Genomic DNA, 92331 nt, shown 5'->3' on the forward strand with positions numbered 1-92331 from the left:
GTCCATAATTTGTCTCCAAATTCTTTTTCCAATACCCCTACAATACCACACTCGCAGCTAATTGTGACGAAGCAGGCAATACCATGAGAGAACCCTCTGAAATCACCAACAAAAACTGGCTTATGGTCGCTGTACTTGGCTTCATCTGGGGCGGCACATTTATGGTCGTGGCCATCGCGCTCGAAGGGTACGGGCCCGTCACAGTAGCAACAGCGCGCACGACTCTGGGCGCGCTCACCCTTATACTGCTGATGGGGGCGACGGGTCGCAAATTGCCAACAACCACGCGGGGCCTTTGGCCCTCAATCATCGTGATCGGGATTCTGTCGACGGCCCTACCTTTTTTGCTGCTCAGCTGGGGCCAGCAATATGTTCCGTCCGCCTTTGCGGGCCTGTCGATGGCGGCCATCCCGTTGATGGTGTTGCCACTGGCACATTTCTTTTCGGATGAGCCCCTCAACGCGCGGCGTTTTGTTGGCGTATCACTTGGATTTGCAGGCGCGCTGGTTCTGATTGGCCCTGGCCTTGCACAGCTTGGTCAAGGTGCGGAACCACTGGCACAGCTGGCCTGTATTGGTGCTGCACTGTGCTATTCCTGCGCTTCTATATTCACGCGCAGATGCCCTCCGGTCGATCCGGTTGTTCTGGCTGCGCTCACTTTGCTGGTCGGCGCGGCGATCTTGTTGCCCATCATGCTGGTAACCGAAGGGGTGCCAAATTGGCATGGCGCACGGCCTAGCCTCGCCATAATCGCATTGGGCCTTGTTCCAACCGCCTTTGCCACGTTGCTGCGCGTCTCGATTATTCGCAGCGCCGGGTCTGTTTTTCTGACGCTGGTCAACTACCAAGTTCCGATATGGTCGATGGTGTTTGGCGCGTGGGTTCTGTCCGAGGCATTGCCGATACGGTTTTACGTTGCTCTAGCGATGATCCTGACCGGGCTAGCGATCAGCCAGTGGTTCAGCCTGCGCAGAATGCTGGCCGGTCGCTAGCCTGCAACCGCCGCGACCTCAGCAACGATACTGTCAACGACTTTGGCCAACAGCTGATCATCTTCACACTCCGCCATGACGCGGATCAGAGGTTCAGTGCCGGATTTACGGATCAGTAATCGGCCTTTTCCTTTCAGACGCTCTTCGGCATCCGAGATTGCGGCTTTCACACCAACTGTTTCCAGCGGGGCCTGCCCCTCGCCATAGCGCACGTTCTTCAACAGTTGCGGTACTGTTTCGAACTGAACCGACAGTTCGGATGCGTTGCGCCCGGAATGTACCATTTCAGCCAGGAAATGCAGGCCCGCCATGAGGCCATCGCCTGTGGTGGCATAATCGCTCATGACGATGTGGCCAGATTGTTCACCACCCAGGTTGAAATCTCCTTCACGCATCCGCTCGACTACATAGCGGTCGCCTACGGCCGTTCGTTCAAGCTTGAGCCCCTGCGAACCGAGATGGCGTTCGAGACCAAGGTTGGACATGACTGTCGCGACCAAAGCGCCGCCGCGCAAGCGGTCGGCCTTGGCCCAAGAGGTCGCTAACAACGCCATCAACTGATCGCCGTCGGCCACGTGTCCGTGCTCATCCACGATCACAACCCGATCGGCATCACCATCCAGGCAGATCCCCACATCGGCCCCGTGCGCCACCACCGTTTCAGCTGCTAGCTGAGGTTTGGTCGAACCGCAATTCAGATTGATATTCTTACCGTTAGGAGAGGTGCCTACAGGAATGACCTCGGCCCCAAGTTCCCACAAAACTTCGGGCGCAGTACGGTGCGCGGCGCCATTGGCGCAATCCACCACCACTTTCAAACCGTCCAGCCTAAGATCGCGGGATAGCGAAGATTTCACCCGCTCGCCATAGCGAAACCGCGCATCGTCTACCCGGCGGGCCCGACCGATATTTTGGGCCTGCGCAGGCTTAACCCCTTCTTCGATCAGCCGTTCGATTTCAATTTCCGCCTGATCCGACAGTTTGAAGCCATCAGGCCCGAAAAACTTGATCCCGTTGTCTTCGGCGGGGTTGTGACTGGCCGAGATCATCACGCCCAGATCGGCGCGCATTGACCGCGTCATCAGGCCGACAGCCGGCGTTGGAACTGGTCCCAGCAGCAAAACATTCATCCCGGTCGAGGTCAGCCCCGCCGTCAGCGCGTTTTCCAGCATATACCCAGACAGGCGCGTATCCTTGCCAATAACAACACGGTGCACGCCGGATTGGTCACGTCGGAAGTACCGCCCAACCGCGGCCCCCATGCGCAGGGCCATCTCAGCCGTGATCGGATGCGTATTGGCGGTGCCACGCACCCCATCGGTTCCGAACAGCTTGCGCATTGGTATCTCTCCGTAAATTCTTGCTTGCGACCGGATTACCGGACGGCGGCCCATAGACGCAAGGCCTGAGCGGTTTCAGCGACGTCATGAACACGCAGGATCTGCACACCCTGTGCCAATCCGGCCAGCCCCACGGCGATGGATCCCGGCGCACGCGCGTCTTTGCGGGGCTCTTTGCCTATCTGCCCGATAAACCCCTTTCGGGATACGCCCAGCAGGATTGGACACCCCAAACAGTGAAACAGGCTGAGATTCTGCAGAAGGATAAGATTGTGCTTTTCGGTTTTGCCAAATCCTATGCCCGGGTCGATAATGATCTGGTCCCGGCTCATGCCGAGGTCTTCAAGAAAACCAACCTGCCCATGTAGGAAGTCATAAACATCCAGCAAAACACTGTCGTAAGTCGGGTCGTCCTGCATCGAACCGGGATCGCCCTGCATGTGCATCACGCAGACAGGGGCCCCAACCTGGGCACAGAACGGCGCAAGGTCCGGGTCGAAGGTAAAGCCCGAGACGTCATTGATCAGCCCTGCCCCGGCTTTCCAGGCGGCTTTGGCGACGGCGGCTTTGCGGGTGTCTATGGAAATCAGCGCATCGGTGGCCGATCCGATCGCTTTGATCAGCGGTTCGGTACGGGCGATTTCCTCGTCTTCAGGAACAAAACTTGCGCCGGGGCGTGTCGACTCGCCTCCGATATCAAGAATACTGGCGTCCTGCGCGACCATGTCCCGCGCCGCAGCCTGTGCCGCCTCGACCGAGTTATGCACCCCGCCATCCGAGAAACTGTCCGGCGTGGCATTGAGGATGCCCATGATCTGGGGCCGATCCATCGCAACGCCAGAAATAGCGGCCCGTGGACGTGTCAGCCGATCCAGCACATCGCCGGGAACCTGCGCAGCCGGGAGGATGCGCGCGGCTTCGGTCCGGCTGAGGCGTTCGACATGGGTGAACCACAGCGTCTGACCGGCCAAGGCGACCGCCCCCTCGGGGCACGCCTCACCATGTTGAACCAAAGGGCGATAGTAAGTGGTCACAGGGTCGCCTGATCCACCGGCACAGCGCGCAGCGGAGTCTGGGGTGAGTCCGGCAAGGCGCCTCCGAATACCATCAGCTCGCTCGCTTCGAATGTCGCGGCAAACCACGCCGCCAGAGCGACCGCATCCGAGGGCGCAGCCGACGGGCCGTCCACTGCATCAAGCACGATCTTGGACGGCGCCCAGACGCAAATCTGCCCGTTCTTCATGGCCCAATCCAACTCGGTCCGGGTGGAAACGACGACACAGCGCAGGTCACGCGCGGCCAGTACCCAGGCGTTCTGTTCAATGGCCAGCAGGTCGATCCGGCGCTGAGTCATCGCGTGACCGGTTTGCGAAACGGCCATATCCGCCGCCCCGACGCAGAGGATCAGGGGGCGTTTCCGGTTTTCCAACTGGTCAATCCAGCCGGTCAGATTGTCCGACGCGATTGCTTCGTTTGACAGGAAGGCCAAACGCGGGTGCGGACGCTCTTCCTCGACCAGATCGTGGTGAGTTGCATCTTTACCGCGCACGATCTCGACGCCCAAAGCGCCGGGTCCTCGATCCAGTTTTTCTATTCTGACAAAAGCTCTTACGGCCTGAGGTTCAAGCAGAATTCTCTCAGCAATCCGGTCCGCCAGAGTTTCCAGCAGGTTCAACCGCTCGGCCGACAGCTCAAAGGCGATGGCCTCGGTCACACGATCATAGGACAGGATGCGATCAACATCATCGTCAATAGGATCGGTCAGCGGGCGCACCTCGACAACGATATTGAAGCAGATGCGTTGCGTCGTTCCACGCTCGGCCTGAAAGGCGCCGATCTCGACCTCGACAATATGGTCACGCAGAGAGATGCGATCCAGAGGTCCCCGCGTGGCTGTCGCTTCGGACCGCTCGGAGGGGTGCGCAAAGGCAAGACGGATTTCAGAACTCATGCGGTTGACCCTTTGGGCTTGGTGGACTTTTCGGACCTATTTACATATTGCAGGCCCTATAACACTGCAACAAGCGCCATTCCAGTCTTCGAATGCGGCGTCAGCTGACGCGAAACCAGCTCATCATTCCGGATGCGGAATGACCCAGCATATGGCAGTGTAACAACCAGTCGCCTGGATTGTCAGCAATCAGCGCGATTTTACGGGTCTGACCCCGCCCTATCAGTATCGTGTCGCGCCAGGGGCCCAGCTTGCCGTCATCCAGGATGATGCGGAAATGGTGCCCATGCAGGTGCATAGCGTGGGGAAACGCCGTTTCATTGACAAACTCAATCTGATGAGCACTTCCCAATCGCGCATCCAGAAACGGCTCATCCGGTCGATCAGAATAGCCATTCAATGCCCAAAACCTCCCGAGTTGGGCCAATTCACGGCCTGATAGTTCGGTCTCGCCCATATTGGCGGAATCCAGCCATCGCATGGCCCCGCCTTGCAGCGTCATGCGATGGATCGGTGCGTCGTCCAGCCGAACCTTAGGCATCTCATTTGCTGGCAAAGGGCGGATTCCAGTCCTGTTTGCCGCCGCCTGACCGGCCACCGCAAGCCGAACCAGACCGAAGCTGTCACCGCGTTCTTGACTTACAAGCCCGGCAATCTGACCCTCATCACTTTGCACATCCACAATCAGATCCATCCGCTGAGCAGGTGCAAGCGGGACGTTCCCGGAAACCGGCAAAGGGTCAACCAGAGGCATTCCATCCAAAGCGACGATCCAACCTGTCAGACCATCCAGCCCCAGATCGAATATCCTGGCATTTGCCGCATTGATCAGCCGCAGCCTCAGGCGCGCGCCGCGCGCCACTGCATATTCTGGATCAAACTGGCCATTAACTGTGACGAGATTGCCCAAACGCCCGGCGTGGCTGAGGTCGTGCTGGTTATCAAAATCTTCTACGATCTGCCCGGTTTCCGGGGCTAACCTCCAGTCGTCCAGGACAAGGGTCAAATCCTGATCCACATCAGGCAGATTATCTTCTTCGACAATCAATGGGCCGTAGAGGCCACGCGCAACCTGCTCCATGGATCGGTTATGGGCATGATACCAATATGTCCCCGCATCCGGGACCACAAAGTCATAGGTAAAACTGTGGCCTGGCTGAACAGCGTCCTGCGTCAGACCCGGAACTCCGTCCATTGCATTGACAATCCGAATGCCATGCCAGTGGATCGTAGCGGGTTGGGGCAAATCGTTTACCAATCTGCGCCGGACGCTTTGCCCTTTGCGCAGGCGAATTTCTGAACCGGGCACATTTCCACCAAAGGACCAAACCGAGGTCTCGGGGTACCCGTCAGGGGCCAGCTGTCGGGAGACGATCTGGGCAACCAAATCATCTATTGCGGCATGCACTGCCTTGGGCAACAGCAACATTGCTGTACCGGATTGCAAAATCTGTCTGCGTGATAACAACAATACGGGCCTCCTTGGCCCGCAATCTAAAGCGATTTTCGTCCCGCGCCAGTAGGGTTCCAGCGCGGGTGCGTCAATCAGTTACTCGCCGTCTGATAGTTGTGACGGTAGAAAATATGGACACCGATACGCGCGGTTTCCTTGTAGACCTTGGCCCAAGACGGGCGCACTGCGGTCGTGTGATAATGCGTAGCCCCTTCGGTCAGCTTTTTGGCATCCCCGTCGATGGCTGTACGCGCAACTTTTGCCACACGCTCATAGGCCTTCTTTTCACGGATCACTTCCTCTTGACCGTCACAGGTATAGGTGAACTGGCACTGGTATTTCTTACCTGTGCCCTGATTGATCACACCACACAGCGTGTCGGGAAAGCGGCTGCTGGCAACACGGTTGAGGATAACCTCCGCCACAGCAAACTGACCGCGCACACCTTCGCCGCGCGCTTCAAAGTACAACGCCTCGGCCAGGCACTTGAACTGTTCACCTCCGGTGGCGGTGGGTTGCTCGTCCAACCAGCTCTTGGAGTAGGACACTTCTTTCGACTCAGGCTCCTGTCGGGGCTTGAACAAATTCAGATAATCGCGAAAATTCTGACCGGGCAGTTCGCTACGGGCGACCAGCTCACGTTTCGCAGTATCGGTTGCTTCCCTCTCAGCGAAGGACACACTAGGCAGCATGGTTGTCGCCATAACGGCAACAGCCAGAATATATCTTAGCATCAGATAACCTCGCACAGGCACATTCTGCGCCATACCCTCCCCCGGCGGGCGCGATGAGGCTCATACCGAATTGAATCGGAAACGTCCAGATCAGAAGAAGATGCAAGTGGAAAATCGCCGTAACGTCAAAATAAGTTGACGACGGCTACCTTCTTTTCCTACTAATCCTTGGGTCGGCAGTTACTGTCAACCCCCAAGTCTGGACGAAATCGCCAGTTGAGCGGCAGCCAGCCGAGCGACAGGTACCCGGAAGGGTGAACATGACACATAGTCGAACCCCAAATCCCGACAAATTGCGATTGATTCGGGGTTTCCGCCATGTTCGCCACAGACCGACAGGGTCACGTCCGGCTGAACCCGGCGTCCGCGTTCAGACCCCAGCTTCAGCAATTCCCCTACACCATCGGGATCTAGCACGTGGAACGGATCCTCGGCGAAAACACCCTGACGCACATAAGCAGACATGAAGCGACCAGCGTCATCACGAGACAATCCGTAGGTCATTTGGGTCAAATCATTGGTGCCGAAGCTAAGGAACGCAGTTTGTGGAGCGATTTCGTCCGCCCGCAGGCAGGCACGCGGCGTTTCCACCATGACCCCCAGCCGATATTCGAACTCTTGCCCTCGTTCAGCGGCTACCGACGCCGCAACCGTGTCTATCCGAGATTTGACAAGCTCAACCTCGCGCTTGGCCGAAACCAGCGGTATCATCACCTCGGGGACCACCAGAGCGCCCTCTTTGCTGGCCTCAAGCGTCGCCTCAAAGATTGCCCGGGCCTGCATATCATAGATTTCCGGCACCGTGATGCCCAGCCTGACGCCGCGCAATCCCAACATCGGATTATATTCGGTCATCTCGGCGACACGGCGTTCCACATCCGAAACCGGCAGATCAAGTGCCTCTGCTAATTCACGCTGGCCACTGCGAGTCGTGGGCAGGAATTCATGCAACGGCGGGTCGAACAGGCGAATACAGACTGGTTGACCTTCCATTATTCGAAAGAGTTGCACGAAATCTGCGCGTTGCATCGGAAGCAGACGTTCCAGAACCGCCGCACGACCGGAAGAGGTTTGGGCAAAGATCATTTCGCGCATCACGATCAGGCGGCCGGGATCAAAGAACATATGTTCCGTCCGGCACAGGCCGATCCCTTGTGCCGAAAAGTTCCGAGCGGTCTGCGCATCCGCAGGCGTATCGGCATTGGCGCGGATCTCAATATCACGTTCGGCGTCTGCCCAGCTCATAAGCGTCTGAAAACAATCGTCTAGCGCCGCCTCAAGCATCGCGGGCTGCCCCGCCAGAACCTGCCCCGAAGTTCCGTCGATCGTCAGCTTGTCGCCCGTTTTGAAAACGCGGCCATCCTGGGCTGTCAACATCTTCTCTTTGGTCTGAAACCGCATTTCAGAGGCGCCAACGATGCAAGGCAGGCCCAAGCCGCGACCGATCACGGCCGCATGGCTTGTCATCCCACCCTTTTCGGTCAGAACAGCCACTGCGGCGTGCATTCCCCGGACATCTTCCGGGGACGTCTCTCGGCGCACCAGAATACAGGGCTCGCCCCGCGCGGCACTGGCCTGCGCCTCGGCCGCAGTAAACACAAGCTTTCCGGTTGCCGCCCCTGGACTGGCTGCAATGCCTGTGGTCAGCACATCACGGCGCGCGTCGGGGTGAACCTGCCGGTGCAGCAACTCGTTCAGAGAATGCGGATCGACCCGCATCACCGCCTCTTGCTGAGGAATGATGCCATCCTCGGCCAACCGAACGGCAATCCGCATGGCGGCACGGGCACTGCGCTGCACGCGCACACCGTCCAGAATGTGAACGTGCCCATTTTCGATGACGAATTCGACCTGCATTTCCTCACGCAGCTTTTCGCGCATGATTGCAGCATGTGCCTTGAGTTCCGCGAATGCCTTGGGCGCAACTTCCTCAAGCGACTTACCACGCGGATCCTTTTCCAGATACAGCGCAGCGACCCCCTCGCCCAACGCATCGCGACCCTGGCTTTGGCTGAGATAACGACCGGTTATCTGCTGCAGCCCTGTTGTCGGATCAATCAGTTGCAGAACGCCGGACCCGCATTCGCCCTGCCCCACACCCGGGACCATCTCTTGAATGACCAGACCCAGACCTGCATCCGCTGGCGCACCTTTTGCCTGGCGTAACAGCCGGGCTGAGGTTCCATCCCATGCCCGCGCCATCGAACGCAGAACCGCAACCAGCTGCTCACCACGATCCTGTGGGAAGGGCTCGTCGGTCTCATCCTCATAGGCCCGCAACGACTGGCGCAGACCTTCCAGCCCATCGGCCTCGATGTCGTCAAACACATCCGCATCCAGACGCGCCACATGAATGGCATAGCTTTGAACAAAGCGCAGCGACAGTGCAGCCGCGGCCTCGTTCCCCATCTCGTCTGACAGATCCACATAGCGCGCATCATTCATACCGATGTTGAGGATTGCCCCAGGCCCGCCCCAATCGGGGTCCTCGGAACTTGGACGAACACATAGCAGCGCCGCCTCGTCGAACTGTTCGAGAATAGCCGCAATGTCAGGCACCTGCCCGCCGGCGATCCGCTGCACTGCATCAAAGGACAATGCAACCGTTCGTGGTACGGGAAAATCCAGCCGAACCAGACGCTGCAGGCATTTCGCGCGCCCGCCATGAGTATTCGCCGCTACGGGCGCTTCGGCTGTGATCAGAGTGGTATGCGGGTTATTCTGCACTGCGGCACCTTTTGGTTTCACCGCAGCATAGGCCCCTGCGCCCGTGGCGCAAGAGCGTTAACCTTCGATTCGGGCCAGATCGGCCACGCTGGAACAGACCTTCCTGATCTGGCTGAGCAGGTTCAGACGGTTGCGGCGCAGGATGTCATTGTCGGTATTGACCTGCACATCCTCAAAGAACGCATCCACCGGCCCGCGCAGCGCGGCCATGGCCGTCATCGCGGCCGGGAAATCCTCGGACGCCAGCGCTGTGTCGATCTGTGCCTGAGCCTGATCCAATGCTGCAAACAGTGCTTTCTCGCTGTCTGTTTCGGCAAACTTCACATCCGCCCCATAGGAATATTCCACCCCATCCTTCTCTTCCGCCTGAGAAAGGATGTTGTTGGCCCGCTTGAACCCCTGCACGAGGTTCTCGCCATCCTCGGTCGCGATCACCGTGTTCAGCGCGCGCGCACGTTTGACCAGCAGGTTGAGGTCGTCATTCCCGTCCATCGCGATACACGCGTCGATGATGTCGTGACGGATGCCCTCGTCGCGGAGGAAGGTCTTGAGGCGGTCGTGGAAGAAATCCATCAAATGTACGACCGCTACGCGATCATCCAGTTCCTTCAAAGAAGCGTTATCTCGATCATGCGAAGCAGCCTCCTTGGCTCGGCGCATAGCTCTTTCAAAGAGGCGCAACATACTGATTTGAATTTCGTTCTCCAAAACCAACCGAATAACCCCCAACGCCGCACGACGCAGGGCAAACGGGTCTTTCGATCCGGTCGGTTTCTCATCAATCGCCCAAAACCCGGTCAGCGTGTCCAGCTTATCGGCCAGCGCCACGGTCACCGACAGCGGCGCGGTCGGCACGTCATCCGACGGACCCAGCGGCGAGTAATGCTCTTGCGCCACAGCGGCCACGGCGGCGTCTTCGCCTGCGGCCTCAACGTAATACCGCCCCATAAGCCCCTGAAGTTCTGGGAATTCATAGACCATCTCCGAGTTCAGATCGGCCTTGGCCAGACGCGCGGCTTTCTCGGCCACTGCCGGTTCGGCACCTGTGATCGGTGCCAGCTCGCGGGCCAGCGCGGCGATGCGGTCGATCCGTTCCGCCTGTGTGCCCAGTTTGTTGTGGAAGGTCACGTTCTCTAATGCGCGGGTCCATTGGGTCATATCCGACTTGGCAACGCGCAGGTCGTTCTCCCAAAAGAACTTGGCATCCGCCAGACGGGCCGACAGCACCTTTTGGTTGCCCGCCAAAATGGTCGCGCCATTGTCGGCGGTCTCGCGGTTGGCGACGGTGATAAAGCGTTCAATCCGGCCCGTTTTGGGGTTCTTCACAGAAAAGAACTTCTGGTGCTCCTTCATCGAGGTTTGCAGCACCTCAGGCGGCAGCTCCAGAAACTCTTCGTCAATCTGCCCCATGAGCACCACGGGCCATTCGACCAGCCCGGCGACCTCGGCCAGCAGGCCCTTGTCATCGACCACTTCCAGACCGGCGGCAAACGCCATGTTCTGCGCGTCGTTCCAGATGTGTTCGGCGCGTTCCTCAGGCGATAGCACAACAAAGGCGCGTTTCAGCTTGGCGGCATAATCCTCGAACGACGTGACAGAAAACCGGTTCGGGGCCATAAAACGGTGGCCCTCGGTCGTGTCGCCGGATTTGATCCCTTCGACCTCAAGAGGCACGACCTGCGCGCCTGCCTCATCGCTGAGGAGGCACAGGATCGAATGCAGCGGACGTACCCAGCGCATCGGTCCACTGCCCCAGCGCATCGACTTGGGCCAGGGGAAGTTCCTAATGGTCGCCTCAAGCACGTCGGCCACGATATCAGCCGCCGGGCGACCAGGCTTTTCGATCATCGCGAAATAGACCGCACCTTTGGGCGTTTCACGCTCTTCCAACTGATCGCGGGTCAGGCCGGCGCCGCGCAGGAAGCCTTCGATGGCCTTATCGGGTGCGCCCACTTTCGGGCCTTTGCGTTCCTCGCGGATGGACGGGCTTTCGGCCAGCAAGCCTTCGACCGCCAAAGTCAGACGACGGGGCGTGGTCAGAGAGGCGGCCCCGGCATAGGTCAGACCGGCCTCGACCAGACCATCGGTGATCCGCTTTTTCAGGTCTTCACCGGCACGGGTTTGCATGCGTGCAGGGATTTCCTCGGAAAACAGTTCGATCAGCAGGTCGGGCATAGTCAGTCCTTAGAAATTGACGATCGTCTGGATGACGATGGCATTGGCGATATCCACAAAGAATGCGGATACAAGGGGCAGTACGATAAAGGCAATAGGTGAAGGGCCATATCGCTTGGTTACGGCGGTCATATTGGCGATGGCGGTGGGGGTCGCGCCCAGCGCAAACCCACCGAAGCCTGCGGCCAGAACCGCGGCGCGATATCCCGACCCCATCACCGGAAACAACACGTAGATAACGAAGATTACCGTAAAGGCGGTTTGTGCCGCCAGTACGACCAAAATGGTCACACCAAGTTCCGCAATCGTCCACAACTGCAGGCTCATCAGCGACATGGCCAGAAAGGTACCCAACGCAAGCTCTGAAACCAGCCCAAGCGCGGATGTGCGGCTGACGGGAACTGCATTTGGCCGCAACCAGCTGCGCAGGTTGCCGATCAAAATGGCAATGATCAGACAAGGTACAAACAGAGGAAGTTTCAGGCCGGCCTCTGCGATCAGGACATTCACGCCATAGCCAATGATAATGGCAAGATGGAGGTACAGCATGACCCGCATCAGACCAAGCGGCGTAATATCAGGATAACGCTGTTCTTCGGTTGCGACACCAACTGTCAGTTCTTCATTGGGGCGGTCGGGGGTCAGAGTATAGCGTTCGACAAGATACTTGGCCACAGGACCACCAACCACCGCGGCCAACACCAGGCCCAATGTCGCCACTGCGACCCCCAACTCGGTCGCGCCTTCCAACCCAGTTACGGCACCAACGTCCGGCGCCCATGCGATGGCGGTTCCATGCCCGCCGATCAGTGCAGCTGATCCGAATAACACTCCGGATTGGGCAGGAAAACCAAATGCAACCGCCCCGACCGCACCAATGCCGTTTTGCATGATGATGGTGATCAGTGTCAGAACCAACAGCAAGAACAGAGGTTTGCCGCCGGTAAGCAGATCCAGGAACCGGGCATTCAGGCCGATTGCCGCAAAAAACAGCACCAGCATGTAATCCCGCGTGGCCATCTCAAAATCGAAAGAGATGCCTGTGGCCATGTATAATCCCAACATCACCAGCGCTGCGACCAACCCGCCGCTGACCGGTTCGGGTATGTTGAAGCGCTGAAGCAGCTTCACCTGCTGGTTCAACTCCGCCCCCAAAAGATAGACAGCCAGCCCCAACGTGGCGGCGATCATATCCGGGATGAGATAAGTCATTGCCCCGTTTCCGGTTGCTGCGGGCATTCCTCTCCGACGACCGTGCCGTCATAGGCCTTTTCCCCGCAGTTGTTCAGCGCGTGCCAAACATAGCCTTTTCCATCCTGGGTTACAGCGACGATCCGGTCCACGCCAAAGTGTATATTCTTAGCCCCGATAAAGGCCTGCGCCTGACCGGTCTGCAACGCGTTGGCAATCATTATGGCATCGTAGCACTCAAACCATCCGGGCGCCGTCAACGGTTCGGGGTCATTGGCGGTCTGATAACCAGCCAGATCTGCTGGCGTCAGGTCAGTTTCAAAGCAGGCGCGGTATCGAATCGGAGAGCTGTCCGCATCAATCGCCTGAAAGTCCGTATAGGCGATGGTCTCGGGCTCATCTGCGCCGATTGCTAGCAAACGGACATCCTGTCCCGGCTTTGAGACCACTTCATAATAAAAGCCGTAAACTTGCAGATAGTACATGGCCCCACCAGCCAGAACAGCCGACCCAAGAAGGAGAATAGCAAGTAGTTTTCCGGTCATCGTTCGAGCATCCTATTCACGTGGCCTCTTTCATTGAGGTCGAAAATGGGCCAGTTTCCAACCTGATACAGGCTGACTTTAGGGTAATGAAAATGGACACGACTCTCGCCGCAGGTTTTTTCGGCGCGCTTTTTGCGATCATGAACCCGATCACCAACTTGCCCGTTTTTCTGAGCGTGACTGATGGTCTGACCCCCGCAGATCAACGCAAGGTTGCGGTGAAAACCGTCACCTACTGTCTGATCCTGGGCGGTGCTTTTGCAGCCATTGGCAGCAAGACATTGGGACTGTTCGGCATCAGCGTCAATGATCTGCGCGTTGCGGGCGGTCTTGTTGTCCTGATGATCGGCCTGAACATGCTGAGCGGCACCGAGAGCACGGCGCATCACGGAACCGAAGGCGAAAAGAAATCTTATCCCGAGGCCGACACCGTCGCCTTTTATCCGTTGGCCTTTCCCATCCTCGTTGGGCCTGGCACAATCACGACGTTGATCCTCTATGCACATCAAATGTCCAAACCTATGGACGTCATACTCTATGCGGGCGTTTTTCTGGCAGTGCTGTTTTTGCTGTTCGTCACATTCTGGAACGCCGCGGCGCTGTCCAAGCGGCTTTCGGACAACGCTCGGGTGATCATGAGCCGCTTTATGGGTATGATCCTGTCTGCCATCGCAATCAGCATGATCGCGGACGGACTTAAAGTTCTGCTTCCCGGTTTGGCGTAACTGCCGCATCAGACCTCGTACCCGGCGGCTTCGGTCTGGACGAAGGCGTCGGCGCATTGCTTGGCCAAGGCGCGCACGCGTCCGATATAGGCCTGCCGTTCCGTCACCGAGATCACGCCACGCGCATCCAGCAGGTTAAAGATGTGCGACGCCTTGATGCACTGATCATAGGCCGGATGCGCCATGATGATGCGTTTGCCGGTCTTGGGATCGTCATGATCCCGCGCCAGAATGGTGGCACATTCAGCCTCGGCCTCTTTGAAATGGTCGAGCAGCACGTCGGTATTGGCCACGTCAAAGTTCCAGCGGGCATATTCTTCTTCGGTCTGTTTGAATATGTCACCATAGGTCAGCGGGCTGGGTGACTGCGGATCGTTGAAGGGCATGTCCATCACGTGATCAACACCCAGCACATACATCGCCAGCCGCTCCAACCCATAGGTCAATTCACCTGAAACCGGCGCGCAGTCATGGCCTCCGACCTGTTGAAAATAGGTGAACTGGCTGACTTCCATGCCGTCGCACCAGACCTCCCAGCCCAGGCCCCAGGCGCCCAGGGTTGGGCTTTCCCAGTCATCCTCGACAAACCGGATGTCATGCAGGTCCATGTCGATGCCGATTGCCTCAAGGCTGCCCAGATACAACGCCTGCAGGTCCGGCGGGCTAGGCTTGATCAACACCTGATACTGATAATAGTGCTGCAAGCGATTGGGGTTCTCGCCATAGCGCCCATCTGTTGGGCGGCGCGAGGGCTGTACATAAGCTGCGGCCCAGGACTTGGACCCCAACGCGCGCAAAGTAGTCGCGGGATGGAATGTCCCTGCCCCCACTTCCATGTCATAGGGCTGCAGAATGGCGCAGCCTTTTGACGCCCAATAGGTCTGAAGGCGCAGGATGATCTCCTGAAAAGAGCGAGGTGCGTTGGACTTAACGGTCATCACATTCCCTTTGGACGCCATTGCGCCCTGTTCCGGTGGGTTTTGCCCTTCCTATGCAAGGGGCCAAGGGGCGTCAACGGGACAGTGTGCCCGGGAAGCCACTGAGCGGCCGAACTGGAAATTCCCCGTATTCCAGGCATGGTGTTTCAACCCGCATATCGCGTACTCTTCATCGCAGAAAAACACCGCGGACACAGGCACACAATGAGACGCATATTAACGGTAATTTCAGTTCTTTTCCTTTTCGGCGTGCGGGCATCATTTGCTCAGCAAGACGGAGGTGTTTGGGTCCAGGTCGAGGCGCAGCCTTCGCTGCGTGAAGCCCAGGAACGCGCACAAGCCTATTCTGGCGCGTTGCCAGACGTGAATGGATTTCGCCTGAATTCGGGCTGGTATGCCATTGTGATCGGCCCGTATCTGCGCGGCGATGCCGAGCAAGTTCTGCGGGTGTACCGCGCAGAGGGGCAAATTCCAGCCGACAGCTTTATCGCCTTCTCGAACACACTGGGGCAGCAGTTCTGGCCGGTCAGTGCGAATACTCAGGACCAGGCCGCTGTGACAGCGCCGGTCGCACCTGAACCGGAACAGCCAGTGGCCGAGGCAACCCCGCAAATTGCCGATGAAACCAGATCACAGGCGCTGCAAAGCGAACGATTGCTGAGCGCGCAGGAGCGTATGGGCCTTCAAACCGCACTTCAAGCAGCCGGTTTCTACAACTCGACGATTGACGGTGCCTTTGGACAGGGAACGCGTCGCTCGATGGGCGACTGGCAAAGTTTCAACGGATACGAGGCGACCGGGGTTTTGACGACGGCACAGCGCAACGCCTTGATGGATGACTATAACGCGCCATTAATCAGCGCCGGAATGCAGCGCTACACAGACCCACAGGCAGGTATCGAGATGGCCATGCCGCTGGGTGTTGTTGCATTCGACCGTTACGAGGCCCCCTTCGTGCATTTCAACGGCTCGACCGACCTGAATGCTCAGGCCCTGCTGATCAGTCAGGATGGCACCAAAGCAACCCTGCGGGCCCTTTTTGAAGTCATGCAGTCGCTGGAAATCGTTCCGCTTGAAGGCCCTCGCCAGCTGCGCGGTGACAGCTTTACGCTGGAAGGTCGCGGCAATGACATTGTATCTTATACCGAGGCCAAGCTGAAAGATGGTCAGATCAAAGGTTTTACTCTGGTCTGGCCCGAAGGGGACGAGGCGCGCCGTACCCGCGTTCTTGCCGCCATGAAAGCGGACTTTAGCACCACTGATGCGGTTCTTGACGCCGCCGCCGGATCGGACGCTGCGCAAAGCATTGATCTTGTATCCGGCCTGCAGGTTCGCAAACCGCGCCTGTCACGCTCGGGGTTCTTTGCGGATGCCAAAGGCACCGTCCTCACCGTGACCGAGGCGGCAGATAGCTGCTCGCGGATCACGCTGGACGGCGCGCACGAGCTTGAGGTCGCCTCGACCGATCCCAATATCGGCATCGCCGTTCTGCGGCCAAGCCGCGACCTTTCCCCGATCAGCGTGGCCGAGTTCAGCAGCACCAAGCCGCGGATTCAGTCCGAGGTTGCGGTCTCCGGATTCTCGTATCAGGGCGTTTTGGGCGGTCCGACGCTGTCATATGGGCAGATCGCCGACCTGCGCGGCCTGAACGGTGAGGATGGCGTGAAGCGTCTGGCGCTGGCCACCCAACCCGGCGATGCAGGAGGCCCCGTGTTTGACGGCAACGGTCAGGTGGTCGGGATGCTTTTGCCGACCCCGACGAATGGGCGGACCCTGCCCGCCTCGGTCAGCCTGTCTGCCAATACAGAGAGCCTGAACAAGGCGCTGAGCAAGGCTGGGCTGGCAGGTCAATCCAGCGCCACCGCCGCCACGCAGGTCTCACCCAATGAGCTTAGCCGCCGGGCAAATGGGATGACTGTTCTGGTACAATGCTGGGATTGAGTTCGTAAAATCGCGCATTAACGCCGCCCATCCGGGCGGCGTTTTTTATTCTGCGCGCCATATGTCCGGAGTGATCCGGATCAATGTCGGCCCCTTAGCGGAAAACGCTTTTCGCACCGCAGACTGCATGTCTTCCAGTGTTGAGGGCGCAGCAGACAAGGCGCCGAATGCCTCGGCCAGTTTGCAAAAGTCAGGGTTTCGCGCAACGACAGCATTCGGCGCGATCTGACTGCCCACCATGCTGTCTTCGATCTCTTTCAGCTTGCCATTGTCCCAAAGAATGATCGGCAGGGGCAAACCCAGCTCTACCGCCACGCCCAATTCCATCATCGTGTAGTGAAAGCCATAATCCCCAGCAATCACAGCAGTCGGCCTGCCCGGCCGCGCGATAGCGCCACCTATTCCAGCCGGCAACGCATAGCCCAGCGTGCCAAAGCCGTTCGGGTGGTGCCAATGATAGGGGAAAGGCATTTCCCACACCCCCTTGGCAACATAGGCGAACTGGGTCATGTCCGAATACACCATCACATCCGCTGGCATTGCCTTACGCAAGGCATCCAACACCGGGACAATACCGGGCCGTTCTGCGTCAATCTCGGCGCGCCATTTACTGCGGGCTTCGGAGACCTCATCCGAGGACCAGCCATTTGCCGGTTTGACATGGTCGATAGACGCCCACATCGCGTGGGCAAAGCTTCCGCCATCCGCCTGCAACTTGACAGAGGCCCGATGATGGTCTGACAGGACCTGAGGGTCCAGATCAATGCGGATCATATTGGCCGTATGCCCCAGCGCATCGCGCCACAGATCGACCTCACCCAGCTCGGCTCCGACGACCACCACAAGATCGGCGGAGGCGATGATCCGGGCGCTTTCGGGACGAGACAAGGCAGCGCCAAAATCCAACGCATAATCCAACCCCACCATTCCACGCCCCGCATAGGTGGTGAAACAGGCCGCTCCGATCTGTGTCAGAATCTGCCGCCACAAGTTTGATCTTGCACCACCTCCCAGAACGAACAGCGGCCTGCGCGCAATGTTCAGCATCGACAAGACCGGCGCGACGTCCGGCGGCAGAGCCTTTGTCCGCAAACCCGGCTGGTTCGGGAATGGGGCTGGGTCAGCCTGTGCCTTAAGTTGCGAAATCGGCACCTGTATGTGCTTGGGTCTGGGGCGGCTCAACGCGAACTCTTCGAAAGCACGTTCAACCAGGCCATAGGCGGCCGAAGCTGTATTAGCCTGCAACGACCAATCCGCGACCGTTTCTCCGGCGGCACGTTGATCCTTCATCTGATGAAGCTGTCCCTGCAGCGCCTGATCATCATCAAGGCAGGAGGACAGCACCAGCATTGGCACCGAATCCGAATACCCCTGCCCCATGGGTGTCATGATGTTGCACAGCCCAGGCCCTGTGATCACATAGGCCACGCCAGGATTGCCGCTTGCGCGCGCATATCCGTCCGCCATGAAACCGGCCCCCTGCTCGTGACGCGCAAGAACATGGGTGATGCCGGCTTCTTCGATCCCGCGATACATCTCTTGATTATGGACGCCGGGGATACCAAAAATCACATCAACACCCCGATCCCGGAGCATGTGCGAGATTTGAGCGCCAAGTGGTCTTTTCATCAACTTCTCCAGAAATGGACTGTGAACAGCGCATAGACCGCGAGCAGTTCAAGCCGACCGACCAGCATCCCCGCAGATAGTAACCATTTGGCTGTATCGCTGAGCCCGCTGAAATTACCCGCTGGTCCGATCTGATCCCCAAGGCCCGGACCAACATTGGCCAACGCTGTTGCTGCACCCGAGACAGAGGTAATGAAATCCAGCCCGGTCAGCGCCAGCGCCCATGCCAGAAAACCCAAAGACAATACGAAGAACATGAAAAAGCTCATGACCGAAGTCAGGACATCCGTTCCGATGGGACGCCCATCATAGAGAGGCATGAACACCCCATGCGGTGAACGGATACGCCGGATTTGAGTTTTGATGGATGCAAACAGCAGTTGATAGCGGAAAATCTTGATCGAACAGGCAGTTGATCCCGCACACCCTCCGATCAGGCCAATCAGGAAGAACACCATGATCGGAAAACTGCCCCAACCCATGTAATCGACGCTGGCATAACCGGTACCTGAAATGATCGACGTGATGTTGAACAGCGATTCCCGCACCGCCTGTTCCCAATGATGCGGAAAGACAGAGGTCAAAAACACCGCCATGACGGCTACAAGAATCAGGATCGTGGCCAAAAACGCCCGAATCTGACTGTCGCGGAACAGGGAGCCGGTGCTGCCATTGGCAAATTGAACATAACGCACAAATGGCAAGGCAGCGAGGATCATGAAAATCGACGCCGCATATTCCGCGGGACCCGAGAAGGTACCGAACGATGCATCATAGTTTGAAAACCCACCGGTCGAGATTGTGGTCATAGAATGAACCACGGCGTCAAAGAAACTCATGCCAAGACCGGTGTAAACAAGTGCGCAGACCACGGTCAGGAACACGTAGATCAAGGAAATCTGGCCTGCGATTTCTTGCGCCCGCGGCAGGATCTTGCCCATGGTTTCGAAACCTTCCGAACGGAAGATCTGCATTCCTCCGACCCGAAGCTCGGGCAGAAAAACCATTGCAACAACGATGATCCCGATACCGCCCAGCCATTGCAGCACACCGCGCCACAAAAGCAACCCCTGCGGCAGCCCGTCGAGCCCGGAAATCACGGTCGAGCCCGTGGTCGTAAGTCCAGACATGGCCTCGAAATAGGCATCTACAAAGCGCAGCTCGGTTTCCCCGAACAGGAAAGGAATTGCCCCAAATAAAGGCAAAGCCACCCAAACGCCGGTCGTGAGCAGAAAGGTCTGACGGATCGTCAACCCTTCGCCAACGCCATTTGAGCAGCTCATAGAAAGTACAGCGCCGGTCAGAATGGTGATAACGCTGCTTTCAAGGAAAACATGCCATTCGCCGCGACCCTCGATAAGGTCCGCAAGCATGGGCAACATCATGGTCGCCCCAAGAATGGCGACCAACAGGCCAATCACATATCCTACCGGGCGCATGTCCGTCATGAGGCGCAGCGTTGGCGCGCCTGCACGACTGTGTCAAGCGGATGTCCTGATTACTTTTCGGTTTTGCCGCTCGAGACGGGCATCACGGGCGGTTTCGAAGGCGCGCGTGACCGGCGTGCAGCTGCCGCCTGTCCCGCCTGAGCCTTCGACGCGGCCGGATTTGCAGGTGCAGGTTTGGCGGTTGCAACCCGATCTGCCTTCACCTGGGACGCTACCGGTTTAACAGCTGCGGTTTTTGCAACAGCAGCGTCGATCGCAGCGGCGGGAGCAGCAGTTTTTGCCACTGCAGGTCTGACTGCAGCAGGTTTAGCGACTTCTACTTTGGGCGTTTCAGATTTGGCAGTTACGGTTTTGGTAACAGCAGGCTTTGCCGCAGCGGCTTTGGGGGCAGCGGGCCTAGCTGCGACTTTTGGGGCTGCGGCTTTTGCCACTGCAGGTTTTGCCGCGGATTTGGCCTGTGCCTTTTTCGCACCCCCCGACGCTCTGGCTTTTGTCACAGGTTTCGCCAGGGCGGGCTTGGGCGATTCGGCCTTTGCCTTGACTTCTGCCTTCTTCTGGACAGCCACTTTGACCTTTGCCGCAGGTTGCGGATCAGCATTGACCACAGGCATCGCCTGAGATTTGAACTCAGGTGCCTTCACGTCAGCAACAGTCTTTTCGGAGGCGACACGCAGGGCCTGAACCTGGGCGAAGGGCAGTTCAATCGCAGAGTTGGTCAGAATTTGCATGATTTTCAAATGGTTGGTCATTGCCTCACCGGCAAATCGAATTGCTGCTGCCTGAAATTCAAATGGCTGGGTAAACGGGTTCATGAGGTTGTTCTCCTGTGAAAGTGATGCAACCCGCGAATGAGTAAAGAACCCTGCCCGCCCTGACTAAACGGGCGGATTACGTTGCCTTGCAGTCCTTGGCGTCGCACGTGCCGGCTTCCTGATTGAGTGAAATGATCACCAGAACAGTGACCACGAGATGGCTGCATTCAAGGATAGTTTACAGCAAGAACTTCGCGCTTGCAGCATTTATCGCTGCAATGCGGCGAAATTTCACCACGCTGGCACTTAATCAAGTCTTTACAAAGGCTTAACGCCTATCCGACATGAAACAATGTCGTAAACAGCCTCGGATCCAGGCTGGAGGACACAAAGGTCGGGCCCTCAGTCAGAACAGAAACGGCATCATGGCTGTGCAGGCTTTCTTGATGGCTGGCGATCACTCGGAAATCGCCGATATGATGGTCTGCCAAAAGTTCGGCACAAAACAGGCGTGCCGCGTCTTCGACAAAAATCGGGTTTACGGCGTTCAGCTCGGCAAAGGCCTGCTCATCTTCACGTTTGACCATGACCTGCGTCTCGGTCGGCACCGCCCTGCGACACAGCGCAATCAGATCTTCGAACCAGAGGCAATCGGCATCGCAATCGACCGCAACCGATATCCGCGCAACCGAGCGCTGCGAATGCGGCGTCGCCAGTTGCCCTCGTGTAGACCGCGCATGCTCGCTGAGCTCCAGAGAACATGGGCACGTCGAGGAATACACATAATCCAGATGCATGATCTTTTGACGCACGCCATTCTGTTCGACCAGTTCCAGGGCGATATCGTAATATTGATAGCCTTCCAGACCCGAACGCAGGCTTTGAGTCCTGTCCGGGTAAGAGAACCGCATCTGGATACGTGCGTCAAAGCTGTCCAGATCGGTCATATAGTCGTTCAGCGCAGCCTCGATCACCTCAAAGCTGAACGTGCGCTCAGCATGTTTGTAGAACGAACGCATGATACGGGACATGTTGATGCCCTTCTTTTCCGCATCAAGGCTGACAGTGCCAGTCACTGAGGTCTCCAGCGTCAGGTCGTCGCCCTGCTTGCGGTGAAACCGGATCGGCAGGCGGAAATTCGATATGCCAACATGTTGAATCTGTTGCTTCGCCCCACGGATCAGGCTGGAAGGTCCATTCTGAAGGTCAGGCAACGAGGCGCGGTAGGCCTCATCCACAGCAAACCCCTCGGGGTAATGCCGCGACAGGGATGGGTAGTTGACCGGCAGGAGCCCCGGCACAAGCCGCGCGACAGCAGGATCAAGCTGACCGATTTCAGCCTCGGTCGCGTTCTCGGCCCATTTCCGCAGGGTTTTCAACGCTGCCGCGGCCTCATCATTGTTGGGGGCGTCATCAATGTCACGGGGATACACGTTCATCGATCAGGGCTCCTCGGGTTGGTCGCCGGACTATATATATGTTCGACACGATTTCCAGTCTAATGGTATACGCGCCGAAACACAGCCCGGATCGAAACTTCGTGATGGGCGCACCATGCGCACAAGTCACAAACCGTTTTCGAACCATGCCTAACAGTCCAGCTGACGCCCCTATTGCTGAGAAACGTCCAATGCGCGCTTGATATCGGCAAGAAGATCATGGGCGTCTTCCAGACCTACCGAGAACCGGATGAGGCCCGGAGCAATGCCCAGCTCAACTTTTTGGTCGTCACTCAATCTTTGATGTGTGGTGGTTGCCGGGTGGGTCGCAATCGACTTGGCATCGCCCAGATTGTTCGAAATCACCGGAATCGTCAGGGTGTTAAGGAAGGAAAATGCCGCCTCTTTTCCGCCCTTGATATCTAACGACAGCACTGTCCCGCCTTTGCCGCCAAGCTGCGTTTGTATCAGATCATTCTGCGCATGAGACTTCAGACCGGGGTAAAGCGTCCGCTCCAACGCCGGATGGCCCTCTAGCGCCTCGGCAATCCTCTGGGCGGTTTCGGCCTGTGCGTTGACCCGCAAGGCCATGGTCTCAAGCCCTTTCAACATGATCCACGCGTTGAAGGGGCTAAGCGCGCCTCCGGTGTGTTTCATATAGGGCTCGACCGTACCACGGATGAACTCTTTGGTGCCGATGATGACACCACCCAGGGCGCGGCCCTGCCCGTCAATATGCTTGGTCGCCGAGTAGACAACCACGTCAGCCCCCTGAGCGATCGCGCGCGAGAAAACTGGGGTCGAGAACACATTGTCCACGATGACCGTTGCACCAACCGCATGGGCCAGAAGGGAAACGGCTGAGATGTCGATGACCTCAAGCGTCGGGTTGGACATGGATTCGAAGAAAACCGCTTTAGTGTCCGGGCGGATCGCAGCCTCCCATGCGTCAAGATCGGTACCGTCCACAAAGGTCACTTCAACCCCGAACCGGGTCAGCACGTTTTCCAGAATATACAGGCACGACCCGAACAGAGCCTTGGCAGAAACAACGTGGTCACCGGCTTGCAACATCGAAGTCAGTGCCGCATTCACCGCAGCCATTCCAGAGGCGGTGGCAAAAGCGTCTTCGCCCCCTTCCAGAGCCGCGATACGCTGTTCAAACATCGAAACTGTCGGGTTGCCATACCGAGCGTAAATGAACTCATCAGGGCCGGTTTCGATGAACCGCGCCTCGGCCTGCTCGGCCGTATCATAGACAAATCCCTGGGTCAGAAAGATCGCCTCGCTCACTTCGTTGTATTGGCTGCGGCGGGTGCCGCCATGGACGGCTTGTGTGCGCTTGTTCCAGCTCTCGCTCATGTCATTCCTTTCAGCCCCTTGAGGGACGTAAACAAAAAACCCCAGACGCGGCCAAGCGAAAGGGGTCTTTCATCCTGACCTTTTAGCGGTGTTGTTTAACGTGGCCCGCAATCCGGTAACAAATCGCCACTTGATGAGGATGCATTTACGCCCCGTCCCAGATCACGTCAAGACCGGCTGCACCAAGGTCACGCTTTCGTAACACACCTGCGCGCCCTCTTGCCGAACGCGCTGAAACCTCCATGATCGCGTCCAGTTTGAGGAGATGACATGATCGATCTATATTTCTGGCCCACGCCCAACGGCTGGAAAGTGTCCATCGCTTTGGAAGAGATGGAGCTGCCCTATAAAACCCACCTGATCAACATCGGCCAAGGCGACCAGTTCGACCCCGAGTTCCTTAAGATCGCCCCCAATAACCGGATGCCCGCGATCGTCGATCCGAACGGACCCGGAGGGACGCCGGTATCTGTATTCGAAAGCGGCGCGATCCTGATGTATCTCGCCCGAAAAACCGGACGCTTCTATGGTGAAACTGAACGTGACCGGATCGCTGTCGAAGAATGGCTGATGTGGCAGATGGGCGGCATCGGCCCGATGGCGGGACAAGCACACCATTTCCTGAAATACGCACCTCAGCTGGACCCGCCGCAAGACCTGCCCTACCCCAAGGATCGCTACCGTGCCGAAGTCGGACGTCTTTACGGCGTTCTGGATCGCAGGCTGGCCGAGAACGAATATGTGGCCGGCAATTTCTATTCCATCGCCGACATGTCGATCTGGGGCTGGGCGAGCTTGTGGGAAGGGCAACAACAGGTGTTGGAAAACAAGCCTCACTTTACCCGCTGGTTGGAAACCGTAAGCTCTCGCCGCGGTGTGCAAGCGGGCCGCGCCTTGCATGCCGAGTTGCGCGGAGATCACCGTGACAGGCAATCGCAGGGCGTTTTGTTTAAACGATAAGCGAGGGTATTGTTTACACGGTATGTCGCATTTTCTGGATGCCAGAATCAGGAGTGAATTTTGACCGTCCTAGTACAACCGGCCTCCAAATCTGTTCCACCCGAGGCTCTCGCCGATCTTCTATGGAGCACAGATCCAAAACTAAACGGTTACATATTTGGAAAAATGGATGTCTTGCTTAAGATCATCGGAACAGAATGGCCCGCGCAACTAGGTTTGTATTCGTTCAAACATGCCTTCACGGCCATGCACCGTGGCAAAGTCGCCGGCCTCCTTATTGGGCATACAGAAGAAGAATATGCTGCGAATTTCGATTTTTCCGTCGATCATCAAGCTAATGCTCTTGGCGAAGATGAAGCCCGTCATCTAAAATCTGCCTTGCATTGGATGGATCGGTTGTTTCCCGCCCCGCGTCAAAACTCTTACTACATTCTCGAATTCGCTGTGAACCCAGACATGCAGGGTACAGGCATTGCCAGCCAACTCTTTGCAATAGCAACGAAACGGGCTTTGGCGGGTGGGTGCAATCAAATATGCCTTGATGTAGCTGCCAACAATGAAGCCGTTAGTTTTTATGAACATATTGGATTTAGCGTCGAAATTGAATCGCGCGTGCCCGTTTTGGACGACGAGCATTGAATAGGAATGCACCTGCACATGGTTCTAGAGATCGGTCAAAGCGACTGACATCGGTGCAGGCTCGATTGCAATATTGTCGATAAGAATATTCAGCCGCGACCGTTCATGTCGCAATTCCCACTGGAAACAGGCAACGCCCTTCACTAAGGAAGAAATCGACAATCGAAAAAGGAAGACGCACGCAATGGCAAAGATCACCTATGTCGAGCATGGCGGTACCGAGCACACTGTCGAGGTCGCCAACGGACTAACCGTCATGGAAGGAGCCCGTGACAACAACATTCCCGGCATCGAAGCGGATTGCGGCGGCGCCTGTGCCTGTTCGACCTGCCATGTCTATATCCACCCCGACTGGGTTGAGAAAATCCCCGGCAAGGATGACATGGAAGAAGACATGCTGGACTTTGCCTATGAGCCCGACCCTGCCCGTTCGCGCCTGACCTGCCAGATCAAAGTCACAGACGAGATGGATGGCCTGATCGTTCAGATGCCGGAAAAACAGATCTGATGCCCTGCAAAGCGCCGCGCCTACCCTACCGAACTTGGCAGGGTCAGGCCCGCGGCGCAGCGCTGACGTTGTGCTTCTGGCTGACCGGCCATGTCCCGCTGGCACTGGCAGAGACCGTCCCAGCCGCTCGTTTCACCGAGCCGACCACACGTTACGCCCACGGAGTTCTGGGTGATAACATCGAATATGGCGCGTTGGAGCTGACTATCCAAAGCGGAAATGTGACCATCCGTCTTCCATCTGATCGCGTATTTGAAGATCTCGCTCCACGGCTTGTGGACGTGGATCAGGATGGGACCCCCGAGGCCATTGTCGTTGAATCTCAGGACCAAGCGGGCGCTCAGTTGGCCATCTATGATGCCAGAGGCGACAAAATCGCCGCAACTCCGCATATCGGTACCCGCTTTCGATGGCTTGCTCCGGTCGGGGTGGCGGATCTGGATGGGGATGGCAATATCGAGATCGCCTATGTCGACCGCCCTCATCTGGCCAAGACATTGCGCATTTGGCGCTTTGTCGACGGAGAATTAATCCAGATTGCCGCCCTACCAAGGCTGACAAATCATCGGATCGGCGAAGATTTCATCACAGGGGGTCTGCGCGACTGTGGCAATGGCCCGGAACTGGTTGTCGCGTCTGCGGACTGGCGCGAAATTGTCAGCATCCGCTTTGACAATGGCTGGGTGCAGCATCTGGTCGCCCCCTTTAGCCCGAAAGCAATGACCTCTGCGCTTAACTGCGTACCCTCGCCCTGACTGCAGCCCGCGTCAGAGGGCTGCCCGGCCCAAGCCCATTGACGCTGCATCTCTGATGCAGTGGCTGGGCGCGGGAGCCGTCGCGATTACAGCGCCCGCCATCCGATATCCCGGCGAAAGAACCCCTCTGGCCAGTTGATCCCGTCGATCAGCTCATAGGCGCGGTCACGCGCTTCCTGCAGGTTCTGGCCGCGTGCGGTGACATTCAATACCCGGCCACCACTAGAGACGATCTGACCGTCGGATTCTTTGGTTCCTGCGTGAAACACCATATTACCGCTATCTTCAGATACGTCATCCAGCCCTTTGATCACGCTGCCTTTTTGGTAAGAGCCCGGATAACCATTTGCGGCCATGACTACCGTCAAGGCGTGATCATCCGCCCAGTTTACACGCGCCTCGGCCAACCGGCCTTCTGCTGCGGCGTGCATCAGGTCCATCGCCTGCGCGCCCAGGCGCATCATCAGCACCTGACATTCCGGGTCGCCGAAACGCACGTTATATTCAACCAACCGTGGCTGGCCGTCCTTGATCATCAAACCAACATAAAGAACGCCCTGAAACGGCGTTCCGCGCCGCTTCATCTCTGCCATGGTGGGGCGCACAATCTCGTTCATCGCGCGCTCTTCGATTACAGCGCTTAACACAGGAGCCGGAGAATACGCGCCCATGCCGCCGGTGTTCAGACCGGTATCGCCCTCGCCTACCCGTTTATGGTCTTGCGCCGTGCCAATGGACAGGATGCTTTCCCCGTCGCATAGCACGAACAGAGATGCCTCTTCACCTTCCATGTACTCTTCGACCACAACTTCGGCACCGGCACCACCAAAGGCTCCGCCAAACATGTCATCGATCGCATCCAAGGCCGTCGCTTCGTCCATCGCAACGATCACACCCTTGCCCGCGGCCAAGCCATCAGCCTTGACGACGATAGGTGCGCCCTGCTTTTTGATATAGGCTTTGGCTGGCTCGGCCTCGGTAAACCGGGCGTATCCTGCGGTTGGAGCATTGGCGGCGTCGCAGATCTCTTTAGTAAAGCTCTTGGACGCCTCGAGACGTGCAGCCGCGGCCGAGGGGCCAAAAACCAGCACACCGGCCTCGCGCAAACGATCCGCAACCCCCGCAGCCAATGGCGCCTCGGGGCCGACGATCACAAAGTCGATCGCGTTCTCATCCGCAAACCTGACCACCTCACCGCCGTTTTCGATATCCAGCGCTGCACATTCGGCAATCTGGGCGATCCCGGCATTGCCCGGCGCCACAATCAGGCGGTCGCATTTCGGGTTTTGCATCACCGCCCAGGCCAGGCTGTGTTCGCGCCCACCACTACCGAGAATGAGGATGTTCATGACTGCTCTCCGATCTGCTTGGCCTCGCCTTCCGCGCGTTCTAAGCTGGCCGAGCATTTGACACAAGGCGCTGAAATGTCCGACCTACTTGACGACCCCATTCCCGGCCAAAATACCCCAGAATACACTGTTTCCGACATCTCGGGCGAGGTGAAGCGGACGCTGGAAGGCAGTTTCGGCCGAATCCGTGTTCGGGGTGAAGTCGGTCGCGTGTTCAAAGCCAGATCTGGTCATCTGTACTATGACATCAAGGACGACAAGAACGTACTGGCCTGCACCACTTGGAAAGGCCAGGTTGCTGCCCTGTCCGTGGTTCCCGAGGAAGGTCTGGAAGTGGTCGTCACAGGCCGTCTGACCGCTTTTGGAGCGCAGTCCAAATACAATCTGAACGTGGATGAGGTTTCGGTGGCCGGACAGGGTGCCCTGATGGCCCTGCTTGAAAAGCGAAAGAAACAGTTGGAATCCGAGGGCCTGTTCGCACCCGAGCGTAAAAAGCCTCTGCCCTATCTTCCTCAGATCATCGGCGTAGTGACTTCACCCTCGGGCGCGGTGATCCGCGATATCCTGCACCGGTTGCGTGACCGGTTTCCGCGCAAAGTGTTGATCTGGCCTGTCGCCGTGCAAGGTTCGAATTGCGCGCCTGAGGTGGCGAACGCGATTACTGGTTTCAACCAACTGACTCCTGGCGGTGCGCTGCCACGACCGGACCTGATCATCGTCGCCCGTGGTGGCGGGTCAATCGAGGACCTCTGGGGGTTCAACGAAGAGATCGTGGCCCGCGCTACGGCGGCATCAGAGATCCCGGTGATCTCGGCCGTTGGGCACGAGACCGACACGACCCTGATTGATTTTGTGTCGGACCGCAGGGCCCCAACCCCCACAGCCGCAGCCGAACTTGCGGTGCCTGTCCGCATGGAACTTCTGGCCTGGACCGGAGAGCAAGGCGCCCGCCTGTCCCGTGCAGCCACGGACGCTGTGCAAAGACGGTCGCAACGGTTGCGGGATTTATCCCGCGCATTACCACGCCCGGATAGCTTGTTGAACAACCCGCGACAACGCCTTGATTTAATTGCGGACCGACTGACACCAGCACTTGAGCGCGGCGTGCAAAACCGCCGTTTGCAAGTAGTGGAGTTGTCCGCCCATCTGCGCCCGTCGACATTACGCTCACTGGTCGGAACCCGACAGGAAACGCTGCGCAGCCTTTCGTCGCGCCTGTCTGTCCGGCCGATCCAGCGCGAAATCGACAGCCAACGGCAAAACATCAACCGCCTAGCCGAACGCTTGAGTACAGCGCAAGCCGCGCGTCTGGACCGGATGCGTCAATCCCTGGAAACCGCAGACCGGCTGCGTGAAACGCTCAGCTACAAGGCAACGCTGCAACGTGGATATGCGGTCGTACGCGCCGAAGGACAGGTACTGACAACCCGAAAACAGGCGGCAAAACACCAATCCTTTGACATTGAATTTGCAGATGGCGAATTGAAGACCGGCCCGTCTACCACGTCACCGTCAACTTCGAAAAAACCGCCGAAGAAGGATGCGCCGGATCAGGGGTCGTTGTTCTGACCCCTGCACAGGCTAGACACCGACTTCGGGACCGTAACAGACCATCTCGGCGTCTGTGTCTTCTTTCTCATATAGTTCGGTCATCTCAGGATTTCCCTCGAACTGAGCGATCAGACCGCCGCCAGATTCGGTGAATACCCAACATTGCGGGTCATGCCGGTCTTCATAGACGAAACAGATCTGTCCTTCTTGCTCGTACCAGAGCCCTTCTTTGCAGTTCCCATCCAGAAAAGACCAAATCACGCGGCGATCCGGCAGATAACGCTCGACCCCATAGATCCTGCCTTCAAAGCCATAGAACAGGGTTTTTCCCAGCGTATAGCGGTCAAATTCGGCGCCGGATAGAGATGTGTCAGCACAAACCGCCGGGGCAGCCATTGACAACAGAATCGCAATTCGTTTCAGCATGGGTTCATTCTGTCAGATGGCAGGCCGCTAGGCCAATTCCCTTTTCATTCCAACCGGGTGCCTTCACGTCACCGATTGAGTTTTGCGGTTATGCGCTGCGAAAGTGTTCAGTAGATGCTGCGGAGATAACTCTATGAACAATGCTCTCTTTCTGATTGCGACAGCTTGCGCTCTGGCTTACCTGCCATTGACCTCGCGTGGCGCTGGCGCTGTTCGGTCAATCCTAAAGACCCTATCCGTCGCAGTTCTGGCGGTCATTGCCGCCCAAAGTGGCGCTCCATTTCTATTGATCCTTGCGCTGGCATTCTGTGCGCTGGGGGACGCCCTTCTGTCCCGGGAAAGTGATGCCACCTTCATGGCCGGGATCGGTGCCTTTGCAACTGGTCATCTGGCCTATATCGGGCTGTTCTTGTCCCATCCGGCCAGCGACGCCGCGCTTATTCTGGAGAAGCCCGGATACTTCTGGTCTTTGATCCTCCTCGGTATTGTCGTTGTCACCCTATTACCGCCGCGTGCCGGAGATCTGAAATGGCCCGTTTTCGGGTATATTCCGATCATTCTGGGCATGGGCATCACGGTCCTGGCCCTGCCCGAAACAGGCGCGCTGCGTTGGGCTTTACCTGCGGCTTTGTCCTTTATCTCGTCCGACCTGATCCTGGCGACTGAGAAGTTTCTTTTGCCAGTGGACCATCCCAGCCGCCGTTTCACCTCCTATCTGGTTTGGGTATTGTATTGGGGGGCGCAAGCCGGTCTTCTGATCGCCTTCCTCTGACCCTTTGCAACTGCTGCAATTCCGCATTAGGTGAGAGGAACACCTGCGGAGACCAAAAATGGCGCTATTCTCAAAGCTCAAGGACAAGCTGTTCAAATCCTCATCCCGCCTTGAACAAGGGTTGGATGCCATCGTTGAAGATGGGGGCGAGGAAACAACTGCACCTGATTCAATCCCGCCAGCGCCAGCGCCGCATTCCGAACCGGGACCCGAAGTCGCGCAACCGGACATGGCACCGGAACAGGCAATTGCCAAACCGGTGTCCACTACAGCCGAGTCTGCGCCGTCGAAATCCATGCTCGGGCGGCTTTTCGGGCGCGCCGAGACCGAGACAACAGTTCGCCGCACGCTGGATGACGACATGCTGGAACAGCTTGAAGAGCTGTTGATTGCATCCGACATGGGTGTGGACACAGCGCTGCGCGTCACCGCCAATATGGCCGAGGGCCGTTATGGCCGCAAACTTTCGACACAAGAGATCAAGCAGCTTCTGGCGCAGGAAGTCGCCCGGGTTATGGAACCCGTTGCAAAGCCCATGCCGCTCTATTCCAAACGCCCACAGGTGGTACTGGTCGTTGGCGTCAACGGATCGGGCAAGACCACCACGATCGGCAAACTAGCAAGCCAGTTCAGGGCGGCCGGCAAGAACGTAGTGATCGCAGCTGGAGACACCTTCCGCGCAGCCGCCGTAGAACAGCTGCAGGTCTGGGGCGACCGCGCAGGCGTTCCGGTCCTGACAGCCCCCGAAGGCTCGGACCCCGCCTCCCTGGCCTTCGATGCGTTGACCCGCGCACAAGAGGATGGCGCCGATCTGTTGATGATCGACACCGCCGGTCGTCTGCAAAATCGTGCCGACCTGATGGAGGAATTGGCCAAGATCGTCCGGGTGATCCGCAAAGTCGACGAAACCGCACCGCACAATACCCTTTTGGTTTTGGACGCCACCACCGGTCAGAATGCACTCAATCAGGTCGATACCTTTCAGAAACTGGCCGATGTCTCCGGCCTGGTGATGACCAAGCTGGACGGCACCGCAAAAGGCGGCGTGCTGGTGGCACTGGCCGACAAGTTCGGCCTGCCCATTCACGCAATAGGCGTCGGAGAACAGATCGACGATCTCGCCCCTTTCGATCCCGATGAATTCGCCGCTGCTCTAACCGGCCTCGATCAACGCTGATCCGAACTTCAACTGGCTAAAAATATCTTCGGGGGTGTGGGGGGCAGACAGCTCCCCACCCTCTCCACCCGCGAAAGGTCGATGTCTTGAGCGACTGGCTCATCTCTCTGGAAGGCACGCCCAAGGGCCATGACCTTGCCCTTGGGCTCGCGCTGATGGCCGCCTTCTTGCACGCGGTGTTCGGAGCATTACAAAAGGGCCGTCACGACCCGTGGCTGTCTCGCGGGGCCATAGACGCCAGCTACTGTCTTCTGGCTGCACCTTTCGCGTTTTTTTTAGTGCCCTGGCCCGAACCCTATATGTGGCCAATCTTCGCCACCGTCTGGCTGATCCACATCGCTTACAAGATACTGCAGGCAATGGCCTATACCAAAGGCTCTTATACAGTGGTCTATCCTGTTGTGCGCGGCACCGGGCCGCTGTTCACCGTTTTCGGCGCCTATCTTTTGTTTGGCGAGACCTTCTCTGCCACCCAATGGTTTGGCGTCGCGGTCTTGCTAGCGGGGATATTCGGGCTGGCGGCCTATAATTTGCGGTTTCTTGAAACCAACCGCGAAACGCTTGGGATCGCCCTAGCCTTGGCCCTCGCAACCGGCCTGTTTGTGGCGTTATATACCACCTATGACGCCTATGGCATTCGTGCGACGGCCGATCCGTTCACCTTTCTGGCCTGGTTTTTCATGATCGACGGGGCCGCCATGCCGATCTATGCGTTCTTTCGCTGGCGCGTGATGGCCCATCGCCCGGCCTTGGGACCCTTGGCGCTGCGCGGCATCGCCGGCGGGATCATCGCCCCCCTATCTTTCGGGGCCATCATGCTGGCCACGCGGTTGGACAAGGTCGGCGAAGCCGCCGTTCTGCGGGAAACCTCCACCGTCTTTGCCGCCCTGATCGGCTGGCTGGTTCTGAAAGAAACCGTCGGCCCAAGGCGGATCGCGCTGATGGCATTGATTGCACTCGGCGCCGTAATAGTTGAAATGGGCGGGTAAGCAGCAGGACAAAAGACATGACAGGCAAGACCGACATAAATCCATTTCTGAAACAGGTGCTGGAACTGGGTCCTCCGCTGGCCTTTTTCTTCATCTACCTGCGCTTGCGCGATGACAGCTTTATGATCGGCGGCATCGAGTATTCCGGCTTTATCATTGCCACGATCATTTTTGTGCCGCTGATGCTGGGGGCAATGGGCATCTTGTGGTACCTGACCGGCAAGCTAAGCCGGATGCAGATATTTACAGCTTTCATGGTCATTTTCTTCGGCGGCCTGACCGCCTGGTTCAATGACGAGCGGTTCTTCAAGATGAAAACCACGCTTGTTTATGGCCTGTTTGCTCTGATCCTGGGGATCGGGCTGCTGCAAAAGAAATCCTATCTTGCCTATGTTCTGGACGAGATGCTGCCCATGAAACACGAAGGCTGGATGATCCTGACCCGTCGTCTGTGTGCGTGTTTTGCTGTTCTGGCCGTCGCAAATGAATTCGTGTGGCGCACGATGTCGACTGACCTGTGGGTCAAGATTGAAACCTTCGGATTTCCCATTGCCCTGATGGCGTTCCTGATGCTGCAGTTCAGCCTGTTGCAAAGCTATATGGATGATCCCGATCATCAATGACGGCTAAATCCTCAACCGCCCTTCGGATGACTTTTCCGTGAAGCGCGGGAGGCCATAAAACCTAACAAAATCCTTGGCTAAACGCTTGGGCTATGAAAAGTTGTGTCACCACTCACCTTTTCCCGCCGGAGCACCACACCAAATGACGGCTTTCCCAAATAGTGGCTTTCTATCCGAAGCTTCAGACCGGCTGAGATCAATGCTCTCGGCACAGGCGACAGAGATTTCTCTCGAACCTGGTGATATCCTTTTCGAACAAGGGGATGAAGGGGATGCCCTCTATGCCATTCTTGCCGGCACGCTAGAGGTGTCCTTCTTGGCGATGAGCGGTCGAAAACTCTCGTTGACATTGATGAAGCCTGGCGAGGTCTTTGGTGAAATCGGCTTGTTCGACAATGGCCCCCGCACCGCAACCGTGGCCGCGGCCGAGGCCTCTCGGGTGCTGCGTGTGCGTAGGTCCGATGTCATGAACCAGATCCGCCAACATCCTGACCTTGCGGTGGATATGATCCGACTGGCCGGTTTGCGCATGCGGTGGATGGGGTCGCAACTGAATGAACAGGTCTTTTTGCCGATGCCTATCCGGCTTGCGCGCAAACTGCTGCATCTGTCCAACCTTCAAGACGATCCAACCACTCGCATTACCCTGTCCCAAAGCGAGCTGGCCGAATTCGTTGGTGCCACGCGCGAAGCTGTCTCAAAGACAATTTCAACCTGGAAACGCGACAAGGTTGTCGAAGCTTCGCGGGGCGGCCTGATGATCCATGATTTTGAGGCGCTGCGGGAACTGGCGGATTCCGACCTCATTTGACCTGTTGTGACCTGCTTCACATACGACGGATCGCATTAAGATTACGTTAGGAACTGTTACCGTAGGAGGTCAGAGAATCATCCCCGATATCTGTCCACTGACCTCTCCCTGTACCAGAGCCATACGCCTTCCCCGGCGTGTGGCTCATCTTTTTTCAGCACAGAAAAAAGGCCAGAGCAGGTGCCCTGGCCTTTCTGTTTGTTCAACCTAAGAGATCACTCTTCAAGGCTCAGCGCGACAAAGCGTGGATCTCCACCGCGCCGCACCAAAAGCAGCAGTGACTTCCGCCCGGCCGTGCGGGCTTCTTCCATTCGGTCCTCGAGATCAGAAATCGCAGTGACCTTCTGCTGGCCAGCCTCGGTGATCAGATCACCGGCGCGCAAACCCTTGGCATAGGCTTCTGACGCCTCGTCCACTTCGGTCACAACCAGCCCCTCGGTATCCGGCTCCAGCCCCAGATCAGCACGCAGGGCTTCAGTCACGGGCGATATCGTCAGCCCCAGAATATCGGCATTTTCCTCAACCGGGGCTTCTTCAGCCTCACCCTCTTCGCTTTCGGCCCGCTCGGCATCTTCGCGGCGGCCCAGAGTCACAAGTACTGTCTGCGTGCTGCCATCCCGATGCACCACCACACGGACCGACTTGCCAACCGTTGTCTCACCAACCTGACGTACCAATCCACGGGTGTCTTCGACCTCAACACCATCAAAGCTGAGGATCACGTCACCGGCCAACAGGCCTGCCTCTTTGGCCGGGCCCTCGGGTACATCGCTGATCAGTGCGCCACCCGGCTTGTCCAGGCCCATCGCCTCGGCCATATCCTCGGTCACGTCCTGAATGCGGACACCCAGCCAACCGCGGCGGGTCTCGCCGAACTCGCGCAGTTGGTCGACAACCTTGACCACCACATTCGAGGCCATCGAGAAGCCAATCCCGATCGAACCGCCATTCGGCGACAGGATCGCCGTATTCACGCCGATCACCTCGCCATCCATATTGAACAGCGGCCCGCCCGAGTTCCCCCGGTTAATCGCAGCATCGGTCTGGATATAGTCGTCATAAGATCCGCTGAGCGCGCGGTTCCGCGCCGAGACGATCCCCGCCGAAACCGAAAACCCTTGCCCCAGCGGGTTGCCCATCGCAATCACCCAGTCGCCAACGCGCGCAATGTCACTATCGCCGAACTTGACATATTTCAGCGGCCCGGTGGCTTCGACCTTCAAAAGCGCGATATCGGTTTTTTCATCTGTACCGATCACTTTCGCAGGCAGTTCTTTCTTCGGTTGACCGTCGCCCGGGAAGAATTCGACCAGTATCTCATCAGCCTCGGCAATAACGTGGTTGTTAGTAACGATGAAACCATCCTCGGATATCACAAACCCCGAGCCCAGCGAATTGCTGCGGCGGGGGCGGTTATCTTCATCCCCGTTACGGTCTTGAAACTCGCGAAAGAAATCTTCGAACGGAGAGCCCTCGGGAACGATCCCCTGCGGGCCGGTCTGTCCCTCGATCAGTGTCGAAGTGGTGATGTTGACCACCGCTGGGCTGATCTTATCGGCCAGCGGAGCCAGGCTTTCGCCCCGCGCCTGGGCGGCCACTGACTGCGCCAATACAAGCAGCATCCCGGCAAAGGCCAGCCACATCAACCGCATGAAACCAACAACGTCGTCCCGCCGGACGGATATAATGCGCGCTTGTGACTGCACGTGGGAACTCCTTGTCGTCAACACTATCTGGATCGCCCGCAGGCGGCCCTTCTTGATATCCAATGTAGCTGGTTTGTCCTTGCCCGCAACTGAGGATCGCGGGGAAATCACCATGAAGTGTAGCCGTTGTTCAAAACCCGACCTGATATGCACCCCATAGCAACACGAGACCTCCCACCATACATAACAATCCTGCAAGTCGACGTGCCTGCTCTGGCATCGACCGCAGCGCCTCTAGCATACGTTCAATAAGCGAAGGGGCCAGCGCATAGGCCAGCCCCTCGACAATCAACACCAGCCCAAAGGCCAGAAGGATCATACCCATTATTCAGACGCCTGCCCCGCCGATTGGCCCCGGCCGGTGGGTGATTTGAGATAGTTGAAGAACTCGGAATCCGGGCTCAATACCATCGAGCTGTTACCGCCCTGCAATGCATTCTGGTAGGCGGTCAGCGAACGATAGAATTCAAAGAATTCCGGGTCCGCACCGTAAGCTTCGGCAAAGATCGCATTGCGTTCGGCGTCAGCCTCACCGCGAATGATCTCAGCCTCACGCCGCGCATCCGACACCAGTTCGACAACGGTCCTGTCGGCCTGGGCACGTACGCGCTGTGCCGCCTCATTACCACGGGCACGTTCGTCCGTTGCTTCGCGCTCCCGCTCGGCCTTCATCCGGTCAAACGTCGCTTCGAGGTTGGCCTGCGGCAGATCGGTCGCTTTCAGGCGCACGTCAATGACGGTCACACCCAGCGCACGTGCCTCGGCAATCGCACTATTGCGGATACGCAGCATCAGCGCAGCCCGGTCCGAGCTCAGGATGTCACGAGACGAAACTGAACCCAGAACTTCGCGGGTTTCAGCGCGCAAGATGCGGTCCAGACGATCCTCGGCAACCGGGATACCACCGACACCAACCGCCTGGCGGAACTGGTTCAGATCGGAAATCCGGTAGCGGGCGAAGGCATCGACGACCAGACGCCGATCATCCAACGGCGTCACTTCAAGCGGTTGAACGTCGATGGACAGGATACGGTCGTCATAACGGACAACTTCCTGAATAAGTGGAATTTTGAACGCCAGACCGGGATCTTCTTTCACCGCGACCACACGGCCGAATTGCAGAACCAGCGCACGCTCGCGTTCATCAACGATAAAGATCGAAGACAGCCCAGCGACGCCAAGGATCACCACAAGGATGAGGATAATGGGTGACTTACGCATCAGTTGCTCTCCCCGGATTGATTGCGGCGCAGTTCGTTCAGCGGCAGATACGGAACAATGCCCTGTCCCTGACCGGTCGAGTTTTCGTCCAGTATGATCTTGTCGACATCACCCAGAATCTGCTCCATCCGCTCCAGATACAAACGTTTGCGCGTTACATCCGGCGCTTTGGAGTATTCTTCCAGAACCGCGCTAAAGCGGCTGGCTTCACCTTGAGCACTGTTGATCTGCTGGGCGCGATATCCTTCGGCCTCTTCCACAACTTGCGCGGCTTCACCACGTGCTTCGGCCAGTACCTTATTGGCATAGGCGTCGGCGACGTTCTGCAGACGGTCACGTTCTTGTGCGGCAGCCTGAACATCGCGGAAGGCCGCGATTACGTCCTGTGGCGGGTCGGCTTTGTCAAAGTTGACACGCACAATGTTCACGCCGGAATCATAGCTGTCCATCGTCGATTGAATCAATTCCTGCAAGCGATCAGCGATCACACCCCGATCTCGGTTCAGGATCGGTGCCAGCTCGCTTTGTGCAATGATCTCGCGCATGGCCGATTCCGACACGGCGCGGATCGTCTGGCGCGGGTCGCGCAAATTGAACAGATACTTGGCCGGGTCATTGATGTTCCAGACCACCTGATAGTCGATATCGACAACATTTTCGTCGCCTGTCAGCATCAAGCCATCATCGCTACCACGGGCTCCGCCCATGTCTTCGTTCTGCTCGCGGGTCACAGGAATGACCTCGGCAGTTACAAACGGCCAAGGCGCAAAGTTCAGACCGGGATTTCCAATGTTTGAAAATTCACCCAAAAACAGCTCTACTGACTGTTCTTCCGGCTTTACCGTATAAAAGCTGGCCGCCCCCCAAAGGACTGCACCCACCACCAACCCAATGGCAATAGTCCCTTTGGTAAAGATGGGACCACCCCCGCCACCGCCCGAACCATTGCTACCACGGCCGCCACCGCCGCCGCCCATCAGGACGCGCAGCTGTTCCTGGCCTTTTTTCATCAGCTCGTCGATCTCGGGGATCTGCGGGCCCTCGTTTTCAGGGGGCTTGCGCCCGTCCCCGTTATCACCCCGATTTCCTCCGCCGCCAGAAGAGCCTCCGCCCCCCCAGGGGCCGCCGCTGTTGCCCGCCATTTTTATCTATTCCCTTGTGTTGAACCGTGTGATCACGGGTTCCCTTGTAACTTGTGTGCGCGCGGTTGCAAATCAAGCCGTACGCACAGGATGACGCATTGTTACCAGTTCTTCCGCCATGACCGGATGAACTGCAACGGTGCGGTCGAAATCTTCTTTGGTTGCACCCATTTTGACGGCAATGCCAGCCAGTTGAATCATCTCTCCGGCGCCCGGTGCCACAATGTGACAGCCCAGTACCTTACGCGTGGCCTGAGAGACGATCAGTTTCATCAAAACCCGCTGCGTGCCACCTGCGAATGCCTTTTGCATCGGCTTGAACGAGGTTGCATAGATCTCGACCGGCTCTTGGGCTGCAGCGTCTTCTTCGCTCAACCCGACCGTGCCGAATTCCGGTTGCGTGAAAATCGCAGTTGGGATCAGCTCGTGATCCACAGGTGTCGGGTTGCCTTTGAATACGGTTTCGACAAAAGCCATCCCCTCGCGGATCGCAACCGGAGTCAGGTTTACCCGATCCGTCACGTCGCCAATCGCATAGATCGAGGGCACGCCGGTCTGGCTGTAATCATCCACGATGATCTCACCCTTGCGGCCGCGTTCAACGCCGATGGCCTCAAGCCCCAGATTGTCGGCATTGGGCGCGCGACCAGTGGCATACATGACCACGTCAAACAGCTGTTCCGTGCCATTGGTGGCCTTTACGCGAATCTTGTCACCGTCTTTGGCCATCTCAAGCACATTGGTGCCCAGATGCAGATCAATCCCGTTCTGGCACATCTCTTCGCTGATCAGACCGCGCGCTTCTTCGTCAAAGCCCCGAAGGATTTGCGCACCGCGGTAGAACTGGGTGGTTTTCACGCCCATGCCGTTCATGATTCCTGCAAACTCGCTGGCGATATAACCGCCACCAACGATCAGGATGCTTTCGGGCAGTTTTTCCAGATGGAAAATCTCGTTCGAGGTGATCGCCAGGTCCGAGCCCGGAAACTCGGGCACAACAGGGCGTCCGCCTGTGGCGACCAGAATATGCTTGGCCGTCATGCGGGTGCCATCGGCCAGCTCAACCGTATGTGCATCCACCACATGTGCACGCTGATCAAAGCTTTCGACGCCGTTGTTTTTCAGGATGTTGCGATAGATGCCTTCCAGCCGGTCCAGCTCGGCATGGAGTTTGCCGCGAAAGAAATCCCAGTCAAATGCACCGGGTTTGACGTCCCAGCCATAGGCCTGCGCATCTTCGACCATGCCAGAGAATTCGCTGGCAAAAACCATCAGCTTTTTGGGGACACATCCGCGGATCACGCAGGTCCCGCCATAGCGATCCTCTTCCGCCAACGCCACTTTGGCCCCGTTTTCGCCAGCCGCCACACGCGCCGCCCGGACCCCGCCCGAGCCGCCTCCGATGACGAAAAGATCATAGTCAAAGCTCATAGTAGGTCCCGTACCCTCTCTGATTGGGATGAATCTCCGCAACCTTCAAATATGGTTTACGTCAAGAGTTGCAATCTCTTGTTTGCGATCGGCAAGCTTCTCCTGCCATTGGCGGTCAATGTCCGGCCAGAAACGACGTAGCGATTTCACAAACGCCTCGAGATCGGACCGCCTCAAACCAGCAATTGGTAGAATAAAGTTCCGAACCCGACCTTTGTCGTCATTGTAGCTGATGTACAATGCGTCTTTGGGGTTCAACTTTCCATCCGAAGGGAAATCGAAATAGCGGATATCCTTCCACGCAACACCGGCCCATGCAGACTCTTGTTGAAAAATCCCGTGAACGACATATCCCAATCTGAAACCAATCGCTTTGTCGTCGAGCGTGATCAGTTTACGATCTGATCTCAGGACAAGAGATATGCTGATGATCGCGCCTATGAAAAAGATCATATAAGTCATCAGCACATAGTTCGACCGTTCATACCGCAGCACGGTAGGAAGCAATAAGATAAAAACGCCAAAGAAAAACCCGGCGAAAACCACTCTGTAAAACAGCCGCTTCTTCCAAGCTGTGGAACTTTCATAGAATTCTATCGCCGACACGCGCTAATCCGCCAAATCCGTGAACAGGTTGTCTTTGCCGCCATCGAACAACTCGTCCAGTTCCACCGTTCCCTCGTTGATGTCGCGCAGTTCGACCCGGCCATCTCCATAACCGATCACGACCTTGTCGCAAATGTCGATGAACAACCCGTTCTCGACCACGCCGGGTACCTGGTTCAGCACCAGCGCCATCTGCCTTGGGTTTCCGATCCGTTGCAAATGCAGGTCCAGCACGTGATTGCCTTCATCCGTGACAAACGGCGCTTCTCCGTTCATGCGAAGCGCCGAGCGGGTACCGAGAACATCCATGGTATCCAGCACCTCTTCGATCAGGGTGCGTGTGGTCTGCCAGCCAAAGGGGATCACCTCGACCGGCAATGGGAAGGCACCCAGAGTCTCGACCTCTTTGCCGGCATCGGCGATGACCACCATCTGGTCGCTGGCCGTGGCTACGATCTTTTCCTGCAGGTGCGCGCCGCCGCCGCCCTTGATCAGATTAAGCTCTCTGTCGAATTCGTCCGCACCGTCGATAGTGATGTCCAGCCATCCCGCCTGATCCAGGGAAACAACCTCAATGCCCAGTTCACGGGCCAGTTGGGCCGTCCGGGTCGATGTCGGAACACCCTTGATCGCCAGACCTTCTTCTCTGACCCGTTCCCCCAGCCGACGCACCATCCATGCAGCGGTCGATCCGGTTCCCAGGCCGACTCGCATCCCATTCTGCACCATGTCAGCCGCACGGCGTGCTGCGACGTATTTTGCAGTGTCGATGGGCGACAGATCACCGGCCATTTCAGCATCCCCCTAATTTGCTGCGGAACTTATACGGAATGCCTACGACAACTGCGAGAGAGAATTGTCCGGATCGTTAGACCAACATGTCGCGAAACTACGCGTTTCCTATGGGAAACGTCGCAATCAGGTCTGTTGAAAACATACGTGAGGTATACATAGTTCGCATGAACACGCCTTACCGCCTGCACTATGCCCCGGACAATGCTTCGCTGGTCATCCGGCTGGCGCTGGAAGAGATGTGCCTGCCCTATGAAACCGTTCTGGTAGACCGCCGCCAAAGCGCACAGGACAGCCCGGAATATCGCGCGCTGAACCCCAATGGGCTGATCCCGGTATTGGAAACACCACAGGGGCCGATCTTCGAAACCGCTGCTATCTTGTTGTGGCTGGCGGATACGCATGGCCGGCTGGCCCCTACCCCCATGGACAGCAACCGCGCCGCGTTTCTGAAGTGGCTGTTCTTTGCCTCCAATACGCTGCACGCTGATCTGCGTATTCTGTTTTATGCCGAAAAATATATAGACGCAGCGCAGGTCAATCCTTTGCGCGCCGGTATCCGCCCTCGTTTGCGCCAGCACTTGCGCCTTCTTGACGATGTTGCGAAAAGCGCGCCTTCCTGGCTGAGCCCGGACATACCATCGGTCCTGAGCTATTATCTGGCCTGTCAGATGCGCTGGATGGCGCTCTATCCTGCGAAGGCTGATCGCAGCTGGCTTCAGATCGCTGACACGCCGCATCTGCAGCGAATGCTAATGCAGTTGGAGACGCGCCCCGCAACACGCGCCGCAATCGCGGCCGAGGGTTTAGGGGTTACACCCTTTACCTCACCAACCTATGCTAACCCACCGGAAGGCTTTGCTACCTGATATGTTTCTGTCTGTCTTCGATATGTTCAAAGTGGGCATTGGCCCGTCCTCGTCCCATACGATGGGACCAATGGTTGCTGCCGCGCGGTTTCTGGACATGATGCGCGCCTCTCCGTTCGAATTTTCAGGGCTGCGCGGGTCGTTGCACGGGTCGCTGGCCTTTACCGGTGTCGGCCACGCAACCGATCGCGCCACGATCCTGGGCCTGGCCGGATTTGTGCCCGACACATATGATCACGAACGGGCCGAGGCCGCACTGGCTGGCATAAGTGAGACCCACAGCGTAACCCCCGAAGGATTGCCCACGCTGCAGTTCGATCCCAAGGCCGATCTGGTTTTCGACTATGAAAACAATCTGCCGGGCCATGCTAACGGTATGGTCCTGATGGCCACGGACGCACAGGGCGACGTGATCCTGCGGCAGGTCTATTACTCGATCGGTGGCGGCTTTGTTCTGACCGAGGAAGAACTGGCCCAGGGCAAGGCAACCGATGAAGGCGCACCGGTGCCCTTTCCTTTCAAATCGGCGGTCGAGATGTTGGACATGGCCAAAACCAGCGGCAAAAGCATCGCCGAGATGAAGCGCGCCAACGAGATCGCGCGCGGCTGTGCAGACAGTTTTGCCAAAGGCACCGCGCGCCTCTGGCAGGTCATGAACGACTGTATCGAGCGCGGTCTGACCACCGACGGCATTCTGCCAGGCGGTTTGAACGTGCGTCGTCGCGCCAAAGGCATCTATGACGCGTTGATGGCCGAGCGTGGCATGAACCTGAACGCGCCCCACACGATCAACGACTGGATGAGCGTTTACGCCATGGCCGTAAACGAAGAAAACGCAGCTGGCGGTCAGGTGGTGACCGCCCCCACCAATGGTGCTGCCGGGGTTCTTCCAGCGGTAATGCGCTATTATCTGGACCATGTACCCGGTGCTTCAGAGAACCACATCGAAGATTTCATGCTGACTGCGGCCGCTATTGGCGGGCTGGTCAAATACAACGCCTCGATCTCGGGCGCCGAGGCCGGGTGTCAGGCTGAAGTCGGCAGCGCCGCAGCCATGGCTGCAGCCGGGCTGTGCGCGGTTATGGGCGGCACCCCGGAACAGGTGGAAAATGCCGCCGAGATCGCTCTCGAGCATCATCTGGGCATGACCTGTGATCCTGTCGCCGGACTGGTTCAGGTACCCTGTATCGAACGCAACGGGCTGGGTGCGATCAAGGCGGTATCAGCGGCCTCCTTGGCCCTGCGCGGAGATGGTCACCATTTCGTACCACTGGACGCCGTCATCGAAACCATGCGTCAGACAGGGCATGACATGCACGAAAAATACAAGGAAACGTCATTGGGCGGTTTGGCGGTGAACGTGCCGAATTGCTGAAACAAAGCGGGGAAGCATGATGGATGGCCATTGTCTTTGCGGTAAAGTTTCATTTCAGGTGGACCCGCCTGTTCTGTCCTGTGTAACCTGCCACTGCCACAGTTGCCGCAGACAATGCGCGGCCCCGATGACGGCCTATTTCGGGATCCGCGATGGACAGTTGAAATGGACGGGCCAGGCACCAAAGACATTCGCATCCTCACCCGGCGTAGAACGCAGCTTTTGTCCTGATTGCGGCTCGCCGATCTCATTCCGGTCTGCGTCCATGTCCGGCATAATGCACCTCTACGTGGCCCTTCTGAAGGACCCCAACCAGTTGCAGCCAACACTGCATGTCGCGCATGAGGAAAAGCTGGACTGGTTGCAAATGGATGACGGGCTACCGATCTGTATCGGCCCGGACTACACCAAGATGCAGCCTTTGCCTGAAACCTAGCTTTCGCTTTCCCCTGTTCAGCCAAAGCGCTAGCGTCGCTGCATGACACAGGATCGTCCCGTTTTTGGCATCGTGCTGATGCTTGGCTTTTGCGCGCTTGCACCCTTGGGGGATGCGGTCGCCAAATTACTGGGTGAAACCGTGCCGCTTGGAATGCTGGTCTTTGTCCGGTTTGCCATTCAAGCCATGTTGTTGGTTCCGCTGGTCGCCTGTACTGGCAGGCCCTGGCGCATGCAGGGGCGTATATTTCGCCTGGCTGTCATAAGAACCCTGCTGCACATCGTCGGCATCGCCGCGATGTTCTCTGCCCTGCAATACCTGCCGCTGGCCGACGCTGTGGCCATCGCCTTTGTTATGCCGTTTATCATGTTGCTTCTTGGCAAACTGGTACTAAAGGAAGAAGTCGGCAAGCGACGCCTGATTGCGTGCCTTGTGGGCTTTGGTGGTACATTGCTTGTCATTCAACCCAGCTTTGCCGAGGTCGGATATGCGGCTTTGCTTCCACTTGTCGTCGCGGTGGTGTTTGCCCTGTTCATGCTCGTGACCCGGCAAATTGCAAAAGCTACAGATCCCATTGCGCTGCAGGCCGTGTCGGGCGTCATAGCCTCTGTCATCCTACTGCCTGCACTGTTGGTGGGAACACCCGCCGGAATCTGGGAGCTGTCCCTGATTGCTCCGAATTTGGGCGATGTCTGGCTTTTGCTTGCAATCGGGCTTCTCGGTACGGTCGCTCATCTGTTCATGACCTGGTCGCTGCGATATGCACCCTCTGCAACATTGGCCCCGATGCAGTATCTCGAAATCCCGGTCGCCACGGTGTTTGGCTGGCTGATCTTTCACGACCTGCCCGACGGTGTCGCCGCTTTGGGCATCTGCATCACCATCGCCGCCGGCCTCTATGTCATTCTGCGTGAGCGGGCCAGCGCCCGGACGGCCCCGACAGAAGCGCCTGCATGACCTGATCCAGCATCGCCCTGGGAAACATTACCAAAAGGCCCGGCCCATCCATACGCAATTCAACCGAGCCCAATGCGCGGTTGGACGTTCCGACAGCGCCGTTCGGCTCCATCACCAAACCGTCGATTGGCCATTCAAGGCCGCGGCTTTGCCCTGATACACGCTGTAATGGAAACAATGAGACGACATCTCGAGGTGCCATAGAAACCGAGATTTGGGGGGGTGCGTGAAAGATAATCTCACTTTCGCCAATCAGAATACAGGGCTGATCTTGCCTGCGAACCAAGACGTTTAGTGCTGCTAACTGGTGATCCAGACGCCCCCCGAGAAAACCGACCCCAATCACCAACGGCGCCTCGACACTGCGCAGGGCTTTGTCGAAATCCGTGCTATTTTGTTCGCTAATTGGAAACAGTCGATCCAGCGGAATCTGATCTTTGTGATCCGAATCAAGCGAATCAAAATCACCGATAACAGCGTCTGGAATGCGCCCAATTTCCAACAAACTTGCCGCCCCACCATCTGCGGCGACGGCCAACTTGGTGCGAATCAACGCCAAATCCAAATCTTCAGGGCCAATTTGACCGCTTCCAACCAGCGTGATTGACTCTTTCGAACGTACAATTCGCGTCTTTTTCATGAGATTGATCATTTTTTCCGGGTTTTGACACATTGAGACCACAAAATGATAGGTTCATGGACAAAGTTCTGAGCCAATAGCTCTGCCCACGACCGGGCTGATGGCTCGTGTAGTTTGTAGAGGACGTACGTCTGATGGTACAGAATAACAAGGTTTTGACAGTTTCCTACGGAACCTTCTCGTGCACTTTGGAAGGATTTGACGATTCTTTTGAAACGATGAAGTCGATTGCCGAATACTTCCGCGACCTTGCAGCGGATGACAGGTATTTTGGGTCCGAACCCCCGCAACCAGACGCCGAAATGCTGACCCGCATCGCTCAGCGAGATGCGACGCGTAAAGTCGAAGCCAGCCAGAGCGAAAACGGATTGCTTCTGCGGGCGCAAGACCGTGCCGCTTCACCGTCCCTTTCTACCGCGCCCATGACCCCGCCCAGTACCCCGAGTGCTCCGGCCTATACCGCTGCCCCCTCACAGTCCGCGCCCATCGCAGAGGCCGAGCCGGTTGAGGGTCGACCCGAACCCGCCGCCGATAGTATCGCCGCAAAGCTGCAACGGATCCGGGCGGTAGTCTCTCATAGCGAAGAAAACTCGGTGATCTACGCCGAGGATGAAGATTCCCCCCTGATGAAATCCGAAACCGGCCCAACTGATGCCGTATCGGCTGCCTTTCAGGCCGGAACTCTGACCCCCACAGATCTGGCCGAATCCCCCGCGGCCGATGCTGAGGTTGAAGCGGCTCAGGAATTTGAGCCCGAACCTCAGATGGACATGCCCTCACCCGTCGCGGAAGAGGCAGAGATCGAAGGCCCGGCCCAAGAGACCCCCGCCGTGCCAGAAATTGATGTCGCACCCATCGCCGACGATGTGACCACTGTCGAGGCAGAAGAGGTTTTGTTTTCGGATCTGAGTGCCGAGACGGACGAAGCCGAGAGCGACGAAATCGACAATATCCTGACAGAAGACATTTCGGCGGACGCAGACGAACCTGAAGAGGTTGCCGGCTATTTGACCGAAGAAGACGAGGAAACTCTGCTTGACGAAATCGCCAGCGTCGAAGCCGTGTTATCCGCCCGTGCGTCCGAGCCTCTGCCTGAGGAACCGAACCTGGACGAGGACGTTTCTCGCCTGATGGAAAAGGCGGTCGAACAGATGGACGATCCCGCGACTGCCACTCAGCGCGAGACATATTCTCGTCTGCGCAATGCAGTGGCCGCAACCAATGCTGATCGCGCAGATGCGCTGAACCGTAATCAGGCTCAGCAGATCAGCCCGCGCCGCCCCGAAAGCAATGTTACAACTGCCCGTCCCAAGGCAGAGCCTGCCGCTCCCCTCAAGCTGGTTGCTGAACAGCGCATCGACAATAAAGACGAGGATGAAATGGGGCCGATTTCTCCGCGCCGTGTAAAATCCAAACCGCTGGGTCTTCCGATCGAGGAAAGCGGCTTTGCGCACTATGCGCAGGAACAGGGCGCACAATCTCTGCCGGACCTGCTGGAAGCTGCGGCATCTTATCTGTCGTTCATCGAAGGCCAGGAACAATTCTCGCGCCCGCAACTGATGAACAAGATCCGTTCTCTCAAGCAGGACGATTTTAATCGCGAGGAAAGCCTGCGCTCATTCGGGCAACTGCTGCGCGATGGGAAGATTGAGAAAGCCGGCGGAGGTCGGTTTGCGGCTTCGGACGAGATCGGGTTCCGCCCTGACGGAGATGAACGCGCCGCAGGCTGAATTCAAACCGAAAATAAAAAAAGGGCCGGAGACTAACTCCGGCCCTTTTTCATTGGGCGATCTTTTGTGTGCAGGCGTATGAACCCGCCGCGGGATGAGCCCTGAATAGGCCGCTCAGTCAGAGGATCCGTTTGGATCTTCTTTTCCGACACCTTTGAAGATGAATTTGAAAGGCAGAGCCCACAAAATGCCGAGCGCTACATATACCAGAAGTTCCAACCAAATTGGTGGCCGGCCCAACCAGTTTATAACCGTCACCACTGCAACGATATAAGCCGGCAGGCCAATCAGCAGCAGCACCATCGACCAGCGACGACGCGCTTTATAGCTCAGGCCATTTTTCTGTTCGCCGGCCATCAGTCAGCAAACGGGTCTGTCACCAAAATGGTGTCATCCCGCTCTGGGCTAGTGGACAGCAATGCAACCGGACATTCGATCAACTCTTCGACCCGACGCACATATTTGATGGCATTTGCAGGCAAGTCCGCCCAACTGCGCGCGCCTTCCGTTGATTCGCTCCAACCAGGCACCTCTTCGTAGATCGGAGTACATCGTGCCTGCTGATCGGCTGCAGTGGGAAGATAATCCAGACGCTTACCGTCAAGGTCATAGGCAACACAGATTTTCAGCGTCTCGAATCCGTCCAGCACGTCCAACTTGGTTAGCGAAATACCGTTTACGCCACTAGTGGCACAGGTTTGGCGCACTAGACAGGCATCAAACCAGCCGCAACGCCGCTTGCGCCCAGTGGTCGTACCAAACTCGTGCCCACGCTCACCCAGACGCTGGCCATCCGCATCATCCAATTCGGTTGGAAACGGCCCCTCACCCACACGGGTCGTGTAAGCCTTTACGATGCCAAGGACAAAATCAATCGAGCCGGGCCCGATGCCGACGCCGGTCGCCGCCTGACCGGCGATCACGTTGGACGAGGTCACAAACGGATAGGTTCCAAAGTCGATGTCCAGAAGGGCACCCTGCGCGCCTTCAAACAGAATACGCTTACCAGCCTTGCGTTTTTCGTTCAGTACTTTCCAAACGGGTGCTGCGAAAGGCAGAATCTCGGACGCAATTTCCCTCAGCTGAGCAATCAGTGCATCGCGGTCCACGGGTTCGATCCCCAATCCCTTGCGCAGCGGGTCATGGTGCTGCAACGCGCGATCTACGCGGGCCTCAAGGGTCGCCTCGTCAGCCAGGTCAGCGACCCGCACAGAACGCCGCCCAACCTTATCTTCATATGCGGGGCCGATTCCACGACCGGTGGTGCCGATCTTGGTTCCTTTGCTTGCCGCCTCTTCGCGTGCGCGGTCCAGTTCACCGTGGATGGGCAGGATCAGCGGGGTGTTCTCTGCGATCATCAGCGTTTCGGGCGATATCTCGACCCCCTGCGCCTGGATCGTTGCGATCTCTTTCAGCAGGTGCCAGGGGTCAAGAACAACGCCATTGCCAATGACACTCAGCTTGCCGCCACGTACCACACCGGATGGCAGAGCGTGCAACTTATAGACGGCACCGTCGATTACCAACGTATGACCGGCATTATGCCCGCCTTGAAAACGCGCGATCACATCGGCCCGTTCACTGAGCCAATCGACGATCTTGCCTTTTCCTTCGTCACCCCACTGGGCGCCGACAACAACCACATTGGCCATATCTGGTCCTTTTGCGCTGAGATATCAAACCCGGCTCGTATAGCGATGTGTCAGCGACAGGGAAACCGATAATTCGCCGCAGATCATAACCACGCTGTGCGTGGTGCCTCCGGCGGAGGTATTTTTGGCCAGATGAAGAGAGGATCCCTTGCTTCATCTGGCTCAAAATACCTCGGGGGAGTCGCGGCTTGCCGCGGCGGGGGCAGCGCCCCTTTTCTAGCCATTCGACAAATGAACGGGTTCACCATGTGGAGTCGTCAAATAGGCTTTCTCCCAATCCAACGAGACTGCAGAGACATCACTTGGGTTCGCGTCACCCATTTCGGCTAAAAAGGCCTCGAGTGTTTCCAGCCAGGCATGGAAATAGTCGTTGCCACCATTCAGCTCTTTGCTCAGACCATTGCGTTTTAGCATCTTCGAAAACCGATTGGCCCATTCCGACCATTCGAATCGTCCCGCTTCGTTCAACGCGACCGTGACCGCAAAAACCTGTGCATGCCAGGGCTCTGCGAATGCCGGCTCGGGTAATGGCTGTGCGTTACACTCACTCATCGGGCACCAGATAGCTTTGCCACAGATCTAATATGACCTCGTCATTTCGGTTCTCGGGATCGGCCCAAAGCTCCGAGGCCGGGAATGCAACCGCATATAATGGTTCAGGTGCCTCTCCCAGACCATGAGCATTGGAATCCGGCAAAACATGCGTCCCATGCAGGCGTAATATCCGACCGCAAGCGCCAGAAGCGTAAGATGGCAATCTGGTATGACCACCGTTTTTCAGGCGGTTGGCAGCCGGTCGTACTGTACGCACCTTTTGGCCGGGATCAAACTGCACCGCGATATTCGAGGGTCGATCAGCCGGACCGCCTTTGGACAGTGCGCCCTCAACCGCCCCGGCTGTCAGCGCGCGGGAAGCCAAAGGATGTGAAGCATCCGTTCCTTGGCCCAGAAGGTCTTCCAAAGTCAGGACCCCCTGCTCTACCAACAGATCTGCAAGTGCTGACACCCATTTTTCGTAGTAAGAGAATCGTGCATAGTCTTTGGGCGACAGTCGTTCGCGTGCATGGCGCGAGATGTCGATATTCCATTGTCCCAGAAACCCGGCAGCCAATGTCAGTGCCAATGCGCGCCCGTGCCATTCTTCTGGGAAAATCACTGCATCTTGGGATTCGGGGATCACCGGACCGTCGCCGAACCGTCCTCCCATATCGTGAACGCGGGTCATGACGGCACCTTTGGCAGGCCGGTTCCGATCATACTGTCACGGGTCACAAGCGCGGTCAGGTCGTCTTCGGTCATCCCATCGGTGCCATCGGGGCGCATGGGTAGAACAAGATAGCGTATCTCGGCCGTTGAATCCCAAACCCGCACGGCTGTTTTATCCGCCAGAGAAACTCCGAACTCTGACAAAATTTTACGCGGCTCACGCACGGCCCGCGCACGATAGGCATCCGATTTATACCACCCCGGTGGAATCCCCAACAAAGGCCATGGGTAGCAACTGCACAGCGTGCAAACGACCATGTTGTGGAGATCAGGGGAATTTTCGACAACAACGATATGTTCACCTTGCCGACCGTAAAAACCAAGCTTTGTCACCTCGGGCGTTGCATCCTTAAGCAGTGCGGCCTTAAAGGCCGGGTCAGTCCAGGCTTTGGCAACAACCCGGGCACCGTTCTGCGGGCCAATCTTGTTTTGGTAAGTGTCGATGATCTCATCCAAAGCCGCCGGGTCGATCAGCCCCTTGCGGGTCAGAATCGTTTCCAGCGCCTTGACGCGAAGTGCGGGTTCAGGCGGCAATAAGGCGTGCGGATGGTCGGGATTGTCATGTGGCATAGGCCGCAGCCTGCTTTACCACCCCCTTGCCTGTCCAGTCTCTTTGCTGTGATCCCGAAGATCACTTGGCGTGATGGCAACTCGTGACTTGCCCCCGGAACCAAACTTGCATAAGTACCTCGCGATACACGCCACGCTGTACAGGACCACCATGGAAAACGTCGTTCTCATTATCCATCTTCTTCTGGCTTTGGGCCTGATCGCCGTCGTCCTGATGCAGCGGTCCGAAGGCGGCGGCCTTGGCATGGGTGGCGGCGGAGGCGGTGCCATGGCTGGCCGGTCGGCTGCAACAGCATTGGGCAAGGTGACCTGGATTTTAGCCGCGTGCTTTATCGTCACTTCGATCACGCTGACCATTCTGGCGGCACAAAAATCCTCGGGCAGCTCTGTGCTCGACCGGATTGGGACACAGGCACCGGCCGCGACCGAAGAAAGCACACCGGCAATTCCGTCGGCGGATGACCTGTTGCCTCCGGCACAGGGTGACAACGCGCCTTTGATCCCGCAGGCCAACTGACACACAAAACCTAGAAACAGAAAAGAGAACTGCAACAGCATCTTGCGGTTCTCTTGCGCTATTGGCGCGAATCCTTTATACGTGAAGTCCCGTGATGCAGCGGTTTTTCTTGAACCGCCGGGCAGCTGATATTGACGTCTCACGGGGAGCAGCCGAAAAACATGGCGCGTTTTATTTTCATCACTGGTGGTGTGGTTTCATCCTTGGGCAAAGGATTGGCTTCGGCGGCTTTGGGCGCGCTGTTGCAAGCCCGAGGGTATTCGGTGCGTCTGCGCAAGCTGGACCCCTATCTGAATGTCGATCCGGGCACGATGTCGCCCTTTGAACATGGCGAAGTCTTCGTCACCGATGACGGGGCCGAAACCGATCTGGACCTTGGCCATTACGAACGTTTTACCGGCGTGGCTGCCCGCAAGACTGACTCGGTCAGCTCGGGCCGGATCTATTCCAACGTGCTGGAAAAAGAACGTCGCGGCGATTATCTGGGCAAAACCATTCAGGTGATCCCGCATGTCACCAATGAGATCAAGGATTTCATCGCCATTGGTGAAGATGAGGTTGATTTCATGCTGTGCGAAATCGGCGGCACCGTGGGCGATATCGAAGGCCTGCCCTTCTTTGAGGCCATCCGCCAATTCAGCCAGGACAAACCACGCGGCCAATGCCTGTTCATGCACTTGACGCTGCTGCCCTACATCAAAGCTTCGGGTGAATTGAAGACCAAACCAACCCAGCACTCGGTGAAAGAGCTGCGTTCGATCGGTCTCGCCCCCGACATTCTGGTCTGCCGGTCCGAAGGCCCGATCCCGACCAAGGAACGTGAAAAGCTGGCTTTGTTCTGTAACGTCCGCCCCGATAGCGTGATTGCTGCGCAGGACCTCAGCACCATCTACGATGCTCCGCTCGCCTATCACCGCGAGGGACTGGATCAGGCGGTTCTGGATGCCTTCCAGATCAGCCCTGCCCCCAAGCCCGATCTGACCAAATGGGAAGACGTCAGTGATCGCATCCACAATGCCGAGGGCGAAGTGAAGGTCGCCATCGTCGGTAAGTACACCCAGTTGGAAGACGCCTATAAGTCGATAGCCGAGGCGCTGACCCATGGCGGGATGGCCAACCGTGTCCGCGTCAAGGTCGAATGGGTCGATGCCGAGGTATTCGATACCGAAGAGGCCGCCCCGCATCTGGAAGGCTTCCACGCGATCCTCGTGCCCGGCGGATTCGGTGAGCGCGGTACCGAAGGCAAAATCAAGGCTGCGCAATACGCCCGCGAACATAAAGTGCCCTACCTGGGCATCTGCCTGGGAATGCAGATGGCCGTAATTGAGGCCGCGCGAAATGCCGCTGGCATCAAAGAGGCCGGGTCCGAGGAATTCGACCATGAATCCGGTAAAAAGCGGTTTGAACCGGTGGTCTATCACCTGAAAGAATGGGTGCAGGGCAATCACAAGGTCGAACGCAAAGTCGGTGATGACAAGGGCGGCACCATGCGCCTGGGCGCCTATGACGCGGTTCTGGCCGAAGGGTCAAAAGTGGCCGAAGTCTATGGCGGTACCGCCATCGAGGAGCGCCACCGCCACCGCTATGAAGTGGACATCAAATACCGCGACAAGCTGGAAAAAGCTGGTCTCAATTTCTCAGGCATGTCCCCCGACGGCCGGTTGCCAGAAATCGTCGAGTGGTCGGATCATCCGTGGTTCATTGGGGTCCAGTACCACCCCGAGCTGAAATCAAAGCCGTTCGACCCGCATCCTTTGTTCCGCGACTTTGTGCGCGCTGCCAAGGACACCTCGCGTCTGGTCTGACACCAGGCACGAAAGCAGATTGTATCGGTCAGCGCGAAAAGACTGTACGCGCTGACCCTTTGCACGGTTAACTGTCCGCAACTCAGAGATAGGAGACCGTCCATGACCGATCAGATCACCAATGCACTGACATTCGCGGCCCTGCACAAAAAGGGCGAACCGGTTATCCTGTACAATATCTGGGATGCTGGCAGTGCCGGTGCCGTGCGCGACGCTGGTGCCCAAGCCATTGCCACTGGAAGCGCTCCTGTTGCGATGGCACAAGGGTTCAGCGACGGCCAAAACATCCCGATGCAGGCCGCGCTGGACAATGCTCGCCGGATTGTCGAATCCGTTGATCTTCCGGTTACTCTGGATTTCGAAGGTGCGTATGCGGCTGATGCTCAGGGTATCTCTGCCAATGTCAGGCTGGCCCTTGAATCCGGCGTTGTCGGCTTCAACTTCGAAGACCAGATCATCGGATCAAATGAGTTGTACGATATTGAAACTCAGGCCGCCCGTGTCAGCGCGATGCGTGAAGGTTGCGATGCGGCGGGCGTTCCTGCGTTTATCAACGCGCGGACCGACATTTTCCTGAAGGCGCAGCCCGAAACCCATGATGATGCGATGCTGGAAGAGGCAATGGTCCGAGCACAAGCCTATTCAGATGCAGGGGCCAGCGGATTCTTCGCCCCCGGCCTACGGGATCAGGCCATGATTGCCCGGTTGGTAGAGTCAATCGACCTGCCGCTAAATATCATAGCATTACCCGGCACACCGGACACCGCCACTTTGGCTGGGCTGGGAGTCGCGCGTATAAGCTATGGCCCTGTACCCTATCGGAAAATGCTGGCCTGGCTGCAAGACGAAGCGCGAAAGGTACTCTGACCCAGCGCGCTATCCGGCTGTAGCAGGCGGTCTTTTGATCATTCTGAGCCTTGCGCGATAGTCCGTGCTTGGCGGGTTATCAAATATGGAATAATCTCTGACCATGTTGAAAAAACTCTTTCAGGCTTTCCGCCCGCCACAACACGACAATCTGCCCGACCCAGACGCTGAACTTGCACTCGGGGCGCTTATGGTGCGCGTTGCACAAGCGGACAGGGATTATAAGCTGGAAGAGATCAGCCTGATCGACCGTATCCTCGCCCGACTTTATCAACATAATGCGATCGAAGCCGCAAAGGTCCGCGCCACGTGCGAGAAACTGCACGCAGCTGCACCGGAAACGGACACGTTCGGTAAGCTGATCCGGGAAACCACGGACCTGCACGAGCGCTTGGCCGCTTTGGATGCCCTCTGGGAGGTGGTTCTGGCCGACGGGAATACAGATGAGGGCGAGATGAAAATCGTCGAAGAAGCCCGCATCGCCATGGGTCTGAGCTTTAACGACAGCAAGACCGCCAGAAAGCGTGTGCAAAGACGCTTGGAAGAGGCGTAAGGCCTCTCTATACCTGTCTCATGTTTAGTGATTTTCTGTCTCGACTGACCCAGCCTCAGCCCGCCCCTTTCACCGATGACGATGCTCGACTGGCCTTGACGGCCCTGCTGGTGCGCGTTGCCCGATCTGACAACGACTATGCCGACAGTGAAATGGCGCGGATCGACCGGATTTCGGTTGAACGCTATGACCTATCCCCATTCGAAGCCGCCGGCCTGCGCGCCCGCGCCGAAGATCTCGAGGCCGAAGCACCGGACACCGTACGGTTCACTCGCGCAATCAAAGAGGCCGTTGCCTATGACGACCGCCTGGCAGTCGTTCAGGCCTTGTGGTCGGTCGCTCTGGCGGATGGGCACCGCACGGGTGAAGAGGATTCCTTACTGCGACTGGTCGTCAGCCTGCTGGGCATCAGTGATGTCGACTCTGCAATGGCCCGTCAAAAGGCTGCCAAATCTTGATAGCCATGCTGGGCATGTACGACATGCCTGCGCTGCGCCCTGCGAATGATCGGTTTTGGGCATCGATTCGGGATTACCTTGGCTATGGCCCCGCAAACCTAAACCGAGACCGGGATGTCTGGGATGTCTGGTTGGACCCGGATCTGGTTTTTGCCCAGACCTGCGGCATGCCCTATCGCACCCGGCTGCATGGCAAGGTGCAGTTGGTTGGAACGCCGGACTACGCGTTGCCTGGCTGCCCACCTGGCCATTACCGGTCGGTTTTTGTAGCCCGCCGCCACGACCCCCGCGACCTTGATGAATTGGCCGATGGTGTTTTTGCCTATAATGAACCGCTGTCGCAATCCGGATGGGCCGCCCCAATGGTTCACCTTGAACGATACCACCGAACACCATCGTCGGTTCTGCAAGCCGGTGGTCATGCGCTGTCTGCTCAAGCCATTTCCGAGGGCCGTGCCGATTATGCCGCGCTGGATGCGCTGACATGGGAGATTCTGAAGGTCCATTCCGACCTTCCAGAAGCTCTGCGTGAGGTCGCCGAAACAACCCCAACCCCCGCGCTACCTTATATCACAGCGAAAGATCAGGATGCCGCTCAGATCGCACGCGCTGTTCGCAACGCGATTCAAACCATATCACCGCAAGATCGGAACCTTCTGCACCTGCATGACCTGATCTCTATTCCTGCCAAAGATTATCTGCGCGTCCCAAATCCGTCGAAATTGTAAACTGCGATGGATAATTCATGATCAAATTGACCAGAACGCTTCGTCAAATTGACGGAATCACCCGCTTACTCTGTCATTTGCGCATTGCATTGATCTGATTTTTAAGCCCTAGTACCGCACCAACACCAATAACACCTGGACCAACCGTGACAGATTCAACTCCCGTCATTGAGATCAAGAACCTACACAAGAGTTTCGGCAATCTGGAAGTGCTGAAGGGTGTGGATATCACTGCCAGACGGGGCGATGTCGTATCTTTGATTGGGTCCTCGGGGTCTGGGAAATCCACTTTATTGCGGTGCTGCAACCTGTTGGAAGACAGCCAGCAGGGCGAAATCCTTTTCAAGGGTGAACCTGTTCGTTGGTCCGGTAACAGCCACACGCGCCGGCCTGCTGATGCGAAACAGGTTCTGCGCATTCGCACAAACCTGTCGATGGTTTTCCAACAGTTCAACCTGTGGGCTCATTTGACCATCCTGCAGAACGTGATGGAAGCACCTGTAACGGTATTGGGCCGTGACAAAAAAGAAGTTGAAGACAGCGCACGCAGATACCTTGAAAAAGTTGGTATTGGCGACAAGTGCGACGCCTACCCCGCACAGTTGTCTGGTGGCCAGCAACAGCGTGCCGCGATCGCGCGGGGGCTGTGCATGGAGCCCGAGGCGCTTTTGTTTGACGAGCCCACGTCGGCGCTGGACCCCGAATTGGAACAAGAAGTGATCAAGGTGATCAAAGACCTGGCTGCAGAAGGCCGCACCATGATCATTGTGACCCACGACATGAAAATGGCCGCTGATATCTCTAGCCATGTCGTTTTCCTTCACCAGGGCCTCATCGAAGAAGAAGGCCTGCCTGAAGATCTCTTTACTACCCCTGAATCTCCACGGCTTCAGGGCTTTCTTTCCGCCACTCAGGCGGCATAACTTCAGATCAGAACCAAAACTGGGGAGTATCCAATGAAAAAACTGATCCTGACCACTGCGGCCCTTGCGCTGAGCGCAGGCATGGCTATGGCAGACACCATCCGGATGGGGACCGAGGGCGCCTATGCACCTTGGAACTTCGTCAATGACGCAGGTGAGATCGACGGCTTTGAGCGCGAGCTGGGCGACGAGCTGTGCAAACGCGCAGACCTGACCTGCGAGTGGGTCAAGAACGACTGGGATTCGATCATTCCGAACCTGGTCTCGGGCAACTACGATGTGATCATCGCTGGTATGTCGATCACCGACGAGCGTGACGAGGTCATCGACTTTACCCAGAACTACACACCGCCGGATCCCTCCGCCTATGTAGCAATGTCGGATGACGCCGATGTTGCAGGTGGTGTGGTCGCCGCACAAACTGGCACCATTCAGGCTGGCTATATCGCCGAATCCGGCGCGACCCTGGTCGAGTTCGCCAGCCCCGAGGAAACCATCGCTGCCGTACGCAACGGTGAGGCCGATGCGGTTCTGGCCGACAAATCCTTCCTTGCCCCGATCGTCGACGAAGACGCAGATCTGCGCTTTGTGGCCGATGAGGTTCCGCTGGGTGGTGGCGTCGGCATTGGCGTCCGTGAATCCGACGGTGAGCTGAAAGAAAAGCTCAACGCAGCCATCCAATCCATGAAGGATGACGGCAGCCTGAACGAGCTGATCACCAAATGGGAAGTGTCTTCGACCTTCTAATTCTGATCCGGCGGCGTGCCCCAGTCTACGGGCGCGCCGCCCCAGCGCCTTTACCACCTGAAGAGGCCCGCCATTTTTTCGTTCTGCACTGATCCCGACACGCTGGGAACCTTCCGTTGGTTCTCGTGCTATCTGACCAATGGTGTGCATTGGTCCTTTTACCTGTCCTTCCTCAAGGTACTGGCTCTGCTTGCCGTGACGGCGCCCGTAGCGCTGGGTTTCGGGTTCGTCGGGGCCATGGCTGCCCGTTCGCACGTTCTGCCGGTCAGTTGGCTGGGTAAGGGTTATATCGCCATCGTGCGCGGCGTGCCGGATATCGCCTTTTTCATGTTCTTCGTGATTGCTTTGGATCAGGCATTCGAATGGACGCGGCATCAAATTCTCTGCCCGGACTGGACGGATTCGATCCGACAGGGCAACGACTTTATCGTCTGCCAATCTGCCAAACTGCCACTGGGCACCTCGCCGGAATGGGTGCACGAAACCTATGGGTTCTTTCTGGCTGTCATCACTTTCTCTATTGTTTTCGGTGCTTTCGCCGCCAATGTTCTGTTCGGCGGCATGCGGGCCGTACCCTATACACAGCTGGAAACCGCCGAAGCCTATGGGATGTCCCGTCGCCAGACATTCTGGAAAATCCTTGTGCCTCAGATGTGGGTTTATGCCCTGCCCGGTCTCAGCAATCTCTGGATGGTTCTGATCAAGGCCACGCCGTTGCTGTTCCTTCTGGGCATCGAAGATATCGTGTACTGGGCCCGCGAACTGGGCAGCACCAAGACTCCGAAGTTTACGCAATACCCACACGGTGACTGGCGCATGTGGTATTTCCTGTTCCTGCTGGTTTTCTACCTTGGCTTCACCCGTATGTCCGAGATCGGGCTTGAACGCCTGATGCGCCGGCTCTCGCACGGACAGGCCACCGCCGCCGGAGAATTGCTGCGCAAGGAGACCACCGCATGAGCTGCTTGCAGACCATTCAGGACTACGGCCTGCGATCTCTTGGATATGGCGAGCGCCTGCTGCCAAAATCCGACTTTACCTTATGTGAGCACTTTACCCTGATCGGGTCTGGTATGATCTGGAATATCTATTTCGGAGTCATGGCGCTTGCGACCGGATTTTTCCTGGCCACAGCACTGGCGCTTGGCAAAGCATCACCCAGTTTGTGGCTGCGCAAACCTTCGGAATGGTTCATTTTCATCTTTCGTGGTTCGCCGCTGTTCATTCAGTTTTTCTTTGCCTATTTCTTCTTCCTGTCGCTGAAGAAATCCTATCCGATGTTCGATTCTCTGACGTCGGCCTGGATTGGGGCGCTGATCGTTCTGTTTCTGAACACAGCCGCCTATTCAGCCGAAATTTTCTTTGGCGCGCTCCGATCCATTCCCAAAGGCGATACCGAGGCTGCAGATGCTTATGGCATGTCCGGCTGGTCTCGCTTCCGGCGGATCGTCTGGCCCACCATGCTGCGGCTTGCCTGGCCCGCCTACACGAATGAGGCGATCTTTCTGTTCCATGCCACCACGCTGGTGTTCTTCTCGGCCTTCCCCGCCTGGCAGCAACGAGGCGATGCGCTGTATTACGCAAGCTATTTCGCGGACAAGACGTTCAACCCCTTTGTCGCCTATCCAATCCTTGCCTTCTATTTCATCTTACTGACGCTTGTGATCGTTGGGGGGTTCGGCCTGGTGAACAAGCATCTGAACCGTCATTTACCTGCGGAACGAAAAACAAAAATGCGCTTTCGCCTGAATCTGGCACGCTAAGACCCAACCGGGGTTGCAGCCGCTGCAATCCCCGGAAAAGACAATTTCTCAAATAAAAGTCGGTACCGTTTTGAGTAAAGGCAGCCCTTCGATTTGCGCGACGGCGTAGAGCCCGAACTAGCTCGGGAATATTCTGACAATCGGGGAGATGGTACCGCCTCCCTGGCTTGAACAGGGGACCTCTGGATCCACAATCCAGCGCTCTAACCAACTGAGCTAAGGCGGCACTTGTGAAGGGCGATGTACCGAACGCGTTCACGGAATGCAAGAGGATTAAAGCTGAATTTTCCAGCTTTGTTCGACCAGATCAACCCCGAAGGAATGGACCGGTTTGCTATCCATCAACTGCCACCCAGTGGACCCATAAAGCGCACAGGCAGCCTTGTGGCTTTCATGCGTCCATAGCCTCATTTCAGTGTAACCGGCGCTTCGAGCAAAGCCCATGCAGCTCTCCAGCATCCGCTTTCCCAGGCCCATCCCACGCGCTTCGGGCAACAGCAAGAACAAGCGCAGTTTTGCGGTCGTTTCACTCAGGGCAACGCAGAAAATACTGCCCAAAGGTTTACCGTCACATTCGGCTATCCAGCCACGCTCGCGCTTGGCATCATGGTCCGAGATGAAATCGTCGAGGATTTCTTTCACCAACACGGCAAAAGAGTCGTCAAAACGCTCGTCTCGTGAATACAAAAGATCATGCACAGCCACCAACCACGGCGCATCCAAAGCTTCAAAGGGTCTGATCTGAATAGAGTGCATCCCCTATTTGAACGCAAAGGTAACTTGATTCTCAAGCCTTTGCGCGCTAGCACGAACTCTCATCCCCGGAGGCACACATGAGCATCAATACCGAAAGTGACATTCAGGCGAATTTGCAGATCGGACCAACAGATCAGGGGATGGTGCGCCTATTCATCGAAGCAGAAAACCTTGAGATTCCAATGGATTTCGATCCAGAAGAAGCCGAAGAGATTGCCGACGAGCTCCGCGCCGCCGCGCATGCCGCACGGGCAGTAAAAAGCTGACCTATCAGATTCTGGGATCTCTCAGAGACTGCAAGCGACGGGCCGCGTCTGTGGCAAATTTCTGGATCATCTTCTTCCGCCGGGCCGGAGCTATCTTGTCCTCTGGTGCCATACGCACGATCTCGGCGTCATAAGCATCGGCAATGATCAACCCGGTCTCGGCAGGCAACAGCTCGGTCGGAAACTCCGTATCCACTGCCCAGAAGAATCGATCACACCACTCCAAATAGCCCTGCCATTTGGAATCCGACTGGAAATCAGCGCGGCTTGATTTACATTCGATCACCCAAAGCTCACCCTTAGGACCCAGCCCCATCACATCAACCCGCAGTCCGCGTATAGGCACGAATTCCTCAACGGATACAAAGCCATGCGCCGTCAGGTGGCGGGCGACGCCACGTGCAAGTCTTTGTCCGGGTTGCAGGTCCAATGTCATATCCCAAATGTGAACAATTAGTGAACAAATGTAAAGTGAGCCCATAGGGCTTGACATAGTACCATTTGGTATTGCATTAATGTGAAACCAAATGGTATCTCTTTAGGTTGCATATGGAAAACCAAACTCAAAACGCGTTCCGCGCTCTGGCTGACCCTACCCGCAGGGACATTGTGCAGATGTTAGCACTGCAGGACATGACGATCGCTCAGTTGACTGATCGCTTCGACATGACCCGCGCGGCGGTCAAGAAACACCTGACCGTGCTGTCGGATGGTGGCCTGATTGCCGTCGAAGCCCGTGGCCGGGAACGCATAAACCGACTCGAACCAAAAGGCATGGCCCCTGTTCTGGATTGGCTCAGCTACTTTGATCAATTCTGGGATGAACGCCTTAACTCTCTTAAAGAAGCTGTTGAAAGGAAATCAAAATGACTGATGCCGTTCTAAGGAAATCCATCTTCCTGAGGGCCGAGCCCGAGACTGTCTGGGCCTATCTGACCGAACCCGACCGGTTGGCGGAATGGTTTCACAAACCCGAACGCCCCCTGGCGCAGGGCCAAAAGCTTGAGATGTTCGGAACGACCAGTGGCGACCTGCTGATCTGGGGAGAGGTCCGCGAGGCGCGCCCTCCGTCTTATCTGGAATACTCGTTCACGGTTAAGCCGATGGGCGACGCGGTAAGCATCGTGAAATGGACGCTGGAACCGGTTGCGGGCGGTACACGCCTGGACCTGCTGCACGAAGGTCTGCCGCAAGGTGCCGAGGCCTTTGGCCTGATCCTGGCGCTGGACAATGGCTGGGACGAGCATTTTGGCAAGATGCGCGTGGCCTTGCACGAAACTGTTGACGCCTGACCCCTTGTGCGAACCCGCCGGACGCCCTACTTAGGCCCGTGGCGGGTTCTGCCCTTCTTGTGACTGGTAGCATTCTGGTGGCCTTAAGCAATTCCGAGGGGGCTGGCTCTGTTCAGGTCCTGGCCTGATTACCTGGCGCCCACCTGTACATACAGGTCCTCGGGAATCAAACCGCACGGTTGACTGGTGGTCCCGCCACACTCGATCCAAACTCCGGCAGGAAATAGCCGGATTTCCGAGCTCTGAGTTCTGACCTGCGGGCCAGATCGCGCTAATCAAACCTGGATCAGACAGGCATCAAGAAATGCTTTTACGGGTTCGGGTTGCCGAATGGCACGGGGCTGCACAATCACAACATTAAAATACCCGATATCCTGTGCCAGCGGACGCGCGACGACCGCATCGCCTTCTATCGTGCGGCTCGCCTCTGGCGGAAAACCAACCAGCGTGAACCCAAGCCCTTTGCCAACATAGGCATGCACCAACTCTCGTGATTGCGAGGTCAGCGGCACTTCTGGATCAAGCCCGGCAGCCTGCAACAGGTCAAGATAGCTTGGACCCGGACCGGAACGCGACACTGCAATGTAGGGCATGCCTGTCAGCTGCTCAAGCTGTACGCTGTCGGCATGCGCCAATGGGTGCGAGGCCGGAAGTAAAACCAGAGGCGCCAGTTCTTTAAGTACTTCAACGTGATGACGTCGGGGTTCAAACCCTTGATCAAACACCACAAGCGCGTCCAACTCGCCGGCATCCAGCGCAGCAACGAGGTTCGGGAAATCATCCTCAACAACCTCGATGCGGATACCGGGATGGCTTTGGCGAAAAGCCAGAACAGCTGGTAGAATGATCTTCTGCGCAATCGCATAATGCGTCCCGATCACAATAGACCCTGTTTTACCCTCAGCCATCACAGCGGCCCGATTGCCGAGCGCGCCTGCTTGCATCAGCAACGCGTCGGAATCCGTCAAAAAGGCTGCGCCAACGCGGGTCAACCTCATCCCGCGTGCAGGAAAGCGATCAAACAACGTCAAACCAGTGACATCTTCGAGTTTGTCGATTGCCGATGAAATAGCGGCGGCCGAAACATTCAGGTTCCTGGCTGCCTGCGCGATACCGCCACATCGCGCCGTCTCGGCGAAGAACGACAACTGGCGCAAAGTGAAACGTATCATCAATAAAATCTTCTTTTTACTAATTTTAAATCAGTTTTTTCGACCTTTAGCAATGCGCTACCCTGCGTTTGAAACTCAGGGAGAAAGCAGATGGACATCAGACCACTTACCGGCGGTGTGGGCGCAGAGATCATCGGCGCCGATATCCGAGACGGCAGCCAGTTCGACGCCATTCATACGGCCTTTGCTCAGCACTCTGTCATCGTACTCAGAGCGCAGGATGTCGGCCCGGATGAGCATCTGGCGTTTGCCCAACGCTTTGGCGCGATCAACATCAACCGCTTCTTCAGGCCGGTCGATGGGCATCCAGAAATCGCTATGGTGCTGAAGGAAAAGGATCAGAAAGAGGCCATCGGAGAGGGCTGGCATACCGATCATTCCTACGACCAAATCCCGGCGATGGGGTCTATCCTGCATGCTTTGGAAACCCCGCCCTTTGGAGGCGACACACTGTTCGTCTCGATGGGTGCAGCTTATGAGGCGCTGTCACCTACCATGCGGAGCTTTCTGGATGGGCTCTGGGCGGTTCATTCGTCTCGGCACGTTTTTGGAACAAGCTCACAGGACAGTGAAGCGGCGCAAAGTGGTCGGCTAAGCAATGCACAGGCAGCCACCCAAGACGCGCGACATCCTGTGATCATAAAACACCCCCTCAGCGGGCGGCGCGGTATTTATGTGAATCCAGTGTTCACAACCCAAATCGAAGGCCTGAGCGCCGATGAATCAGCAGCCATCCTTGCAATGCTATATGACCATTGCCAGCAACCCGAGTTCCAATGCCGCATTCGTTGGCAAACAGGCGACATGACCATCTGGGACAATCGGGCCACATGGCACAAAGCGGTCAATGACTATCATGGATTTCGACGATTGATGCACAGGGTTACCGTGGAGGGTGTCGCCTTGTCTGCCGAATGACCCGAACCCTGTCAGAGAAAAGACACAACGCAGTCAGACTAAAACTGACGCCCTGACCTACCAATTACGGCGGGCAAGCTCTGCGTCCACCTCAACCGGCGTGTCACGTGTCTTAACGCCCTGTACGTGCCTCTTGTTTGATCAGGGCAGGCTTTAGCCTGACAGAAACCGGCGTTCCACCTCGCGGACCGCCCGGTTTTTCGGCCATGCTCATAATGGCATAGGCAAACTGTACACCGGCAAAGACGATCCCGTTCATGAACCAGATCATCGCCAGAGCAACCAGACCGATATCAGAACCAGTAATCAGATGACGCAGGTTGGCGACGTTCAGGGCCAGAAGCACCCCGACAAAAATTGCCGAGATGGCAAAGCCCCAGGCCACTTGTGTGATATACAAACGGATCAGTTTGGGCATGGCGGACCTCATTGCGCTATAATATTCAGTTTAACGCATATTTGATCCGTGTAAACGCGTCAGAACGCCTCGGGCTTGGCCTCGTGCGCCATGTGATCCAGCACTGCGTTGACAAATTTGGTCTCTTTACCTTCGGGGAAGAAGGCCCGCGCCACATCGACGAATTCAGTGATGACCACCTTGGGCGGTGTGCCGTTCTGTGTCAGCTCTGCTCCGGCGGCCCGGAAGGCCGCGCGCAGGGTCGGGTCGATCCGGGCAATCGGCCATTTGGCAACCAAAGCGCGATCGGTCATCTGATCGATCGGCGCCTGATAATTGACCGCATCTTCAACCAGCTTGCGGAACAGGCGAATATCGCCGTCCAGCATTTCCTCGCCCTCATAGACGGCGCCAAAGCGGTGATCCAGAAACTCGGTCACAACCTGATCGGTTGTCTGACCCGATTGCTCCATCTGGAACAGCGCCTGCACGGCATAGAGCCGAGCGGCGGATTTCATCAGGCGTTTCTGGTTGGCCGGTTTTGGCGCGTCTGTCTTGGTCATGCTGTTGTGGGTCCGTTGCTGTCGCCCGCCACAAGGATGGACTCGGACGGCGGCTTGAACCCGACGCCCTTTTTGGAAGAGCCCCACTTACGGCTGAGCGCGATCAGATGCAAGGCCGCAGCGGCAGCTCCGCCCCCTTTATTCATTTTTTCCGGATTGGCGCGCACTTCGGCCTGATCGTCATTCTCGACTGTCAGGATACCGTTGCCGATGCACAGACCCTGCAGACCCATCAGTTGGATGGCACGGCTGGAGTCGTTGCAGACGGTTTCGTAATGCGTGGTCTCTCCGCGAATGACACAGCCCAGCGCGACATAGCCGTCAAAATTGCACTGACGGTCTGCCATGCCGATTGCCGTCGGGATTTCCAACGCGCCGGGCACTTCGACCACATCACAGGTGCCGCCTGCCCCTTCGATCTCGGCCTTTGCGCCAGCCACCAGATTGTCAGCGATGGCGCGATAGAACGGGGCCACAACGATCAACAGCTTGACGGGTTTGTCGAATGTCGGCGTTGGCAGCACGCCGTGTTTGTCTTGTTCAGCCACAATCAGTCCTCCCTGAGGATTGAACGGGTCCCGACAATGGACAGGCCAAAAGCGTCGAGCCCGAGATAAACGGTTTCCGGCGAGTCGGTCAGTAGCACAAGTTCCTGGATCCCCATCTTGGACAGTATCTGCGCCCCCAGACCGGTTTGTTTGATGGTGCGTGGGCCCTCATCTTCAGCCGCATAGAGCGAGTTGCGCGGTTGGCGGAACAGACAGACCACACCGCGCCCTTCATCAGCAATCTTTTCCATCGCGCGCGGCAGCTCACGTGAGGATTTCGGGCCAAGACCCAGAATGTCGGGCGCCTCGTGCAGCGCATGGGTCCGGGTCAAAACCGGCTCAGGCGTGGTGATGTCACCCTTGACCATCACGACATGTTCGATGCCATGGGTCTGATCGGTGAAAATCCGCATTTCCCAGTCGCCGCCATATTCGGATTTGACGGTTTCCCGAGATGTCTCAACCACGAGATTGTCATTGCGCGACCGGTAGGCGATCAAGTCGCTGATCGTGCCGATCTTCAACCCGTGTTCCTTGGCGAATTCGACCAGGTCAGGCAGCCGCGCCATGGTTCCGTCAGGGTTCATGATCTCGCAGATCACGCCCGAAGGGTTCAACCCGGCCAGGCGTGAGATATCAACGGCGGCCTCGGTATGGCCCGCGCGCACCAGCACCCCGCCCCGCTTGGCCCGCAAGGGGAAGACGTGACCCGGCGTGGCGATATGGACCATCGTGTTTTGCTCGTTGATCGCAGTCGCCACGGTCAGCGCCCGGTCACCAGCGGAAATGCCAGTCGACACTCCCTCGCGCGCTTCAATCGACACGGTGAACGCGGTCTCATGACGTGACGAGTTGTTCACCGCCATCATCGGCAGACCCAACGTGTCAATCCGTTCCGCCGTCATCGGCAGGCAGATCAGGCCACGACCATGGGTGGCCATGAAATTAATTGCCTCAGCATCAGCGAACTCGGCGGCAATCACCAGATCGCCCTCATTCTCGCGATCTTCGTGATCAACCAGGATATACATCCGGCCTCTGCGCGCCTCGTCGATGATCTCTTTGATCGGGCTGATTGCCGCGCGCAGCTGGGCCTCGACCGGTCCGGGAGTTTCAAAGCTCATGGGGCAGCCTTTCACATGCCAAGTTTGACCGGGTGGATAGACCACCGCGCGGTCAAAGACCAGACCGCATGCGGCACCGTTCCGGTCAGACGCGACGTTGAATTGTGGACTAGGACATTTCAGCGAGGCGCGCGACATAGCGAGCCAGCGTGTCGATCTCAAGATTGACCCGGTCGCCGATGCCGACATCCCCCCAGGTCGTCACCTCTTTGGTGTGCGGAATGAAGTTGATACCAAAATCGCACCCGTCCACATCGTTTACGGTCAAAGAAGTACCGTTCAGCGCAACTGATCCCTTGGGCGCAATGAAGCGAGCCAGATCTTTGGGTGCGCGCAAGGTTACCCGCGTGCTGTCGCCCTCGTCCAGAACGGCGACCACTTCTGCGACGCCATCAACATGACCAGACACGATATGACCGCCCAACTCATCTCCGACCTTCAGCGCGCGTTCCAGATTGACGCGTTTGCCGACGGTCCAGCGATCCAGGTTTGTTTTCGAAACGGTTTCGGCGCTGATTTGCACATCATACCAGTCTGCGCCTAGTGCGATGACTGTCAGGCAAACGCCGTCGCTGGCAATGGATGCACCAATATCAATCCCCGGGGTATTGTAGGCGGTTTTGATCCGCGCCCGCAGATCGCCTTGCTGCTCCAGTTCGGTGATGGTGCCGATATCTGTGACGATCCCCGTAAACATTGCGTTAACCCTCTGTTTCTAACCTGATGCCAGCGCTCACCGTCGAGGTAAGCGTAAGCGCGCCTACGGGCAAGCCCCAGGTTGCCGCAAATACGACAAACAGGCATAATTCCTCATCTAACGACAAGAGCAGCAGAAATGTTACCACTCAACGGCGCTGCGCAAAAACGCGTATTTCTTTTCCTGCAAGGACCGCACGGGCCGTTTTTTGGCGCGCTTGGTAAGATCCTGCGCGCAGCGGGTTCCGAGGTGTGGCGCGTGGGTTTCAACGCCGGGGATCAGGCTTTCTGGTCTGATAAGGCCAGCTTTATTCCCTATGCTGGCAAACCCGAGAACTGGCCGGCAAAATTTGTTGACCTGGTTGTCGGCCGCGAGGTGACAGACATTGTCCTGTATGGCGATACGCGTCCAATCCACGCCCAAGCCATCCGCATCGCCCGCGCCCACGGGATCACTGTTCATGTTTTCGAAGAAGGGTATCTGAGGCCCTGGTGGGTCACCTACGAACGCACAGGTACGAATGGCAATTCGCATCTGATGAATCTGGAAGTTACCCAGATGCAGCGAGCGCTGGAGCGTACTGATGCGCCGATGCCGCCCCCTCCGACGCATTGGGGTGATATGCGACAGCATATTTTCTATGGCGCGCTGTATCATTGGTTTGTTCTGTTCCTGAACGGCAAGTATCGCAATTTTCGAACCCACCGTGACCTACCGGTTTCGAAAGAGTTCAGGCTGTATTTCAAACGGCTGGCAATGATGCCCTTCCACAGAATCCGGCGGCGAGTGGCGACGGAGCGAGTCCGGCGGGGCGGGTTTCCCTATCACTTGGCATTGCTGCAACTGGGACATGACAGTTCGGTTCAGTCACACTCGGACTTTGACTGCATGTCCGAGTTTCTTGAGCAGGTACTGCACGGTTTTGCAAATGGCGCACCAACGCACCATCATCTGGTCATCAAAGAACACCCGCTGGAAAATCATCGGGAACCATTGCGCCAGGTGGCACGCAAACTGGCCAAAACACTGGATATCGCTGATCGGGTCCATTATGTACCCGGGGGCAAACTGGCCACATTGCTCAACGAAGCGAGCTCGGCCGTGACGATCAATTCAACTGCGGGTCAGCAGGTATTGTGGCGCGGCATTCCTCTGCTCGCCTTTGGCAAATCGATCTATGACAAGCCCGAATTTGTTTCCAGCCAACCGATCACTGACTTCTTTTCCAATCCAGATATCCCCGATACCGAAGCCTATCAAAGCTATAGGCGTTTTCTGCTTGAAACCAGTCAGGTCCCCGGCGGGTTTTATTCACGCCGAGGGCGGCGACAGTTGCTTAGGCGCGCCGTGGATATGATGCTAAGGGCGAAAGATCCCTACCAATCCGTGCTGACCGACAAAGAGGCGCGGACGCCACAGTTGAGGATCGTTGAGTAAATCACCCCTCTTGATGCTGGCGATTGCAGTTGGAAACAAGTACGCTGCTGGAAACAAAAGACCAAAACCAAGACGTTCGAGGATATTCGGCAGTGCAGCGCTTTCCAATCCGATGGGGACGGGGTGTAACCCTTGTGGCCGCTCTTGGCCTGCTGGCCGCGTGCCAACTACCTAAAACCGGCCCAAACAAATCCGAAATCCTTGCCGGTTCGACTACGAAAGGTGGAAACGCCTATGTTGTTGAGGTCGACGACCGGGTGGCGCAGGTCACGTCGGCAGTGCCTCAATACGGGTTCTCGCAAACCTTCCGTAGCGCTCAGAACCTGACCGCCGACACGGTTCGTCCGGGTGATGTACTGGGCCTGACAATCTGGGAAAACGTAGATGACGGGCTGTTATCCGGAGAGACCGGCGCCTCAACATCCCTGGAAGAGGTACAGGTCGACAGCGAGGGCTTCATCTTTGTTCCCTATGCCGGGCGCCTGCGCGCAGCCGGAAACACGCCGGAACAGCTTCGCATGTTGATCACGGAAAAGCTCCAGGATCAGACCCCTGATCCTCAGGTCGAAGTGCGCCGTATCGCCGGGGACGGATCAACCGTTTCGCTGTCGGGCACCCTGTCCGCACCCGGGATCTATCCGATCGAACGACCAACCCGCACACTGGCCGGAATGCTGACACGGGCTGGCGGCGTGATCGAAGGGTCCGATATCGCCCTGGTGACACTGATCCGAGGCAATCAAAAAGGGACGGTCTGGTACAATGACTTGTTCCGCAACCCGGAATTTGACGTTGCCCTGCGGGGTGGCGACCGCATTCTAGTCGAAGCCGACAACCGGTCCTATGTCGCCTTGGGGGCGACGGGCGGTCAGTCGCGCGTGGCATTCGACAGTCAGGATCTGTCCGCGCTGGAAGCGCTGGCACAGGTTGGTGGCTTACAGCCCCTGTCTTCGGACCCGACCGGCATTTTCGTTCTACGAAAGGAACGACAGGACATTGTCCGGTCAGTCATGGGAAAACCGGACCTGCAGGGAGAGCAGCGCATGATCTACGTGCTGAACCTGACAGCACCCAATGGCCTTTTCATCGCCCGTGACTTTGTCATCCGCGATGATGACACAATTTACGTCACCGAAGCACCTTACGCGCAATGGAGCAAATCCATCTCGTTGATCGCCGGTGGCCTGACCCCGCTTGCCAATGTCACGACACTGACAGGCGGATGATGCCCTCCGTTCCTCAAGGAACGCATGCCAAGGCCGAACGCAGTCGTCTTTTGGTCTATAATGGCGGATTTCTGACAGCCGCGCGCGTGCGGAGAATTCTGTCACTGGCCGGATATGATATCGGCATCGGCACGCCCAAGGGGTCGGATCTGGTGGGTATCTGGGGCAATAGCCCGACGGCACATCGTGGACTGCGTATAGCGACCAAATACAATACTCCGATCTTGCGCGTAGAGGATGCATTCCTGCGATCTCTGCACTCAGGACGCAATGGCGATGCTCCGCTGGGACTGCTGCTTGATCGCAGCGGTGTGCATTTTGATCCAACACAGCCTTCGGATCTGGAAACACTTCTTGCGACCGACCCGTTGGATAATACGGCCCTGCTGAACCGGGCACGTGGCGGGATGGCGCGGCTGCGCGAACTGCATCTGAGTAAGTATTCCGCCTATGATCCCGCGACCCCTGCGCCGGACCCAGGGTATGTCCTGGTTGTCGATCAAGCACGCGACGATGCTTCTGTAAGGGCAAGCGGCGGCGATGAGGCCCGGTTCCGCGAGATGCTGGTTATGGCGCAAGAGGAGAACCCCGGCGCGACCGTTCTGATCAAAACCCACCCCGACACGATCGCAGGGCACCGGCCCGGATATTACTCTGCCGATGATCTGACCGACCGCGTATCCTTTCAGCACAGCGCCATCAGCCCCTGGACCTTGTTAGAGGGTGCTGTGGGCGTCTACACCCTGTCCTCGCAACTTGGGTTCGAGGCCATATTGGCCGGTCACAAACCCCGCGTCTTCGGCCAACCGTTTTACGCCGGATGGGGTCTTACCCAAGACGAAGCCCATTTCCCAAGACGCCAACGAAACCTGACGCGCGCGCAACTCTTCGCCGCCACCATGGTTCTTTATCCCAAGTGGTACGATCCCTATCGGGATCAGCTGTGCGAATTCGAATCCGTGCTGGACACGCTTGAAGGTCTGACCCGCGCCTGGCGACAAGATCACAAGGGCTGGACGGCATCCGGGATGCGGCTTTGGAAACGCAGGCACCTGCAGCACATGTTTGGGCGCGAGAAAAAGGTAAAATTCACGCCTGACGTTCCCGAAAACCCAGATCGTCCCCACATGGTTTGGGCGCGGCACGGCCGTGATATGGAAAACGTCACACGGGTCGAGGATGGCTTCGTTCGGTCCCGTGGGTTGGGGGCCAGCCTTGTGCCGCCTCTGTCGCTGTCGCTAGATGACCTTGGGATCTATTACGACCCGACCAAACCCAGCAGGTTGGAAGAGATGATCGCCAAGCGGGAGACCCTGCGGCCGGATCAGGAATTGCGGGCCGAGCGGTTGGTGACACAGATTATCGCCGGAGCGGTCAGCAAATATAACACCGGCGGCCCGGTTCCGGACTTGCCAAAAGGTCACCGCATTCTGGTGCCCGGACAGGTCGAGGACGATGCCTCGATCCTGTTTGGAACCAGCACCGTTCGCACCAATACCGAACTTCTACGCACCGCCCGCGAGATGAACCCGACCGCCGTTCTGATCTATAAACCGCATCCCGATGTCGAAGCTGGCCTGCGTGAAGGTGAGGCCGAAGCTGAGGGGCTAGCAGACCTGATCGTCAAGAACACCGATCCCGCCGCATTGTTGGGTGAGGTTCAGGAGGTCTGGACCATGACCTCTCTGCTAGGGTTCGAGGCGCTGATGCGCGGATTGCCGGTCACAACGCTCGGCGCACCCTTTTATGCTGGTTGGGGTTTGACGCAGGATTTGGGATCCGTCCCCGCCCGTCGTGGTGCACGGCCCTCCCTGCTGGGATTGATTCATGCCGCACTGATCGATTACCCGAGGTATCTGGACCCTGTCACCGGCATGCCCTGCCCTCCGGAAGTGGTATTGGAAAGGCTGACAGACGGCTACCAGAGCCGATCGGGTCATGGCCTTAGACTGCTCTCGAAACTACAGGGCGTTTTCGCAACACAGGCGCATCTCTGGCGCCGTTAGCGCAATGCCCGCGCCCAGCGATGCATCACGTCCTGACCGATGATGCGGGTCTCCAGCAGTTCAAACCGTGGGGCCTCATCCAGACGATCCATACCAAGCGCCCCGATGGCAGGCAATCCTTCGGCACCAATCGCAAGCCCGGCACTGAAGCCGATCAACTCATCAACCAGTTCATCCACCAAAAGCGACGCAGCAAGGGACGATCCGCCCTCGCAAAAGACGCGGGTCAAACCCTCCTGCCCCAACTGCAGCAACAGGTCAGCGGCATCAATGTGATGATCGCGTAACGCGCAGGGGATAAGCCTTGCGCCCAGTCCTTCCCACGCTTTTGCACGTTCGGCATCCGGTGACGGACCATGGCACAACCACACCGGAATTTTCGAGGCGGTGCGTGCCAGTTGACCCATCAACGGGATATCCAGATGGCGCGAAACGACAACGCGCACAGGCTGACGTTCAATCCCAAGATCCCGAACTGTCAGAGAGGGGTCGTCTACACGCGCCGTACCCGCCCCAACCATAACGGCATCATGCGTTGCCCGCATGGCATGAACAGCCCGCCGCGAGGTCTGACCCGTAATCCACTGACTATGGCCGCTTTCGGTCGCAATGCGCCCGTCAAAACTGCTGGCCAGTTTAAGCGTGACAAATGGCCGGCCCTGTTCGGTCTTTAGAAAGAAACCGGCGTGGTCGCGGGCCGCCTGATCCGCAAGAACACCGGTTGTCACGTCAATCCCAGCCTCGTGCAGCATGGCAAAGCCCTGCCCAGCCACACGCGGATCACTGTCTTCGATGGCTGAAACAACACGCGTCACACCGGCCTCAATCAAGGCCTGAGCGCAAGGCGGGGTCTGTCCGTGATGGGCGCAGGGTTCAAGCGAGACATAAGCAGTCGCGCCACGCGCCTGCGATCCCGCCTGTCTTAACGCTTCGGTTTCTGCATGTGGCCGACCGCCAGGTTGCGTCCAACCACGCCCAACAATCCGCCCGTCCTGTACGAGTACGCAGCCAACGGATGGGTTGGGCCAGCATGTCCCCTGTCCGCGCCGCCCCAAGTCAAGGGCCAGCGCCATATATCGCTTATCTGTTTCGCTCACTCGTCCGTCGAAGGCTGCGGCGGGCGCAGTTCGTGGACAAACTCCTCGAAATCATCGGCCGCCTGGAAATTCTTATACACGCTTGCAAACCGAACATAGGCAACGGTGTCGATCCGCGCCAGAGCTTCCATAACAATTTCACCGATCTTGCTGGACGGAATGTCGGTATCGCCCATGCTTTCCAGCCGTCGCACAATACCCGAGATCATCTGATCAATGCGTTCCGGATCAATCGGGCGTTTCTGCATCGAGATACGGATCGAGCGTTCCAGCTTGTCGCGATCGAAATCCTCGCGTTTTCCATTGGTTTTGATCACAACCAGATCGCGTAACTGAACGCGTTCATAGGTGGTGAACCGTCCGCCGCAAGCCGGGCAGAAACGGCGCCTGCGGATCGCGACATGATCCTCTGCCGGGCGTGAATCTTTGACCTGAGTGTCGATATTTCCGCAAAACGGGCAGCGCATCCGCCGTCTCCTCGTCTCTTGTTCCGCCTCTTTTAGTAAGCGCTGTGGCCCACTTATCCACAACTATAGGGCAGCCTCTAGGATTTGGGTAGTCGGAAATTTTCACCGCTAAATAAAGGGGTCACGCGAAATGCGCAGCGACGCGTCGGTTGTGTGATTGGGTCCGGTGTTCAAACAGATAAACACCCTGCCATGTCCCCAGCATGGGCACCCCTGCGGCGACAGGAATGCCCAAGGACACAGGCAGCAACGCAGCTTTGATATGTGCTGGCATATCGTCTGGCCCCTCATAGGTGTGCCTTAAATACGCCATCGACGGATCATCCGCCGGTGGCACTAGACGTTCGAAAAAGGCCTGCAAATCTGTCCGCACCTCGGGGTCCGCATTTTCCTGAATGGCCAGAGAACACGAGGTATGGCGCACAAACAGGGTCAACAATCCGTCGCGACCGCTTGGGGCAAGCCAGTCTCGTATACCCGAGGTGAACTCATACAGCCCCGACCCCTGCGTTGAAATGATAAACTCGGTCTGCAAAACGCGGGTCTTACCTTCTTCAGTCAAAAATTGGCTGCCGGAAACACAGGCCATTCGCGTTCTGGACGGACCTGCTCTGCCCCGGCTGGAAACCAATGGAAACAAAGCTTGTGCTCTGCTCGACATTTGCCGGAGGGGTCAACGAAAATTGGACCGCCGTGCGGCGACCGGTAGCTTCGCTTGGGCCATATCCACGCACAACATAGATATTCTGCTGCCACCCTGCCCCCAAGCTGCGACGAGCAAAATCTGCAGCAGCGCACCAATAGCCATCCACATCCCTGCGCGCGCGCGGGATCACCTCAAACACTTTGTCGTTTACTGCAACAGTCTGAAAACCGTTTGGTGCTGCTGTCACCGCCCCCGGTTCAAACAACGTGGCGGCGGCCAGAACCGCAGATGTGATCACTTTTTTCATAATGCTACTCTCTCATGTTTCTTGATAAATATTAAAGTAGATTGCAGGCGGCCATGGCAAAGCCACCTCACGTTCAATTCAGGCATTGTTCCTATTTACGTGAACCGGCATCAGCCAGCCCCGATATCGGATCAGTTGACCCAACATCGGCATTTCTGCGGAAACATCGAACCGAAACCGGCCTTGATCATCCTGCCATTCCACCGTCGCCGAACGCGGTAAAAGAAAGTTTGGGCATGGCACCCCCAATAGAGTGAGGCGCAGGATGTTCAAATGCAGCTTTTGACCTCGAACCTGTGGGCGCATCCAGATGGTCAGCCCTCCGATCCTCTCTTTCACGCACCGCCTGTCTGCGTCGTAGACCAGATGAGACAGCGTCTCATGCCCGCCAAAATCCCTGAACCATTCCCATTCCTGGCCATTGAGTTTGGTTCGAATGCGGACCGTCTGAGTATCTGCAGCGGGGGGAAACCCACCCAACCACAATGACAAAGAGGTCAACCACCCGGTTCCTCTTTGGATGCTGCATAGTCCTGTAAACTCTGCCGTTTCACTGTGGAATTTTCGGACCGCATCCGGCACCTCAGAATTGGCTGGAAGGGCCTGCAGAAATGGGTCCGGCCTCACGCATACCCTCCGGGGAAGAACCGCGCTTTCATGGATGAATCCGGAACCAGGCACGTTTCGAACCGTCCAAAGAATGCAAATCGGTGGCGCGCGATGAAATGATAAAGCGGATCCTTCAAAAACCGCGGAAGAAATCGACAGGCCGACAGAACAGGCCACAAAGCGGGTAAGCTGCGCATTGCAGCAGCAAAAGCATCCAAGCGCTGATGCACAACACCGTCAACGATCACAAGATTGGTTTCAAACTCGTCGGTGGGCAGGCCGAGTTGCCGGTAAAGGCTTTGTCCTATGGGGGACTGGGCAATTACAAACTTGAACCGCTTCTTTGTGTCAGCCCACAGCATGAACCTGAAAAACCGAGAACACAGCACGCATTCTCCATCAAAAACGATGAGGTTCTGCTCGGTTCCCACATCTGAGATCGCCCGGTCTTGCATTGGATACCAGATCAATTTCGCCACAACCGGACCGTGCCATTGAAGGGTAAAATCCGCAATGCGACACGTAGGTTTTCAGATGAAACGTGCCGGGGAGCCACCGATCGCTAGTCTGAGACGACCGGAGCTCTACCCTCATCCCCACAAGGTGCTGACCCGACAACACGAGGTAACTATGCCTTTGCGTTGCTATATCCTTGCTGAAAAGTGCCAGAAACTTGTGAAAACCTGCCAGATGGGTTTGCCTGCACCCGTGCAAACTGGGTTCAAATTTTTCGCGAAAGCATTAAGAATTGGATATGGAGCTTGATATTGCCAGAATTCAACACCTGACCCGAACGGTAGATGAGCGTTCGGGCGGCCCAGAGTTAGCAGACCAGCTTTTGGAACGCAGCGGTCTAAGCCGAGCGGCAATCGCTCCCCCCACTACAGTCTACAGTGCGCAAACTGAGGCGATGTTCATCAGATATGCCTGCGACGCTATGCGCGACATAACTTTTGCCGCCTATGCGGGTTCAAAAGTCAGTTCGGCCTCTAGCATTACGGCCTATATCAGCAAGTACTCTCGTGACCTCCGGCAGGTGTTTGAAAACACAACCCGCTTCTCTCGCATCATAGATCCCACAATCACCTTCAGTCTGCGCCATGCCGGGAATTTTGTGTCCTTCGAGGCGGATTGGGAAGACGCAAGTTTTGCCCGGTATCACAGACGCACAGAGTTTTTGATGTTTGGGACACTGGCGCGAATGCGGAACCTGACGCAGTCAGACTTCCACCCCATAGCAATTCGCTTTCAACACGAAGTTGGAGAGAAAAGAAATATATTTCAAAAGCTTGCAGGATTTTCGGTAGAGTTTGGAGCAGAAAACCTAGAGATTGTTCTGTCGCCTTCAGCTCTGGATCTTCCCGTGCCCACATATGACCCGATGCTTCGAGAGCATCTGATTGAGTACGGGGAACGCGTCCTGGCAGAGCGGGCCTCGCCTAAGCAAAAATTGCGGGCGCAGGTCGAGGGTCTGATTACACGTTCGATGCCGGGGAATTTTCCGCAAGCCGATGACATAGCCGCCAATCTCGGCATGAGCCCGCGAACATTTGCACGTCGGCTAAAGGATGAAGGGTCAAGCTATCGAGAGATCGCAGACGATCTGCGCTGTGATCTGGCCCAAACTTTCATCACCAACGGTATGCAGCTATCTGAAATTGCATTCTCACTTGGCTACGCAGACCAACCCGCCTTTTCCACCGCTTTCAAACGGTGGACGGGTCGCGCGCCCAGCGCTTTTCGCAGCCGCCTGGATCCTTGATCGTAACTTTGAGGTAGCCGGGGGTCGTCAGCCTTGCAGCCTCGCCCCGGCCCGTCCCATGAGTGGACATTGCGGATATAGGAAGACGCGCAGCGGGCTTCTTGTGAGTTCTCGCCAAATTGATGTTTCTACAAGCCACCGTGAACATTGGTTTCAAACGAAAAAGGCGCCTCGGTCGAGGCGCCTTTTCTAGGTTACTGATCCAGGAACGACCGCAACTTTCGCGACCTGCTGGGGTGTTTCAGTTTTCGCAGCGCCTTCGCCTCGATCTGGCGGATACGTTCGCGAGTCACGCTGAACTGTTGGCCGACCTCTTCCAGGGTGTGGTCCGTGTTCATACCGATGCCAAACCGCATCCGCAGAACCCGTTCTTCCCGCGGGGTAAGTGAGGCCAGAACACGCGTGGTCGTTTCCTTGAGGTTTTCCTGAATAGCACTGTCCAGCGGCAGCACAGCATTCTTGTCCTCGATGAAATCGCCAAGCTGGCTGTCTTCTTCGTCGCCAATCGGCGTTTCCAGGCTGATCGGTTCCTTGGCGATCTTCATCACCTTGCGGACCTTCTCCAGCGGCATCTGCAGCTTTTCGGCCAGTTCTTCCGGCGTCGGCTCGCGGCCGATTTCATGCAGCATCTGACGTCCCGTCCGAACCAACTTGTTGATCGTCTCGATCATATGGACTGGGATACGGATCGTGCGTGCCTGATCCGCGATGGACCGGGTGATCGCCTGACGGATCCACCAGGTGGCGTAGGTCGAGAACTTATACCCGCGGCGGTATTCGAACTTGTCTACGGCCTTCATCAGGCCAATGTTACCTTCCTGAATAAGATCAAGGAATTGCAGACCACGGTTCGTGTATTTTTTGGCGATCGAGATCACCAGACGCAGGTTGGCTTCGACCATTTCTTTCTTGGCCTGGCGCGCCTCTTTCTCGCCTTTCTGGACCTGCTGTACGATGCGGCGGAATTCGCTGATGTCCAGGCCAACATATTGCCCGACCTGAGCCATATCGTTGCGCAGTTCCTCGACCTTGGAGGTCGAGCGTTCGATGAACATCTGCCAGCCCCGGCCCGGCTTTTCAGCCATCTCAGCCAGCCAGTTCGGGTCCAGTTCACGCCCACGATAGGCGTCAACAAATTCGCGACGGTTGATGCGGGCCTGATCCGCCAGCTTCACCATCGAGCTGTCCAGCGACATGATCCGACGATTGATGCCATAGAGCTGGTCGATCAAAGCATCGATCCGGTTGTTGTGCAAATGAAGGCCGTTCACCAGCTCGACAATCTCGGCGCGCAGCTTCTGATAGGTCGCTTCGTCCGTGTCGCTGAATGTGCCGTCTTCGTTCAGGGTTGCCGAAATCCGGCTGTCCTGCATTTCGCTCAGCATCGCAAAATCAGTCGAAATACGCTCGAGCGTAGTCAGAACCTGATCTTTCAGAGCAGCTTCCATAGCAGCCAGCGACATGTTCGCCTGCTCGTCTTCGTCATCGTCATCATCGGTCGCAATCGGGTTGCCATCGGCATCCAGCTCGGGGCCTTCTTCCTTGGCGGGCTTTGCGGCCTGCACGGTCGAAGTGTCGACGACCGGCTCTTCGACATCGCCGTCTTCGTCCATCTGATTGCCGAAAGTGGCCTCCAGATCAATGACGTCGCGCAGCAGAATGTCTTCGGACAGCAATTCATCATGCCAGATCGTAATCGCCTGGAAGGTCAGCGGGCTTTCACAAAGCCCCAGGATCATCGTATTGCGACCAGCCTCGATCCGCTTGGCGATAGCAATCTCGCCCTCACGGCTGAGCAGTTCGACCGAACCCATTTCGCGCAGATACATGCGCACCGGGTCATCGGTACGATCAAGCTTTTCTGCGGCGGCACCGGCCAGCGTGACCTCACGGTTGCTTTCCGTTGTGATCAGGTCGGTCGAGCCTTTATTCTCTTCCTCTTCCGCCTCTTCATCTTCGATGATGTTGATCCCCATCTCGGACAGCATCGACATAACGTCTTCGATCTGTTCCGAGCTGACCTGATCAGGCGGCAAGACCTGATTGAGCTGGTCGTAGGTGATGTAACCTTTCTCGCGGGCCTCGGCGATCATCTTCTTGACCTGAGTCTGGCTCATGTCCAGCGAGATTTCCTGTTCCTGCTCGTCGGATTTGCTGTCTTCGTTTGTATCCTTGGCGGCCATTCAATGCTCCTGCAGGGATGGGTGATTCGATTGAACCGAATCATTAGCGCGTTGAAGTGATTCGGCCACCCGTTTACCTGTTTTTCTTTTCCAGTGCCTTACGAAAACACCACATTACCGGCGTTTTCGCTCGAAATTGATACCTGACATGATTGCCTTAAACGCATCCTTCTCGTCGCGGTTGATTCGCGCACCATTGTCAGCGATGTCGAAAACGGCCCTGTCTTCATTCTGGCTTCGGCTTGTTCTGTTGCGCTCTTCGGCAGCTTGCGCCAAGCGATAGGTCAACGCTTCATCGTCCAGATCAGACAGCTCCTCTGCGGCTTCGGCAATCTCTGCGTCCAGACCCCTGAGAGCTTTGATTTTGGCGAGTTCCTCAGCCAATGTCATTTCGGCCTTTTCAACGTCGCCCGGTTTATTCACGCAGGGGATCACTGCGACATGGCGAAGGGCCAGCAGGTTTTCAAGGGCGTGATGTCCCAAAGTTTCCGCAATATGTTGTTTGAGGTTCTCAGGATCATCTATCGCGTGCCGCAGAATGGCATCGCGCAGGCCAGCGTGATCTTGGTCACGGCACTCCATTTCTTCCAGTTGGTGCTCAAACTGCACCACGACTTGGGGGTTCAATGCGGCGATGGCCAAAATGGCGGCTTCGCGCATCTGGATATCGGCATTGTCGGACGATGCCAGGAACGACGCCCGCGCACCCGGTGTGGCCGGTTGTGGCTGAGGTTTCCATTTCCCGCGCGGTTGCCAGGGGCGGTTTTGCTTCTGCCTTTGTGGGCGGAACAGTTTCCAACACAGATCCTTGATTTCTCGCTCGTAATGAGAGCGAATTGAACCATCTCGGATCAGCAGTGTCTTTTCTTGGAGTGTGCGTTCCAACGTAGCCTTGCGTTCAGGGCTGTCGAACACCTTGCCTTCGGTTTCGCGCTGCCACAGCAGCCTGACCATTGGCATGGCCTCTTCCAATACCGTCTGCACTGCCGTTGGACCATCGGCCCGCAACAGATCATCGGGATCTTTGCCCTCAGGCATCAGCGCAAAGCGCAAGGACTTTCCTGCCTCAAGCAGCGGCAGGGCCAGATCGACCGCCCGCATCGCAGCACGCAAACCCGCCGTGTCGCCATCCAGCGCAATGATCGGCTCGTCCGAGATACGCCACAGCAATTGCAACTGATGCTCGGTGATTGCGGTGCCCAATGGGGCCACCGATGCGCCAAAACCGGCCTCGGCAAGCGCGATCACATCCATATATCCTTCGGCCACGATCAATGGCTGCCCTTTGCCGGCAGCCTGCCGCGCGGGGCCTTGGTTATAGAGGCTGCGTCCCTTGTCGAACAGTTCGGTTTCGGGCGAGTTCAGATATTTCGCATTGTCATTGGGGTCCATCGCCCGGCCACCGAACGCAATGCAACGCCCGCGCGGATCCCGGATCGGATACATGATCCGGTTCCGAAACGTGTCATAGGGCTTTTTACCTTTGTTCGAGGGTTTCGCCAGACCCGCACCAAGGATCAGATCTTCGGCAACGTTCTTGCCGCGTAGGTGATCCCAAAGCGCCTGCCAACCGTCGGGCGCAAAGCCGATTTCCCACCGATCCAGCGCCCGCTCTTTCAAGCCGCGCCGCGCCAGATAATCGCGCGCCTCCCCACCTGCCCCTGTTTTCAGTTGCAACCGGAAGAACTGCACCGCCTGTTCCATCACCTCGGCCAGTTGCGTGCGACGATCCTGTTTCTCTTGCGCCTTGGGGTCACGTTCTGGCATCGGCATCCCGGCTTCACGCGCGAGAATTTCGACCGCTTCGATGAACGAGACATTCTCGGTCTCTTTCACGAAGCTGATCGCATCCCCTTTGGCATGGCAGCCAAAGCAGTAATAGAATCCCTTTTGGTCATCGACGTGGAACGATGCTGTCTTCTCGTGATGGAACGGGCACGGAGCCCACATGTCGCCCTTGCCCTGATTGGACTTGCGCGCGTCCCACATGACTTTGCGCCCGACGACCTGAGACAAGCTCAGCCGGGTGCGCAACTCATCCAGAAAACCGGGTGGTAATGACATGGGTTAAACCTGACAGAAACAGCAACGCGCGCCAAGGGGAAGGCGCGCGTTTGTCCGCAAAGAAATCGCAAGGTTTTGGATTACTGCTGCAGGCACAGCTCCATCCACGTGGCGCCGAGATCCTTTTTGCGCACATCGCGCATCTTCTGCTCATAGACCCAAGGGGTGATCAGCGGGATCGCGGCATTATAGTTCGCGGGCCAGGTCGGACCTGTATCGGCCACGGCTTGCGGCACGTCGCGCTCTTTCACGCGGTCAAGTCGCGCCTGCTGGATCGCCGCCACGACATCCGCCTGATGCTGACAGCTTTGTTCTTTTGTTTCCTGAGCAGCCAGAGGTGTGGCCAGTAAAATAGCCGCGACGGCAATACGCAACATGGTGGTCTCCGGGATTCGTTCTCGTCGCTGAAGTCTACTGCCGGGCGCGGATGCGCGCCATCGTCGAATTGCATCTTGCGCAGCCCTGTTGCGCCTTGGTCCTGCGGGCGAGGGATCAGATGCCAACCGCCCGCAGAGAGTATTGTCAAAGCCCCTTAGCGCGGTAGCTTTTCGAGACACGGTCAATGGCCACGATGTAGGCCGCGGTCCTCAGATCCTCGACATCGTCGCGACTGTGCCAGACTTCACGCATCGACTGGTAAGCAATCCGCATGGTGTCATCGAGCCCCGAACGAACCAGCTCAAGCTCATCCGCACCTTTCAGGTATTTCGCCTTGAAGTTCGGAGACATGGACCAGGCATCGCCCAGATAGCGGTCCAGCCGTTCCAGTTCACTGACGATCAGCTCGTGCCGCGACTCTTCCTGGCGACGCTGCATGCGGCCAAACCGGATATGGCTTAGGTTCTTAACCCATTCGAAATACGAAACGGTCACACCGCCAGCATTTGCGTACATATCAGGAATGATCACGACGCCCCTATCGCGCAGAACTTCGTCTGCACCAGCTGTCACTGGGCCGTTTGCAGCTTCGATGATCAACGGGGCCTTGATGCGATCGGCATTATCAAGGTTGATCACACCTTCCAGCGCCGCCGGGATCAGGATGTCGCACTCTTCTTCCAGCACGGCCCCTCCCTCGGCGGAATGGGTGGCGTCGGGATAATCGCTGACGCCGCCATGCTTGACAATCCATTGGCGAACCGACTCGACGTCGATCCCGTCGGGATTATACAGCGCTCCGTCCCATTCAATGATGCCCACGATACGAGAGCCGTCTTCCTCGCTCAGGAACTTGGCAGCGTGGTAGCCCACATTCCCCAAGCCCTGAACAATAATGCGCTTGCCGTCCAACTTGCCCGACAGCCCTGCCTTTTGAATGTCTTCAGGATGGCGGAAAAACTCGCGCAGCGCATATTGAATGCCGCGGCCCGTGGCCTCGACCCGTCCGGCAATACCGCCAGCATTCAGCGGCTTGCCTGTCACACAGGCGCGCGCGTTGATGTCAGTTGTATTCATCCGGGCGTATTGGTCCGCCATCCACGCCATTTCACGCTCACCCGTCCCCATATCCGGGGCTGGCACGTTCTGTGACGGGTTAATCAGGTCGCGCTTGGCCAACTCATAGGCGAACCGGCGGGTGATCTGTTCAAGCTCATGCTCTTCGTATTGACGCGGGTCTATACACAAGCCGCCCTTTGATCCGCCAAATGGCGTTTCGACAAGGGCGCACTTATAGGTCATCAGCGCCGCCAGCGCTTCGACTTCGTCCTGGTTCACCGCCAAAGCATAGCGAATGCCGCCTTTCACCGGCTCCATATGTTCGGAATGTACCGACCTATATCCGGTGAACGTGTGTATGTCACCGCGCAGCCGGACGCCGAAGCGTACAGTGTAGGTGGCGTTGCAGACCCTTATCTTTTCTTCAAGGCCCGGAGGCAGATCCATCAGGGACGCTGCCCTGTTAAACATAAGATCTACACTCTCTCGAAAGCTGGGTTCTTTTGTGGCCGTCATTTAAACCTCCGTGCCGGCGAACGACTTGCGTTCTGACGTTTTGTCGCACCCCTTTGCTAAACGATCAATGTTTAAGCAGAAATAATATCTCAAGTTACGGGGAAATATTCGAACTCTGGCTGAGTCGCCAAACCCAGACATTATCCGCCGAATTGTTCACGCATCGAATACAGCCCCGCGCGACAGTCCGGAATTATCCCTCAATTTCCCTCAAACCAGCCAAAACTGGGCCCTTTTCGCCCAATTCCCGCCACGTTTCGCAGTTAATTTCCATACGTTAACTTTTCCTTAGCAGCTTTGGATGTCTGCTCAGCGAGGTCTGCAAGATGAAAATGCCCAAGTTTCTACGCGAAAGCAAAAGCGGCGCTAAATCCGCGCTAAGCGCGCGCCGGTTCGCAAAAAGCGAAGACGGTACATTCACAATCTTTGTATTGTTGGGTTTCCTGGTGATCATCGCCTCGACTGGGGCTGGCGTTGACCTAATGAATTTCGAACGCGACCGCGCCAATCTGCAATCAACATTGGACCGCGCCGTTCTTGCGGCCGCTGACCTTGATCAGAAAAAGCCCGCACGCGAAATTGTCGATGCCTATTTCGAGAAGGCCGGGCTGGGCGGCAAAATCACTTCCGTCGTGGTGGAAGAAGGCTTTGGATCACGTAAAGTATCAGCCACCGCCGAGGCGACCATCAAAACCCACTTTATGCATTTCTCTGGCGTCAACAGCTTGACCGCTAACGCGGCCAGCACGGCCGTCGAAAGCATTGGAGCTGTTGAAATTTCGCTGGTTCTCGACATCTCAGGCTCAATGAACAACTATTCGAGTTCTGGCGGGAAGAGCAAAATTGCGCTTCTGCAGGATGCGGCCACAGAATTTGTCACGCTGATGCTGGATTCAGATGATCCTAACCGCACGGGCATTTCGATCTCGATCGTGCCTTACGCAACTCAGGTCAACGCGGGTGAACCCATCCTGAGCAAATTCACCAACGTTACAGCAGAGCACAACTACTCCCATTGTGTGAACTTTATCCCTGAACAGTATAGCGACGCGGACCTAGAGCGTGATGACAGGCTGGAACGCACCGCGCATTTTGACCCCTTCACCTATTCCGAAGGCTCGATCAGAACACCGGTTTGCCCGGTCCGCGATGGCAGTGCGATTACGCCTGTTACCGATAATCTGGAGGCATTGACCAAACAGATCAAGGCGTTGACTGCAACCGGGAACACCTCGATAGATGTCGGCATGAAATGGGGCGTGGCCTTCCTGGACCCAAGCGTTCGTGGCATTGTGAGCGACCTGGCTGACGACAACATCGTTCCAAATCACTTCCGGACCCGCCCGTCAGACTATAACTCGGACATCTTGAAAATTGTAATCGTAATGACCGACGGTCAGAACACGGACCAGTATATGCTGAACCCGTCCCTTCGGGAGGGCTTGTCGGATGTCTGGTACAATGCTGAGGCCTCCGAATACACAGTCTACCATTCGCAGGGTCGGCCTAACTTTTTCTGGCCACAGCAGAACACATGGGCGGACCATCCGTTCGGCAATCCTGATCCAGAGACACCAGCCAACGAAGAATTGGGTACGGCTGTTCGCCTGACCTATCCAGAACTCTTCAACCGTGTGTCTTTGGCCTGGAATGCAAGATATAACTATTACTGGCAGTCAAGTGCATGGGCCGAGTGGTACTCGAAAGCGTATGCCAAAGTTGAAACTTCGGCCAAGAACCAGCGCACCAAGCATATCTGTGACGCAGCCAAAGATGAGGGCGTCATTGTCTATGGCATCGCCTTCGAAGCACCCAGAGCCGGGTACAAAACCATCAAGGACTGTGCCAGCTCGGACAGCCATGTATACAATGTGAACGGTCTGGACCTGGAAGACGCATTTGCTTCTATCGCGTCGTCGATCAGAAAACTGCGGTTGACCCAATGATCGGAGCCCTTGTTTCAAAGCTGCGAAGCCTGAGACGCAGGGAAGATGGGGCGGTCACCGTCGAGTTTGTGATCATCTTCCCGGCATTCATGTTCTTCATCCTGAGTGCGATGGAATATTCGGTGGTCACCTTGCAGCAGGCGATGTTAGAGCGGGCTGTGGACCAGACAGTTCGCGACATTCGCCTCGGCACGGGCACCAACCCAACGCATGATCAGATAAAAAGTACGATCTGTGATCGCGTCGTAGTGATCAAACGCTGTACCACCAACTTGCAGCTGGAGATGCTGCAACAAAGCGCGTTTGTCGGGTTGAACCTTCCGCCTGTCCCGGATTGCACTGACAATTCTGAAGAAGTGAACCCAGTTCGCGCTTTCGAAAATGGCCTTTCGAACGAGTTGATGATCCTTCGGGCCTGCGCAAAGGTCGATCCGATTTTCCCTACATCGGCGATGGGGCGTATTTTGTCGGATGAATCAGGCCAGATCGAACTTACCGCGACGACTGCCTTCGTACAGGAGCCTCTGTAAGCCTATGTTTTTCATTTCAAAGCTCCGGAATCTTCTGAAATCCAAGACGAAAGACGAGAGTGGGGTACTCACGGTTGAGGCTTTGCTTGTCTTTCCGATGCTGGTGTGGACGATCACAGGCGCCTTCACGTATTTCGACGGCTTCCGCCAAAGCGCATCTAACCTTAAAGCGGCATATACGGTTGGCGATTTGATCTCTCGCGAGACCGGCACGATCACGGACACATATATCACCTCATTGCATTCGCTGCTGGTGGCGATGGTCAACAACCGATCACAGATGAATCTGCGCGTGTCGCTGGTTGTGTTCGACGAAGAAGATGATCGTCATTACGTCAGATGGTCAACCGCGCGCGGGTACGACAGCATCTGGACCGACGACAATATTGACCGCATGCGTGATAACCTGCCGCCTATGCCCAACCAGGACACACTGATCATTGTTGAAACGGCGAATGCTTACATTCCGGTCTTTGACTCGATTTATGGGGTGGATTTCCTCAAAGGCGACCACGTCTTTGAAAATTTCGTCTTTACACGCCCACGCTTTACCAATGAGGTTGCGGCAAATGTGTCGGGCGTTGTTGAAATTGAGGAAAATCCCGACGGGTCTGGCGAGATCGGTGAAATCGAGGACCCAGGCACAGGGGATTCCGGTGCGAGTGCGGAAAGCGCAACGAATTAGGACAAGGTTGGCCTCTTAGTGCCTTCCACCCCACCTTCGAATAACGAGGTGGCGCCGAAGGTCTGACCTAGCCGCGCTCCGCCACCATCACAGACAATATTTCTGACATGAATTTGGTTTCGGCGGCGGACGTCATGCCGCCGATGCCAACGCGGCGTCCCAGGCGCCACCACAGCCCCGGCGCCCATCTATTTGCACCTGATTGCCGGGTTGTTACCAGAAAGCCATTCGACGGCTTGAAGGCAAACGCGCCTCTTTCGACGGTTTCAATGTCTTCTATTGCGGCGATCGGCTGCCCTGCCCCGGTTCTCAGCTCGGTCTCAGTCAGCTCGATCCAATCCGAGGTTGCCTGCCACATGCGATAGGCCAGCCAGAAGGACGCCGCGCCTACCACAAACAGGAATACCTGCCAGGATGGCTCCGGCGGCGCGGCAAGCGCGACGAAAACAACCAGAAAGCCCACGGTCGACAACATTCCAACACCCATCCACCGCCTGGGTGATGAGGCTTTGACCACGGCCAGAACTTCTTGTTGCATTTGCTGCTCTCCCACTTTGCAGTTGGGTTTAGCCACTTTCCCAGCCAAACAACAGAGGCGAACGCACCTGCTGAATTTCGCACAGGTTGCGTGTTTCAGCGCAAATTGACCCGCCATGGCGGTGCGGTACATCTTCCCCATAGCAACAGGAGCGCAGCAATGTCCCTCAGACCGACTTTGGAAACCCGAAAGGCCATACCGACGATGGAGGGGGCAGGCGTTAAACTGCACCGCGCTTTCGGCTTTCAGGACCCGTCAGAACTGGATCCTTTTTTGCTGTTCGACGACTTTCGCAATGAACGCCCGCAGGACTATCAGGCTGGATTTCCATGGCATCCGCATCGCGGGATCGAGACAATCACCTATGTCCTGTCCGGCTCGGTTGAGCATTCGGATTCACTTGGCAATAACGGAACACTTGGCGCGGGTGATGTGCAGTGGATGACGGCAGGGTCCGGAATCCTGCATCAGGAAATGCCCAAGGGAAGCCGAACCGGCCAAATGCACGGGTTTCAGCTGTGGGGCAATCTACCCGCGGCCCAAAAGATGACAACACCGCGATATCAGGACGTGCCGCGCAAAGAGATCCCTGAAATCATGGACGATGACGGAACCGTTGTCCGCGTGATCGTGGGGACGTTTTGGGGCAAGACAGGCCCAGTCGACGGCATCGCCGCCGACCCTCAGTATCTGGACATCCAAATTCCGGCAGGTGTGAAGAAGACCTTCCCCATAGACACCTACCGTCGCGCATTTGCATATGTATTCGAAGGCGCGGGCGCCTTTGCTGATTCCTCGCGGCCTGCGGGGGTCCTTTTGGAAAAAGAAGTTGGCGGCCAAGAGGTGAACATTCGTGACATGTCGGGAGACCGAACACTGGTTCGCTTTGGGAGTGGTGACGAAGTGACCGTTCAGGCAGGTCCGGAAGGTGTCCGGTTCCTGCTGATTTCCGGCGCACCGATCAATGAGCCGGTCGCGTGGCACGGCCCCATCGTCATGAACACCCGGACCGAGCTGGAACAGGCTTTTCGCGAATTGCGCAACGGGACGTTTATTCGGCCGGCACATTGACTGCCCCTTAAGCAGTCATCGCCTTTCGGACCATGTCCCAATAGACGGCTTCAACCTCGTCCAGCGAAAGCCGCCCACCGGCGCGATACCACGTCATGACGCCGTTCAGCATGGCGATGACCGCCAATGTCGCAATCTTCGTATCCGCGACCGCAAAGATACCCGCCCGCTGACCTTCGCGCAAAATGGCTTCAAGCCCGTCTTCATACTTGCGGCGCAGATCCTCTATTTCGGCGAAGTTTTCGGGCGTGAGGTTCCGAAGTTCCATATAGGCGATGAATACCTCGTCAGGGCGCTGCAGGTGGAACCGGATGTGAAATCCGACAAACCGACGCAAAGCATCCTGCGGATCGCCAGTTTGCTTTTGTTCGCCATAGGCGGACAACAAATCCTGCATATGGTCGCGCATCAAACGGAACAGAAGGCTCTGCTTATCCGGGGTGTAATTGTACAATGCCCCGGCCTGCACCCCAACCTCGGCCGCAATTTTCCGCATGGAAACAGCAGCATACCCATGGCGTGCGAAAAGCCCAAGCGCCGCCTGCCGGATACGCGGGCCGGTAATGTCCGAATGTGAGCCTTGTGTACGTGCCATGTATCCACCATATCTGAACAGATGTTCAGATAGAAGCCCGCTTGAAACGACCGGACAAAAAGTGCATCACCGATGCCAGTTGCCACAATAAGGTTTCATCATGAAGCCCCTTCTTCTTCTGCCCCTAGTTTTGCTCTGCCTGGGATGCACCAATTTTCCCGAGCTGAAAGACCGCGAAGGGCCTAATGTGCAATCGGCCCCCTACCCCAAATTAACCCCACTGGCAGATGTTTTCGCTGTGCCTGTTGACCCGCTGTACGAAGCGGCAGAGGTCGAAAGTGAACTGACCGACCGCAGCAAGGCGTTGAAGAAAAAGGCAACGGCATTGCAAAACGCTCAGACCAATTAATCCTCAGGTTTTCTGTCGCCCGGCATGGGTGTCGCGGATTGCGCCTCGGCGCCGAACCCGCTAAGGCAGCGGGAACGGGGAAACACCCCAGATTAGGATTATCGAGCGGAAAGGAACCCACAGGATGACACAGGCGCTGCGGCTTGGAATTGCGGGCTTGGGAACTGTTGGTGTGGGTGTCGTCAGGATCGTGCGCCGCCATGCCGACCTGCTGCAGGCACGAACGGGTCGTCCCATCCAGATCACAGCGGTTTCCGCGCGTGATGCTGGCAAGGATCGCGGTGTGAACCTGTCGGATTATGTCTGGGAAACTGACCCTGTCGCATTGGCACAGCGCGACGATATTGATGTTTTTGTTGAACTGATGGGCGGGGAAAACGGGCCTGCCAAAGCCTCGGTCGAAGCGGCGCTAGCCAGTGGTAAGGATGTCGTCACCGCCAACAAGGCCCTGTTGGCCATTCACGGTCAGGAACTGGCCGAAATGGCCGAAGCCGCGGGCCGTGTGATCCGCTTCGAAGCGGCCGTGGCTGGCGGCATTCCAGTGATCAAATCCCTGACCGAAGGACTTGCGGGCAACGAAATCACCCGCGTCATGGGGGTGATGAATGGCACATGCAACTATATCCTGACCCGGATGCAATCGCAGCGGCAGGGATATAACGCCCTGTTCGACGAATGCGCACAGCTGGGTTACCTTGAAGCCGATCCAAATCTGGATGTGGGCGGGATAGACGCCGCGCATAAACTGGCGCTGCTCGCCTCGATCGCATTCGGCACCAAACCGAATTTCGACGGGATCGAGATCGAAGGCATTCAGCAGATCAGTCTGGATGACATCGACCAGGCCCATGACATGGGATACCGGATCAAACTGTTGGGCGTGGCTCAGCGCACGGCACGGGGGCTTGAACAGCGGATGCAGCCGTGTTTGGTGCCCAGTGACTCGCCCCTGGGCCAGCTTGAAGGCGGCACCAATATGGTGGTGATCGAAGGCGACGCGGTCGAGCAGGTTGTTCTGCGTGGCCCCGGAGCTGGCGAGGGTCCAACGGCCAGCGCGGTGATGGGCGATGTCTGCGATCTGGCACGTGGGCTTCAGATTCCGACCTTCGGCCGCCCTGCCAGTTCTTTGCAGGACGCAGTGCCAGCGCTGACTGGTCGCCCTGCCCCTTATTATTTGCGTCTGGGTCTGCTGGACAAACCCGGCGCCTTGGCCAAAGTTGCGGCCATCCTGGGCGATGCCGGGGTCTCGATTGATCGCATGCGCCAATACGCCCATGCGGAAAGCACCGCGCCGGTTCTGATAGTTACCCACAAAACCACCCGTGCCACGCTGGATGTCGCCTTGCTGGGTCTGCACGAGACCGATGTTGTTTCGGGCACACCGGTTGCTTTGCGGATTGAAGAGGTTTGACCCTTGCGGCCTGCACGATACGCAGGCTATGCCGGACAAGACGCCGATACTGACCTGAGGATAGTGAAAATGAGTGCTGCCAAGATTGATTTCAATGACCGCCTGTTGTCTCTGGGCCTGGCGCGGGTTGCGGAACAGGCTGCGCTTGCTTCGGCTTCGCTGGTTGGACGGGGTGATGAAAAAGCCGCTGACCAGGCCGCTGTGAATGCCATGCGCGAACAGCTGAACCTTCTGGATATCGCCGGGGTCGTTGTCATCGGTGAAGGCGAGCGCGACGAGGCACCGATGCTGTATATTGGTGAGGAGGTCGGGTCCGGCAATGGTCCCGGCGTCGACATCGCGCTGGACCCGCTGGAAGGCACCACGCTGACCGCCAAGGACATGCCCAACGCGTTGACTGTCATTGCGATGGGTCCGCGCGGATCAATGCTGCATGCACCGGACGTTTATATGGACAAACTGGCCGTTGGCCCGGGTTTCCCTGAAGGCGTTGTCAGCCTGGACATGAGCCCGCGCGAACGTGTGGAAGCGCTGGCCAAGGCCAAGGATTGCGAGCCTGCCGACATTACCGTCTGCATCCTGGAACGCCCTCGGCATGAGGCAATGATTGCCGAAGTTCGCGAAACCGGTGCATCTATCCGCCTGATCACCGATGGTGATGTTGCTGGCGTCATGCACTGCGCCGAAAGCGAAGTCACCGGGATCGACATGTATATGGGCCAAGGCGGCGCCCCCGAAGGTGTTCTGGCCGCTGCAGCGCTGAAATGCATGGGCGGGCAGATCTTTGGCCGCCTGCTGTTCCGCAATGATGACGAACGCGGCCGCGCCGCCAAAGCGGGCATCACCGATCTGGACCGCATCTATTCGCGCGATGAGATGGTAACCGCCGATGTGATCTTTGCCGCAACCGGCGTCACCGGCGGCTCTTTGCTGCCGCGCATCAAGCGCGAGCCGGGTTGGGTTGAAACCACCACCCTGTTGATGCGGTCGAAAACCGGGTCGGTTCGACGCATGTCCTACCGCACGCCGACGTGGTCGCATAGCGACGGCTAAGTTCTTGCGCCTGACCATCGTGCAGGGCTATCCATAGAAATGATAAGGCCGGGTCCGCGAGGGTCCGGCCTTGGCACATCAGGGGCAGGACATGAGCTTTCTTGGGGTTGAACATTCACTGTCAGCACGTCGCTGGGTCGGCCCCTCGGCGGATGTAGAGCGCGCGACCGAGGTGCTGGTACAACAAGCCGGATTGCCCCGGGCCGTCTGTCAGGTTCTGGCCCGGCGCGGTGTTCCGGCAATGGAAGCTCCGGGATTTCTAGAACCCAAACTGAAAGAGCTGTTGCCCGATCCGCGCGCGATGAAAGACATGGAAACCGCTGCAACCCGTTTTCTGACTGCGGTCCGTCTAAAGCAGCGCATTGCGATCTTTGCCGATTATGACGTCGACGGAGGCAGTTCGGCTGCTCTGCTACTCACGTGGTTGCGTCAGATGGGCCTGCAGGCGACGCTCTATGTGCCTGACCGGATTGATGAGGGCTATGGCCCCAACGTCCCGGCGATGCAGGAACTGGCCGCCGCGCATGATCTGATTATCTGCGTCGATTGCGGAACCCTCAGCCATGAACCCATCGCCGCCGCAAAGGGGGCCCATGTCATCGTCCTGGACCACCACCTTGGTGGCGAAACTTTGCCCGATTGCGTGGCCGTGGTGAACCCGAACAGACAGGACGAAAGCGGCGATCTTGGCTATTTTTGTGCCGCCGCCGTCGTGTTCCTGATGCTGGTCGAGGCCGGACGGCAACTGCGTGAAGCGGGTGCAAAAGGGCCTGACCTGATTGCAATGCTAGACCTTGTGGCGCTGGCCACGGTGGCGGATGTGGCTCCTTTGATCGGTGCAAACCGCGCGCTTGTGCGTCAGGGGCTGAAGGTCATGGCGCAACGACAAAGACCGGGGTTGGTGGCGCTGTCGGATGTGGCGCGGATGGATTCCGCGCCCAACAGCTATCATCTGGGGTTCATGCTGGGCCCGCGCGTCAACGCAGGGGGCCGGATCGGCCAGGCCGATCTGGGTGCCCGGCTGCTCAGCACCGATTCAACCCATGAAGCAGAGGCTCTGTCGCAGCGGCTGGACGAGTTGAACACCGAGCGGCGCGATATTGAAAATGCGGTTCGGGCAGCCGCCATGGAACAGGCCGAAGAACGGGGCCTTGATGCGCCCTTGGTCTGGGCGGCCGGGGAAGGCTGGCATCCGGGCGTTGTCGGCATCGTCGCGTCGCGCCTCAAAGAAACCGCCAACCGCCCGGCCATCGTCATCGGTCTGGACGGGGATGAGGGCAAAGGATCGGGCCGATCAGTGACCGGTGTCGATCTGGGTGCCTCGATTCAGCGGCTGGCGGCGGAAGGTCTGCTGGTCAAGGGCGGCGGCCACAAGATGGCGGCTGGCCTGACGGTCATGCGTGATCAGCTGGAACCGGCGATGGAACGGCTCAGCGAATTGCTAGCAAAACAAGGGGCAGGTCAAACCGGCCCTGCTGACCTGAAACTGGAAGGCACACTTATGCCCGGCGCGGCCACTGTCGATCTGATTGAACAGATTGAAAAAGCAGGGCCTTTCGGCGCCAGTGCTCCGGCTCCGCGGTATGCCTTTCCGGACTTACAAGTGCGCTTTGCCAAGCGGGTCGGCGACTCCCATCTGAAGCTGTCGCTGTCGGACGGGGTGGGTGCCGGGTTGGATGCCATTGCGTTTGGCGCCTTTGACGGACCAATGGGGGAACGGCTGACCAATCACGGCGGCGCACGCTTTCATTTCGCCGGACGACTTGAGGTGAACACATGGGGTGGACGGCAAACTGTACAACTCAGATTGGAAGATGCCGCCGAGGCGATCTAAGGCCGCATTCGCCACCGCCAAAAAACTTTCACAACCCTGCGTTTTTCGGCTTGCGGGGGTCAGAGTGAAACCGTAAAAGGCCCCCCACAAGCTAGCGTGGCCCGTTCGTCTATCGGTTAGGACGCCAGGTTTTCAACCTGGAAAGAGGGGTTCGATTCCCCTACGGGCTACCA

The 92331-nt window shown here is 57.2% G+C and carries 95 protein-coding genes, 2 tRNA genes and 1 riboswitch (1 of these 98 cut by a window edge); of the genes, 45 read left to right on the top strand and 52 right to left on the bottom strand.

All coding sequences use genetic code 11. The features are described from left to right. A protein-coding gene (locus AC2FHW_RS02540) for a hypothetical protein (protein ID WP_142634506.1) crosses the window boundary here: on the bottom strand, positions 1-6 show its start. It extends 339 nt beyond the left edge of the window; 6 of the gene's 345 nt are visible here — the first part of the coding sequence; the start codon lies at positions 4-6; its stop codon lies off the left edge, out of view. 77 nt (positions 7-83) lie between these two features. On the opposite strand from AC2FHW_RS02540, the gene AC2FHW_RS02545 reads away from it, so the two are divergent. Next, complete coding sequence (locus AC2FHW_RS02545; RefSeq protein WP_282027463.1) at positions 84-992, top strand: DMT family transporter; 909 nt, start codon at positions 84-86, stop codon at positions 990-992. On the opposite strand, the gene glmM is transcribed toward AC2FHW_RS02545, so the two are convergent. The 9 genes from glmM to AC2FHW_RS02590 all read right to left on the bottom strand — a co-directional run bounded on the left by glmM (position 989) and on the right by AC2FHW_RS02590 (position 13108). Further along, positions 989-2332, bottom strand: a complete 1344-nt coding sequence (gene glmM / locus AC2FHW_RS02550) for a phosphoglucosamine mutase (RefSeq protein ID WP_271946415.1) — start codon at positions 2330-2332, stop codon at positions 989-991. The two genes, AC2FHW_RS02545 and glmM, sit on opposite strands and share 4 nt — an antisense overlap. A 35-nt stretch (positions 2333-2367) precedes the next feature. Continuing rightward, a complete protein-coding gene (gene folP, locus AC2FHW_RS02555; RefSeq protein ID WP_496728116.1) occupies positions 2368-3366 on the bottom strand; it encodes a dihydropteroate synthase in 999 nt (332 codons plus the stop codon). Further along, complete coding sequence (locus AC2FHW_RS02560) at positions 3363-4283, bottom strand: dihydroneopterin aldolase (RefSeq protein ID WP_271946412.1); 921 nt, start codon at positions 4281-4283, stop codon at positions 3363-3365. The genes folP and AC2FHW_RS02560 overlap by 4 nt, the downstream gene beginning before the upstream one ends. A gap of 100 nt (positions 4284-4383) precedes the next feature. Next, positions 4384-5712, bottom strand: a complete 1329-nt coding sequence (locus AC2FHW_RS02565) for a multicopper oxidase family protein (RefSeq protein ID WP_496821370.1) — start codon at positions 5710-5712, stop codon at positions 4384-4386. Between the two features lie 116 nt (positions 5713-5828). After that, the gene (locus AC2FHW_RS02570; protein ID WP_246097141.1) at positions 5829-6503 is read right to left on the bottom strand and encodes a cell wall hydrolase; all 675 of its coding nucleotides are present in this window, start codon (positions 6501-6503) and stop codon (positions 5829-5831) included. Between the two features lie 153 nt (positions 6504-6656). Then, positions 6657-9218 (bottom strand): putative PEP-binding protein, encoded by a 2562-nt coding sequence (locus AC2FHW_RS02575; RefSeq protein WP_281972295.1) that lies wholly within the window; start codon positions 9216-9218, stop codon positions 6657-6659. 36 nt (positions 9219-9254) lie between these two features. Further along, positions 9255-11372, bottom strand: coding sequence for a glycine--tRNA ligase subunit beta (glyS, locus tag AC2FHW_RS02580; protein ID WP_496821371.1), 2118 nt, complete (start codon positions 11370-11372; stop codon positions 9255-9257). Positions 11373-11381: 9 nt separating this feature from the next. Further along, the gene (gltS, locus tag AC2FHW_RS02585) at positions 11382-12584 is read right to left on the bottom strand and encodes a sodium/glutamate symporter (protein WP_271946402.1); all 1203 of its coding nucleotides are present in this window, start codon (positions 12582-12584) and stop codon (positions 11382-11384) included. Continuing rightward, positions 12581-13108 carry a DUF6446 family protein gene (locus AC2FHW_RS02590; protein ID WP_271946400.1) on the bottom strand — a complete coding sequence of 176 codons (528 nt, stop codon included), beginning with the start codon at positions 13106-13108 and terminating at the stop codon, positions 12581-12583. The genes gltS and AC2FHW_RS02590 overlap by 4 nt, the downstream gene beginning before the upstream one ends. 92 nt (positions 13109-13200) lie before the next feature. Between AC2FHW_RS02590 and AC2FHW_RS02595 the strand changes: the two genes are divergently transcribed. Further along, positions 13201-13833: a MarC family protein gene (locus AC2FHW_RS02595; protein WP_142634527.1), complete on the top strand. Its 633-nt coding sequence runs from the start codon at positions 13201-13203 to the stop codon at positions 13831-13833. A gap of 8 nt (positions 13834-13841) precedes the next feature. Here AC2FHW_RS02595 and AC2FHW_RS02600 read toward each other — a convergent pair whose 3' ends face one another. Beyond that, positions 13842-14771 carry a glycine--tRNA ligase subunit alpha gene (locus AC2FHW_RS02600; protein WP_271946397.1) on the bottom strand — a complete coding sequence of 310 codons (930 nt, stop codon included), beginning with the start codon at positions 14769-14771 and terminating at the stop codon, positions 13842-13844. Positions 14772-14975: 204 nt separating this feature from the next. Here AC2FHW_RS02600 and AC2FHW_RS02605 point away from each other — a divergent pair, with 204 nt between their 5' ends. Next, entirely contained in the window at positions 14976-16712 is a 1737-nt protein-coding gene (locus tag AC2FHW_RS02605) for a serine protease (protein WP_271946395.1), read from the top strand. Positions 16713-16757: 45 nt separating this feature from the next. Here AC2FHW_RS02605 and AC2FHW_RS02610 read toward each other — a convergent pair whose 3' ends face one another. From AC2FHW_RS02610 to metZ, 5 genes are all read right to left on the bottom strand, one after another. Then, a complete protein-coding gene (locus AC2FHW_RS02610) occupies positions 16758-18341 on the bottom strand; it encodes a thiamine pyrophosphate-binding protein (RefSeq protein ID WP_282027467.1) in 1584 nt (527 codons plus the stop codon). Continuing rightward, complete coding sequence (locus AC2FHW_RS02615; RefSeq protein WP_142634535.1) at positions 18341-19789, bottom strand: TrkH family potassium uptake protein; 1449 nt, start codon at positions 19787-19789, stop codon at positions 18341-18343. The genes AC2FHW_RS02610 and AC2FHW_RS02615 overlap by 1 nt, the downstream gene beginning before the upstream one ends. Positions 19790-19839: 50 nt before the next feature. After that, positions 19840-20601: a hypothetical protein gene (locus AC2FHW_RS02620; RefSeq protein WP_496821372.1), complete on the bottom strand. Its 762-nt coding sequence runs from the start codon at positions 20599-20601 to the stop codon at positions 19840-19842. A gap of 275 nt (positions 20602-20876) precedes the next feature. Then, positions 20877-21980: a GTP cyclohydrolase FolE2 gene (folE2, locus tag AC2FHW_RS02625; protein ID WP_496821373.1), complete on the bottom strand. Its 1104-nt coding sequence runs from the start codon at positions 21978-21980 to the stop codon at positions 20877-20879. A gap of 171 nt (positions 21981-22151) precedes the next feature. Beyond that, entirely contained in the window at positions 22152-23342 is a 1191-nt protein-coding gene (gene metZ, locus AC2FHW_RS02630) for an O-succinylhomoserine sulfhydrylase (RefSeq protein WP_496821374.1), read from the bottom strand. A 62-nt stretch (positions 23343-23404) separates the two neighbouring features. Beyond that, a riboswitch (SAM riboswitch) is annotated at positions 23405-23482 on the bottom strand. Positions 23483-23612: 130 nt separating this feature from the next. Between metZ and AC2FHW_RS02635 the strand changes: the two genes are divergently transcribed. The 4 genes from AC2FHW_RS02635 (at position 23613) to AC2FHW_RS02650 (ending at position 26204) form a co-directional block, all read left to right on the top strand. Then, positions 23613-24302, top strand: a complete 690-nt coding sequence (locus AC2FHW_RS02635; RefSeq protein ID WP_271946383.1) for a glutathione S-transferase N-terminal domain-containing protein — start codon at positions 23613-23615, stop codon at positions 24300-24302. Between the two features lie 60 nt (positions 24303-24362). Next, positions 24363-24941 (top strand): GNAT family N-acetyltransferase, encoded by a 579-nt coding sequence (locus tag AC2FHW_RS02640; RefSeq protein ID WP_496821375.1) that lies wholly within the window; start codon positions 24363-24365, stop codon positions 24939-24941. Positions 24942-25125: 184 nt separating this feature from the next. Beyond that, positions 25126-25449 (top strand): 2Fe-2S iron-sulfur cluster-binding protein, encoded by a 324-nt coding sequence (locus AC2FHW_RS02645; protein ID WP_142634548.1) that lies wholly within the window; start codon positions 25126-25128, stop codon positions 25447-25449. After that, positions 25449-26204, top strand: a complete 756-nt coding sequence (locus AC2FHW_RS02650; RefSeq protein WP_496821376.1) for an FG-GAP repeat domain-containing protein — start codon at positions 25449-25451, stop codon at positions 26202-26204. The genes AC2FHW_RS02645 and AC2FHW_RS02650 overlap by 1 nt, the downstream gene beginning before the upstream one ends. Before the next feature lie 86 nt (positions 26205-26290). Here the strand turns inward: AC2FHW_RS02650 and purD are convergent, their stop codons facing one another. Further along, a complete protein-coding gene (gene purD / locus AC2FHW_RS02655) occupies positions 26291-27553 on the bottom strand; it encodes a phosphoribosylamine--glycine ligase (protein WP_271946374.1) in 1263 nt (420 codons plus the stop codon). 75 nt (positions 27554-27628) lie between these two features. On the opposite strand from purD, the gene xseA reads away from it, so the two are divergent. Further along, positions 27629-29122 (top strand): exodeoxyribonuclease VII large subunit, encoded by a 1494-nt coding sequence (xseA, locus tag AC2FHW_RS02660; protein WP_271946371.1) that lies wholly within the window; start codon positions 27629-27631, stop codon positions 29120-29122. 12 nt (positions 29123-29134) lie between these two features. Here xseA and AC2FHW_RS02665 read toward each other — a convergent pair whose 3' ends face one another. Next, on the bottom strand, positions 29135-29530 hold the full coding sequence (locus AC2FHW_RS02665; RefSeq protein ID WP_271946369.1) for a hypothetical protein: 396 nt from the start codon (positions 29528-29530) through the stop codon (positions 29135-29137). 133 nt (positions 29531-29663) lie between these two features. Between AC2FHW_RS02665 and AC2FHW_RS02670 the strand changes: the two genes are divergently transcribed. From AC2FHW_RS02670 to AC2FHW_RS02690, 5 genes are all read left to right on the top strand, one after another. Further along, positions 29664-30302: a lysoplasmalogenase family protein gene (locus AC2FHW_RS02670; RefSeq protein WP_271946366.1), complete on the top strand. Its 639-nt coding sequence runs from the start codon at positions 29664-29666 to the stop codon at positions 30300-30302. 58 nt (positions 30303-30360) lie between these two features. Continuing rightward, the gene (gene ftsY, locus AC2FHW_RS02675) at positions 30361-31479 is read left to right on the top strand and encodes a signal recognition particle-docking protein FtsY (protein WP_271946363.1); all 1119 of its coding nucleotides are present in this window, start codon (positions 30361-30363) and stop codon (positions 31477-31479) included. Positions 31480-31565: 86 nt separating this feature from the next. Further along, on the top strand, positions 31566-32468 hold the full coding sequence (locus AC2FHW_RS02680; RefSeq protein WP_271946361.1) for an EamA family transporter: 903 nt from the start codon (positions 31566-31568) through the stop codon (positions 32466-32468). A gap of 17 nt (positions 32469-32485) precedes the next feature. Further along, on the top strand, positions 32486-33091 hold the full coding sequence (locus AC2FHW_RS02685) for an inner membrane-spanning protein YciB (RefSeq protein ID WP_142634562.1): 606 nt from the start codon (positions 32486-32488) through the stop codon (positions 33089-33091). A 142-nt stretch (positions 33092-33233) separates the two neighbouring features. Further along, positions 33234-33902 (top strand): Crp/Fnr family transcriptional regulator, encoded by a 669-nt coding sequence (locus AC2FHW_RS02690; RefSeq protein WP_142634564.1) that lies wholly within the window; start codon positions 33234-33236, stop codon positions 33900-33902. 215 nt (positions 33903-34117) lie between these two features. Here AC2FHW_RS02690 and AC2FHW_RS02695 read toward each other — a convergent pair whose 3' ends face one another. The 7 genes from AC2FHW_RS02695 to rpiA form a co-directional block, all read right to left on the bottom strand. Next, entirely contained in the window at positions 34118-35554 is a 1437-nt protein-coding gene (locus AC2FHW_RS02695) for a Do family serine endopeptidase (protein WP_496728300.1), read from the bottom strand. Positions 35555-35738: 184 nt separating this feature from the next. Beyond that, positions 35739-35933, bottom strand: a complete 195-nt coding sequence (locus tag AC2FHW_RS02700; RefSeq protein ID WP_142634568.1) for a DUF2065 domain-containing protein — start codon at positions 35931-35933, stop codon at positions 35739-35741. Further along, positions 35933-36829 (bottom strand): protease modulator HflC, encoded by an 897-nt coding sequence (gene hflC, locus AC2FHW_RS02705; RefSeq protein ID WP_142634570.1) that lies wholly within the window; start codon positions 36827-36829, stop codon positions 35933-35935. Before hflC ends, AC2FHW_RS02700 begins: the two co-directional genes overlap by 1 nt. Continuing rightward, entirely contained in the window at positions 36829-37971 is a 1143-nt protein-coding gene (hflK, locus tag AC2FHW_RS02710; RefSeq protein ID WP_496690775.1) for an FtsH protease activity modulator HflK, read from the bottom strand. Before hflK ends, hflC begins: the two co-directional genes overlap by 1 nt. A 72-nt stretch (positions 37972-38043) precedes the next feature. Continuing rightward, complete coding sequence (gene gor / locus AC2FHW_RS02715) at positions 38044-39402, bottom strand: glutathione-disulfide reductase (RefSeq protein ID WP_271946350.1); 1359 nt, start codon at positions 39400-39402, stop codon at positions 38044-38046. Positions 39403-39447: 45 nt separating this feature from the next. After that, positions 39448-40008: a hypothetical protein gene (locus AC2FHW_RS02720; protein ID WP_496821377.1), complete on the bottom strand. Its 561-nt coding sequence runs from the start codon at positions 40006-40008 to the stop codon at positions 39448-39450. Between the two features lie 3 nt (positions 40009-40011). Continuing rightward, positions 40012-40800, bottom strand: coding sequence for a ribose-5-phosphate isomerase RpiA (rpiA, locus tag AC2FHW_RS02725; RefSeq protein ID WP_271946345.1), 789 nt, complete (start codon positions 40798-40800; stop codon positions 40012-40014). A 167-nt stretch (positions 40801-40967) separates the two neighbouring features. On the opposite strand from rpiA, the gene AC2FHW_RS02730 reads away from it, so the two are divergent. Genes AC2FHW_RS02730 through AC2FHW_RS02745 form a run of 4 tightly spaced genes read left to right on the top strand, consistent with a single transcriptional unit; the run spans position 40968 to position 44437 of the window. After that, positions 40968-41669: a glutathione S-transferase family protein gene (locus tag AC2FHW_RS02730; RefSeq protein ID WP_496687495.1), complete on the top strand. Its 702-nt coding sequence runs from the start codon at positions 40968-40970 to the stop codon at positions 41667-41669. A 1-nt stretch (position 41670) separates the two neighbouring features. Then, a complete protein-coding gene (locus AC2FHW_RS02735) occupies positions 41671-43044 on the top strand; it encodes an L-serine ammonia-lyase (RefSeq protein WP_142634582.1) in 1374 nt (457 codons plus the stop codon). A gap of 19 nt (positions 43045-43063) precedes the next feature. Next, a complete protein-coding gene (locus AC2FHW_RS02740) occupies positions 43064-43480 on the top strand; it encodes a GFA family protein (protein WP_271946337.1) in 417 nt (138 codons plus the stop codon). A gap of 42 nt (positions 43481-43522) precedes the next feature. Continuing rightward, positions 43523-44437 carry a DMT family transporter gene (locus tag AC2FHW_RS02745; protein WP_271946334.1) on the top strand — a complete coding sequence of 305 codons (915 nt, stop codon included), beginning with the start codon at positions 43523-43525 and terminating at the stop codon, positions 44435-44437. Here the strand turns inward: AC2FHW_RS02745 and AC2FHW_RS02750 are convergent. Beyond that, positions 44382-45077: a thiamine diphosphokinase gene (locus AC2FHW_RS02750; protein WP_281972311.1), complete on the bottom strand. Its 696-nt coding sequence runs from the start codon at positions 45075-45077 to the stop codon at positions 44382-44384. The genes AC2FHW_RS02745 and AC2FHW_RS02750 overlap by 56 nt on opposite strands. Before the next feature lie 134 nt (positions 45078-45211). On the opposite strand from AC2FHW_RS02750, the gene AC2FHW_RS02755 reads away from it, so the two are divergent. Further along, positions 45212-46807, top strand: a complete 1596-nt coding sequence (locus AC2FHW_RS02755) for a hypothetical protein (RefSeq protein WP_271946328.1) — start codon at positions 45212-45214, stop codon at positions 46805-46807. A gap of 114 nt (positions 46808-46921) precedes the next feature. On the opposite strand, the gene AC2FHW_RS02760 is transcribed toward AC2FHW_RS02755, so the two are convergent. The 5 genes from AC2FHW_RS02760 to nthA form a co-directional block, all read right to left on the bottom strand. Beyond that, the gene (locus AC2FHW_RS02760) at positions 46922-47164 is read right to left on the bottom strand and encodes a DUF2842 domain-containing protein (protein WP_271946325.1); all 243 of its coding nucleotides are present in this window, start codon (positions 47162-47164) and stop codon (positions 46922-46924) included. Beyond that, the gene (locus AC2FHW_RS02765) at positions 47164-48459 is read right to left on the bottom strand and encodes an adenylosuccinate synthase (protein ID WP_142634592.1); all 1296 of its coding nucleotides are present in this window, start codon (positions 48457-48459) and stop codon (positions 47164-47166) included. The genes AC2FHW_RS02760 and AC2FHW_RS02765 overlap by 1 nt, the downstream gene beginning before the upstream one ends. A 216-nt stretch (positions 48460-48675) precedes the next feature. Continuing rightward, positions 48676-49011: a nitrile hydratase accessory protein gene (locus AC2FHW_RS02770; protein WP_142634594.1), complete on the bottom strand. Its 336-nt coding sequence runs from the start codon at positions 49009-49011 to the stop codon at positions 48676-48678. Further along, on the bottom strand, positions 49004-49684 hold the full coding sequence (gene nthB / locus AC2FHW_RS02775) for a nitrile hydratase subunit beta (protein WP_281994810.1): 681 nt from the start codon (positions 49682-49684) through the stop codon (positions 49004-49006). Before nthB ends, AC2FHW_RS02770 begins: the two co-directional genes overlap by 8 nt. After that, positions 49681-50295, bottom strand: a complete 615-nt coding sequence (nthA, locus tag AC2FHW_RS02780; protein WP_271946316.1) for a nitrile hydratase subunit alpha — start codon at positions 50293-50295, stop codon at positions 49681-49683. The genes nthB and nthA overlap by 4 nt, the downstream gene beginning before the upstream one ends. A gap of 151 nt (positions 50296-50446) precedes the next feature. On the opposite strand from nthA, the gene secG reads away from it, so the two are divergent. The 10 genes from secG (at position 50447) to AC2FHW_RS02830 (ending at position 58656) form a co-directional block, all read left to right on the top strand. Then, positions 50447-50812, top strand: coding sequence for a preprotein translocase subunit SecG (gene secG, locus AC2FHW_RS02785; protein WP_142634600.1), 366 nt, complete (start codon positions 50447-50449; stop codon positions 50810-50812). Between the two features lie 161 nt (positions 50813-50973). Then, positions 50974-52617 (top strand): CTP synthase, encoded by a 1644-nt coding sequence (pyrG, locus tag AC2FHW_RS02790; protein ID WP_142634602.1) that lies wholly within the window; start codon positions 50974-50976, stop codon positions 52615-52617. Between the two features lie 102 nt (positions 52618-52719). After that, the gene (locus AC2FHW_RS02795) at positions 52720-53484 is read left to right on the top strand and encodes an isocitrate lyase/PEP mutase family protein (protein ID WP_142634604.1); all 765 of its coding nucleotides are present in this window, start codon (positions 52720-52722) and stop codon (positions 53482-53484) included. Between the two features lie 103 nt (positions 53485-53587). Next, complete coding sequence (locus AC2FHW_RS02800; protein WP_142634606.1) at positions 53588-54037, top strand: tellurite resistance TerB family protein; 450 nt, start codon at positions 53588-53590, stop codon at positions 54035-54037. Positions 54038-54057: 20 nt separating this feature from the next. Further along, complete coding sequence (locus tag AC2FHW_RS02805; protein ID WP_142634608.1) at positions 54058-54495, top strand: tellurite resistance TerB family protein; 438 nt, start codon at positions 54058-54060, stop codon at positions 54493-54495. A 5-nt stretch (positions 54496-54500) separates the two neighbouring features. Beyond that, a complete protein-coding gene (locus AC2FHW_RS02810; protein WP_496678203.1) occupies positions 54501-55223 on the top strand; it encodes a phosphate/phosphite/phosphonate ABC transporter substrate-binding protein in 723 nt (240 codons plus the stop codon). A gap of 146 nt (positions 55224-55369) precedes the next feature. Continuing rightward, positions 55370-56146: an ABC transporter ATP-binding protein gene (locus AC2FHW_RS02815; RefSeq protein WP_271946306.1), complete on the top strand. Its 777-nt coding sequence runs from the start codon at positions 55370-55372 to the stop codon at positions 56144-56146. 33 nt (positions 56147-56179) lie between these two features. Further along, entirely contained in the window at positions 56180-56893 is a 714-nt protein-coding gene (locus AC2FHW_RS02820; RefSeq protein WP_271946303.1) for a transporter substrate-binding domain-containing protein, read from the top strand. Between the two features lie 72 nt (positions 56894-56965). Next, positions 56966-57853 (top strand): ABC transporter permease, encoded by an 888-nt coding sequence (locus AC2FHW_RS02825; RefSeq protein WP_142635158.1) that lies wholly within the window; start codon positions 56966-56968, stop codon positions 57851-57853. Then, positions 57850-58656 (top strand): ABC transporter permease, encoded by an 807-nt coding sequence (locus AC2FHW_RS02830; RefSeq protein WP_271946300.1) that lies wholly within the window; start codon positions 57850-57852, stop codon positions 58654-58656. Before AC2FHW_RS02825 ends, AC2FHW_RS02830 begins: the two co-directional genes overlap by 4 nt. 149 nt (positions 58657-58805) lie before the next feature. Here AC2FHW_RS02830 and AC2FHW_RS02835 read toward each other — a convergent pair. Continuing rightward, positions 58806-58882, bottom strand: a tRNA-His gene (locus tag AC2FHW_RS02835). Between the two features lie 47 nt (positions 58883-58929). Beyond that, a complete protein-coding gene (locus AC2FHW_RS02840) occupies positions 58930-59412 on the bottom strand; it encodes a GNAT family N-acetyltransferase (RefSeq protein ID WP_271946298.1) in 483 nt (160 codons plus the stop codon). A gap of 77 nt (positions 59413-59489) precedes the next feature. On the opposite strand from AC2FHW_RS02840, the gene AC2FHW_RS02845 reads away from it, so the two are divergent. Beyond that, positions 59490-59678 (top strand): DUF6324 family protein, encoded by a 189-nt coding sequence (locus AC2FHW_RS02845; protein WP_142634620.1) that lies wholly within the window; start codon positions 59490-59492, stop codon positions 59676-59678. Between the two features lie 4 nt (positions 59679-59682). Here AC2FHW_RS02845 and AC2FHW_RS02850 read toward each other — a convergent pair whose 3' ends face one another. Next, positions 59683-60114, bottom strand: a complete 432-nt coding sequence (locus tag AC2FHW_RS02850) for an MmcB family DNA repair protein (RefSeq protein WP_281972321.1) — start codon at positions 60112-60114, stop codon at positions 59683-59685. A 113-nt stretch (positions 60115-60227) separates the two neighbouring features. Between AC2FHW_RS02850 and AC2FHW_RS02855 the strand changes: the two genes are divergently transcribed. Then, complete coding sequence (locus tag AC2FHW_RS02855) at positions 60228-60548, top strand: ArsR/SmtB family transcription factor (RefSeq protein WP_271946295.1); 321 nt, start codon at positions 60228-60230, stop codon at positions 60546-60548. Beyond that, the gene (locus AC2FHW_RS02860; protein WP_281972322.1) at positions 60545-60970 is read left to right on the top strand and encodes an SRPBCC family protein; all 426 of its coding nucleotides are present in this window, start codon (positions 60545-60547) and stop codon (positions 60968-60970) included. Before AC2FHW_RS02855 ends, AC2FHW_RS02860 begins: the two co-directional genes overlap by 4 nt. Positions 60971-61245: 275 nt before the next feature. Here the strand turns inward: AC2FHW_RS02860 and AC2FHW_RS02865 are convergent, their stop codons facing one another. Further along, entirely contained in the window at positions 61246-62142 is an 897-nt protein-coding gene (locus tag AC2FHW_RS02865; RefSeq protein WP_496678223.1) for a LysR family transcriptional regulator, read from the bottom strand. A 90-nt stretch (positions 62143-62232) separates the two neighbouring features. Between AC2FHW_RS02865 and AC2FHW_RS02870 the strand changes: the two genes are divergently transcribed. Next, complete coding sequence (locus tag AC2FHW_RS02870) at positions 62233-63060, top strand: TauD/TfdA dioxygenase family protein (protein ID WP_496678226.1); 828 nt, start codon at positions 62233-62235, stop codon at positions 63058-63060. Between the two features lie 112 nt (positions 63061-63172). Here AC2FHW_RS02870 and AC2FHW_RS02875 read toward each other — a convergent pair whose 3' ends face one another. The 5 genes from AC2FHW_RS02875 to AC2FHW_RS02895 form a co-directional block, all read right to left on the bottom strand. Then, a complete protein-coding gene (locus tag AC2FHW_RS02875) occupies positions 63173-63478 on the bottom strand; it encodes a hypothetical protein (protein WP_142634632.1) in 306 nt (101 codons plus the stop codon). Between the two features lie 59 nt (positions 63479-63537). Beyond that, entirely contained in the window at positions 63538-64020 is a 483-nt protein-coding gene (nusB, locus tag AC2FHW_RS02880) for a transcription antitermination factor NusB (RefSeq protein WP_271946288.1), read from the bottom strand. Further along, positions 64017-64568 carry a 6,7-dimethyl-8-ribityllumazine synthase gene (locus AC2FHW_RS02885; RefSeq protein ID WP_271946285.1) on the bottom strand — a complete coding sequence of 184 codons (552 nt, stop codon included), beginning with the start codon at positions 64566-64568 and terminating at the stop codon, positions 64017-64019. The genes nusB and AC2FHW_RS02885 overlap by 4 nt, the downstream gene beginning before the upstream one ends. 2 nt (positions 64569-64570) lie before the next feature. Further along, positions 64571-65692, bottom strand: a complete 1122-nt coding sequence (gene ribB / locus AC2FHW_RS02890; protein WP_142634638.1) for a 3,4-dihydroxy-2-butanone-4-phosphate synthase — start codon at positions 65690-65692, stop codon at positions 64571-64573. 109 nt (positions 65693-65801) lie between these two features. After that, positions 65802-66389 (bottom strand): riboflavin synthase, encoded by a 588-nt coding sequence (locus AC2FHW_RS02895; RefSeq protein WP_496821378.1) that lies wholly within the window; start codon positions 66387-66389, stop codon positions 65802-65804. A 138-nt stretch (positions 66390-66527) separates the two neighbouring features. Between AC2FHW_RS02895 and AC2FHW_RS02900 the strand changes: the two genes are divergently transcribed. The 3 genes from AC2FHW_RS02900 to AC2FHW_RS02910 all read left to right on the top strand — a co-directional run bounded on the left by AC2FHW_RS02900 (position 66528) and on the right by AC2FHW_RS02910 (position 71058). Beyond that, positions 66528-67826 (top strand): capsule polysaccharide biogenesis protein, encoded by a 1299-nt coding sequence (locus AC2FHW_RS02900; RefSeq protein WP_271946281.1) that lies wholly within the window; start codon positions 66528-66530, stop codon positions 67824-67826. Between the two features lie 92 nt (positions 67827-67918). Continuing rightward, complete coding sequence (locus AC2FHW_RS02905; protein ID WP_142634645.1) at positions 67919-69052, top strand: polysaccharide biosynthesis/export family protein; 1134 nt, start codon at positions 67919-67921, stop codon at positions 69050-69052. Further along, the gene (locus AC2FHW_RS02910; protein WP_496728075.1) at positions 69052-71058 is read left to right on the top strand and encodes a capsule polysaccharide biogenesis protein; all 2007 of its coding nucleotides are present in this window, start codon (positions 69052-69054) and stop codon (positions 71056-71058) included. Before AC2FHW_RS02905 ends, AC2FHW_RS02910 begins: the two co-directional genes overlap by 1 nt. On the opposite strand, the gene ribD is transcribed toward AC2FHW_RS02910, so the two are convergent. The 6 genes from ribD to AC2FHW_RS02940 all read right to left on the bottom strand — a co-directional run bounded on the left by ribD (position 71055) and on the right by AC2FHW_RS02940 (position 74663). After that, entirely contained in the window at positions 71055-72155 is a 1101-nt protein-coding gene (ribD, locus tag AC2FHW_RS02915) for a bifunctional diaminohydroxyphosphoribosylaminopyrimidine deaminase/5-amino-6-(5-phosphoribosylamino)uracil reductase RibD (RefSeq protein ID WP_496707877.1), read from the bottom strand. The genes AC2FHW_RS02910 and ribD overlap by 4 nt on opposite strands. Further along, positions 72152-72622 carry a transcriptional regulator NrdR gene (gene nrdR / locus AC2FHW_RS02920; protein ID WP_142634651.1) on the bottom strand — a complete coding sequence of 157 codons (471 nt, stop codon included), beginning with the start codon at positions 72620-72622 and terminating at the stop codon, positions 72152-72154. The genes ribD and nrdR overlap by 4 nt, the downstream gene beginning before the upstream one ends. Positions 72623-72743: 121 nt before the next feature. Continuing rightward, positions 72744-73157, bottom strand: coding sequence for a secondary thiamine-phosphate synthase enzyme YjbQ (locus tag AC2FHW_RS02925; protein WP_496707881.1), 414 nt, complete (start codon positions 73155-73157; stop codon positions 72744-72746). A gap of 19 nt (positions 73158-73176) precedes the next feature. After that, entirely contained in the window at positions 73177-73575 is a 399-nt protein-coding gene (locus AC2FHW_RS02930) for a hypothetical protein (protein ID WP_142634653.1), read from the bottom strand. 78 nt (positions 73576-73653) lie between these two features. After that, positions 73654-74256, bottom strand: coding sequence for a DUF4166 domain-containing protein (locus AC2FHW_RS02935; RefSeq protein WP_342781991.1), 603 nt, complete (start codon positions 74254-74256; stop codon positions 73654-73656). Then, positions 74199-74663 carry a thiol-disulfide oxidoreductase DCC family protein gene (locus AC2FHW_RS02940; RefSeq protein ID WP_342781992.1) on the bottom strand — a complete coding sequence of 155 codons (465 nt, stop codon included), beginning with the start codon at positions 74661-74663 and terminating at the stop codon, positions 74199-74201. Before AC2FHW_RS02940 ends, AC2FHW_RS02935 begins: the two co-directional genes overlap by 58 nt. Positions 74664-74938: 275 nt before the next feature. On the opposite strand from AC2FHW_RS02940, the gene AC2FHW_RS02945 reads away from it, so the two are divergent. Then, a complete protein-coding gene (locus tag AC2FHW_RS02945) occupies positions 74939-75946 on the top strand; it encodes a helix-turn-helix domain-containing protein (protein WP_496821380.1) in 1008 nt (335 codons plus the stop codon). Positions 75947-76140: 194 nt separating this feature from the next. Here AC2FHW_RS02945 and rpoD read toward each other — a convergent pair whose 3' ends face one another. From rpoD to AC2FHW_RS02965, 4 genes are all read right to left on the bottom strand, one after another. Further along, on the bottom strand, positions 76141-78129 hold the full coding sequence (rpoD, locus tag AC2FHW_RS02950) for an RNA polymerase sigma factor RpoD (RefSeq protein WP_142634659.1): 1989 nt from the start codon (positions 78127-78129) through the stop codon (positions 76141-76143). A gap of 114 nt (positions 78130-78243) precedes the next feature. Beyond that, entirely contained in the window at positions 78244-80193 is a 1950-nt protein-coding gene (gene dnaG, locus AC2FHW_RS02955) for a DNA primase (protein ID WP_496821382.1), read from the bottom strand. A gap of 80 nt (positions 80194-80273) precedes the next feature. After that, entirely contained in the window at positions 80274-80570 is a 297-nt protein-coding gene (locus AC2FHW_RS02960) for a hypothetical protein (RefSeq protein WP_142634663.1), read from the bottom strand. A gap of 145 nt (positions 80571-80715) precedes the next feature. Next, on the bottom strand, positions 80716-82146 hold the full coding sequence (locus tag AC2FHW_RS02965; RefSeq protein ID WP_271946263.1) for a Glu/Leu/Phe/Val family dehydrogenase: 1431 nt from the start codon (positions 82144-82146) through the stop codon (positions 80716-80718). A 332-nt stretch (positions 82147-82478) separates the two neighbouring features. Here AC2FHW_RS02965 and AC2FHW_RS02970 point away from each other — a divergent pair, with 332 nt between their 5' ends. Genes AC2FHW_RS02970 through AC2FHW_RS02980 form a run of 3 tightly spaced genes read left to right on the top strand, consistent with a single transcriptional unit; the run spans position 82479 to position 85307 of the window. Next, positions 82479-84092 (top strand): TadE/TadG family type IV pilus assembly protein, encoded by a 1614-nt coding sequence (locus AC2FHW_RS02970; protein WP_282027475.1) that lies wholly within the window; start codon positions 82479-82481, stop codon positions 84090-84092. Continuing rightward, positions 84089-84622 (top strand): TadE/TadG family type IV pilus assembly protein, encoded by a 534-nt coding sequence (locus AC2FHW_RS02975; protein ID WP_142634669.1) that lies wholly within the window; start codon positions 84089-84091, stop codon positions 84620-84622. Before AC2FHW_RS02970 ends, AC2FHW_RS02975 begins: the two co-directional genes overlap by 4 nt. A 4-nt stretch (positions 84623-84626) precedes the next feature. Next, the gene (locus AC2FHW_RS02980; RefSeq protein ID WP_142634671.1) at positions 84627-85307 is read left to right on the top strand and encodes a hypothetical protein; all 681 of its coding nucleotides are present in this window, start codon (positions 84627-84629) and stop codon (positions 85305-85307) included. A gap of 67 nt (positions 85308-85374) precedes the next feature. Here the strand turns inward: AC2FHW_RS02980 and AC2FHW_RS02985 are convergent, their stop codons facing one another. Beyond that, entirely contained in the window at positions 85375-85845 is a 471-nt protein-coding gene (locus AC2FHW_RS02985) for a hypothetical protein (protein WP_142634674.1), read from the bottom strand. Between the two features lie 159 nt (positions 85846-86004). Here AC2FHW_RS02985 and AC2FHW_RS02990 point away from each other — a divergent pair, with 159 nt between their 5' ends. Beyond that, positions 86005-86916, top strand: coding sequence for a pirin family protein (locus tag AC2FHW_RS02990; RefSeq protein ID WP_496821384.1), 912 nt, complete (start codon positions 86005-86007; stop codon positions 86914-86916). Between the two features lie 7 nt (positions 86917-86923). On the opposite strand, the gene AC2FHW_RS02995 is transcribed toward AC2FHW_RS02990, so the two are convergent. After that, a complete protein-coding gene (locus AC2FHW_RS02995; protein WP_271946250.1) occupies positions 86924-87511 on the bottom strand; it encodes a TetR/AcrR family transcriptional regulator in 588 nt (195 codons plus the stop codon). 100 nt (positions 87512-87611) lie between these two features. Between AC2FHW_RS02995 and AC2FHW_RS03000 the strand changes: the two genes are divergently transcribed. The 5 genes from AC2FHW_RS03000 to AC2FHW_RS03020 all read left to right on the top strand — a co-directional run bounded on the left by AC2FHW_RS03000 (position 87612) and on the right by AC2FHW_RS03020 (position 92331). Further along, the gene (locus tag AC2FHW_RS03000; RefSeq protein ID WP_142634680.1) at positions 87612-87860 is read left to right on the top strand and encodes a hypothetical protein; all 249 of its coding nucleotides are present in this window, start codon (positions 87612-87614) and stop codon (positions 87858-87860) included. A 124-nt stretch (positions 87861-87984) separates the two neighbouring features. Beyond that, positions 87985-89271, top strand: coding sequence for a homoserine dehydrogenase (locus AC2FHW_RS03005; RefSeq protein ID WP_271946246.1), 1287 nt, complete (start codon positions 87985-87987; stop codon positions 89269-89271). Between the two features lie 69 nt (positions 89272-89340). Beyond that, positions 89341-90324 carry a class II fructose-bisphosphatase gene (gene glpX / locus AC2FHW_RS03010; protein WP_271946243.1) on the top strand — a complete coding sequence of 328 codons (984 nt, stop codon included), beginning with the start codon at positions 89341-89343 and terminating at the stop codon, positions 90322-90324. Positions 90325-90415: 91 nt separating this feature from the next. Next, positions 90416-92158, top strand: a complete 1743-nt coding sequence (gene recJ / locus AC2FHW_RS03015; protein WP_496821386.1) for a single-stranded-DNA-specific exonuclease RecJ — start codon at positions 90416-90418, stop codon at positions 92156-92158. Between the two features lie 98 nt (positions 92159-92256). Continuing rightward, positions 92257-92331 (top strand) — tRNA-Glu (locus AC2FHW_RS03020).

This window comes from Ruegeria sp. YTSA108 (assembly GCF_059610185.1).

Coding starts and splice junctions, on each gene's coding strand:
- AC2FHW_RS02545 (WP_282027463.1), top strand. CDS start 84: ATGAGAGAACCCTCTGAAATCACCAACAAAAACTGGCTTATGGTCGCT.
- glmM (WP_271946415.1), bottom strand. CDS start 2,332: ATGCGCAAGCTGTTCGGAACCGATGGGGTGCGTGGCACCGCCAATACG.
- AC2FHW_RS02560 (WP_271946412.1), bottom strand. CDS start 4,283: ATGAGTTCTGAAATCCGTCTTGCCTTTGCGCACCCCTCCGAGCGGTCC.
- AC2FHW_RS02565 (WP_496821370.1), bottom strand. CDS start 5,712: ATGTTGCTGTTGCCCAAGGCAGTGCATGCCGCAATAGATGATTTGGTT.
- AC2FHW_RS02570 (WP_246097141.1), bottom strand. CDS start 6,503: ATGGCGCAGAATGTGCCTGTGCGAGGTTATCTGATGCTAAGATATATT.
- glyS (WP_496821371.1), bottom strand. CDS start 11,372: ATGCCCGACCTGCTGATCGAACTGTTTTCCGAGGAAATCCCTGCACGC.
- gltS (WP_271946402.1), bottom strand. CDS start 12,584: ATGACTTATCTCATCCCGGATATGATCGCCGCCACGTTGGGGCTGGCT.
- AC2FHW_RS02590 (WP_271946400.1), bottom strand. CDS start 13,108: ATGACCGGAAAACTACTTGCTATTCTCCTTCTTGGGTCGGCTGTTCTG.
- AC2FHW_RS02595 (WP_142634527.1), top strand. CDS start 13,201: ATGGACACGACTCTCGCCGCAGGTTTTTTCGGCGCGCTTTTTGCGATC.
- AC2FHW_RS02600 (WP_271946397.1), bottom strand. CDS start 14,771: ATGACCGTTAAGTCCAACGCACCTCGCTCTTTTCAGGAGATCATCCTG.
- AC2FHW_RS02605 (WP_271946395.1), top strand. CDS start 14,976: ATGAGACGCATATTAACGGTAATTTCAGTTCTTTTCCTTTTCGGCGTG.
- AC2FHW_RS02610 (WP_282027467.1), bottom strand. CDS start 18,341: ATGAAAAGACCACTTGGCGCTCAAATCTCGCACATGCTCCGGGATCGG.
- AC2FHW_RS02615 (WP_142634535.1), bottom strand. CDS start 19,789: ATGACGGACATGCGCCCGGTAGGATATGTGATTGGCCTGTTGGTCGCC.
- AC2FHW_RS02620 (WP_496821372.1), bottom strand. CDS start 20,601: ATGAACCCGTTTACCCAGCCATTTGAATTTCAGGCAGCAGCAATTCGA.
- folE2 (WP_496821373.1), bottom strand. CDS start 21,980: ATGAACGTGTATCCCCGTGACATTGATGACGCCCCCAACAATGATGAG.
- metZ (WP_496821374.1), bottom strand. CDS start 23,342: ATGAGCGAGAGCTGGAACAAGCGCACACAAGCCGTCCATGGCGGCACC.
- AC2FHW_RS02635 (WP_271946383.1), top strand. CDS start 23,613: ATGATCGATCTATATTTCTGGCCCACGCCCAACGGCTGGAAAGTGTCC.
- AC2FHW_RS02645 (WP_142634548.1), top strand. CDS start 25,126: ATGGCAAAGATCACCTATGTCGAGCATGGCGGTACCGAGCACACTGTC.
- AC2FHW_RS02650 (WP_496821376.1), top strand. CDS start 25,449: ATGCCCTGCAAAGCGCCGCGCCTACCCTACCGAACTTGGCAGGGTCAG.
- purD (WP_271946374.1), bottom strand. CDS start 27,553: ATGAACATCCTCATTCTCGGTAGTGGTGGGCGCGAACACAGCCTGGCC.
- xseA (WP_271946371.1), top strand. CDS start 27,629: ATGTCCGACCTACTTGACGACCCCATTCCCGGCCAAAATACCCCAGAA.
- AC2FHW_RS02665 (WP_271946369.1), bottom strand. CDS start 29,530: ATGCTGAAACGAATTGCGATTCTGTTGTCAATGGCTGCCCCGGCGGTT.
- AC2FHW_RS02670 (WP_271946366.1), top strand. CDS start 29,664: ATGAACAATGCTCTCTTTCTGATTGCGACAGCTTGCGCTCTGGCTTAC.
- ftsY (WP_271946363.1), top strand. CDS start 30,361: ATGGCGCTATTCTCAAAGCTCAAGGACAAGCTGTTCAAATCCTCATCC.
- AC2FHW_RS02685 (WP_142634562.1), top strand. CDS start 32,486: ATGACAGGCAAGACCGACATAAATCCATTTCTGAAACAGGTGCTGGAA.
- AC2FHW_RS02690 (WP_142634564.1), top strand. CDS start 33,234: ATGACGGCTTTCCCAAATAGTGGCTTTCTATCCGAAGCTTCAGACCGG.
- AC2FHW_RS02695 (WP_496728300.1), bottom strand. CDS start 35,554: ATGCGGTTGATGTGGCTGGCCTTTGCCGGGATGCTGCTTGTATTGGCG.
- AC2FHW_RS02700 (WP_142634568.1), bottom strand. CDS start 35,933: ATGGGTATGATCCTTCTGGCCTTTGGGCTGGTGTTGATTGTCGAGGGG.
- hflC (WP_142634570.1), bottom strand. CDS start 36,829: ATGCGTAAGTCACCCATTATCCTCATCCTTGTGGTGATCCTTGGCGTC.
- hflK (WP_496690775.1), bottom strand. CDS start 37,971: ATGGCGGGCAACAGCGGCGGCCCCTGGGGGGGCGGAGGCTCTTCTGGC.
- gor (WP_271946350.1), bottom strand. CDS start 39,402: ATGAGCTTTGACTATGATCTTTTCGTCATCGGAGGCGGCTCGGGCGGG.
- rpiA (WP_271946345.1), bottom strand. CDS start 40,800: ATGGCCGGTGATCTGTCGCCCATCGACACTGCAAAATACGTCGCAGCA.
- AC2FHW_RS02730 (WP_496687495.1), top strand. CDS start 40,968: ATGAACACGCCTTACCGCCTGCACTATGCCCCGGACAATGCTTCGCTG.
- AC2FHW_RS02735 (WP_142634582.1), top strand. CDS start 41,671: ATGTTTCTGTCTGTCTTCGATATGTTCAAAGTGGGCATTGGCCCGTCC.
- AC2FHW_RS02740 (WP_271946337.1), top strand. CDS start 43,064: ATGGATGGCCATTGTCTTTGCGGTAAAGTTTCATTTCAGGTGGACCCG.
- AC2FHW_RS02745 (WP_271946334.1), top strand. CDS start 43,523: ATGACACAGGATCGTCCCGTTTTTGGCATCGTGCTGATGCTTGGCTTT.
- AC2FHW_RS02750 (WP_281972311.1), bottom strand. CDS start 45,077: ATGAAAAAGACGCGAATTGTACGTTCGAAAGAGTCAATCACGCTGGTT.
- AC2FHW_RS02755 (WP_271946328.1), top strand. CDS start 45,212: ATGGTACAGAATAACAAGGTTTTGACAGTTTCCTACGGAACCTTCTCG.
- AC2FHW_RS02760 (WP_271946325.1), bottom strand. CDS start 47,164: ATGGCCGGCGAACAGAAAAATGGCCTGAGCTATAAAGCGCGTCGTCGC.
- AC2FHW_RS02765 (WP_142634592.1), bottom strand. CDS start 48,459: ATGGCCAATGTGGTTGTTGTCGGCGCCCAGTGGGGTGACGAAGGAAAA.
- AC2FHW_RS02770 (WP_142634594.1), bottom strand. CDS start 49,011: ATGAGTGAGTGTAACGCACAGCCATTACCCGAGCCGGCATTCGCAGAG.
- nthB (WP_281994810.1), bottom strand. CDS start 49,684: ATGACCCGCGTTCACGATATGGGAGGACGGTTCGGCGACGGTCCGGTG.
- nthA (WP_271946316.1), bottom strand. CDS start 50,295: ATGCCACATGACAATCCCGACCATCCGCACGCCTTATTGCCGCCTGAA.
- secG (WP_142634600.1), top strand. CDS start 50,447: ATGGAAAACGTCGTTCTCATTATCCATCTTCTTCTGGCTTTGGGCCTG.
- pyrG (WP_142634602.1), top strand. CDS start 50,974: ATGGCGCGTTTTATTTTCATCACTGGTGGTGTGGTTTCATCCTTGGGC.
- AC2FHW_RS02795 (WP_142634604.1), top strand. CDS start 52,720: ATGACCGATCAGATCACCAATGCACTGACATTCGCGGCCCTGCACAAA.
- AC2FHW_RS02800 (WP_142634606.1), top strand. CDS start 53,588: ATGTTGAAAAAACTCTTTCAGGCTTTCCGCCCGCCACAACACGACAAT.
- AC2FHW_RS02805 (WP_142634608.1), top strand. CDS start 54,058: ATGTTTAGTGATTTTCTGTCTCGACTGACCCAGCCTCAGCCCGCCCCT.
- AC2FHW_RS02810 (WP_496678203.1), top strand. CDS start 54,501: ATGCTGGGCATGTACGACATGCCTGCGCTGCGCCCTGCGAATGATCGG.
- AC2FHW_RS02820 (WP_271946303.1), top strand. CDS start 56,180: ATGAAAAAACTGATCCTGACCACTGCGGCCCTTGCGCTGAGCGCAGGC.
- AC2FHW_RS02830 (WP_271946300.1), top strand. CDS start 57,850: ATGAGCTGCTTGCAGACCATTCAGGACTACGGCCTGCGATCTCTTGGA.
- AC2FHW_RS02840 (WP_271946298.1), bottom strand. CDS start 59,412: ATGCACTCTATTCAGATCAGACCCTTTGAAGCTTTGGATGCGCCGTGG.
- AC2FHW_RS02845 (WP_142634620.1), top strand. CDS start 59,490: ATGAGCATCAATACCGAAAGTGACATTCAGGCGAATTTGCAGATCGGA.
- AC2FHW_RS02850 (WP_281972321.1), bottom strand. CDS start 60,114: ATGACATTGGACCTGCAACCCGGACAAAGACTTGCACGTGGCGTCGCC.
- AC2FHW_RS02855 (WP_271946295.1), top strand. CDS start 60,228: ATGGAAAACCAAACTCAAAACGCGTTCCGCGCTCTGGCTGACCCTACC.
- AC2FHW_RS02860 (WP_281972322.1), top strand. CDS start 60,545: ATGACTGATGCCGTTCTAAGGAAATCCATCTTCCTGAGGGCCGAGCCC.
- AC2FHW_RS02865 (WP_496678223.1), bottom strand. CDS start 62,142: ATGATACGTTTCACTTTGCGCCAGTTGTCGTTCTTCGCCGAGACGGCG.
- AC2FHW_RS02870 (WP_496678226.1), top strand. CDS start 62,233: ATGGACATCAGACCACTTACCGGCGGTGTGGGCGCAGAGATCATCGGC.
- AC2FHW_RS02875 (WP_142634632.1), bottom strand. CDS start 63,478: ATGCCCAAACTGATCCGTTTGTATATCACACAAGTGGCCTGGGGCTTT.
- nusB (WP_271946288.1), bottom strand. CDS start 64,020: ATGACCAAGACAGACGCGCCAAAACCGGCCAACCAGAAACGCCTGATG.
- ribB (WP_142634638.1), bottom strand. CDS start 65,692: ATGAGCTTTGAAACTCCCGGACCGGTCGAGGCCCAGCTGCGCGCGGCA.
- AC2FHW_RS02895 (WP_496821378.1), bottom strand. CDS start 66,389: ATGTTTACGGGGATCGTCACAGATATCGGCACCATCACCGAACTGGAG.
- AC2FHW_RS02900 (WP_271946281.1), top strand. CDS start 66,528: ATGTTACCACTCAACGGCGCTGCGCAAAAACGCGTATTTCTTTTCCTG.
- AC2FHW_RS02910 (WP_496728075.1), top strand. CDS start 69,052: ATGCCCTCCGTTCCTCAAGGAACGCATGCCAAGGCCGAACGCAGTCGT.
- nrdR (WP_142634651.1), bottom strand. CDS start 72,622: ATGCGCTGCCCGTTTTGCGGAAATATCGACACTCAGGTCAAAGATTCA.
- AC2FHW_RS02930 (WP_142634653.1), bottom strand. CDS start 73,575: ATGAAAAAAGTGATCACATCTGCGGTTCTGGCCGCCGCCACGTTGTTT.
- AC2FHW_RS02945 (WP_496821380.1), top strand. CDS start 74,939: ATGGAGCTTGATATTGCCAGAATTCAACACCTGACCCGAACGGTAGAT.
- rpoD (WP_142634659.1), bottom strand. CDS start 78,129: ATGGCCGCCAAGGATACAAACGAAGACAGCAAATCCGACGAGCAGGAA.
- dnaG (WP_496821382.1), bottom strand. CDS start 80,193: ATGTCATTACCACCCGGTTTTCTGGATGAGTTGCGCACCCGGCTGAGC.
- AC2FHW_RS02960 (WP_142634663.1), bottom strand. CDS start 80,570: ATGTTGCGTATTGCCGTCGCGGCTATTTTACTGGCCACACCTCTGGCT.
- AC2FHW_RS02965 (WP_271946263.1), bottom strand. CDS start 82,146: ATGACGGCCACAAAAGAACCCAGCTTTCGAGAGAGTGTAGATCTTATG.
- AC2FHW_RS02970 (WP_282027475.1), top strand. CDS start 82,479: ATGCCCAAGTTTCTACGCGAAAGCAAAAGCGGCGCTAAATCCGCGCTA.
- AC2FHW_RS02975 (WP_142634669.1), top strand. CDS start 84,089: ATGATCGGAGCCCTTGTTTCAAAGCTGCGAAGCCTGAGACGCAGGGAA.
- AC2FHW_RS02980 (WP_142634671.1), top strand. CDS start 84,627: ATGTTTTTCATTTCAAAGCTCCGGAATCTTCTGAAATCCAAGACGAAA.
- AC2FHW_RS02985 (WP_142634674.1), bottom strand. CDS start 85,845: ATGCAACAAGAAGTTCTGGCCGTGGTCAAAGCCTCATCACCCAGGCGG.
- AC2FHW_RS02990 (WP_496821384.1), top strand. CDS start 86,005: ATGTCCCTCAGACCGACTTTGGAAACCCGAAAGGCCATACCGACGATG.
- AC2FHW_RS02995 (WP_271946250.1), bottom strand. CDS start 87,511: ATGGCACGTACACAAGGCTCACATTCGGACATTACCGGCCCGCGTATC.
- AC2FHW_RS03000 (WP_142634680.1), top strand. CDS start 87,612: ATGAAGCCCCTTCTTCTTCTGCCCCTAGTTTTGCTCTGCCTGGGATGC.
- AC2FHW_RS03005 (WP_271946246.1), top strand. CDS start 87,985: ATGACACAGGCGCTGCGGCTTGGAATTGCGGGCTTGGGAACTGTTGGT.
- glpX (WP_271946243.1), top strand. CDS start 89,341: ATGAGTGCTGCCAAGATTGATTTCAATGACCGCCTGTTGTCTCTGGGC.
- recJ (WP_496821386.1), top strand. CDS start 90,416: ATGAGCTTTCTTGGGGTTGAACATTCACTGTCAGCACGTCGCTGGGTC.